A 112,758-nucleotide genomic window follows, 5' to 3' on the forward strand; every position below is an offset into this window, starting at 1 on the left:
CAATATGATTTTTTATCTTTTTCATTCTAAGCCCTCCATAAATAAGTCGATAATTTCTTTTACTTCCGACCACTCTTTTACTAGCTCATTTAAATAAGCTTTACCTAACGGAGTAATACGGTAATACTTTCTTTTGCCTCCGTGTGAAACATCACCATAATAGGCTTCAATAATTTCCTTTTTCTCAAGACGTTGAAAAACTGCGTATAAAGTTGCTTCTTTAATTTGAAATCGATTATTTGTGCGGATACTTATTTCCTGAGAAATTTCATAACCATAACGGTCTTTCTCTAAAATTAACCTTAAAATAATGGAATCCAAGTGTCCGCGGATGATGTCACTTCGAACCATAAGTCACCTACTTAATTTTTATTGCTCTATCTGTTAGAGTAATATTAGCAAACATTACTCTACCTGTCAAAGTAATTTTTCCAAATACGTCCAAATTTCTACTGAGAAGTATCATCATCAAAACGTGTAGTTGATTTCCGTTCTGGCTGGGCGCTTTCCTGGGGGCGTCCGATGAGCCGCTTCACTCGCGATGCTCGCTCCAGGGTCTCATCTGTGACGCTAATCCCCAAGGAGTCGCCCAGCCTCCACTCCAATCAACTTTTTTACATAGTAGACGTTTTAACAAAAGTCATCCACGATTTTTGGTGATGACCTATCAAGAAGCAATCAATCAGAGGTTAAAAAATCCCCTTTCACTTTAGAAGTAAAAGGGGATTGGGGATATTTATTTAGCATTGAATTTTGATGGTTACTTCGACTTTACAAATTGTTTTCACAAATTCTTGGCTCTTTTTATTACATATACAATGCTGCAAGGAATATACCTAATGTTTCTTCATAGATGTCGTCGAATTGACTAAGCGGAAGTGGATTTGTACCACTACCTAATTCAACTGTAAAGCCAGGTCTACGCCAATCCTGAATAAACCAATCTTTATAGCCTGCATAACTGCCAGCTGAATGAATAGGCTCGTAGCCACTGACGCGGCTAAACTCATTAACAAGTATTTCTGACTCTGGTGGTTCGAGATTTTTAAAACCCCAATAAATCACTCTGCCTTGTGTATGAAACGCAAGAACTCTAGCAAAATCGCGTTTCTTTGTTAAGTCAGCCATAGCAATAGCCTCAGGCTCGGACAAAGGTCGTTGTCCGCCAAAATCTCTTGGCCCAGGTATTTTTGGATTTCGCGCACGTTCGAGTTCCCATTCTGCAGGAAACTGATCGTTCAAATCGACACCATTTATATTAGCCTTCCAACCTGAGAAATCGGTGCTATCGTTATTCATCGTAAGAAGCTTATTTCTTAATACTTCGTCATTAGGTGGCCCTTGTAATACTAAATCAACACCATCGGGATTGACCATCGGAACTATAGATAGGATTGTTTGCTGGTAAAGTGGTAATGGAGATAAACCTCGAATTGTACTTTGATTGGTGAGAGAGAGTAGATAGTCGTTAATAAAAGTTAAAATAATCGAAGTCGTAATCCATTCGTTCGCATGAAAGGAGCCGTTATAATGGACACGCTTTGTTCCGTTCCCGATGAGAAGCTCTGGGATTTCATGTTGTAAAACAGAATGTCCAATAGTAGAGCTTTGTAGAAATGGATAAGCATCGACAAGCTTTTTAATATCATTCATCATAATCGTGTAAGTATAATTTTGTTTCCCATTGACGAGCCTCCATGTAATTCGTTGGGGGATGCGGATTGTCTGTCCAATGTGTAATTGATTTGGATTAAGACCGGGGTTGACAAGCAAGATGGCTCCTAATGGCAGATTTCTACTTTGGGCTATTTGCCAAAAACTATCTCCTTGTTTTACTTGATAATTGACTGTAACAAACCCTGGAATTCGAATGCGCTGTCCAACCGTTAAAAATTGAACATTAATATTTCGGTTCGAATCTTTAATTAGTTGAAGAGGTATTTTAAACACTTCACTGAAACGCCAAAGAGAATCCCCTGGTCTTACGTAAATGTCCACAATTATTCTCTCCTTAATTTAAAGTAGTTCAATATAAAATGTATATGAAAAAAATAGGGGACTTATTAACTTTAAATGAGTAGATTTTGTTAAGTATTTGTCGGAAAAGATGTTAATCGGCTTTGTCATATAAGCTACTCCTCCGATACCGCGCGAGCTTGTTTTTATCCCTAGAGCAGTGACAATAATAATATCGTTCATTTAGCTTAATACGTTTACAAGCTTCAATATCGTCGATTTCAGGCATCATATATCTAAGAAAATCAAATCTACTGAATTTCTGTAGGATTTGGTGCATCTAACTATAAATAATTAAAAAGCTCATAGGCAGATGTTAGAGAAACACAGTTATCCTAACCTGCATATTTTCATACTTTTTCTAGATTGACCTGATTGCCACCTACAAGAAGAATGGTCATCATTATGTCCCTTATTTTGTTTGAAGTAGTGCAGATTCTTTATGAATGTATGAACGTTATTATTATACAAAATATTGGAGAATAACGGTATTTTAAGGAGAATGTAGATTATGAATAAGTAAAGAGCTAACAAGAAAGAGTCAGCTCTCGAAACGTATTGTTCTTTTCAAATTCTAGCTTTTTTAAAGCCATTATAAATATCAAATGCATTTGCAATGATGGCAATAGCAATGCTTACGAATAATATTCGGTCTATCGCAAACAAAATCTTAGCAGAGGTCGTTCCCGTAATTGCAGCAATATAAGGTACGGCTGGACTGTGAATAAGATCAGGGTGAATAGCCATCAGGATAAAAACAATGACTCCTGTACATTGAAGAAGTGCATTAGTTACGGCGATTAACATGGTCCATTGACCAGCTTTCAATTTCCATAATGTTAAAGCTACACTTAAAATGATACAACATAAAACGATTGGAGCGAAGGACAGTAAGACATCCTGATTGAATATAGGCATAACAAATTTCAACCCGCCTTTATTGTGAGAAGTATAAATTCCTAACAGGTGATTAGCATTGAAATAGGCAAAGGAGAAAATAGCAATGCCTAAGAAGCTTAAAATATTATCATTAAGTGAAATCGTTTTTTCTTTAGGGATTATTTTAACTTTTGCTAAATTATCCGGTGTCCATTCTTTTTTTATAAGGGGCATTCGAACGTTTTTTCCTTCAGATCGTTCGATGACAATGAAAGCAACTGTAATCCAGAACAGTACGTAGATGATTACTGAAATAATATGAGAGATAGTGATAGAAATAGTTTTAATAATAGCAGTCAGGAGTGCACCTTCTCCGTTATAGAGCACAATACTTTCTATCATCTGTACAATAATTGTAAGTAAAATTGCCCAAGGAATAACTAATTTTATTGTCCTAATATAAGTGTCAAACACTTCTGGACCAATTATAAATCGTGGCGTTTTTTGATAGCTTGCTGCAACTTCTACAGGATTACCGAGTTTTTTAAGAACTTCCTTTATAGCTGATTCTGAGTAATCTTCAGATAACATATCTTCAATAGTAGATTTTAGTTCTAGACGGGTTTTATCACGCTTATCCTTGCTTATCCTTTTAGTTACTTCATGAATATATGCATCAATCAGAGTCACTCTTTCCGTCTCCCTTCAATAATTCAGTCCATTCCTTTTTAGTTAAGTCATATGTGTGCGCAACACATCGTATTTCCGGCACTTTCTGATGCCCTAATCAACGAGCTAACGATAGTAATGTATTTTAGCTACTACCAACTTGCTTGAGAAGCTGAATAAGGGTGCAGCTATAAAACATTGTATGCAAAAACAACAAGCACGAAATGTTCCGCCCCATGCTTCCTTTCTGTAAATAAGGAGCACACCGAGTCTTATTTGTATGTGGTAATATATGTTATTATCGAGGGTTGGAATTCATGTGAAAAAAATTATGAAAAGATCGTGCCTTAAAATAATTTAGTGTAGGAGGGGGATGTATATGAAAGTCGTTGAAAAATTATTGAAGGAAGAGGATTTTATACATTTTGTTGATATTGTCGTGGGTGCTTATCCAGGAAGGATGGGTAGTTTACAACCAACAAAAGAGCAGTTAAAAGCGCTTTTTATGCACAATCAAAACAATGACGCAGCTATTCATTATTATGGGCTATGGGAAGATAACAAACTAATTGGTGGCATGCGACTCCATGATTTTGAAATGAATCTCTTCTCTAAAATGATTCCAATCGGGGGAGTAGGCCTAGTTGCAGTTGATTTACTCCGTAAAAAAGAAAAGGTCGCCAAAGAATTAATCGATCATTTTTTTAAAGTTTTTTTAGAGGAAAATGTTCATTTTGTTGCGTTATATCCGTTTAGACCTGACTTTTATAAAAAAATGGGCTTTGGATACGGACCGAAAATGCATCAATATTCAGTGGAACCATCAAGCTTTCCGAAAGGGGCAACCAAAAAACATCTTACTTTTTTAACAGCTTAGGATCAGCATAAATTAGCCGATTGCTATAGAAGAGTTGCATTAAGAAAGCATGGTATGTTTTTAAAAACAGAATCAGAGCTAGCATCAATTTTTAATAACCCTCAAAACTATATTATCGCTGTTGAAAAGGTAGATTCAATACAAGGTTATAAGGTATTTTCCTTTAATAAGCAAAGTGAACGAATTTTTTACTTAATAATCTAGTCATTAAAGAATGGATCTATGAGACACCTGAGGCTCTATTAGAGTTCAGTACATTTTTAAATAGTCAGATGGATCAAGTGAACCGTATTGAATGGAACACACAGGAAGAAAATATTCACTTCTTTTTAGGAGATATACGTAATGGAACAAATCATTTAATCCCAAGTGTCTATCATGCAAGTGCTGTTTCTGGTGTTGGTTTAATGTATCGCATTATTAATGTTCGCGGTTTTTTTGAGGAGCTTACAACACATAATTTTAATGGTCAAACATTGACATTTAAGTTAACTGTGAACGATTCGTTATTGGCTGAAAATAATCAGCAAATTGATATCGAGGCTATTGATGGTAATATAAAAATTTCTAATAGTACTAACTATGATGTAGAAATGGTGATCGATATCGCAGAGCTTTCTTCTCTTATCATAGGAGTTGTAACAGTACAAGAATTATTGATGCTCAGCAAGGTGAAGATTAGTGATGGACAGTACGTACAGTCATTGCATCATTTCTTCTTTGTCCTTGATAAACCAACTTGCATTACAGCATTTTAGGAAAATAAAGTTATGGTTCTTTTTTTATAAAGAGTGATGAGCGTACAGGCCGTTCCAACGGCGTAATATTAATAATAAAATAGCTTACAATTAATATTAAAATAATAAGTGAATAAATGAAGGTGTTTATGGGATGATCATGTTCCACGATAATTAATCGAATCATGGCTGTAATCCCTATATAAATAAAGTACCTTAGTGGAAAATGATAATTCTCTTTAAAATATTTAATAATCATAGTAATAAATTCAAAATACAAAAAGAAAATAAGAATATTAGCAAGAAAAAGCTTATAGTCGCCATCCTCGTTGTTGAAAATGGAAATTTTAAAAAAATGGATGAGCTCTTTGCTAAGTAAGAAGGATAAAATGAGCGCTAGAAGCACAAGGCAAATATTTAGAAATGATTGTAAAATCTTAGGTAGAGCCTTTGTCAATTGTAAAAAAGTCGAGTCCTTATGGCTCATCGAATTCCTCCAAACTTATAAATTGTTTTACATAAATATAACATTTCATCGTAAATATAATAGTGTGTATTTGTAAAGTTTTGGTATATTTTCATGAAAGAAAGTTTTCAAAATAAATTAGCTGTATGCTAAAATAGATGTGCATGAATATAAAATTTAAAAGGGGTTTTAAAAATGGCTAAAGCAGTAAAAGCAGGAAAAATTACACCAGAGCGTTTAGAAGAAGCATTAAACGTACGTGATCGTCTTATTATCGAGTTACTAGTACAAGTACTTGATGAAAAGCTTGTAATTGAACGTCCAGTATTACGTGAGCGTGTAGCAAACTTTGTAGACCTTTCTGATTATGATGAAGAATTAAAAGAAACGATCCACGCTGTTATTAACAAGCTATAATTTAAAGGGAAATGCTACTCTTAATGGGTAGCATTTTTTCTTTTGCAAGTACGGAAAATGGTAAGCGAAAATGGCTCAGTATTTACCAGGAGAAACGGAACGAACAAAAACCCAAACAAGAATTTATTCCATTCTTGTTTGGGTTCTTCTAGTTTTTAATATACTTTATCTCCATTAAAAATAGAGTTTTTCACAATTACATAATCTACATTTCGAATGGCATCAAGCTTATTGCCGCCTGCATAGGAAATAGATGATTGAAGGTCTTGTTGCATTTCAATTAACGTATCTTTAATGCTACCTTTATGTTCAACAAACATCTTTTTACCTTCAACATTTTTACGTTCGCCTTTTTGGAATTCAGAAGCAGATCCAAAGTATTCCTTCACAGTTTTACCGTCGATTTCGATTGTTTCGCCAGGTGACTCTTCATGGCCTGCAAATAATGATCCAATCATCACCATTGAAGCACCAAAGCGAACCGATTTTGCAATATCACCATGTGTACGAATACCGCCATCAGCAATAATAGGCTTCGTTGCGGCTTTTGCACACCAGCGTAGTGCGGCAAGTTGCCAACCACCTGTACCAAAACCAGTTTTGATTTTCGTAATACATACTTTACCTGGTCCAATACCAACTTTTGTTGCATCTGCACCAGCGTTTTCAAGTTCACGTACCGCTTCAGGTGTACCCACATTACCGGCAATAACAAAGCTATTTGGTAGATGTTTTTTAATATGTTGAATCATACGAATGACAGCATTTGAATGGCCATGTGCAATATCGATTGTAATAAATTCGGGCACTAAATTAGCAGCTGCTAATTCTTCAATAAAAGGATATTCCTCATTTTTTACACCAACACTAATAGATGCGATTAATCCACGATCTTGCATATCTTTAATGAAATTGATACGTGTCTCAGGGTTAAAACGGTGCATAATATAAAAGTAACCGTTTTCAGCAAGCTTCACAGCAAGACTTTCGTCGATAATTGTTTGCATGTTTGCTGGTACAACAGGAAGTTTGAATGTATGACCACCTAAAGTAACAGAAGTATCACATTCTGAGCGACTTTCTACTATACATTTTGCGGGAATTAGCTGAATATCTTCATAGTCAAATACGTTATCCATGATAAACACTCCTAAAATACGAATATTTTTTAAATTTTAATTTAAATTGTTCGTCATTTGGTAATTTACATTATTTTCGAGTAAATGTCAAAGCTTTTATCTAAATAAATAAAAAAATAGCAGGAAAAAACAGGAATTAACCGAAATATAAAGATATACTATTTTTTGTTATAGCTGGACAAGCGTAATGTTTCAAAAGAAAGTCTTAGCAAAAATCTTAGAATATTTGTAGGAAAGTAAGATTGTTGATTGGTTTTATCTAAAATTTGTATTACTATTTGCTATCCATGTAAAATAGAATTGTTTCAAAAAATGACAAAGGGAGTGTTGGAAATGGCAGTAGAAGTCTATTTAATTTTTAATGGAAATTGTCGAGAGGCTGTATCTTTTTATGAGAAAGTTTTTAATGCAAACAAGCCTGAAATTATGACATTTGGAGATTCACCTCAAAATCCAAATTATCCATTACCAGAGGAAGCAAAAGATCTTGTGATGCATACGCGACTTTCGATTTTTGGTAGTACAGTAATGTTCTCAGATACATTCCCGGGGAGTCCATTTACGACTGGAAACAATGTTACATTAGCCGTTGTTTCAGACGATGAGACACAGATGCGAAAAGCTTTTGACGGTCTTAAAGAGGGTGGCAAGGTTAAAATGGAGCTACAAGAAACGTTTTGGAGTAAATGTTATGGCTCCCTTACTGATAAATTCGGTATTGAATGGCAATTTAGTTATGAGGAAAATAAATAAAGAGCAATAAGTAATTGCTAAAAAGTTGAAAAGCACGATGTTTGGAAAATCTCCATTAACATCGTGCTTTTCTTATTAGTATTTAAAACGGTTTACATAGCTTTGTAATTCATCAGCCATGTCGAGAAGTGCTTTTGAGGCTGCAGCCATTTCCTGCATCGAGGACAACGTTTGTTCAGTTGAAGCGGCAACTTCCTCTGACGCTGCTGTATTTAATTTTGCATGATCTGTTAGCTCGATAGCAGTTGCAGAAACTTCTTCGACTACTGCTGACATCTCTTGAGCGGCTGCAGATATATCCTCCATTTTCGGAGCAATATCGTGTAGACTCTTAATAATGTTGGTGAATTTTTTACTTGTATCTTCTGTTAGCTGTAAACCATCCTGGACATCCGCTGAAGCCTTAATCATCGTTTGAACAGATTTAGCCGTGTCTTGCTGAATGCCTGTAATGAGGGCAGAAATTTGCTCGGCTGATTGAAGAGATTGCTCTGCTAACTTGCGCACTTCATCGGCAACTACTGCAAAGCCTCTCCCATGCTCTCCAGCTCGTGCTGCCTCAATAGCAGCATTAAGTGCAAGCAGATTTGTTTGATCTGAAATAGCACTAATAATTTCTAAAATAGACCCGATTTCTTTTGTTCGATCATAGAGTGATTTAATCATTGTATCTGATTGTGCCACAGATTCATGAATAGAAATCATTTGATTCACAGTTTGATCTACCGCTTGTCCGCCTTCTTCGGCCAATTTTATAGCATGGCTAGATAAATCTGAAACCTGCATAGAGCTATCGGCGACCTCAACGACTCCTTTTGCGATTTCTTCAATAGAAACAGCATTCTGGTCAATACCTGTTGTTTGTTTTTCTGTATTAATAGCAACCTGTTGCATAGCTTTTGTAACTTGCTCTGAAGCAGCAATATTTTGTTCGGCATTCGCAGATAATCCATGCGCCGAAGTCTGTACTTGTTGGGAGCTTTGATCGACGTTGCGAATAAGTTTTTTTAAGCTAACCTTCATTGCGATAAAGGCTTCCCCTAGCTGTCCAACCTCATCTTTGGAATGAATGTCAATAAACTCTGTTAAATCGCCCTCACTAATTTTTATAGCGCTTTGTCTAAGTCGATTGATCGGATTAACGATCGATTTTATCATGAATAGCATAAAAATAATGCCAATAATAATAGAAATAGCGATGATTATTAAGTTGATATTAAAGGTCGAAGCTGCGGCTTCTGCAGCCTCGGCTGTAAACATTGTCCCAACAACTTTCCAACCTGTTAGCTTATTTGTAACAAATTGTAGCTGACGATCTTTTTCTATTATGTTACCACTATCTTGTTCATAGATTTTAGTAATATAGCTTTCTGTTGCTTCAGAACCACTTTCTTTATCTGGTTGGGCAATATAAATTTTATTGCTATCTAAAAGTGAAGCAAAGCCAGTCTCCCCAATGCGGATATCATTCGTAATGGTACTTAGTGTAGAAATATTTAAATCTAACCCTATTACTCCTGAGCCATCTGGTAAAGCTTGAGTAATCGTAAGAACGATATCACCTGTTGACTGTGTAATGTATGGCGCTGTTATAGACACTTGGTTTTTGTTATCTAAAGCTTGTTTATACCAAGGTCTCGTACGAGGATCAAACCCACTAGGGTATTTTTGTGCAGGCTCATCTAGTAGTCTGCCATCAGAGGTTCCAATATAAAGCAGCTCTACCTCTGGATGCATGTTAACATATTCGTGAAAAAGAGATTTAAGCTCTGAAATTTTACCTTCTTGTAAATAAGATTGATTGAGCTTTTTTGAAAAATATTGAACGTCCTTCACTCTTGGCTCAATCGTGTTGGTAATATTCGTGTCAAGCATGCGCACACTTTCGGTTGCGCTTGCTTGTTGTTCTTCTGAAATTTGCTTTCCAGCACTTTGGTAAGACACAATTCCGATTAACAGTGTTGGGATGATAAGCATTGCTAAAAATGAAAAAATGAGCTTTTTTCTTAAACTTAGTTGTTTCACTTGAATTATCCTCACTATAATATTGTATTTTAAAACTTACATAATATCGCCCTTCGTGACCAACCTCCTACTATCCTAAGAGGTATATCGGATAATTGACACCCTACGCTATGGTGAAAAGTATATACTTTACCGATTAAGGCAAATAATAGACGACTAGGCTCATTTTATCAAAAATAAAATAAAAGTTAAGTATTTTGTTATAACTGTTCATTAATATTTTGAAACGATAACCATTAGAGGACATATAAAGCTACTTTTTGATATATACTAATGCCAAAAGAGGAGGGAATTATTTCATGATTCGACAAATAGGACAAGTGATGTTATATGTAAATGATCAGGAGACTGCCGTGAAATTTTGGACAGAAAAAGTTGGATTTGTTGTGGTTGCTGACCAAGAAGAGGGAGGAGTACGTTGGATTGAAATTTCTCCAACTAAAGAAGCTCAAACTACCATTGTCCTACACAATAAAGAAATCATTGCGAAAATGCAGCCTGAATTAAATTTAGGAACACCTTCTATTATGTTTTATGCCGATGATATAGTAGATCTATATCAGGATTTTCAAGCGAAGGGCGTTAAAGTAGGAGATTTAGTAATGATGCCAACGGGTAGGGTTTTTAATTTTGCTGATCACGAAAATAATTATTTTGCATTAGTGGAAAAATAAACATCGTTAATAAGTTTGAATCTGTCCAATTTCGATTATTCGGTGCAAAATTGGACAGATTTTTGCTATTTTTCCTATTTAAGTGCACGCAATTTATTTTATATCTTCTCCAAAAATCCCTACAGTTTGGCGATCAACGGTAAATTCATGGCCATCCCATTTTAAAATATTTTCTACATAACCTAATCCATCGGCATGAAATCGGCCTGCTATAGACTGATAAGCTAATAGCTCATAAATTCCATCACGTTCATAGTCCACTGGATACAATCCACTCATTGGATCTACCCATCCTTCAATAGGCTGCTTTAGTGTACCGTCTTGATGATAAATTTCAGCCAAATAATCCGGACCCTTGTATTGTATGTCGATGATATATTGCTTGTGGGGATTCATACTACGAACGGTTACTTTATATTGATTTTGATAATTAACGCTGTACTTTAGCTTATTATTAAAAGAAATTGCATCAAAAATTGAGCGTATGTTGCCGTTTATGGAGGCAAATATTTCACCGTTGATAATGCCTCCACTACCACCTGTATCAGAAATAGCTAGAATATCTTCTAGATGATTGCCTGTAAAGTCACCTAAAAATATAGTTGGGTTATAGCCAACGCTTTGTTTTAGCATTATTTTTTCGAATTGATGCGTCTGTCCGTAAAAAATAGCGAGCGTTAGGTCTTTCCACAAAGGGCTATCTGGAGTTTTAGTCCCCATCAAAAGAACAGTTTCAAGTAAGCCATCCCCATTAATATCTCCAAATTTCGTCTGAATAACCTGAGGGGCCATAGTTGAAATAGGCATATTATTCAAGGATGGATTCATATTATTAGTCATATATGCACCTCTTTCTTTAGTTGTAGCATATGTTGTAAACATAGCTTGGTGAAAAAAGAAGACGTATTCATAATGTGTATAAAACTTATAAAAAAACTTGTCATTAACCCATTGACATTTTTAAATGTGAAAAGTATTATAAATGTCAACGAATCAGAAAATTCAGTACCACTCATCCTCTCGCTACGAATACGTAGTTAGAGATTTTTTTACAACATTAATTCTTAGTAAATATATATGTTTTATACATTTTGGGAAGAAGGAGATTTTCTTGAAGAATTTATTTATTAAAACAAAGCAACAACGGTATTGGCTTGATCAGCTAGCATCTATTTCTGAGTCAATCAAGGCTGAGGCTAAAGAAGTAGATGAACAATCTCGTTTTCCATTCGAAGCACATAAACTGCTTCTGCAAATTGGTTATCCCAAACTAACATTACCGAAAGAATATGGCGGTGAAGGATTATCAGTTTATGATATGGTACTCATTCAAGAAACGTTAGCAAGCTATGATGAGAATGCTTCACTCTCGCTAGGTTGGACATTAGGCGTGGTAGGTGAACTATATGAGAAAAAGCTTTGGTCGGACGATTTACTAAGTTCATTTGCTCAGGAAATAAAGAACGGTGCCATTATAAATAGAGCTGCAAGTGAAGCGGCGACTGGGAGTCCAACACGTGGAGGGCGACCAGGAACAAATGCTGTTTCAAGAGAGGGAGGGTGGCTCTTAAACGGACGTAAAATATTTACGACAGCCTCTCCGGTGCTAGATTATTTCTTAACATCAGCGTGGATTGAGGAAAAAAATAAAATTGGTTTTTTCCTTATTCATAAAGATGCTCAAGGACTTTCAATTGAAGAAAACTGGGAAATGTCTGCGATGCGAGGCACAAGTAGCCATGACCTAGTTTTAAAGGATGTAATTGTCCCTGCAAATCATTTAGTAGAGTTACCGAATCATCCAAGCGGTGGCAAGATAAATGGTTGGATTCTACATATCCCAGCAACATACTTAGGTATTGCGCAAGCAGCCCGTGATTATGCGCTGCATTTTGCAAATCATCATCAACCTAATAGCTTGAATGCTCCGATTAGTACATTACCAAATGTGCAGCAGCTTCTAGGTGATATTGAATTGAAGCTATATCAAGCACGCTTTGTACTGTATGGAGTTGCCGACGCTTATGATGACCCGGCTAGACGTGAACTTTTAGCAAATGAAATGGCGGTTGCTAAGCATACAGTAACCAATTTGGCGATTGAAATCGTCGATAAGGCAATGCGTGTGGTAGGTGCGAAAAGCTTACATTTAACTAATCCATTACAGCGCTATTATCGAAATGTTCGTGCAGGACTTCATAATCCACCGATGGATGATATGACAATTTTTAAATTGGCAAATGTCGCAATTGAACAGCAAAAATCGCATGAAAATCAATGATAAAAACTATATAAGGGGACATGATATATGTTTAAACATAAGAAAAAGATTTTTCAATTGGCAGCAATCGGGTTGGCTTCACTTGCTATTTTAGCCGGCTGTAATTCAGGTGAAGCTTCTGATAAAGATTCAGAAGATGGTGCGAAAGTACGTACAGTGAAGGTTGCATTTGACCAGGCGTCAAAGCCCATTAGTTATTTAGATGATAAAGGAAATCCAACAGGCTACGATGTGGAAGTCATGAAGCTGGTGGATGAAATGTTACCTGATTATAAGTTTGAATATGTAGGCACGACTAGTGATGATTTACTAATTGGCGTTGAGCAAGGGAAATATCAAGTAGGCGTAAAAAATGCCTTCTTTACGCAAGAACGGACGGAGAAGTTTATTTTTCCTAAAGAATTTTTAGGTTTAAGTAGTGCGGGTTTAGTATTACGTAAAGAAGATGAAGGGATAAAAACTTTAGCCGACTTTGCAAAAAAGGATTATTCATTAGCACCAATTGCTGCGAATAATGCTCAATACACAATTATTGATGAATATAATAAAGCAAACCCAGACAATAAAGTGAAATTACAGGCTGGTGATGCGTTCACTGTCGATATCGTGCAATGGGTAAATGAAAAACGTGTCGATGGTGGTGTCATGATTGAAGGTCCATTTAAACAACAAGTTTTAGCAGAAGATGGCCCATATCATAATTTAAAGGATGACGTAGTTTACAACGAATTTGCCGTTATTAAAACATGGCCATTGTTCAATAAAAAGGAACAAGAATTTGCAGATGCTTACGATAAAGCTATAGCAAAAATTAAAGAGCAAAAGAAAACAAATGAATTAAGCACTAAGTTTTACGGTCGAGATTTATTTGAAGTGTTAGATTCTGTGAAGCGCTAATAAGCGGTAGCTGATCAAAGAAGACTCCTCTTTAGAAGAGAAAGTGCTAGCAGCTACTACTAAAAGAAAGGCTGTTGAGTCAGTATACTCAGCAGTCTTTATTAATACTTATTTAAATAAAAGTTGGTGAGGAAATGGAGAAGTATTTTGATGCATCATACATTTGGAACTCAATTCCTGTATTATTGCCTTTTTTAAAGGTAACTTTCTTAGTCGCAGGTTCTTCCATTGTACTAGGCACAATATTTGGCTTACTATTAGCAGCTGCTAAGTTAAGTTCAATAAAATTGCTACGAAAATTAGCGAACTTATATACAACGATTATGCGTTGTACACCATCTATCGTGTTATTATTCCTTGTATATTATGGTGTCCCAGCGTTAGCGGAAAACTTCGGCGTTAATCTCCATTCAATCGAAACAGCCATTTTCGTCGTGGTAACGTTCACTTTACAGTTTGCGGCGATTATGTCGGAAGTTATTCGTTCTGCTTATTTAGCGATTAATAAAGGGCAATATGAAGCGGCTGTTAGTGTGGGATTAACGCCATTTCAGGCCTATCGACGTATTATTTTCCCACAGGCACTCGTTATCGCCTTACCGAACTTTGGGAATGGAATGATTGCCTTATTACAAGAAGGGGCGCTCGCTTATACAATCGGCTTAATTGATATTGTCGGAAAGGCAAATTTAATTATTGCAAGTAATATTAATGCGCATGCATTAGAAATATATATTGCTTTAGCGATTGTTTATTGGGTGCTGTCGATTATTATAGAAAAATTCTTCGCTATGCTAGAAAAGTTCTTTGGTAAAGGGAAAAAGACATTAGAAACAACGTAAGGAGGCGAAATCATGAATTATCAATTTTTAGTTGAAACATTTTTTGTTGCATTATCAGGTGTACCTATCGCACTCCTTGTGACAATTGTTGCTATGCTTATTGCTCTACCACTTGGCTTTCTACTAGCACTAACACGAATCAATAAAATTCCAGTGCTCCATCATATAGCGAAAATTTATGTCTCCTTTGTCCGAGGTACACCTATAATCATTCAAATTTTTATTATTTATAGTAGTATTCCATTATTACTTAAAATGATTTTTGAGAAATATAATATTGTCTACGATATTTATAAAATCAATCCGATTTGGTATGCATTTATCGTCTTCGCATTTAGTACAACAGCAATATTAATTGAGGTATTTCGTTCAGCTTTAAGTACGATTGAAAAAGGACAGCTAGAGGCTGCTCATGCAGTAGGCTTAACAACATTTCAAGCCTATCGCCGTATTATTATTCCACAGGCTTTAGTAGTAGCTATGCCGAATATTTGTACGGCTACAGTCAATCTCATTAAAGCGACGTCTTTAGGCTATGCAATGTCTTTACCTGAAATTACATTAAAGGCTAAGGTAGCTGCTAATGTTGGCTACAATTACGTAGAAGCATATATTGATATTTTCATTGTGTACTTAATTTTATGTAGTACGGTTGAATACATTTTTAAACGCTATGAAAGACATTTAAGTAAATTTAAAGTGGCAAAAGCTTAAGGGGTGAACGTGTATGTTAGAAATTAAAAATATTCATAAATCATTTGGTGACAATGAAATTTTAAAAGGTGTCGATTTAGCCATTGATAAGGGTGATGTTGTTGTTATTTTAGGCCCAAGTGGCTCAGGAAAAACAACATTATTGCGTTGCATTAACTTTTTAGAGAAGGCTGACCAAGGACATGCGACATTTGGCGATATCCAAGTAGATTTTCAAAATGTGAAGAAGAAGGATGTACATTCGATCCGTCAGCGTGTAGCCTTTGTATTCCAGAACTACAATCTTTTTACGAACAAAACGGCGCTAGAAAATGTTACAGAAGGGCTTATTATAGGACGCAAAATGCCGAAGGCAGAAGCGACTGAAATTGGCAAAAAGGCGCTTGATAAAGTAGGCTTATCGGAAAAATATGATGCCTATCCAAGTCAATTGTCAGGAGGTCAGCAGCAGCGTGTCGGTATCGCACGAGCAGTAGCATTAAATCCTGATATTATTTTATTTGATGAACCGACTTCTGCACTTGACCCAGAGCTAGTAGGAGAAGTCCTTCAGGTGATGAAGAACATTGCAGCAGAAGGAACAACAATGCTTGTGGTCACACATGAAATGGGCTTTGCGAAAGACGTAGCCAATCGGGTGATTTTTATGGACGGTGGTGTCGTTGTAGAGGAAGGAAATCCTCATGATATATTTGTTAATCCGAAAGAGGAACGCACGAAGAAATTCTTAAAACGTGTTATTCCAGAGGATTACACGTACTACATTTAACTTCTTTTGGCTGATAGGGGCATAATTGATAGATGAAGAGAAGCTGCAAGTGTTCCATGGAGTGTCTATGGAAACATGCAGCGTCTCTTCTTTTTTGACATTAAAGCTTTAAAAAATGTGTTAATACATTAATGGAATAGATATGCAATTCGTGCATAGCTCGTGTACAAGCTGTGTAAAAATAATTACGTTCTGTTTCCCTAGAATAATTAGCCGAAGAGGCATTGTATATCAAGACAGCATCGAATTCAATTCCTTTTGCCATATAAGCAGGTAACAGTAAAATGCCTTTTTTAAATTGTTTTGTATCATGGGTAATGAGTTGAATATCTACTTGGTCTTTCATTTTATTAAAAACCATCGTACACTCTTGCTCTGTTTTACAGATGATTGCAATTGTTTCGAAATTTAGGGACAAGTTGTTAATCTTTTCGACAAGCTGCTCAATTAACTGTATTTCATTCGACACAATCGTGATAGTTGGTTCGGGACCAGTTCTATTAAAGGCTTCTACTTTTGCGTCCTCGTGTAAAATCTTCGAAGTAAGGTGAATAATTTGTTTTGTTGAGCGATAACTTTTCGTTAATATCATTTTTTCTGCTTGTTCACCATATAATTGTGGTGTCAGCAATGAAGGATTTTTAAAGGTATGAGGATGGATGGTTTGATGCCCATCACCCAATATAGTCATACGTGCACGTGGGAATAATTGTTGTAAGACAAATAGCTGAAATGGAGAATAGTCTTGTGCTTCATCAATTAAAACATGACGAATCATCGTATTTGTTCGTTGACCTTCTATTTTGTCCTGTAAATATAGAAATGGAGCGGCATCTTCATACGAAATAATACGCTTTGCTAAGTTAGGGAGTGTATGCTGACAAATTTCTTCCCAATGGTCAGGTAAAAGGTGCTGCAATTGTCGATGAATAGATTGGTTCATTTCAAACAATTGACGATAAATGCCTAACATATGAACGAACTTCAATTGTTTCACAGATTGACGAAGAGGCTTGAACTGCTTTTTGACAATTTGGCTAGCTATTTTCTTGCGCTCTTGCTCGAAATCATCAAAAGAGTTTTCTGAAAACCGACCTTCATGCAAAAGCTCGCTATAAGCCTTTGTATACTCTTCAATGTCTAAAAGGTCACTGGCTTCTTCTACCCATTCTTTTGTCCGTTCTGCCTTTTCAATTTTCGATAATTGTTGTAATAACCATTCTTTCACTAACTGCAGTCGATTTGGGATGGGCATTGAGGCATTGAATGAATAAAAGTATTCCGCAATTTCTTGAGCGGTAATAATTCTTTCTCCGCGAAAAACAATATTTTTAAATAGCAAACCTTCATTTGCAAGGTGCTCAATATATGTGTCCAGCAATTCTCGATAGTGAAGGCTAGCTTTAAAAGAAATAATCATAAGTCTCGTTTGGTAGAGTGAATCATCTTCCTCTGTTAAAAGTGACTCCAATTGTTCATAAGGATATTCTAATTGGAACTGTCGACCTAAACGTTTTGTTGCATATTCGGAGAAGGTTAATTGCTGCATATTGTCTTCACCTAAATCCGGTAAAACGGTATGAACATATTGATTAAAAAGCTGATTAGGTGTAATTAATAAAATTTGATCAGCAGTAAATTGATCTCGATAATGATACAACAAATAAGCAACACGTTGGAGAGCGACTGCCGTTTTTCCACTACCTGCGACACCCTCTACGATTAGATAAGGTGTGTTGACATGTCGAATAATTTTATTTTGCTCGGCTTGAATCGTTGCTACGATGCTACGGATATGTTCGTTTGCATTTTGAGCGAGAATATCGAGTAATAAATCATCACCAATCGTTAAACCTGTATTAAACATCGATTGTAATTGTCCATTTTTAATGATAAATTGCCGTTTTAAAAGTATCTCACCATGAATTTCTTCAGTCACTGATTCATAAGTAGCTGGGCCAGGCGTGAAATCATAATACATACTTGATATAGGGGCTCGCCAATCATAAATTAATATGTTTTCATTCTCTTCATCCATTAAGGTTGCGACACCGATATAAATCTTAAAAGGTTCATTATGACTTTCCTGTAAAAAATCAATGCGAGCAAAATAGGGTGATTGCTGCAAACGGTCATATATTTTTACATCTTTGATGACACGTTGCTGAGCATGCTGGGAATCTGATAAGAGCTCTGCCTGTTGTTTAATAGCATAATAGGTCTCGTCTATATCCTCCGGAGTATCTAAGTTCACTCTGACGTCGTCCCAAAAGGTTTTCTTTAATGTTAAAACATTGTCTCTAACATCCTTTTCCTTTTGCAGTAACTCCTCCTTTTTGTGACCAACTGTGTGTAAACAAAGAACAAGATACTGTTTTTCTTCTGTCCATTCATATTGTTTTTCCAATGTTACTCACATTCCTCTCCATAAAATTATTTGCATGGTTTTTGATGCGGGAAATTTATCATACAGCTAGTTCAGAAAGAAGTATAGTCTAGTAATATTGGCAAATTTATGCTATAATTAAAGTGTAAAAGAAAATCAAATATTTATCGAAAAACTGTTCCTGAAAATTGGGAGCAGTCTTTTTTTAGCCTAATTCCCAGTTTAGTTAAATTATACAATTATAGTAGGCTATAGAACTTTATTGTATCAATATATCTATAAGTTGATCTGCGTTCCTAGGTCTCGTCTGCGACGCCGATCCCTGAAGAGTCGCCCTCAAATCGACTTATATTCATAGTATTGTTTGAACAAATGTCACAACCAACTTAAATCATTTTAACCCTCTGAAATTAATCTCTATACTTTAATTTTTGATAATGAAGGAAGAATGTTTTTATACATGATATAGACACTTGAAAGGAAGCTAAGAAATGACGGGAAAACGCTTATTCTTTCAAGTGATGCTATGCGTTAAAAGGTATTTTGGGACGCCGCTAGGTAGAAATTTCGAATGGTATCCCGTATTTTGTGCGAGTATCTAAATGTGACTTTAAGATCAATTTGTTATTGACGATTCGAAAAATATTGAATGGAGCGCAAGGTATTTGAGATAGGTAAAAATGCCTGCATATTCTAATGTCGTTTAATATTATTTTGATATATCAAATCCGCGGTGTGTATCAAAATAATAATAAAAAAAGAGGTGGATTCCGAAATTAATAATGGAGAAAATGAGAGGAGTATCTGATATTGTGGCGGGGTTGAAGAGGTTCATATGGTGTATAAAGCGAGCCTGTATGAAATCTCAAAAGAGCAAGTTATTGCACTAATCCAGACCCGTCCCACATATGAGGAGCTTTTTATAAATATATGCATGAAAACAGTTCATTATGAATAATACCTACGGAAATTTGTGAGACAGAATCATGCTCAAACAAGCGAACATTGGTTAAATGATGGAGTAAAACCTTAATCAATCAACATGAAGTTAAAAATTTATAATGAGTATGAGGAAGTAAGCAATGGTGGCGTATCCTTTTACAGAATGGGACATGCAGGCTCGATTTCTGTCATTCTCACTTAGGGAGTTTTTAATCGTTACAATCGTCTTCTTGTGAGGGATTTTTGCTAAAACTAAAAAACTCCTATTTCTCTCTTTTATCTTTGCGTCATGGGAAATATGATATAAGATAAAATATGTCAATTATTGTAGATAGGAGGAAGAAGTAGTGAGAAGTGGTTATTTGTCAAAAATTAGTGTATTAGTTTGCAGTTTTTTACTACTATTACCGTTTACAGCAAGTGCCCATCCAGGTAGAACGGATAGTAATGGAGGACATACTTGTCGAACTAACTGTGAAAAATGGGGATTACAATACGGAGAATATCATTATCATAATGGTGGTAGTACATCTAATGGCAGTAGCAATATATCAAAACCTGCTCCAAAAAAACCTGTGCCTTCAACACCGGAGCCCAAAATAGATGAGGATCAAGTGAAGGCGGAAAACTATTATACAATGGCAACGAATTTATATAACAGTAAAGATTATAAGGGAGCTATTAGTGAACTTGAAAAGATTTACGAATTGAATAAAGGTAGTAGTAAAACAGATAGTCTTATTCAAAAGTCTGTGAATGCTATTTATGAATTAGCTGAATCTAAGGTTAATGCAGGGGAATATTCTGTAGCTAAAGACTATGCAGTTTATATCAAAGAAAATCGACGTTCTAATGACGAGATTAAGCAAAAAGCTAGTGGTTTATTAAAACAAATGAAAGACAATGAAAAAATCGATGAATTACTTTATAAAGCTACAAATGCTAGGGATAAAAAAGATTACGAAGAAACTTTCAGCATTATCCAAGAGGCTCAGAAGATAAAACAGTTGGATAAGATTAAATCTTTTTATACTGAAACAGTAGAGTCTTTAACGAGCGATGCAGAAGAAGCATTTTACCAAAAGCAATATGGGGATGCTAAAAAGCTTTATAAATTATTGGTCAAAAAAACAGAAACACCAACAGTAATTTCACAATATCAAAAGAAACTTCAACGATTAGAAGGGGAACAATTACTACAAAAAAGCTTTCATATTAAGACGGCTGATTTTGAAGGGAAGTCACTTTTTAATCATTTAATGGAAGATGAAAAGAACACACCATATGATAAAAATGTTGTAAATATATTAAAAGACTCCTTGCATGTAGGTACAGATAATGCTAAAAAATATATATTTACTATTAAAATTGAAGAATTGTTAAAAGGGGGAAAGAAAGATGATGCATAAAGCAGAGTCAAAACGTAGAACCTCCATTTTTAAAACAGCTTGGTTTATGTGGTTTTGGTTAATTATTTTTCCTCCTTTGGGCGTATTTCTTATATGGAAACAGGGGCGGCTTACTAAGAAGAAACGTACTATAGCTACCGTAATAGCAGGCGTCTACTTTGTCTCACCGATGATAATTGGAAAGGCAACCACGCTGCCACTTTATAATAATCAAGAAGAATTTATAGAGGCATTCAACAAAGCAGTAAAAAAACTAGACTTCTCATATTCCCTTGAAAATACAAAGAAAGAAGAAGAAACAATTACTTCAAAGTTGGGTAAGGATATTACTTTAATTGAAAATATTGATGAAAAAGGCGCAGTACATGAGTTGATTATGGTGGGGCAAGGAGAAGGGATGGATATCATACTTTCCATGGGATTGTTAATAGGTATGACAAACCCAGACTTAAGCCAAAACGATATTGGTGCTGTGTTGAAGGATTTACGTTTGTTTGACGAAAGTTATGACTATCAAAAGAATGAAACAACTGTAGAGAAAGATACGATTCGGTATAACTTAAAATATGATGAAGCTGCTGGTGTAATATTTAGTGCTTCAAAAGTAAAGTAGTATATAAAAATATAAATATGTCAGTAGAAAAAGTGCGAGCTGGTTGCTCGCACTTTTTTTAAAATTACTTTGTATAGTTATCGAAATAACCTTGAATATAAATCATCGGTGTTCCTTTGTCGCCTGAACCTGAAGTTAAGTCTGAAAGAGAGCCAATTAGATCTGTTAAACGACGAGGCGTTGTACCTTGAGCAGCCATTTTCCCAGTTAAATCTTCATCTTTGTTTTGGATATACTCCGAAATTGCTGCTTTTAATTCTTCGCCGCGAAGATCTGCAAAATCGTTATCAGCTAAATACTTTAGTTTTACTTCGTTTGGCGTGCCATTTAATCCAGCAGTGAAAGCTGGTGAAACAACCGGGTCGGCTAACTCCCATATTTTACCCACAGGGTCTTTGAATGCGCCATCACCATAAACCATTACTTCCACTGTTTTACCAGTAGCTTCTTTGATTTTTGCTTGAATGCCATCAACAATCGGTTGGCATGTATGTGGGAATAATTTTACGCTATCTTCAGTAGCTTTATTTGAACCAAGTAGACCATACTCCGCGTTAAAGCCAGAACCATTATTAGGTTCAGATAAAATATTATCAAGACTGTATATTTTTTCAGCGCCGTTTGCCGTTAAAATACGTTTTGTACGTGAGCGTGTATGAATATCACAAGTTAACACACTCTTCGTAAAGTCTAAAATTGTTTTTGGGTTATTTGAAAAAATAACTTCACAAGAAGCGCCTTCAGCTTCGATTAGTTCTTTATAATATTCGATATAATCTACACCTGTAAATGTATGTTTTTTATACCCGAAATGCTCACGGAATTCAACCTCAGTTAAAGTATCTGTCCAAGGATTAATCCCTTTTACATCTAGCTCATCGATATCAACTAGGTGATTCCCCACCTCATCAGATGGATAGCTAAGCATAAGAACTACTTTTTTTACGCCTTTTGCAATACCACGTAAGCAGTTAGCAAAACGATTACGGCTTAGAATTGGAAAAATAACACCAACAGTATCATCACCAAATTTAGCAGCTACGTCAGCTGCGATATCATCAATGGATGCATAGTTACCTTGTGCACGCGCTACGACAGATTCTGTTACTGTGACAATGTCACGATCTTCAATGGAATAACCTTCAGTCTTTGCTGCATTTAATACTGTATCAACAACGATTTGCTCAATATTATCGCCTTCGTTAATGATTGGACCACGAAGACCTCTTACTACTGTACCAACTACACGTTCCAAAATAATCTCTCCTTATTAAATGGGTAAATGTATGTTAAATAAAACCAATATAGTTTTACTATACGCCCCTTTAGTGATATAAGTAAAATTAATAGTTCGTATAATAGCTATAAGAGGTGCTTATATGATAGGGAAATTAGATTTATATCGTGTTTTTAGTATTGTTGCTAAAAATAATAGCTTTTCAAGTGCGGCTAAAGATTTATATATGACTCAACCAGCTGTTAGCCAAGCTATGATGCAATTAGAAAAGGAGCTAGGTACACGTCTCTTTAACCGCACACCTAAAGGGGTGACGTTAACAACGGAGGGTAAACTTTTATATGAGTATACAAATTCCGCGTTAGGCCTTTTAGATGCTGGTGAGGAGAAGCTGCTAGAATTCAAAAATTTAACAACAGGTCAACTGAAAATTGGCGTTGGGGACACTATTTCTCGTTTTTATTTAATGCCTTATCTAGAGACGTTTCATACAATGTATCCAAATATAAAATTACAAATGTTAAATGGAACGACTTCGGAAATTTGTAACTTTATTAAATCTGGTGAGGTTGATATAGGACTTTGTAATTTTCCGATAGAGGATCAGACATTACAGTTAACCGCTTGCACCGAGGTTCAGGATATTTTTGTATGCGGCGAGAAGTACAAAACGTTGGCATCAAAAAGCTTAAGCTTTGAGGATCTGTTAAAGTTTCCGCTTATTTTTTTAGAGAAAAAATCAAACTCAAGAAAGTATGTAGAAGATTATTTATTTGCAAGAGGGATCTTCATTGAACCGGAGTTTGAGCTTGGTTCACATGATCTAGTGCTGGAATTTGCACGCAGTAATTTAGGAATTGCTTGTGTGACGAAAGAATTTTCTAATGATTATTTGCAGCGAGGATTTTTATATGAACTAACATTAACAGAAAGTATACCGACACGAAGCATTGGCATGTGTTATTTAAAAAGCGTACCTTTATCACGAGCAGCATTGAAATTTGTAGAAATTATTGAGCATAAGCAGGAGCTTAAACGTCTAAATCCGAGAATTATAAAGTAAGATTAGCGAGTAGTAAAACTCTAACATTCAAATGGTAAAAAAATGAACAATGGAATCTTTGCGAGTGTTGCGGTGCTGTCGCTTCGCTCTCGCTCAGATAAATATTATTGCTGAAGTTTTAGTTCATGCTAGAAGGTACATACTGTGTGGAACGGAAATCACCCCATCGTTGTGGTAAGTGTTACATATAATTTAGAGATGACATTTTACTATAAAGTACGCCATGCAAATGTTGATTGTAGTGGAGACTGGGCGACTCCTTGGAGATTAGTGATAGAGAAGAACGAAGGCTAAAACCATCACATCCTGTGATAACGCCTTCGTGACCAACATCGTGTTGGCCCGAGACACTAAAGCGAAGCCGCTCATCGGACACACCCAGGAAGCTTTGCTCTGTGCGAAAGCGAAGCGTCAGCAACAAATGTTTTCTGTAGCGAAAGCGAAGCGTCAGCTACAATGCGCCCAGTTGGTACGGAAATCGACCCCTCGTTTTGCCGAAGCGGCGGGATTTCGTGTTTTAGCGGCGTTCTTCCTTTGGTTAGCGCGCAACTCACACTTTTAGCGGCGAATTCCAACATAAGCTGGACAATTTGACTAAACTAAAGTCAGAGTTGAAGAACATTGTATAGAATTTTACACAATATTAAGGACTTGACTCCGAAGAGTTATACTATTTAAGCCTTTTTTAGTAGTGCCTCTAAAAGAATGTCAACATTGCGTTTATTTTTCATTGTAGGCGAGCACAAATAAGAAAATGTTCGTATAAAATACTGTTCCTCGAGGGGTAAGATTTTTATATCGCCATTTTTTAATTCGCGCTCGATGACACTAGCGGATAGTAATGAAAGTCCAAGCCCCTGTATAACGCTTTCTTTCACACCTTGATTACTACTAATAGTAAGAAGTGAACGTACTTGAAGCCCGTTTGCTCTAAATAAATGATCTAAATAATAACGTGTGCCTGAGCCTTCTTCCCGTGCAACCCAATTTTGTTGCTGCAAGTCTGAAACCGTAATCGTTGCCTTCTTTGCAAGAGGGTGATTACTCGCACTGACAATAAATAATTCATCTTGCATAAACGGTTTAATAAGAAGTTCATGGTCGTGTGCTTGTCCTTCAATAAGACCGATATCAACTTGTAACAATTTCGTATAGTGAATGATTTCTTTCGTATTGCCAATAATAACTTGAAGCTCTAGCTGAGGGAATTGCTGTTGTAAGCTTGCTATGATAGGAGGCAATATATATTCCCCAATAGTAAAGCTAGCGCCAATCACAAGTGTACCTTGAATTTCATGGTGATAGGTTAAAATATCTTCTTTTGCTGCCTCGGCAATGGCCATCATTTGCTTAGCTCGTTTATATAAAATTTCTCCAGTTGGTGTGATTTGTACAGATTTTGGCGAACGGATAAATAAAGTCGTTTGAAATTCTTGCTCTAAATTTTTAATGTGTAAACTGACACTGGGCTGCGAAATATGAAGTATTTCGGAGGCTTTCGTAAAATTATTGACCTCCACCAGTGTGATGAACGTTCTTAAAGCATCAAATTGCATATCATCACTCCTATCATTAGAAATATTAATAATTATGATTATATATATGTATTTTACTGATGATTAACTTTCTAATAAAGTAAAATCATCAAGGATGAAAGAAGTGAACAACATGGATAATAGGCAGCATAGGGTAAAAAGTTTCCTGACCCCAGCGTTTATGAAGGGGATATTGTTGACACTCATAATTGCCTTAGTAGCAAAGTATATTTCGACATTCCCGTTCTTCTCAATATTAGGGCAGCTTGTCATTGCCATTATATTAGGTATGGCTTGGAGAGCAGCTTTTAAGGTGCAGGATTCTTGGCAAACAGGTATAACATTTTCAAGTAAAAAATTGTTACGCCTCGGTATTATTTTTTTGGGGATGCGTTTAAACTTAGCGGATATTTACAATGCTGGCGCGAATGTTTTTCTTATTGCCTTTATTAATCTAGTATTTGCTTTAGTGGTTGTATACGGCTTAACGAAGGTATTTCATGTAGATAAAAAGCTAGGCATATTAACAGCTTGTGGTACAGCTATTTGTGGGGCTGCTGCTGTTGTCGCTATTGCTCCCCAAATTAAGGCGAATGAAAAAGAAACGGCAGTGGGCGCAGCGATAGTCGCATTACTAGGGACTGTTTTCACATTAGTCTACACGGTGTTATATTCAGTATTTAACTTAACACCTACTGAATATGGTATTTTTGCGGGAGGCACGCTACATGAAATTGCTCATGTTATTGCAGCAGCCTCAGCTGGTGGAAATGAAGCTGTTGATACGGCGGTTATTGTGAAGCTAACACGTGTCGCATTGCTTGTACCGGTAGCTATTGTCATCGGTATTTTATATCGAAGAATTGATAAGGAGCAAGAAAAAGAAAGGTTTTCGCTGTCGATAATTCCATGGTTTATTCTTGGTTTTTTAGCGATGAGTGCTATTAATTCGTTAGGGATTGTACCAGCTAATGTAGCGCAAACATTTGTAAATATCGCTTATATTTTAATTGGGATGGCGATGGCTGGACTAGGTTTAAATGTAGAGATAAAAACTTTTAAACAATTAGGCGTAAAAGCGTTTATTGCAGGACTTATCGGTTCGGTTTGCTTATCAATACTTGGCTATGTTTTAGTTATTTTCATGCAATAATTCAAAAAAGTCCTGCATTTTCAAAAATGCAGGATGTTTTAGATAGAATCAGAAGATATTTTAGTTGTTACTCTTTCAGTTGCTGAAAGAAGTTAAAAATTAGCGTAACGCTTCAATCGAAGAAGCTAATTCGGCTATAACTATTTTGCTACCGATAAGTGGACTGTTTTCAGGCTTTCCTCCCTCAGCACTTTGTCCAGGACGGTGATGAGCTGCAGCGAATGCATCACTATTACGCCAAGCTTGGAAATGCTCCTTGGACTCCCAGTACATATTGACGCTCATTTCGTCATAAGTCGGATCATCAGTTGAAATTAATACCTCCACTTTATGGAAGCCTTCAAACTGCTGTAGAGGTCCTGGTTTTGTAAAGTTCGGTGCCATTTTTGCAGCAAAGCCGGGTTTTACTTGAATACGATTTGTAACAATAATCATACTTTCCCCCCTATTCATTTTTTAGTTAACCATATGAATGAATTATCAATGATTATCATTCGCAATCAATGATAATTCGCCTAGGAAGACATTGTCAATAGAAGAGCAATGTAAAATAGCTTCAAAATGGTGATAAGCAGGGGGAAAGACCATATTGTATCGGTCCAATGCAACGACCTGACGAAAATGGAGGACCTACATGGCCTAACAAAGGCGATGAGCAGCTAAAGCAAGGAACTGTTATACGATTGTTGTTTGCTTGCCTTATTAATAGTTGCAATGCTCTTTGTTTAAAACCGGGGAGGACGATATTCCAAAACTTTTAACATCGCTGATAAACAACAAAGAATCGCTGATAAAACCGGGAACATCGCTGATAAACAACAAAGAATCGCTGATAAAACCGGGAACATCGCTGATAAACAACAAAGAATCGCTGATAAAACCAGATAAATCGCTGATAAACAATAAAGAATCGCTGATAAAACCAGATAATCGCTGATAAACATCAAAAAATCGCTAACAACACAAAGCCTCACCAAGTGCCCTCAAAACTTTTGGGGATGGTTTTTTCTTTTTATCGTGCTAAAATTAATCATTCTTTTTTTAGGAGTAATAGTATGAATGAACATCAATTTGATAAATATTTACATATTAACACAGTAGGTGAACAATACGGCTTCCCTAAACTAGCTCATTATCATCGCTATGAGCCAACACCGTATGCTGGCTTAGAACAATTATTTGCAGAGTATGAAATGCCTGATAATCCAGTGTTTATCGATATGGGATGTGGAAAAGGGAGAGTTCCTATTTATGTACATGATAAATTTCATATTCCGACAATTGGGGTAGAAATGGATGCAGGTTTTTATGCAGAGGCTGAAAATAATAAAAGTGGCTATCTTCATAAAAAGAGTGCTCAAGCACCGATATCCTTTATTCATTCAATAGCGGAGGACTATGCTATTCAGCCAAGCGACACCGTTTTCTTTTTTTTCAATCCGTTTTCAATTCATATTTTTCGTACAGTAATTCATAATATATGGCAGTCTTATGAACAGCATATGCGTGAAATTCATATTATCTTATATTACCCACCGTATGATTATTTACAGTTTTTACATCATGGGACGCCTTTTGAATTAATCCATGAGGTTCATCTTGAACATGAAACAAATATTAACGAACGCCTCTGTGTGTTTGCATTGAAAAAAGCTTAGAGCTGTAGAAATACCTAGCTCTAAGTTTTTTTATGGATTCGACTATGAAAAAATCTTACTCCGATTGCGCCCGCTAAGTACTGTAATTCCGTATTAATACTTTGCGAAAACGCTTTAGCGCTTTGTATTCTAGATCTAGCAATTTTTTAACGAGATTTTATTGTAAAAAAAATAATAGTTTTATAGTAATGTTCACTCCGAATTAATAGATAATTCTTAAATTACTAATTATACAGAAAAATCACTCTAGACTAAAAATAAAGAATGTTTTACAATGTAAAAGGTTTAATTGAATAATATATCGACTTAGTAATAGATAGTTATAAATTATTATTTGGTTATTTTTGTTATTGAGGAAATGCCGCGGATTGTTTATAATTATCAGAAATATCTAACATTTGAAAAAACTTAGGGGGAATAAAATTATGCGAGAGAACAAAAAGCTTAAAAAGTTTGGCTCACTTTTAGTGGCATCTTCATTACTTGCAGGCGTTCTTGCGGGCTGTGGTAATGGAGGTAGTTCAAGTTCGGGAGGATCATCTTCAGGCGGTGGCGGTTCTACTGACGGTGATACGATTAAAATCGGTGCAAACTTAGAACTTTCGGGTAACGTAGCTTCCTATGGTTCGTCAATTGCTCTAGGTGCAGAGCTTGCTGTTAAAGAAATTAATGACAATGGTGGGATCGACGGTAAAAAAATTGACCTTATTAAAGTAGATAACAAATCAGAAAACTCGGAGGCTACTGCAGCAGCTATTAAACTAGCAACACAAGATAAAGTAGTAGCAATGTTAGCCCCAGCAACTTCTGGTAATACAGTTGCTACTGTGCAAATTGCGAATAAAAATAAAATCCCAATCGTTACTGGTTCTGGTACTGCTCCAAACATTACAGTAAATGATAACGGTAGCATTAATGAGTATGCATTCCGTACTTGTTTCATCGATCCATTCCAAGGGATTGTAGCAGCAAACTTCGCTTCTAATGAATTGAAAGCTAAAAATGTAGCTATTTTTGCGGACAACGCATCTGATTATGCAAAAGGCCTTGCGAAATCATTTAAAGAAACAATTACAGAAAATGGCGGGAAAGTTGTAAAGGAAGAAGCGTATGTAGCGAAGGATACTGATTTCCGTACACAGTTAACAAATATTAAAGGAGAGAAGCCAGACTTTATTTTTATCCCAGGATACTATGAAGAGGTCGGTTTAATTGTGAAACAAGCACGTGAAATGGGTATTGATGTACCACTGATGGGGGCTGACGGTTGGGATTCACCAACATTAGTAGAGTTAGCTGGTGCGAAAGCGCTAAATAACACGTACATCACAAACCACTACTCTGCAGAAGACCCAGATCAAAAAATTCAAGACTTCGTAAAGGCGTTTAAAGCAGCGAACAATGATAAAGCACCAGATGCATTTAATGCACTTGGCTATGACTCAATTTACTACATTGCTGATGCTATTAAACGTGCAGGCTCTACGGATGGAGAAGCAATTAAAAATGCACTAGCTGACACAAAAGATCTTTCTTTAGTAACAGGTACTTTCTCAGTTGACGAAAATCATAACCCAATTAAAACAGCAACAGTTCTTGAATTTAAAGACGGTAAACAAGTGTTCAACTCTAAAGTTAATCCTTAATGTTTTCTAGGCAAGGGGAGGCGGGTAAACACGCCTTCCCTTTTTGTTTTCTCTTATTCAGTAAAGGTTCCCACCATTGAAGGTGATGAGATGAATGCAGATACACCAAAGCGAAATGGATAGATGATGAAAAAATTTTTAAGAGGACACAATTTACTCTATTTTCAATAATAACATGTAGAAGTAAGTCCTATTTTTGCACTTTTCAAAAAATAATAAGGAGTGAACGCTCATGGAATGGATACAGCAGCTTGTGAATGGTATTTCATTAGGTAGTATCTACGCATTAATAGCGCTGGGGTATACGATGGTATACGGGATTATTAAGCTGATTAACTTTGCCCACGGAGATGTCTTCATGATTGGGGCATTTATTGGCTTTTATGCAATGGCTAAATGGGAGCTTGGTTTCTTTCCAGCACTATTATTGGCAATGACAGTCTGTGCAATCTTTGGTGTTTTAATTGAACGTATTGCTTATAAGCGTTTGCGAAATGCCACACGTATTGCTGCTTTAATTACGGCAATCGGTGTATCGCTATTAATCGAATATACAACGATTTTCTTCAGAGGTGCGCAACCTGCGGCATATCCTGATGTCATTAAAAATAAATCGTTTGATATTTTTGGTGTTCAAATTAGTAGTACATCCATATTAATTTTATCTGTCTCAATTGTACTGATGATTCTTTTACAATTCATCGTACATAAAACAAAAATCGGGAAAGCGATGCGTGCTGTTTCTCATGACGCCGATGCAGCACGGTTAATGGGCATTAATGTAGATAATACAATTTCAGCGACATTCGCAATAGGTTCAGCCTTAGCGGGTGCAGCAGGTGTTATATTCGGGGTATATTACACAAAAATCGATCCATTAATGGGTGTTATTCCAGGGGTTAAAGCATTCATAGCGGCAGTACTTGGCGGTATTGGTATTATTCCTGGTGCCATGGTTGGCGGTATGTTGCTCGGTGTTGTGGAATCATTCGTAAGTGCACTTGGTTTCTCTCTATGGCGTGATGCAGCGGCATTTGTTATTTTAATTTTAATTTTAATCTTCAGACCATCGGGTATCTTTGGTAAAAATGCCCGTGAGAAAGTGTAGGTGAATGGTGATTATGAAAAAATCTAAAGTTTTCTGGGGCTATGCAGTATTAGCGCTAGTCATCTATGCAGTTGTTCAGGTGCTTATTTCAACGAACTTTCTCGATATTTACTATCAAAATATGTTGATCACAATGTGTATTAACATTATGCTTGCGGTTAGCTTACACATTGTCATTGGTATTACCGGTCAGTTTTCGATTGGGCATGCCGGCTTTCTAGCGGTAGGGGCATATATTTCTGCCATTATCACAACTAAATTAATGCTTCCGTTCCCATTAGCTATTTTCTTAGGGGCACTTGCAGCAGCAGCAGCAGGTTTAATTGTAGGTATCCCGACGTTACGTTTAAAGGGTGACTATTTAGCAATTGCAACGCTAGGTTTTGCGGAAATTATACGTATTATCTTTTTAAATACGGATTATGTTGGTGGCGCAGCAGGGATGCAGGTTGAATATTTATCAAATTGGACTTATGCATTCATAGGTGTTGTTCTAACAATTTTAGTAATCTCGAACTTTACAAATTCCCGTCATGGACGCGCATGTATTTCGATTCGTGAGGACGAAATTGCGGCAGATGCGATGGGTATTAACACAACCTACTATAAAGTTGTTGCTTTTGCAATTGGTTCCTTCTTTGCTGGCCTTGCAGGGGCCATCTTTGCACATAATTTTTACATTATTCAACCGACAACTTTCAGTTTCTTAAAATCTTTTGATATTTTAATCTATGTAGTTCTTGGTGGTTTAGGCAGTCTTTCAGGATCTGTCATAGCCGCGGTTTTCTTAACAGTAGTCTCAGCATATTTAGCAAACTTCCCAGAAACACGTATGATTATTTATAGCTTAGTCTTAATAGTGGTAATGCTGTACCGTCCAACAGGTTTGATGGGAACAAAGGAAGTTACAGATTTATTTAAATTCGGTAAAAAAGGAGGTACAAAATAATGACTGGAAACCTTCTTATCAATGTTGAAAACATGGGCATTCAATTCGGTGGTTTAAAGGCGGTACAGGGCGTTAATATGTACCTAAATCAAGGAGAACTAGTAGGTCTTATAGGGCCTAATGGAGCTGGTAAAACAACGAGCTTTAACATGCTTACTGGGGTGTATAAGCCAACTGAGGGCACGATTACATTTGACAGTATAAAGTTAAACGGGCTTGCACCATATCAAGTTACTCAAAAAGGTATTAGTCGTACATTCCAAAATATTCGTTTATTTAAAGAGCTATCTGTTTTAGATAATGTTAAGGTAGCGAACCATTCACTTGCAAAGCATTCTATGTGGTCTTCTATTTTCCGCTTACCGAATCATTTTAAAGGTGAGACAGAAATGGAGCATCAATCTATTGAGTTTTTAAAAATCTTTGGCTTAGATGTTTATAAGGATGAACTTGCGAAAAATTTACCTTATGGGATGCAGCGCCGTCTAGAAATTGCTCGTGCTCTTGCTGCGAAACCTAAGCTACTTTTATTAGATGAGCCAGCAGCAGGGATGAACCCGCAGGAGACGCATGATTTAATGGAATTAATAGCGTTTATTCGTAAAGAATTTGGCTTAACAATTCTTCTAATTGAGCATGATATGAGCTTAGTTATGGGAATTTGTGAACGTATATACGTGCTCGATCACGGCCAATTAATCGCTGATGGGACACCAGAAGAAATCCGCAACAATCCAAAGGTAATTGAAGCTTATCTTGGCGAGGAGGTTATCAGCTAATGCTAAAAGTACAAAATATAGATGTATTTTACGGTAACATTCAAGCATTAAAGGGCCTCTCTTTAGAAGTAAATGAGGGTGAAATCGTAACGTTAATTGGTGCAAATGGTGCTGGTAAAAGTACATTATTAAAAACATTGTCAGGCTTATTAAAACCAAAGGGTGGCATCATTGAATATGAGGGCTTCTCTATCGCAGGGAAAGCTGCACAGACAATTGTAAAATCAGGAATTTCACATGTTCCAGAGGGACGCCGTGTTTTTGCAAATATGTCTGTTGAAGAAAACTTAGAGCTTGGAGCATATCTCCGTAACGATAAAGCTGGTATCAAAAAGGATCTAGAGCATGTGTATGAATTATTTCCGCGTCTGTTGGAGCGCCGTAAACAGCAATCAGGTACATTATCTGGTGGTGAGCAACAGATGCTAGCGATGGGTCGAGCATTAATGGCAAAACCAAAATTGTTATTAATGGATGAACCTTCAATGGGGCTTGCGCCACTCATGGTAAAAAATATTTTTAATATTATTGAGCAAGTTAATAAAGAAGGTACAACCGTATTACTTGTTGAGCAAAATGCCAATATGGCTTTATCCGTAGCCAATCGTGCGTACGTACTTGAAACAGGACGTATAGTATTATCGGGCACAGCAAAAGAGCTTCAAGAGAGTGAACAAGTAAAGGCTGCTTATTTAGGTGGTTTATAAAAGATGAGGGCATCTCGGAAGATGAGATGCCTTTTATAGTATAGATAGATGCTTGAAAATAACAGAAAGCAGTAGCATTCATCTTTTATTATTTGGTAATGTGGACGAAAGGAGTGATGTTTTATGAAGTATTCAGCACAATATTTTATTGAGAAATTAAATTTAGCAGAGCATCCTGAGGGAGGGTATTACATATCCTCGTTTAGAGCATCTGAGGATATGGCTGTACGAGATGTACAGAGACCAATTTATACGAGTATTTATTTCTTACTTCGTTCACAGGATATATCGCATTTGCATCGTTTAAAATCGGACGAGCTTTGGTATTATCATGCTGGCAGTCCGCTAACAGTCCATATGATTTTCCCTGATGGTACATATGAGGCGAAGAAGCTTGGATTAGATGTCGAGTCAGGAGAAGTACCACAAATAGCAGTACCGAAAAATACTATATTTGGCTCATCTGTAGAGGATGCAGAGGCATTTAGTTTAGTAGGCTGCATGGTTGCACCAGGCTTTGATTTTGAAGACTTCGAATTATTTACACAAGAGGAGCTTTTAGCTGACTATCCACAGCACGAGGAAGTTATTAGAAAAATGGCTTACACAACAATTTAAAGGAAGAAAGATAGCTGTTTCAAAGTTAGGTGAGTCGGCTCATTGTGTTGAAAAACAAAATAATATATTGTTTACCTAGATGAGGGCTACTTGTTTAGCCCAATCGCCATATTTTATTTACAAGCGCCGTCTCAAAATTAGTTGAGGCGGCGCTTCCTATTTACCACAAAATAGTTTCAGGATATTTAGCTTTAATTTCAATTTCATGTAACGATTTTTTTGTAGTAATCGCGGCTTCCATGAGTTGTGATTTTAGCAGTTCATATTCATCGTCTTCTAACATTAATCGGAGAGCAAATGATGCTAATTGGGTTTTACGTTCCTCCAAGCTTAGGTGAATATACTCTAAGTTTAAAACATCGATGTACTGTGTTGCATACCGAAATGTTAATGGACTTTTAGTATGGAGCATTCTTAAAAATACTAAGTATTCTTCCTCATTAAGCTCCTGCTCTAAACAGTTAGCAACCGCTGCCTGGAATTTACGAATGGCGGCAACATCAATATTCCAATCAGAAGAATCAATTAGCTCCTGATGTAGGCGAATGAAATCGTTTAAAGCGATAGCAGTAAAGATTAGCTCAGGCCAAAGAATTTCTGCTGCGAAATAAGCATTTTTGTGGGGGAAAATTAGTTCATGCTGTATCAAAACACTTTTATTGAGACCATTGCTAACAAACTCAAGCTGATGCTCCCCCTGGGCAGCTTGACGTAGATTATAACAAACACGAAGAATGCGGAGGCGCGCTCCTTGATAATCATAATACTTGTTTTCATCACCAGTTATTTTGTAAATAGCATTAATAAGCTCATCTAAATCCCAAAAATCCCCGCTAACACGTGCTCCAGTTAACTGCTCAGTACTTTGAATTGACAGCATAGTTCTATCCCCTTAAACTGCTTTATTTTGGTGTGTATTTAAGTAGTCTAAATAGTTCTGTTCGTTCTTTATCTGTTAAATCGCGCCACTGTCCAACTTTTAAATTGCCAAGCTTAATATTCATAATACGAATGCGTTGTAGACGCTTAACGGAGTAGCCAAGTGCTGAACACATACGACGTATTTGGCGATTTAAACCTTGCTCTAAAATGATTTTAAAGACTTTATCAGATATTTTTTCGACATGACAAGGTAGGGTTGTAGTATCTAAAATATTGACACCCGCTCCCATTTTTTTGATGAATTGCTCCGTAATGGGTTTATCGACTTGCACGATATATTCTTTTTCATGATGATTTTCAGCACGTAAAATTTTATTGACGATGTCACCATCATTTGTCAGTAATAATAGCCCCTCTGACTCTTTATCTAGTCGTCCAATATGGAAAATGCGAAGAGGATGATTGACAAAATCAACGACATTTCCTTTTATATGACGTTCAGTTGTACTTGTAATTCCTACTGGTTTGTTTAAGGCAATATATACGAGCTGTTCTTCTTTCTTTACCTCTTTTCCATCAACACAAACCAGATCACCAGCTTCTACTTGACTACCGATTGTAGCAAGTTCACCATTAATTGTTACTTTACCTTCTTCTACCCATTTATCCGCACCGCGACGAGATACGATGCCTGTTTCACTCAAATATTTATTAATGCGCATACTGTTCTCCTATACATTTATATTATTTTTAAGTATACATTATAGTTGGTCACACCGTGAATTCTAGAAGCTTTTCTAGGAAATATAACTCACTTCAGAAAAACAACTTTCGTGGGTCTCCTCGTCGTTCTACTACCTCATTCCTTGTGCTTTCATACCAATCTGCTTCCTTAATCACAAACGAATTTTAATAGGAATCTAAAAAATTTTAAAAAAGTTGAAATTATTTTTCGTTTCTGACAATATATTGTGTAAGAGGGTATCTATGAAATTATTGTTATTTCGATAAAAAATGACGATATTTGTAGATTATTTTCTCATCATTTTGTGTAAAGGGGAGAAGTAAAATGGTTTATGCATTTCCAAACACTGAAGGGTCGGTAGTTCAATTTAAAGAGAAATATGAAAATTACATTGGTGGGGAATGGACACCTCCAGTGAAAGGACAATACTTTGACAATGTGACACCTGTTACTGGACAAGTTTTTACACAAGTAGCTCGTTCTACTGCTGAGGATATTGAACTTGCACTTGATGCAGCACATGCCGCAAAAGATGCATGGGGAAAAACATCCGCAACAGAGCGTGCAAACATTTTACTTAAAATTGCGGACCGCATAGAACAAAACTTAGAAAAGCTAGCCGTTGCCGAAACATGGGATAACGGAAAAGCGGTACGTGAAACATTAAATGCAGATATCCCTCTTGCAATTGATCATTTCCGTTATTTTGCGGGAGCTTTACGTGCACAGGAAGGCTCAGTAAGCCAAATCGATAACGATACTGTCGCTTATCATTTCCATGAGCCAATTGGGGTGGTAGGTCAAATTATCCCATGGAACTTCCCGTTATTAATGGCTGTTTGGAAGTTAGCACCAGCACTTGCAGCTGGAAACTGTGTGGTGTTAAAACCTGCAGAGCAAACACCAACTTCGATTATGGTGCTCGTTGAATTAATAGAAGATTTATTGCCATCAGGTGTACTAAATGTTGTCAATGGCTTTGGCTTAGAGGCAGGGAAGCCGCTCGCATCAAACCCACGCATCGGTAAAATTGCCTTTACGGGTGAGACAACGACAGGTCGCTTAATTATGCAATATGCTTCACAAAATCTTATTCCAGTTACATTAGAATTGGGCGGCAAATCGCCAAACATCTTCTTTGAGGATATTATGGACGAAGATGATGCCTTTTTAGATAAAGCAGTAGAGGGCTTTGTATTATTCGCATTAAACCAAGGTGAAGTATGTACATGTCCTTCTCGTGCATTAATTCAAGAATCTATTTACGATAAATTTATGGAGCGCGTCCTACAGCGTGTTGAAGCGATTAAAGTTGGAAATCCACTTGATCCGAATACGATGATGGGTGCGCAAGCTTCGAGTGAGCAAATGGAAAAAATCCTTTCTTACTTAGATATTGGTAAGCAAGAAGGTGCAGAATGTCTAATTGGCGGAGAGAAAAATAATGTAGGGTCAGGCTTTGAAAATGGTTACTACATTAAGCCAACTGTCTTCAAAGGACATAATAAAATGCGTATTTTCCAAGAAGAAATTTTCGGGCCGGTTGTTGCTGTAACAACATTTAAAACAAAAGAAGAAGCGTTAGAAATCGCGAATGACACATTATACGGTTTGGGTGCAGGTGTATGGACACGTGATATGAATACAGCCTATCGCTTTGGTCGTGGTATTCAAGCAGGGCGTGTTTGGACAAACTGCTACCACGCTTATCCTGCACACGCAGCATTCGGTGGCTATAAAATGTCAGGGGTTGGTCGTGAAAACCATAAGATGATGTTAGCTCACTATCAACAAACGAAAAACCTATTAGTTAGCTACAGTGAAAACAAACTTGGTTTCTTCTAATCAATAGGGAGGTGCATGAGCGTGGTCGAGCGAGTTAAAGCAACAGAAGAAGCGCTAGCACTAAAAGAATTATTGAAAGAAAAGCATGGTCCTGTTATATTTCATCAATCAGGTGGATGCTGCGACGGCTCTTCGCCAATGTGTTATCCAGAGGGCGACCTACTATTAGGTGATCAAGATGTTTGCCTAGGAGAGATTGGTGGTGCTCCCTTCTATATGCATAAAAATCAATACGACTACTGGAAGCATACACAAATAATCTTAGACGTTGTCGATGGTAGAGGTGGTATGTTTTCACTTGAAGGCGTTGAAGGGAAACGATTCTTAACAAGATCAAGAGCCTTTTCAACAGAGGAGTTAAAGGAATTAGGTTTAATTTAAAGACTTTAGTGACAGCGGCAAACAGTATTGCCGCTGTTTTTTTATGTTGATTTATTTGGAAAGTTTATGTGAGGCTATATTGCTGCATGATGGAGGCTTTCATAAAAAATCATGTGCTACTGTCGCTTCGTTGCACTACGCTAGCTGGAATGAAACCAATCCAACGTTATGATGATGAGCCAAAATGAATGAATCCTTTTTTGTTTAATTACGTAAATATGGAAAAGGAGCGTGTTAAGCATGGATTTCGTTATGATTGAAAATCAGTTTACAAATATGGTGGAGGATGTCTCGAAGGCTGTTGGCCGGACAGTGGATCGTAAAATTGTGTTAGCCATAGCTAGCAAATATGTGGCATCTGGAAAACCTTTTGATTCTGTTAAATATAAAGAAGTATTACAAGAAATGAAAAAGCAAACTTCATGGACATCTCCGTTAAGAACAACGGTAGGTTATAGTATTGCTGCAAATTTATTGGAGCAAGAAGATCCAGAACAAGCAGTGAAAAATTTACTAAACAACGTGAATATAATGAAGGAAGCGAAATTTAGAAGTGGGAACTTTAGTTTTATTGGTGCACAGTTTTTAACTGAAGAGGAAAGTGAGAAGCGTGCACATGCACAGGCGGCACGTGCATTATTTGATGCAATCCGTAAACATCATAAGTTTTTAACGTCATACGATGATATTCCTTATGCAGTATTGTTAAGTAGCACCTCTGATGATGCGGAGCTACGTGCGGAAACAATGAATCGTTATTATAAAGAATTACGTACGTATAATTTTAATGCGGGTAATGAGCTTCAATGGCTATCGCAATTACTGACTTTCTTATCAGCTCAATATGATAATAATCTAGTGCCAAATGTTGTGACAATCCGTGACACACTAAAGAATCAGGATGTAAAGGTCAAGACAATGCACTATCCTTTACTTGGTTTTTTAGCAATCCTTGAAGTGAATCAAGTACAGCTTCAACAGATTGTTGATGTATATAATGAGTTAAAAGATATGAAACTTTTAAAATGGCATCGTGAATTTGTGTTATTTATGGCCATACAAATTGCAATTTATGATATGGCGCAGGTGCAACAATCCTTATCAATGACGATCATGTCATCTATTGAATTATTAATTCAAGCACAGCAAGCAGCGATGTTCGCGGCAATGAGTGCAGCAGCTGTAGCTTCAAGTTCTTCGTGATAAAATAAAGAAGAACTTGATTTTTTGGAGGTGCATTTGAAGGATGAAGGAAACAAAGCTTTGGATGAATGGCCAATGGCAGAACGCAAAGGAAACATATGAGCTAAGTTCGCCCTATAGTGGTGAGGTTATTGCAAAGGTAGCTAAGGCATCAATTTTTGACGTTGAGCAAGCAATAGAAGGTGCACATAAGGCATTCCAAACGTTTAAAAAGACAACAGCCTACGAACGTGCCGAAATATTATATAAAGTGGTTAACATAATGCGCCAGCGCAAAGAGGAATTAGCTGAAATTTTAGCCCTAGAGGCAGGTAAGCCAATATCGGCAGGTTTAACTGAAATAGAACGTACAATAGCAACTTATCAATTTGCTGCGGAGGGTGCTAAGCAAGCAAACGGTGAAACGGTACCGATGGATGCTGCACCAGGGGCAGGAGATCGTATCGGCTGGACAAAACGAGAACCTCTAGGTGTAATTTCAGCCATAACACCATTTAATTTTCCATTCAATTTAGTGGCACATAAATTAGGTCCTGCTTTTGCAGTGGGAAATACGGTAGTCTTAAAGCCAGCGACGCAAACGCCATTAAGCTCTATCGTGATGGCGGAAATTTTCCAGCAAGCGGGTCTACCTAATGGTGCGCTTCAAATTATGACAGGTAGCGGAGGGGAGCTAAGTGATACACTAGTGACCCACCCACTTGTGAAAAAGGTGACATTCACGGGTAGTGGTAAGGTTGGTTTGGGCATTAAAGAAAAAGTAGGCTTGCGTAAAGTCACTTTAGAGCTTGGTTCCAATGCTGCAGTAATTGTCGAGCCATCGACACCAATTGATAAAATTATTTCACGTTGTGTCGGTGGTGCTTTTAATTTTGCTGGACAAGTTTGTATCTCTTTACAACGTATTTATGTACACGCATCTATTATTGATGAATTTACAAAGGCGTTTGTAGCGGAGACAGAAAAATTAGTGGTAGGTGATCCACTAGATACAAATACGGATGTTAGTGCAATGATTAATCCAAAAGAAGTTGAACGTATTTGTCAATGGATTGACGAAGCAAAGTCACAAGGTGCGATAGTTGCAACAGGCGGAACATTTACGGAACGTACTTTAACGCCAACTGTTATGACGAATGTGACGTCGGATATGAAAGTTGTTTGTCAGGAAACATTCGCGCCAATCGTCTCAATTGTTTCATATGAAACATTAGACGACGCTATTCGACTAGTGAATGAGTCGGAACTTGGTTTAAATGCTGGCATTTATACGAATGTGCTACCTGATGCATTACGTGCAGCAGATGAAATACAAGCAGGTGCTGTTATTATTAATGATATTCCGACATTTAGGGTCGATAATATGCCATACGGTGGCGTTAAAATGAGTGGCTACGGGCGCGAAGGTATTAAGTGGGCAATTGAGGAAATGACAGATATGAAATTTATAACGATGAAAAAATCGTTCTAATTTGCATCAACTCTTTTTCTACGATACGATGACGAAAGAAACATTTCATGAAGGGAAGTTGCAAGAACTATGACAAACAACGCAATACCGATGGGTCAGTCACGTACTGTTCAAACGCGTCTCGTATTACCGCCAGATACAAATAATCACAACTCCATTTTTGGTGGAAGAGTGTTAGCTTATATTGATGAAATTGCTGCAATTACGGCAATGAAGCATGCGAAAGGGCATGTAGTTACAGCCTCTATTGATTCAGTTGATTTTTTATCGGCAGCACATGTAGGGGATATTTTAGAAATTGAAAGTATTGTTTCGTCAACTGGACGTTCTTCAATGGAAGTTTACGTTCGGGTTATTTCACGAAACATTGAAACTCGTGAGGAAAAATTAACGACGGAATCCTTTGTAACAATGGTTGCAGTAGATGATGATGGTAAACCTAAGCCAGTTCCTGCAATTTATCCTGAAACAGATGCAGAAAAACGTCTGTTTGAAACAGGCCCTGCAAGACGAGAACATCGTAAGCAAAAACGGGAATTACCGCATTAAAAGTGAAAAGGGAAATTGACGTATACTGTCAGTTTCCCTTTTTGTGCTTACATTTTTAACTCATTTACCACATTAATCAGTGAATCGGAAGAAGAAGAAACGAGTGTAGCTCCTTGTGACAGTTCAGTAATCAAGTTAGAAATTGTTGAAATATCTCTGGATGTATTTACATACTGCTGTTGAATTCCAGCAACAGCATCGGCGATATCATTAAATGATTTAGATAAACTGTTTTGTGTATCTACGCTATGTTGAATCTTTTGATCCACGTTAATAACTGAATTAGACATTGTTGTAATATTACTTTCTGTTTCTCTAATGAGATGAGAAACATTTTGTACAGCATTTTTTGTCTCTTCTGCAAGCTTACGAACTTCCTCTGCTACAACAGCAAAACCTTTACCATGCTCACCCGCACGGGCTGCCTCGATAGAAGCATTCAATGCTAATAAGTTGGTTTGATCGGCAATTCCCGTAACTAACCCTACAATCTCTGATATTTTTTGAGAAGATGTGCGTAATTGGTTCATCGTAACTTCAAGACTGTTTACACTTTGCAAAATAACTTGTATTAAATCATTTTGATCTTGTAGCTGCTGCTGTCCGCGTCTGGATTTTTCCTGTGTATCAGCAACGAAGGATAAGCCTTGTTTAGTCGCTACTGCGATATCGTCCGTTTGAGAAGAAATGACTAATAAAGAGGCTGCTGTTTCTTCACTAATCCCATTGAGCTCCTCTGCCGTTTTTTGAATGGTAGTAACAAGTGCGTGTTTTGTATCATCAGCTGCTGCTCGAATGCGTTCCTCTTCTTTTTCATAGGCTTCGATTACAAGCTGCTGCTCGAAGTTAATGATTTTGCAGAAGGCATTGATAGCACGAATGGCATCATGTTTCGATAAATCCAACTCATTTGTAAAGCGTGTAAATGTCGTTGTTAATGACTGGAATGAGGCGATATACCACTTTGATTGTAGACCAATTCGAACATGGGTTTCAGCGATTGCCTTCCGTTCATCAATATAAGCGTTGTTAATATGACTTTCGAAAATATCACTCAAGTGCTTATGTAAAGTAACTTTTAAACGTTCGATTTGTGACGTTCTGTTTATAATATCTAACAAATCTTGGCTTAAACTAATAGCTGCATAAAATTTATCCACCATTTCAGGAACTAAATCTTTAGCTAAAGGCTGTAGTTGTTTAATGATGGCTAAATCCTCAATTGTTAAATCTAAAAGTTGCAACTGTTTTTGAAGTTTTGGATAGTTTGATACATCCAATTGTACATTGTTTTTATAATTTTCAGGTGCTAATGTAATTGAGTAGCTAGAATCGTTCTTTTTTGTAAACCAACTCATTGTCTGTTTGCTCCATTCTTTATAAATGCATAGTAGTATATAAAAATTGAATTGCTTAGTTTGTTAATTTTTCGGAATATATGGTATTTAGTCTATTCTACTATTTTTTGTCGTAAATTTGGTTAAAATTTTAGTGTATTTCTTTATTTTTTATAGGCATTATAGACGACTGTCGATTAAAAGTCATGAAATAGACTATTAAAAAGGTAATAGGTAAATTGAATTTAAAATAGGAAACCTGTAAAATACGAACTGTTTAGATTGAACGTAACAATAGTTTTGAGGAGGTATTACATGGAAAAGAAGCGTTTCAAATTTGTTATTCCGGTTATGGTAATTGTAGCGATTGGCTCGGTTTACATGTTAAGAAACTACTATGCTGAAGTACCAGACTTAGATCAACTATTAATTACTATCTGTGCAACAATAGTATCTGGGGTACTCGCTTACTTTTTATTTCCACAGCAAGGCGAACATAAAATTGATGATCGTGGTCCTTACTGACAGTAGAAAGGCACCTTAGAGAATCTCAGGTGCCTTTAGTATGTTGTGCGAGTAAACGCTTTGCGCGGGCTCTTCTCGTCATCGATGACGATGGTCCCGAAGGAATTAAGGTTTAAATAATTTGAACCAGCCTTTAAGCTTAAAGACTGCCAGCATAAATAAAGCGATAAAAATCATAATTCCGAGTACAATAAAGTAGCTAAATTTCCCATGTAGCTCTGGCATATATTCGAAATTCATGCCATAAACACCGGCAATAAATGTTAGCGGAATAAAGATTGTTGAAACAATTGTTAAGGTCATCATGATGCCATTCATGCGACTAGAGCTCATCGCCATATAGCTATCACGCATATCCGCAGTGAGTTCACGGTTGGATTCAATCATTTCGGTGAGTTTAAGCAGATGATCGTAAATATCTCCGAAATAAGCTCGTTCTGATTTATTTAGTGAAAATCGGTAAGAGTTAAGGATACGATATAATAGATCACGCATTGGTAATATGGTGCGACGTAGATCAAGCAAATCACTACGGAATTCAAACACAATTTTCATAGCGTTAAGGTTACTTTGATAGGTAAGCTCATCTTCTAGTGCATTTAAATGATCCTCAATCTTATAGACAAGTGGGAAATAGTTATCAACGATTTTATCGATTACCTGGTATGTTAAATAGATTGTGCCTCGTTCCCAATTCTTTGGCTGTTTTTCTAGCATCATTTGTACTCGATCTATCTCCGGTGCTGAATTTTTATGAAATGTAACAATAAATTTATTAGAAACAAAAATGTTTACTTCTTCTGCTGTTAATTCTTCGTTAACTCTTTGGATAACAAAGAAATGGAAATCATCATAAAAATCGAGCTTTGGCCGCTGTAAACGCATTAAACAATCTTCTATAGCAAGTGGGTGAAAATGGAAAAATGTATCTAACAGTAGTTCTTCCTCATCGGTCGGACAATTAAAATCGACCCAGTACCATTCAAATTCGTTTTTGTGTATATCTTCTAGCGGAAAATCCTTTATAAGCTTTTGGTCTTTTGTAATGCCTATTGTACGTATCACAGCATTCACCTCAATTCTGTTAATTATAGCTTAACAGGTGTATAAATCTTCACAATAAACTTTCTTTATAACATATCCAACCACCAAATAAAGTAGTCGCAAAGAATCTAGATGGTTTTGTAAAACCTGCCTGCTGTAATAGTGCTAAAATGTCCTCTTCACGCATAAATGAAAGAGAACGTATGGATTTCTCCATTTCCGCTACTTCCGATGGTGTTAGCTTTGTATGCTGTAGCCAATAAGCACGCCATAAATCAAATTGTAGCTCAGTTTCTAAGGAACCTTGCTGCCCATATTTTGAGACGAGGACAAAGGGAGCACCAGGCTTTAAATTATTCGCTATTTCTTGTAATGTTGCAAGCTTCTCTTGATCATCTTGTATAAAGTGAAGCACTAATACACAGCTTGCTGCATCAAACTTCACTGCAGGTAACTGAGTATCCAGTATAGTTCCTTGATATAAAGAAATATTATTAGGTAGAGATTTTAAACGTTCACCAGCGATTTGTAGCATCGCTTCTGACGGATCTATACCAACAAATGACCAATGAGGACTTTTCTCAGCAAGCTGTAAAATCTCATTGCCGCTTCCGGAGCCAACGACTAAAAATTCAGCTGTTTCATGTAACGCAGATTGGTAAAAGGTTTGTGTCAAACGTAGCATTGCATCATAGCTAGGGAGCGTGCGACGAATACCTTTTTCGTATTCGTTTGCAAGTTTGTTATTAAATTCCATCGGTTATCACATGCCTTTCAAAAAAATTTTAAAATCCAATTTATATTTGAAACTATTTAAGAAATAGATCCGTAAATAGTAGTACATAAAATAAAAAATTAAATGGAAGGATTGATATAAATGGAAACTAAATGGTCTAAGGTAATCATACACGCAAGTGCGTTTTTTGCGCCATGGTTAGTACCGATTATATTTTTCTTAATTAGCTCAGATGAAGAGGTAAAAAGTATTTCCGTGCAAGCCTTATTGTTCCAAGTTGTAATGGGGGTATTAATGACAATTTCGGGGATTTTAAGCTTCCTAATCATTGGTATACCGTTCTTAATTGTTTTTGGTATCATGTATTTTGTTGCACCAATTATCGGTATTGTGAAGGCTCTATCTGATGAGCATTGGCGTTATCCAATAGTTGGTCGATGGGTATAATTTTTATAGACGCAAGTATATGCTAGTTGCATATGCTTGCGTTTTTTCTATAGCTGAAAAGGGCATCTTATAACTAAGAAACTTATTTCAGCGGTTGTCCAAACATCTGCAGAAATAAGTTAAAAATCATCGCTTCCATACGATAACGGTTAACTGACCTGCATCAAGCTGCTGACGCTACGCTTCCGGGCAAAAAACATCCTGCTCGCCTAACCACAAAGCCGATTCCGGACGCAATTATTCCTGGCATAGGCATAATTAATTTTTTCTAAGTGCGAAATAATTGCAATTATTTTCAAGCGTTTTGTATAATATACTCAAAGAAAGTCAAAGATAGTCAAAGTCAGTGAAGTAAGCGAGGTGTATTCCTAAAATGCGTAATATATCAGACATCATAGAAGGCTACTTAAAGCAAGTGCTTGAATTAGGTGGAGAAGGGCATATTGAAATAAAACGTAGTGAAATCGCAGATAAATTTCAATGCGTGCCCTCACAAATAAATTATGTAATCAATACTAGATTTACTGTCGAGCGAGGTTATCTTGTTGAAAGCAAACGTGGTGGTGGTGGATACATTCGAATTTTACGTGTCCGCGCGAATTCACAAATTGATCTGATTGATGATGTCCTCGCGCAAATAGAAGGTGGGGCATCGCAAACAATGACAGAAGATTTAGTGTATCGACTAATTGATGAGCAGGTAATTTCAAAGCGAGAAGCGAAATTAATGTTAGCAGCAGTTGATCGCTCAACTCTCGATTTGCAACTCCCGTTACGGGATATTATTCGAGCAAGAATTTTACGAGCGATGCTAACAACGATTAAATATGAACAGCACAAATAAAGAGGTGATGGGAATGATATGCGAACATTGTAAGCAGCGTAATGCGACAGTTACCGTAACACAAATTCAAAATGGTCAAAAAGTAGAGCATCATTATTGTGACGTCTGTGCCTCGCAGTTCCATCCATTTCATGCTGAATTTAAGCAAGAGCCAATATCTATTCAGCAGTTATTATCCAATTGGTTTGGCTCCCCTACATGGCAGCAACAACAAGTGGGTGAAAAACAGCAGGCACCACCACAACCGCAAACATGCCCACAATGTGGATTTACGTATAAACAATTTTTAAAAGAAGGTAAGTTTGGATGCCCTAGCTGCTATGATACCTTTGGTGAACACTTACCGAAGCTCTTTAACCGTATACAGGCTGGTCCTCAACATATAGGAAAAATGCCCGGTGCCCAAAACAATGTCTATGTCATCAAAAAGCAAATTGAAGATATTCGTAAACGTATGAAGATTGCTGTAGATGAAGAACAATTTGAAGAGGCCGCAAAGCTTCGTGATGAAGCGAAGGAACTTGAGAAGCAGCTACAATTTAAAGGTGGTGATGTGTCGTGATGATTGAGTCATTTTTAGAGCGTGCTACACCGATATGGATGAGTGTAGAGGACGATTATTCAGATATTGTCATTAGTACACGCATTCGCCTTGCTCGAAATTTAGATGGTTATCGTTTTCCATTAGCCTTTACAGAGGATGAAGCATTACAGGTGGAACACGCAGTTACACATGCAATCAAGGATAGTACAGAACTTCGAGAAAATTATTCATATTTTGCTATTAAAGACTTAACGTCTTTACAGCGTCAAATACTTGTGGAAAAGCACTTGATTAGTCCTCAGCTTGCAAAAAAAGAGCGAGTTGGCTCCATGCTCTTATCTGATGACGAATCAACTAGCATTATGGTGAACGAAGAAGACCATTTACGCATTCAATGTATGACGGCGAGTTTTCAACTTCAAAAGGCATACGAGCAAGCCAATAAAATTGATCGTACCTTAGAGAAAGCTTTGCCTTACGCATTTCGAGATACATTTGGTTATTTAACAAGTTGTCCAACAAATATTGGTACTGGTTTACGAGCATCTGTCATGATGCACCTGCCTGCCCTTACACTTACGGGTCAGATGAATCAAATCATTAATGCGATGACACGATTAGGAATGACGGTAAGAGGAATATATGGGGAGGGTAGTGAAAATATAGGGAATGTTTACCAAGTGTCAAATCAGATTACACTAGGGAAAACAGAGGATGATATTTTAGCCGATATCCAAAGTGTCGCTGAAAAAATAATTCAAAAAGAACGACATGCAAGAGGTAAGTTAATGGAAAAAGCAGAGCTTGCCTTAGAAGATCGTGTATACCGTGCTTTAGGGACATTAACACATGCTCGAATTTTAACGAGTGAGGAAGCTGCTACCTGTCTTTCCAATGTTCGTTTAGGAGTAGATTTAAGGTTAATTGAAGGTATTAAAGCGACTAAATTAAACGAATGTGTTGTTAGTATGCAACCTGGATTTTTACAGAATTACGCAGGTGACGTTTTGCCACCTACTGAGCGAGATCGCGTACGAGCGGAAATGCTTCGTGAGGCACTATCTCGAGAAAATATGAGTAAGCCTATTATTCGGAGAAAAGGAGAGGATTCATTTGATGTTTAATCGTTTTACACAACGCGCGCAAAAAGTATTACAGCTTGCACAAGAAGAGGCAATTCGTTGGAAACACGAATCAATTGGAACAGAGCATATTCTATTAGGGCTTATCCGTGAAGGTGGCGGTATTGCTGCAAAAGCGTTAGAAGCCATTGATATTAGTCCCCAAATGATTGAATCAGGTATTGAAGAGCTTGTAGGGAAAGGTAAAGAAGATGTTGGTCCAATTGTCCACTACACACCTCGTGCTAAAAAGGTAATAGAACTATCAGTCGATGAATCACGTAAATTAGGTCATTCCTATATCGGCACAGAGCATTTACTATTAGCGCTTATTCGTGAGGGTGAAGGTATAGCGGCCCGTGTATTAAATAATGCTGGTGTCGGATTGAATAAGGCTCGTCAGCAAGTGCTATTGTTATTAGGTAATAACGATAATGCTCAATCTGGTCAACAAGCTGCACAGGCTGCCAATACACCAACATTAGATAGCCTTGCGCGTGATTTAACGCAAATTGCTCGTGAAGGCACTTTAGATCCAGTCATTGGTCGAAGCAAGGAAATTACACGTGTTATTGAGGTTCTGTCACGTCGTACAAAAAATAACCCTGTATTAATCGGGGAGCCAGGTGTTGGTAAAACAGCTATTGCTGAAGGCTTGGCACAGCAAATTATTAATAATGAAGTCCCAGAAATTCTTCGTGATAAACGTGTTATGACACTTGATATGGGGACAGTTGTTGCTGGAACAAAATATCGTGGTGAATTTGAGGACCGTTTGAAAAAGGTAATGGATGAAATTCGCCAAGCAGGAAATGTTATTTTATTCATCGATGAATTGCACACATTGATCGGTGCGGGTGGTGCAGAGGGTGCCATAGATGCGTCAAATATTTTAAAACCATCTTTAGCACGTGGCGAGCTTCAATGTATTGGTGCAACGACACTAGATGAGTATCGCAAATATATTGAGAAGGATGCGGCATTAGAGCGTCGTTTCCAACCAATTCAAGTTGATGAACCAACTGTAGAAGAAGCGATTCAAATTATTCAAGGCTTACGCGATCGTTATGAAGCGCATCACCGTGTGAAAATCACTGATGAAGCAATTGAAGCGGCAGCGAAAATGAGTGATCGATATATTTCTGATCGTTTCTTACCAGATAAGGCGATTGACTTAATCGATGAAGCCGGTTCTAAAGTCCGCTTACGTTCATTCGCAGTGCCACCAAACTTAAAGGCACTTGAAGATAAGCTTGAAAATGTGCGCTCTGAAAAGAATGCAGCTGTCTCAGGTCAAGAATTTGAAAAGGCAGCATCATTAAGAGATACAGAGCAAAAGCTAAAAGATGAAATCGAAACTACAAGAAAAAACTGGAAGGAAGAACAGGGTAAAGCCGAGTCAAAAGTGACAGTGGATGATGTAGCAGCGGTAGTATCTATGTGGACTGGAATTCCAGTTTCGAAAATTGCGTCAGAAGAATCGTCTAAGTTATTACAACTTGAAGAAGAGTTGCACAAACGGGTTGTAGGTCAAGGAGAAGCGGTAGAGGCAATTTCTCGCGCAATACGTCGCGCAAGAGCTGGTTTGAAAGATCCGAAACGACCAATTGGCTCATTTATTTTCTTAGGCCCTACAGGGGTTGGTAAAACAGAGCTTGCCAGAGCACTAGCTGAGGTTATGTTTGGCGATGAGGACGCAATGATTCGCGTGGATATGTCTGAGTACATGGAAAAACATTCGACTTCACGTTTAGTTGGTTCACCTCCAGGCTATGTAGGTTTTGATGATGGCGGTCAACTAACAGAAAAGGTTCGTCGTAAACCGTATTCAGTAGTATTACTAGATGAAATTGAGAAGGCACATCCAGATGTTTTCAATATCTTACTTCAAGTACTTGAAGATGGCCGTTTAACAGATTCTAAAGGTCGAGTGGTCGATTTCCGCAATACCGTTGTTATTATGACTTCAAACGTCGGTGCAGATGCTTTAAAATATCAGAAAAACCTTGGCTTTAATGTAGGTGGTACTGATACGAAGTATAAAGATATGAAGGGCACAATGCTCGAGGAATTGAAAAAAGCATTCCGTCCAGAGTTCTTAAACCGTATCGACGAAATGATTGTCTTCCACTCACTAGAAAAAGAACATTTAAAAGAAATCGTCGCAATGATGGCGAATGCTTTAACAAAACGTCTGAAGGAGCAAGACATTTCGTTAGAGTTAACGGATTCGGCACTCGAGAAAATTGCAGAGGAAGGCTACGATCCTCAATACGGTGCTCGCCCACTACGTCGTTCGTTGCAAAAACAAGTAGAAGACCGTTTATCGGAAGAACTGCTGAAAGGCAATGTAGAGAAGGGTAATCAAGTTATTATTGATTACGTGAATGAAGAGTTTGTTGTGAAGAAAAAAGAGGAAGTTTCTACTTCTAAATAATCTTCAACAGTGGGGGGGCATCATCCCCCGTCTACCCATTAAATGTTTATTTGAAAAGAACAGCAAGGCATAGTGCCAAGCTGTTCTTTTTTATCGTCATTTAGAATTTTTGAAGGTGGTTCCTTTTTAGAGGGTTCTAAACACCTACTGAAATAGAGGAACTTAGTCTAAGAGCGCCACGTTCTGTGGTAACGACTGTGTGACCACCATCACATTGGCCCAAAGCCCCTTGTCAGACGGATTTTAAAAGGAATAAATTATGCGGGCACAATTAAAAATCTGGACGCAATTACGCCAAGGCTTAAATTGATGTACAATAAATATAAGAACAAATATTCGAGGTGGATGCATTTTGGCGAAGAAAAAAACAAAATTTGTATGCTCAAGCTGCGGCTATGAATCCGCAAAATGGATGGGAAGATGTCCAGGGTGTGGGGAATGGAATAAGATGGTTGAAGAGGTGGAGGTGGTCGCGAAAGGGCCACGAGGGGCATTCCAACATTCTGCTACGGTTACTCAAAAGGCTCTCCCTATTATGCAGATTGAAGCAGCTGAGGAATCACGAGTTGCAACAGAAATGGGTGAGCTTAACCGAGTGTTAGGTGGAGGTATCGTGCCAGGTTCTCTTGTATTAATTGGGGGAGATCCTGGGATTGGGAAGTCGACATTGTTATTACAAGTATCTGCGTTGCTTTCGAATAAAGGGCATCGCGTGCTTTATATTTCTGGTGAGGAATCCATCCGTCAAACAAAGCTACGTGCAGAACGTTTAGGGGTGATGTCACAGGAGCTGTATATCTATTCTGAGACGAATTTAGAGTTTTTAAATCAGACTATTGACGATGTGCAGCCAAAGTTTGTTATTGTCGATTCGATTCAAACTGTTTTTCATCCAGAGGTAACGAGTGCACCTGGTAGTGTATCACAAGTGCGTGAATGTACAGCAGAACTTATGCGAATTGCAAAAACAAAGGGAATTGCAATTTTCCTAGTTGGACATGTAACAAAAGAGGGCCAAATTGCAGGGCCACGTATATTGGAGCATATGGTTGATACGGTATTGTATTTTGAAGGAGAACGACATCATAATCACCGTATTTTACGCAGCCAAAAAAACCGTTTTGGCTCTACGAATGAAATTGCTATCTTTGAAATGCTTCAGGGGGGCTTAAAGGAAGTGTTAAACCCGTCTGAGTTGTTCTTACAGGAGCGTTCTCAGGGAGCGGCAGGGTCAACAATCGTAGCCTCAATGGAAGGTACACGGCCAATTCTAGTTGAAATTCAGTCACTTGTAACACCAACAAGTTTTAATTATCCAAAACGAATGGCAACAGGTGTCGATCAAAACCGTGTACAACTGCTTATGGCTGTTCTTGAAAAGAGAATGGGCCTCATGTTACAGGCTCAGGATGCATATATTAAAGTTGCTGGCGGCGTGAAACTGGATGAGCCTGCAATTGATTTAGCGGTGTTGACAAGCATCGTTTCAAGTTTTAAGGATCAAGCTGTCAGAGCAACGGACTGCTTTATTGGGGAAGTAGGTTTGACAGGGGAGGTGCGTCGTGTATCTCGTATTGAACAACGTGTGATTGAGGCAGCAAAGCTCGGATTTAAACGGGCCTTCATACCGACTTCGAATATAGGTGGATGGGATTTCCCACAAGGTATTGAGATAGTTGGTGTGGAAACGATAAAGGATGCATTGAATGCTTGCTTTAGAGAGCTATAAAAAAGCTTGTGCATGTTGGGCAATGTTCTGACATGCACTTTTAATTTATTTCAGCGGGTGTACAAACACCCGCTGAAATAAATTAAAGCCTCCGGCGGATGTCACGGAAATCGGCAAGGAGTTCTTTGTGCATGCACAAAGCCGATTCCGGACGCAATTATGCCGAGGCATAATTGATTTGCAAGCTTTTGTAATTCATAGATAGAAGGTAGGAAACTCTAAAGGGGGTAATGGCGTCTAAGATAACGTCTGTGAAAAGGCTTCTTTAATGCCCAGCAGATGCTTAAGCATGTGAAGGATTTCAATAATTGATTGTCCTCTTTCATTAGAATCGAAATGGTTGATCACAAGAATATTAATGATACTTTGATGGGTTCATAAAAGATTTTCTACAGTAAACTATGTATAATTAAATAGTAAAAATGGGAGGTGACAGTTATGAAAAAATTTGTTCAAATTGCTTTTTTACTGATTGGAGGAGCATTAGGCCTTGTTTTCTTACCGCCATTATACGAATTGCTTCATTTATCATCTAATCCTTGGCTTGATAATCCCTACGTATCAGTAGCTTTAGGAGCGCTTTTACTGTTTACACTATCATTTGCCTTTTCAGATTATTTCGTAAGGCTAATTAGTTGGATGGAAGACGTGCTATTTAAAGTACCTGTTGGAGATTTATTATTTGGTACACTGGGACTTATTATCGGGCTAATCGTTGCTTATTTCTTAGGATTTGCAATTGATAGTATTGATTTACCGAAATTTACAAAGGTTTTACCAATTATATTGTCATTTGTGCTGGGCTATTTAGGGTTCCGTGTAGGCTTTAAAAAGCGAGATGAATTAATCCAGCTATTTACGTTACGTGGTAATAATACGAAGAAAAAGTTAACGGAAGGTGCAGAGCCTCAAGAAGTACGAGGTAGCTATAAACTGTTAGATACTAGTGTTATTATTGATGGTCGTATTGCAGATATTTCTGAGACAGGCTTTATAGAAGGTACGCTAGTTGTACCCCAATTTGTCCTTACTGAGCTCCAGCATATTGCTGATTCTTCGGATACATTAAAGCGTACAAGAGGTCGTCGTGGCTTAGATATTTTGAAGAAATTACAAGATGAACGTATGACGAAGGTACAGATTACTGAAGAGGACTTTGAGGATGTTCAAGAGGTTGATTTAAAACTAGTACGCCTTGCAAAGAAAATGGGGCACGATACACAAATTGTTACGAACGACTTTAACCTAAACAAAGTTTGTGAGCTCCACCACGTTAAAGTGCTGAACATCAATGATTTAGCAAATGCAGTAAAGCCTGTCGTTATTCCAGGTGAGGATATGCAAGTGATGGTCATTAAAGATGGTAAAGAGCATAATCAAGGGGTTGCCTATTTAGATGACGGCACAATGATCGTTGTTGAAGGGGGACGTAGCTATATAGGACAGGCAATTACAGTAACCGTAACAAGTGTTCTTCAAACATCAGCAGGTCGTATGATTTTTGCTAAACCAAAGGATGACTAGGAAGTGGGAAATGTGCAATATGAAGTAGTGTTGCCTGCTGCGGGAAGCGGAAAGCGAATGGGTGCAGGGCAAAATAAGTTATTTTTAAATCTTTTAGAAAAACCAATCCTCATACACACACTAGAGGTTTTTGAACAGGACAGCCAGTGTACTGGTATTTGGCTTGCAGTGAAGCCGGAAGAGCGTGTATTTATTCAAGAAATGTTAGAGAGGTATGGAATTACTAAAGTTAAAGGCTTACCTGATGGTGGTGCAGAACGACAGCATTCCGTCCATTCTTGCATGAAAGAAATGAAGCAGGTTGATATTGTGCTTGTGCATGATGCTGCGCGTCCGTTTATTACGCATGATATTATTGCAAATCTTGTACAAAGTGCATATAATTTTGGCGCTGCGATTGCGGGTGTTCGTGCGAAGGATACGATGAAAAAAGTGCGCGATGGTGTTATTGAAGAGACGATTGATCGAGAAAGCTTATGGATGATCCAAACCCCACAAGCATTTCAATTTGATTTAATTGTAGAGGCGGAGGATGTAGCTGAGAAGGTGGGCTTCCTTGGCACAGATGAAGCAATGCTTGTTGAGCGTCTCGGACATGAGGTGCATATTGTGGAAAGTAGCTACGAGAATGTAAAGATGACGACGCAAGAGGATTTAGTTTTCGGTGAAGCGATATTGCGTAAACGTGCTTTGTAAAGAGTAGTTGAGAAACATTAGGTAAATTACAATGGTAGCAGCTAAGCAGCATACAAAATCCCGTAAAGAAGTAGCACTATAACTTCTTACGGGATTTTATTTTAACTTCTATTAGCGATGTTCTTAAGCAACGCTTTTTGCAGGGGAAATCCACTATTTCATAATATTCTTTAATTCCTCTATAAAAGCAGGGCGTTTTGGGTAAGTTTGTAGTAAATCAGTAATTAACCGTTCAGCTTCTACGGTATAACCTGCCTTACGCATAACATTGATTGAACGACAGACGTCTTTATAATTTTTTCGATTAGAGGAAGATTGAGCATCTATGGTGATGGCATCAATGAAAAGTGCACAAACTTCTTCATAGTACTGTTCTTTAATGAATTGATAATAGTGACCTATTCTTGTTGGGTATTCTTTGCAATAGTCTAGAATACGTTTAGATTGCTGTTCTTCTACAATAATTCTTGCATATAAGTTCGAATTGGTAAGGCTATTTAATAATTCTTCTAGAACCTCTGGCCATTGTTCAGTAGAGTGAAGAGCTTTGAACTCTTTGTAAAAATCATATTCACCCTTTTGCATTAGCTCTAAAGCTAATTCGCGCATTTCTTCTGTATGCCCTAAATGCTGATGAGCTTTAAAGGCGTAACGTTTCCACATGCTCACAATGCCAGGGAGTTGTTGATCTTGCTGGATTCCATCAGTTGTCAATTGTAATACTTTTTCATATTCACCGCGGTTAATAGCAGATTGAATTATTTGCTCACGCATATGGTAGTCCTCGATATGCTTCTCCAAAAATGCTTCTACTTCCTTACTACTGTATTTATTCTGTAATAAGTGAAGCTCAACCTGTTTTAATTCTTTGTTTATATATTGTGCGTTCCAATCATCTGATGAGCTTGCCATTGAATAAATAAGGGTTTTAAACTGTTTTTCAATCTCATCGTATAAACAAAGAGAAACACAGGCGTTGAGAAGTTGAATTCGACATTCTACCCAGTCATCAAACTCGTGTTGCATTGCTTTTTGAATAACAAGTTCATATACTGTTTCATACTGCTCTTTTGACCAAAAGGTTGCCCCCTCTTCAATCGCTTGACTAATTAATTCTAGACTTTCTCTAATGGCATCGCCGAAATGACCATCGGAATCATCACCATATTGTAGTGCTTCTAATGCATATTGGAGGCACAGAAAACTTAGCTCGATAGCTGTAATATTATCCTCTTTGTCGATATGTTCCTCAGCGTGCTGAAGTGTTGCGTAGACACCTTTTAGTGCTTTCGATGCCCGATGGCGTGGGATAAAACCACTTCTCCCCTCTTGCCCCCATTTCAGATGCTGGACAATCATTTTTTTAGCGGCCATTACTATATCAGTTGGCTCCATTAGCCGGATTTCTAATTCTTGTAAGAAATCAGGAGAATTCTTCCCGACTGTTAAAATTAGGCTTATTAAATTTTCTTTTGTTTGTGTTGTTAACAATTGCTGTAATGTTGATTTTTTTGCTTTAGATGATTTGGATACCGATACAGGAGGATTGTAAAACTGTTCCTTAATCTCGTATAGCACAGCAACAATATGCTTGCAATCATCATCATAAGGGCAGTCGCAATTCGCGTATGTAATATCACCTTGTGCATTGAAGGTGACATCTACAGTATAGGGTTCAGTTCCTTCAACTTCTGCCCGCCAGTTGCTAGTGTCAATTTGCATAATATCAATGACTTGATTATTCATATAATAATCGTACCCACGTTGTACAATTACTTTTTTAAACTGTTTTTCAAAAGAATTAATGTTCATTTCAACACAGCCTTTTCGTATTTTATTAATGCAAGCATATCAAAAAATGAGAGAAAAAAGAGAGCCAAATATTATACCTTTGCCGAGACACTCATTTCCTAGGAAATATGTTAAAATGTGAGGGTATAATATAGAGTAAATATAGAAGTGAAGGAAGGTGAATGAGGCTGCCTTATAAGCTGAATGGAAGCTTTTTAAGTCTGCATATTTGTTGAAGCGAATGAGCTTCAGTTGGTGGATTTTCTTGTTTTATTTATCTTATTAGACAGTTTCAAAATCATATGTTTCGAGTGGGACAAGGATTTGACGTGCATGCATTTGAAGAAGGACGTCCATTAATTATTGGTGGTATAACAATTCCTCATGAAAAAGGGTTAGTAGGGCATTCCGACGCAGATGTTTTATTACACACTGTAACAGATGCGGCGTTAGGGGCTATTGGTGAGGGAGATATCGGTCGTCATTTCCCAGATACAGATCCTGCGTTCAAGGATGCTGATTCGGCGAAATTATTAGCGTATATTTGGAATATTGTTGAGGAAAAGGGCTATGTTCTAGGTAATGTGGATTGTACGATTATGGCACAGCGTCCGAAAATGGCGCCGTATATTCAACAAATGCAACATCGTATTGCTGAATTGCTTCATGCAGAGCCTTCTCAAGTGAATGTAAAAGCAACAACAACTGAGCGTTTAGGTTTTACAGGTCGCGAGGAAGGGATTGCTGCGATGGCGACAATCCTATTGATTAAGAAATAAAAGCAGGCTCTAAAGCGCTTTTATTTCCTGTAACAGAGTGGTAAAATGAACAAAGTCAATTTTTTGATCGAAAATTTAGGAGGCTTTTAATTATGGCGAAAGAAGTTCGTGTTCGTTACGCGCCATCCCCTACTGGTTTCTTACATATCGGTGGAGCGCGTACAGCGTTATTTAACTATTTATATGCAAAACATCATAACGGTAAATTCATCGTACGTATTGAGGATACAGATATTGAGCGTAATGTAGAGGGCGGAGAAGCATCTCAGTTAGATAATTTAAAATGGTTAGGCATAGCGTATGATGAGTCGATCGATATTGGTGGCCCATATGCACCTTACCGTCAAATGGAGCGTCTTGATATTTATAAAGAGCACGCTGACAAGCTATTAGAGCAAGGTTTAGCTTACAAATGCTTCTGTTCTTCTGAGAAATTAGAAGCGTCTCGTGAAGAACAAAAAGCACGAGGTGTTGCAGCTCCAACTTATGATGGTACTTGTCGTCATTTATCAGCAGAGGAAGTTGCAGCTAAAGAAGCTGCCGGTGAACCATATACAATTCGTATGCGCGTACCTGAAAATGTAACATATGAATTTGAAGACTTAGTACGTGGACAAGTAGCGTTTGAATCAAAAGATATTGGGGACTGGGTTCTTGTTAAAGCGAACGGTATTCCTACGTATAACTATGCGGTAGTGTTAGATGATCACTTTATGGAAATTTCGCATGTATTCCGTGGTGAAGAGCATTTATCGAATACACCAAAACAAATGATGATCTTTGATGCATTCGGCTGGGAATATCCACGCTTTGGTCATATGACATTAATCATTAATGAAAACCGCAAAAAATTATCAAAACGTGATGAATCGATTATTCAATTCGTCACACAGTATAAAGATTTAGGCTACCTACCTGAAGCGATGTTCAACTTCTTCGCATTACTTGGTTGGTCTCCTGAGGGAGAAGAAGAGATTTTCTCAAAAGAGGAATTTATTAAAATCTTTGATGAAAAACGTCTTTCAAAATCACCATCTATGTTTGATAAACAAAAGCTTACTTGGATGAATAACCAATACATTAAAAAATTATCTTTAGAAGAAGTAGTAGTATTATCTTTACCGCACTTACAAAAAGCTGGTTTACTACCAGAGGAGTTAACAGAAGAAGAACGTGCATGGGCTACAGATTTAATCGCACTTTATCATGAACAAATGAGCTTTGGTGCTGAAATTGTAGAACTATCTCGCCTATTCTTTAATGATCATATTGAATATGATGAAGAAGCAAAAGCAGTTTTAGCAGGGGAGCAGGTACCTGAGGTAATGGCTGCATTTAAAGCACAGCTTGAAGGTTTAGAAGAATTTACGCCTGATGCTGTCAAAGCGGCTATTAAAGCTGTTCAAAAAGAAACAGGTCACAAAGGTAAAAATCTATTTATGCCAATCCGCGTTGTCACAACAGGTGAAACGCATGGTCCAGAACTTCCTAACGCGATTTGCTTAATTGGTAAACAGAAAACAATTAACCGTGTAGAAAAATTTGCGCAATAAGTAGAAATTGATTGACAATTTATAAGTTCGTTGTAAAATGTATTTACATTGAGAAAGCGTTGATAAGGAGAAGTAAGTGGCGCATGCTCTATAGAGAGGACCATCACCGGCTGAAAGTGGTCTGAGCCAAGGCAAAACTGAAATGCACCTTTGAGCATAAAGCTGAACAACAAGTAGGCTTTATCGATTCGTTCCCGTTACAGAACGTCCAAAGTGGAAGGCATACGCCTTCAATCAGAGTGGAACCGCGCAAATTTAGCGTCTCTGTCATTCCTTTTTGGGATGATAGGGGCGCTTTTTATTTTCTAGACAGATGACTTGAAGCGATGGATGCGCCGGATTCTACTTCACTGACTCTGCGGTGAGGTCAACGTCAGCTATAATATTTCAATGGCCAGGGATGCAAGTGGTTGTGTGGAATTAAAGCAGATCAAAACGAAAAGGGGGAGCTTTTGTGTTTAAAAGAATGAAGGAAGATGTAGAAACAATTTTTGAGAATGATCCAGCGGCGCGTAGTGTATTCGAAGTTATATTAACATACTCAGGTTTGCACGCTACTTGGTCACATCGAGTTGCCCATTGGTTCTTTAAAAAGCGTTTTTATTTTATAGCCCGTGCCATTTCACAAATTAGTCGCTTCTTTACTGGAATTGAAATTCATCCTGGAGCGAAAATCGGTCGCCGTTTCTTTATTGACCATGGGATGGGCGTTGTAATTGGTGAAACATGTGAGATCGGTGATAATGTAACGTTGTATCAAGGTGTAACTTTAGGCGGTACAGGAAAAGAAAAGGGGAAACGCCATCCGACGTTAGAGGATAATGTACTAGTTGCGACAGGTGCAAAAGTGTTAGGTTCTATTACAATTGGTGAAAATAGTAAAATTGGTGCAGGCTCGGTTGTCTTAAAAGAAGTGCCACCAAATGCTACAGTTGTCGGTATTCCTGGTAAAATAGTGATTAAGGATGGCGTTCGTCTAGAGAAAAAACTAGACCACCAAAATATACCTGACCCTGTAGAAGAACGTTGTCAAGCTTTCGAGAAGCAGATTGCAGCATTGAATCAGAAAATCGAGCGCTTACAAAAGGAGAGAGAAACACAATGAGTATTCAAATTTTCAACTCATTAACACGACAAAAGGAAACTTTCGTACCGCTGGAAGACGGCAAAGTAAAAATGTACGTTTGCGGTCCGACAGTTTATAACTACATTCATATTGGAAATTCACGACCTGTAATTGTCTACGATACAGTACGTCGTTATTTCCAATACAAAGGCTATGATGTGAAATTTGTTTCAAATTTTACAGATGTGGACGACAAAATTATTAAGGCTGCAAATGAACTTGGAGAAGAAGTTCATGAATTAACGGAGCGCTTTATTGCCGCATACTTTGAAGATGTTTCAGCGCTAGGTTGTAAGAAAGCAGATGTACATCCGCGTGTAACAGAGCATATGGATGATATCATTCAATTTATTCAAGTTTTAGTCGATAAGGGCTATGCTTATGAATCAGCTGGTGATGTCTATTACCGAACTCGTAAATTTAATGGTTACGGTAAATTATCTCACCAATCGGTGGATGATTTAAAAATTGGTGCTCGTATAGAAGCAGGCGAGAAAAAAGATGACGCGTTAGATTTCGCTCTATGGAAAGCTGTAAAACCAGGTGAAATTTACTGGGAAAGTCCTTGGGGCAAAGGACGTCCGGGTTGGCATATTGAGTGCTCTGTAATGGCACGTGAGCATTTAGGAGATACTATTGATATTCATGCTGGTGGGCAAGATTTAACATTCCCGCATCACGAAAATGAAATTGCACAATCAGAAGCTCATAATGATAAAACATTTGCGCGTTATTGGATGCACAATGGATATATTAATATTGATAATGAAAAAATGTCGAAATCCCTTGGTAACTTTATACTTGTTAATGATATTCGCAAACAAATTGACCCACAAGTTTTACGCTTCTTTATGCTTTCTGTGCATTATCGTCATCCGATTAACTTTGCGAAGGATTTAGTAGATGCAGCAGCAAATGGATTAGAACGAATTCGTACTGCCTACAATAATGTGAAACACCGTTTAACAGCAACTGCGAGCTTAGGTGATCACTCAGAAGAATGGCTTAAAAAAATTGCTGAACAAAAAGCACACTTTGAAGAAGCGATGGATGATGACTTTAATACAGCCAATGCCATTTCTGTATTATTCGAATTAGCGCGTATCGCAAATATTTATCTAAATGAAACGAATACTGATGAAAAAGTATTAGTAAGTTTTACTGAAACTTTTGAGGTGTTAGGTGACGTCTTAGGTATTGAATTTGTAAAAGAAGAAGAGCTATTAGACGAAGAAATTGAAGCACTGTTACAGGAACGTGTAGATGCACGTAAAAATCGTGACTTTGCTCGTTCGGATGAAATTCGTGACCATTTGCAAGCGCAAGGTATCATTTTAGAAGATACGCGACAAGGAACTAGATGGAAACGAGGGTAAGTAACTTGGATAAACTCCGCAACGAAGATGTTAAGCAATTGAATGCATTAGCGTTAGCCTATATGGGAGACGCAGTTTTAGAACAAAAGATACGAGAGCATTTATTACGTGCTGGCCGTGTCAAACCTAACACACTTCATAGAGAAGCGACACGTTACGTATCAGCTAAAGCACAATCTATGATAGTACATCGAATGATGGATGAAGGCTTTTTAACAGAGGAGGAGTTGGCTGTGTTCCGTCGTGGACGCAATGCCAAATCCGGCTCTGTGCCTAAAAATACAGATATTCAAACATACCGTAATAGCTCAGGCTTTGAGGCTGTGCTAGGTAGTTTATATTTATTAAATGAATTAGAACGCGTTTATGCAATCATTGCATACGCTATTCAAATCATCGAGGAATCAAAAGGAGTGTCAAATTAATGGCAGAGCAAAATGGTGAAATTATTGCCGGTAAAAACCCAGTGTTAGAAGCACTTCGTTCAGGCCGCGATATGAATAAAGTATGGATTGCAGAAGGTGTGAAAAAATCAGGCGTTAATGAACTGCTAGATTTAGCACGAGAACGTGGCGTTATCGTTCAATTTGTCCCGAAAAAAAAGGTGGATCAATTATCAGATGCCAACCACCAAGGAATAGTTGCCTCTGTTGCAGCATATAAATATGCGGAGCTAGAGGATTTATTTGCGGCAGCCGCAAAAAAACAAGAAGATCCATTCTTCTTAATTTTAGATGAGCTAGAAGACCCTCATAATCTGGGCTCTATTATGCGAACTGCTGATGCGATAGGTGCGCATGGTATTATTATTCCGAAGCGCCGTTCTGTGAGTCTGACAGCTGTAGTGGCAAAGGCATCAACTGGAGCAATTGAGCATGTACCTGTCGTTCGTGTTAATAATCTAGCGCAGACGGTAGATGAGCTGAAAGAGCGAGGGGTTTGGATTGCGGGTACAGATGCAAAAGGTTCTGCAGACTATCGTAAAATGGATGCAACATTGCCACTTGCGATTATTATTGGTAGTGAAGGGAAAGGAATGGGCCGCTTATTAAAAGAGAAATGTGACTTTTTATATCATTTACCGATGATTGGGCATGTCACATCACTAAATGCATCAGTAGCTGCTGCACTTTTAATGTACGAAGTGTATCGTAAACGTCAAGAAGCGAATGATTGACAATGAAAAATATTTTGCTTGTTGACGGCTATAATATGATAGGGGCTTGGAAAGAGCTTCGACCACTACGTGATACAAATTTTGAAGATGCCCGTAGGAGATTAATTGAGCTTATGGCTGAGTATAAGGCAGCTATAGGGTGGCGCGTAATTATAGTTTTTGACGCACACCTTGTACCGGGTGTAGAGCAAACTTATTTAGAAAATGATGTCGAAGTCATTTATACACGGAAAAACGAAACAGCAGATGAACGTATCGAGAAAATGACACACGAACTAAAAGCTAGAAATGTACAGATTCACGTAGCAACTTCTGATATGGCAGAGCAAAATGTTATTTTTGGTAATGGTGCTCTTCGAAAATCGGCAAGAGAGCTAGAAATTGATATGGGTATTATCCAACATAAAATTTCTCACGATGTGAAACGAAAACAAGATAGCAAGCCGCCTTCTCGTATAGCACTAAAGCCCGATGTTGCTTTAGCATTCGAAAAATGGCGGCGTGGTTTGAAATGATTGATTGACTCATATTTTCCAATTCCGTTATACTGTTCCTAATTATCTGTTGTAGCTGAGGTGATACCATGTTTAAAAATAGTATTGTACAAGTGACACAAGATTTTGAACGATTCAATGATGAAGAACTTATTGAAATGGTGCATCAAGGTAATACAGATGCGTTGGATTATTTAATTACGAAATACCGTTTGTTAGTGAGAGCGAAGGCTAGATCTTATTTTTTAATTGGTGCAGATAAAGAAGACATTGTGCAAGAGGGCATGATTGGTTTGTATAAAGCTATTCGTGATTTTAAGGGAGATAAGCTTGCTTCTTTTCGAGCATTTGCTGAATTATGTATTACAAGACAAATTATTACGGCTATTAAGACAGCTACAAGACAAAAGCATATACCGCTAAATTCTTATGTTTCTTTGGACAAGCCTATTTTTGATGAGGAGTCAGATCGTACTTTAATGGATGTGTTAACCGGTGCTATTATGGATGATCCGGAAGAATTAATGATTCATAGAGAAGAGTTTGGCTACTTAGAAGAAAAGATGGGTGAGATTTTAAGTGAATTAGAGCTACAAGTGTTAGCACTTTACTTAGACGGGCAATCTTACCATGAAATTTCTGAGAAATTAAATCGCCATGTGAAGTCTATTGACAATGCTTTACAACGAGTAAAGCGTAAATTAGAGCGACATTTAGTTCTTGAAGAAATGTCTTAGCGGTTGTATACCTTTGTTGACATTGACAAATATAGGTGTTAGTCTTGAAAAGACAAAGTGCCGAAAAGGTGATTATATGGCAAAAAAAGTCGTTCTAAATTGCGAAAAATGCGGATCGAGAAATTATACGTTTCCAGCTAAGGAAGATACAACTGTACGCCTCGAATTAAAGAAATTTTGCTCGCATTGCAATGAACATACAGTGCATAAACAAACGCTATAAAATAATTTGTAAATAGACAGATATGATTGATTCGGAGGTTAGGCTAGAATGGGCAAGATTAAAGGCTTTTTCAGCAATGTAATGTCGGAAATGCGCAAAACAAGCTGGCCAAAAAGTAAAGAACTGACGAAATATACAGTCGTTGTAATTTCAACTGTTGTAATTATGGCTTTATTTTTTGTGTTAGTAGACTTAGGTATTTCATCATTATTCCGCTGGTACTTAGAGTTATAATTTAGTAAATAGCATGTTAATACTTCTGAAATAGCCCGTCATGACAATAAACGGGTTTTTTCGTTTGTTTTATCTTCGCTGGAAGATAAAGCCTCCGGCGGATGTCACGGATTTTTAAAGGAATGACTATAAGGATTTAGCCTAAAGTCTTCGCGTCCTGCGAAAACGGCTAACTGACCTGCATCCTGCAGACCTGGGCACAATTGAAAATCCGGACGCATTGTTTATCTGCGCGAAAGTGAAGCGTCAGCTACAATTACGCCAAGGCGAAATTAAAGAAGTGAACAGCGGTAAAATATTCTCAATTGGATAAGTATGCTACTAGGGATAGTATGAGGGTAGCAATAGATGACTATGCTAGATTTGGTATATATCATCAGGCTTTTGCTAGCTGTTAGCGAAAGCTATGTTTTTCTAATGAGCAGTTTGTGAAAAGAGTAAACAATGCACTTAGCATATCGTGAATCATTTTCACTCTTATTTGTAAGGGAGGGACGGACGAGGAGTCCTAGTAGTTATGGAGAAAAATTGGTATGTTGTTCATACGTATTCAGGGTATGAAAACCGTGTAAAAGCAAACCTAGAGAAACGTGTAGAAACAATGGGTATGCAGGATAAGATTTTCCGTGTTATTGTACCTGAACATGAAGAAACAGAAATGAAGGATGGGAAAAAGCGTACTATGATGCGTAAAGTTTTCCCTGGTTATGTTTTAGTAGAGCTGATTATGACAGATGATTCATGGTATGTTGTTCGTAATACGCCGGGTGTAACTGGCTTTATCGGTTCATCTGGTGGCGGTGCAAAACCGACACCTTTATTGCCTGAAGAAGCGGATCGTCTACTTCAACAAATGGGAATGACTGACAAAATCGTAGAGATTGATATTTCTGTTGGAGAAGCAGTCGAAGTATTAGAAGGGCCATTTGCTCACTTCCAAGGACGTGTTGAAGAAATTGACACTGAAAAAGGAAAAGTGAAAGTTTCTGTCGATATGTTTGGTCGCGAAACAATTATGGAACTAGATTTTGAGCAAATACAAAAAATGTAGTTCTAGTAACTAAAGTACATATGTCTAAGACGTATGTCGCAGATTTTGTTAATTACTACTTGCTTAAAAAATTTAAAAGTGGTATCATTTCTAGGTCAGATTGTCATACTTTGGTTTGACGTCTACAATGATAATTTTAATGTTATCGGCAATTAGCTGACAGACAGATATTGAGTGGGAGGGGCAACCCAATTACCACATCACGGACTTAAGGAGGTGTGTCTCGTGGCTAAAAAAGTTATTAAAGTTGTTAAACTTCAAATCCCTGCTGGTAAAGCAAACCCAGCTCCACCGGTTGGTCCTGCATTAGGTCAAGCGGGTGTGAACATCATGGGATTCTGTAAAGAATTCAACGCGCGTACTGCAGATCAAGCTGGTCTTATCATTCCAGTTGAAATTTCAGTATTCGAGGACCGTTCATTCACTTTCATTACAAAAACTCCACCTGCAGCAGTACTACTTAAAGTAGCAGCTGGTATCCAATCTGGATCAGGTGAACCAAACCGTAAAAAAGTGGCAACGGTTAAACGTGATAAAGTTCGCGAAATCGCTGAAACTAAAATGCCAGACCTTAACGCTGCTTCAGTAGAAGCTGCAATGTTAATGGTTGAAGGTACTGCACGAAGCATGGGTATTGTTATCGAAGACTAATCCCAGTTTTACTTGATGATGTATTTGTTTTTTGGAAGGTTGCGGAGTTTCTTTGTGAACGCGCAACCTTTATTCGTGGGAGGTAAAATCCGCTATAACCACAATCAAGGAGGAATTATATAATGGCTAAAAAAGGTAAAAAACTGCAAGATGCAGCAAAATTAATCGACCGTAACACATTATACGGCGCTCAAGAAGCAATCGAACTTGCTCAAAAAACTAGCACAGTGAACTTCGACGCTACTGTAGAAGTTGCTTTCCGTCTAGGAATCGATACTCGTAAAAACGACCAACAAATCCGTGGTGCAGTAGTGTTACCAAACGGTACTGGTAAAACTCAACGCGTATTAGTATTCGCTAAAGGTGAAAAACTTAAAGAAGCTGAAGCTGCTGGTGCTGACTATGTAGGTGATGCAGAATACATCCAAAAAATCCAACAAGGTTGGTTTGATTTCGATGTAATCGTTGCAACTCCTGACATGATGGGTGAAGTTGGTAAACTTGGTCGCGTATTAGGACCTAAAGGTTTAATGCCAAACCCTAAAACTGGTACAGTTACTTTCGATGTAACAAAAGCTATCGCAGAAATCAAAGCTGGTAAAGTAGAATACCGTGCTGATAAAGCTGGTATCATCCACGCGCCTATCGGTAAAGTTTCTTTCCCTACAGAAAAATTAGTAGAAAACTTCTTAACTGTATTTGATGTAGTGCAAAAAGCAAAACCTGCAGCAGCTAAAGGTACTTACATGAAATCTGTAAACGTTACAACTACAATGGGTCCAGCTCTTAAAGTTGATGCTTCAAGCGTAGTAGTAAAATAATTTAAGTTTTTATGTAAATCTGTTGACGGCGCTGTCTATCTATGATAAGATGGTTGCTGTTGTGAATCATCCATTTGTACCGTAGACAGTAGGAGTGACTTGTCACTTAATGATCCTACCGAGGACAGCGGAATTCGGAATCTTATTTTAAAGATGATGACTTTCAGCCTCTGTGTCTATTTGACCCAGAGGCTTTTCTTTTGTCGGTATAAATGACCCATTCTAATAGGAGGTGTCATCATGAGCAAAGTTATCGAAAACAAACAAGCACAAGTTCAAGAGATTACTGAGAAATTCCAAAATGCTGCTTCTGTAGTAGTTGTGGATTACCGTGGTCTTAATGTTGCGCAAGTAACTGAACTTCGTAAACAACTTCGTGAAGCTGGTGTTGAGTTCAAAGTTTACAAAAACACTTTAACACGTCGTGCTACTGAAGCTGTTGGTCTTGAAGGAATCAATGACGTATTAGTTGGTCCTAACGCAATTGCGTTCTCAAATGAAGATGTTGTAGCTCCTGCTAAAATCATCAACGAGTTCGCTAAGAAAAACGAAGCTTTAGAAATTAAAGCGGGTATTATTGAAGGTACAATCTCATCTGTTGAAGATGTTAAAGCACTTGCAGAACTTCCATCACGCGAAGGTCTTCTTTCTATGCTTTTATCTGTACTTCAAGCTCCAGTGCGCAACTTCGCGCTTGCAACAAAAGCTGTTGCAGAACAAAAAGAAGAACAAGGCGCGTAATATACGCACTATAACTTCCGCGGCCTGACCGCAACAATAAAACATTATCCAATTAGGAGGAAATTATAATGAATAAAGAGCAAATCTTAGAAGCTATCAAAGCTATGACAGTTCTTGAATTAAACGATTTAGTAAAAGCTATCGAAGAAGAATTCGGTGTAACAGCTGCTGCTCCTGTAGCAGTAGTAGGTGCTGCTGCTGGCGCTGCTGAAGAAAAAACTGAGTTTGACGTAGTATTAGCATCTGCTGGTGCTGAAAAAATCAAAGTAATCAAAGTGGTTCGTGAAATCACTGGTTTAGGTCTTAAAGAAGCTAAAGAAGTAGTAGATAACGCTCCTAAAGCTCTTAAAGAAGGCGTTTCTAAAGATGAAGCTGAACAAATCAAAGCTAAACTTGAAGAAGTTGGCGCATCTGTAGAAGTTAAGTAATCTCGCGTTACTTGTAAACAAAAGGAAAGCTCGTCATTGTGGCGGGCTTTTTTCTTCATTCTGAGGAGGCGTGGAAATGTCAGATCACTATTATACGAGTAAGCCTCAAACCGAGAGTAAACCTCGTCACTGGACATTCAAGTTGTTAGGGCATACGTTTTCCTTTGAAACGGATGCAGGTGTATTTAGTAAAAGCGAAGTAGATTTTGGATCCCGTGTTTTAATAGATGCTTTTCAAATGCCTGATATTGATGGTGCGATTTTTGATGTGGGGTGTGGGTACGGACCGATCGGATTATCGATTGCCAAAACAAACCCAGACCGTAATGTTCTTATGATGGATATCAATGAACGTGCTGTTGCACTCTCGCAAAAAAATGCGCAAGTAAACGGTGTTCAAAATGTACGGATATTTGTGAGTGACGGACTATCGATGGTTGACAATGATGTAAACGCCGCAGCTATTTTAACCAATCCTCCAATTCGCGCAGGAAAGGAAACAATTTTCCGCTTTTACGATGGAGCTTATGATAAGCTAGTGTCATCTGGTGAGCTGTGGGTAGTAATACAGAAGAAGCAAGGTGCACCATCAACGGTAAGTTACTTAGAAGAAAAATTTTCTGAAGTCGATGTTGTGGAGAAGAAAAAAGGGTACTGGATAGTACGCGCGAAAAAATAAGTGAAATATGCATAAATTATTGACTTGACAAATCGGCTATGATAACATGATAAAATGCAAAAATATTATTTTGAGGTCGTATGCCCTTTTTGAATATGATTGTTATAATGTGGGTATACTTGCCAAGATAAGTTTAGTTAACCGAAAATGAGATCTTTTTGAAGACTCGTTTTCTTTTTGTCTTTCGAAATCATACACTATTTGTATGATTTTGCAAAGACCTAATATCGCTTTATTGAGGGGTGAATGAGTTGACAGGTCAACTAGTTCAGTATGGACAACACCGCCAGCGTAGAAGCTTTGCGCGTATTAACGAGGTGCTTGAGCTTCCAAATCTGATTGAGATTCAAACGGCGTCTTACGAGTGGTTCCTTGAAGAAGGTTTACGTGAAATGTTCCGTGACATTTCGCCGATCGAGGACTTTACAGGCAATCTTTCATTAGAATTCATCGATTATTCATTAGGAGATCCTAAATATGATGTTGATGAGTGTAAAGAGCGAGATGTTACTTACGCAGCTCCATTACGTGTGAAAGTACGTCTTTACAACAAAGAAACAGACGAAGTGAAAGAACAGGATGTCTTCATGGGTGACTTCCCATTGATGACAGAGACAGGTACGTTCATTATCAATGGTGCTGAACGTGTTATCGTTTCACAATTAGTTCGTTCACCAAGTGTGTATTTCCATGATAAAACTGATAAAAACGGTAAGAAAGGTTTCGGAGCGACAGTTATTCCGAACCGTGGTGCATGGTTAGAATATGAAACTGACGCGAAAGATGTAGTATACGTGCGTATTGACCGTACTCGTAAGCTACCAGTAACAGTGTTACTTCGTGCATTAGGCTTCGGTTCAGACCAAGAAATTATCGATATTATTGGTGATAACGAATATTTACGTAATACGTTAGAAAAAGATAACTCTGAAAGTACTGAAAAAGCACTTTTAGAAATCTATGAACGTTTACGTCCAGGTGAGCCACCAACAGTTGAAAGTGCGAAGAGTTTATTATACTCTCGTTTCTTCGATGCAAAACGCTATGATTTAGCGAATGTTGGTCGCTACAAAATGAATAAAAAGCTTCATATTAAAAATCGTTTATTTAACCAAACGATTGCTGAAACGCTTGTAGACCCAGAAACAGGCGAAATTTTAGTAGAGAAGGGTACAGTTCTTGATCGTCGTACTTTAGATAAAATCTTACCGTATTTAGAAGATTCATCAAAAGGGATCGGTTACCGCACTTTATCACAAGTTGGCGGGGTACTTGAAGACGATGTAACAATCCAGTCTATTAAAATTTATGCACCAAAAGATGAAGCGCAAAAAGAAATCAATATTATTGGTAATGCGTACATTGATGAAGAAGTGAAGAATATTACGCCTGCTGACGTACTATCTTCAGTAAGTTATTTCTTCAACTTACTTTACCAAGTAGGGGCAACAGATGATATCGACCACTTAGGTAACCGTCGTCTACGCTCTGTTGGTGAGCTTTTACAAAACCAATTCCGTATCGGTTTATCCCGTATGGAACGTGTAGTACGTGAGCGTATGTCTATTAACGATACTGCTGCGATCGTACCACAGCAATTAATTAATATTCGTCCGGTAATTGCGTCAATTAAAGAGTTCTTTGGTAGCTCTCAATTATCGCAATTCATGGACCAAACAAACCCATTGGCAGAGTTAACGCATAAGCGTCGTCTATCTGCATTAGGACCTGGTGGTTTAACACGTGAGCGTGCTGGTTTCGAAGTACGTGACGTTCACTATTCTCACTATGGTCGTATGTGTCCAATCGAGACACCAGAGGGTCCAAACATTGGTTTAATCAACTCTTTATCTTCATTTGCCAAAGTAAATAAATTTGGATTCATTGAAACACCTTATCGTCGTATTGACCATGAAACAGGTCGAGTAACGGATCAAATTGATTACTTAACAGCAGATGAAGAAGATAACTACTATGTAGCACAAGCAAACTCACCATTAAATCCTGATGGTACATTTGCTAAAGACGAAGTAGTAGGTCGTTTCCGTGGGGACAATACAGTATTTAATAAATCGCAAATGGACTACATGGATGTATCTCCTAAACAAGTAGTGTCAGCTGCGACTGCATGTATCCCGTTCTTAGAAAACGATGACTCGAACCGTGCACTTATGGGTGCCAACATGCAACGTCAAGCAGTTCCTCTTCTTAACCCAGAAGCACCATTCGTTGGTACTGGTATGGAACACGTTGATGCGCGTGACTCAGGTGCGGCTGTAGTAGCGAAGTATGATGGTATTGTTGAGCACGTTGAAGCTCGCTCTATCCATGTTCGCCGCATTGAAGTCGTTGACGGTAAAGAGGTAAAAGGCGATTTAACAAAATATAAATTACAAAAATTCATTCGTTCTAACCAAGGTACTTCATACAACCAACGTCCACTTGTAAAAGTTGGCGAACGCGTGAAACCTCGTGACATTTTAGCAGACGGTCCATCTATGGAAAAAGGTGAACTTGCTCTTGGTCGTAACGTACTTGTTGCGTTCATGACTTGGAACGGCTTTAACTATGAGGATGCTGTTATCATGAGCGAACGCCTTGTAAAAGACGATGTTTATACATCTGTTCATATTGAAGAATATGAATCAGAGTCTCGTGATACAAAATTAGGACCTGAAGAAATCACTCGCGATATTCCAAACGTTGGGGAAGATGCACTTCGTAACCTAGATGAACGTGGTATCATTCGCGTTGGTGCGGAAGTCCGTGATGGTGACATTCTTGTAGGTAAAGTAACACCTAAAGGGGTTACAGAATTAACAGCTGAGGAACGCTTGTTACATGCTATCTTCGGTGAAAAAGCTCGTGAAGTTCGTGATACTTCATTACGTGTACCACACGGTGCTGGCGGTATTATTCTTGACGTTAAAGTATTTAACCGTGAAGATGGCGATGAATTACCACCAGGTGTTAACCAATTAGTTCGTGCTTACATTGTTCAAAAACGTAAAATTCGCGTTGGGGACAAAATGGCCGGACGTCACGGTAACAAAGGGGTTATCTCTCGTATCTTACCGGAAGAGGATATGCCATTCATGCCAGACGGTACTCCTGTTGATATCATGTTAAACCCACTTGGCGTACCTTCTCGTATGAACATCGGACAAGTTTTAGAACTACACTTAGGTATGGCTTCTCGTTACTTAGGCGTTCATATGGCAACTCCAGTATTTGATGGTGCCAACGAAGAAGATGTTTGGGAAACAATGGAAGAAGCAGGTATGAACCGTGATGGTAAAACAATCCTGTATGATGGACGTTCAGGTGAACCATTCGATAACCGTGTATCAGTTGGTGTCATGTACATGATCAAACTTGCTCACATGGTTGATGATAAACTTCACGCTCGTTCAACAGGTCCTTATTCACTTGTTACTCAACAGCCGCTTGGTGGTAAAGCACAGTTCGGTGGACAACGTTTTGGTGAGATGGAAGTATGGGCACTTGAAGCATACGGTGCTGCTTATACACTTCAAGAAATCTTAACAGTTAAATCCGATGACGTTGTTGGTCGTGTGAAAACATACGAAGCAATCGTTAAAGGTGAAAGTGTACCAGAGCCAGGTGTTCCTGAATCATTCAAAGTATTGATTAAAGAACTTCAATCTCTTGGTATGGATGTAAAAATGTTAACAGTTAATGATGAAGAGGTAGAGCTTCGTGACTTAGACGAAGAAGATGATCTTCAACCAGCTGACGCACTTAACATTGCACCACAGCAAGAAAAGGAAGAAGAGCCAGTAGAGTCTTTTGAATAATGGAAAACGTTAGTTCACGCCTTTGTGAACACGGTCAAAGTTATTTTTCAAATTAGTCGGGCAGGATTCAACGCCCTGTCCGGCTTTTTCTTTTAACTTCTAATTATGCCGAGGCATAATTGATTAAATCATTCTATTTTTAATCCTTTGCCAAAGAGACATGATTCTTGCAAACGATTATCGAGCTGCGTAAAAGAGTCTTTATAAAGACCTATACTAGAGGGAGGTAGGCTCCTTGATAGACGTTAATGAATTTGAATATATGAAAATTGGTTTAGCTTCTCCTGACAAGATCCGTTCTTGGTCATATGGTGAAGTTAAAAAACCTGAAACAATTAACTATCGTACTTTAAAACCAGAAAAAGATGGTTTATTCTGTGAGCGTATTTTCGGTCCAACTAAGGACTGGGAGTGTCATTGTGGTAAATACAAACGTGTACGTTATAAAGGCGTAGTTTGTGATCGTTGTGGGGTTGAAGTAACACGCGCCAAAGTTCGTCGTGAACGTATGGGCCACATCGAATTAGCAGCACCAGTATCTCATATCTGGTACTTCAAAGGTATTCCTAGCCGTATGGGTCTTATTTTAGATATGTCCCCACGTGCACTAGAAGAAGTAATTTACTTTGCTTCTTACGTTGTTATCGAACCAGGTGCTACAAACTTAGAAAGTAAACAACTACTTTCTGAAAAAGAGTACCGTGCATATCGCGAAAAATTCGGCAACACATTCGAAGCATCTATGGGTGCGGAAGCAATTAAAAAATTATTAGGCAAAATTGATCTTGAAGATGAAACTCATTCTTTAAAAGAAGAGTTGAAATCAGCACAAGGTCAACGTCGTACACGTGCAATTAAACGTCTTGAAGTTGTTGAATCATTCCGTAACTCAGGCAACTCCCCTGAATGGATGATTTTGGATGTATTACCAGTTATTCCGCCTGAGCTTCGTCCAATGGTGCAATTAGATGGTGGTCGTTTTGCAACTTCTGACTTAAATGATTTATATCGTCGTGTAATCAACCGTAATAACCGTTTAAAACGTTTACTAGACCTTGGTGCTCCAAGTATCATCGTACAAAACGAAAAACGTATGTTACAAGAAGCTGTTGATGCATTAATCGATAACGGTCGTCGTGGTCGTCCTGTAACAGGTCCTGGTAACCGTCCATTAAAATCACTTTCACATATGCTGAAAGGTAAACAAGGTCGTTTCCGTCAAAACTTACTTGGTAAACGTGTTGACTACTCTGGTCGTTCGGTTATCGTAGTAGGTCCAAACTTAAAAATGTATCAATGCGGTCTACCAAAAGAAATGGCAATTGAGCTATTTAAGCCTTTCGTAATGAAAGAGTTAGTAGAACGTGGTCTTGCTCATAATATTAAATCTGCTAAACGTAAAATCGAGCGTTTAAACAACGATGTATGGGACGTTTTAGAAGATGTCATTCGTGAGCATCCAGTATTATTAAACCGTGCACCTACGCTTCACCGTCTTGGTATTCAAGCGTTTGAACCAACACTAGTTGAGGGGCGTGCTATTCGTCTTCACCCATTAGTATGTACAGCTTATAACGCTGACTTCGATGGTGACCAAATGGCGGTTCACGTACCATTATCAGCAGAAGCACAAGCAGAAGCTCGTCTTCTAATGCTTGCTGCACAAAACATCCTGAACCCGAAAGACGGGAAACCAGTTGTAACACCATCTCAAGATATGGTATTAGGAAACTACTACTTAACGCTTGAGCGTGAAGCAGCTCGCGGCGAAGGAACAGCTTTCTATGGACCAAACGAAGTATTAATTGCATATGATACAGGTCATGTTCATTTGCATACTCGTATTGCGATTAAAGCAAGTTCGTTAAATAACCCAACATTTACTGAGGAACAGAATAATATGTTCTTATTAACGACTGTTGGTAAAGTAATCTTTAACGAAATCTTGCCTAAATCATTCCCATACATTAATGAGCCAACTGCATTCAACTTAGAACAAGAAACACCAGACAAATACTTTGTTAATTTAACAATTGATGAAGAAACGTTAAAAGAGCTTGAGGCAGATGCAGCTTATAATGGGCTTGATGAAAAAGGTAAAGTTGATGCACAACGCACAGCTGTACTGCGTAAACACTTTGCATCAGTACCAGTTGTAAACCCATTCCGCAAAAAATTCTTAGGTAATATCATTGCTGAAGTATTTAAACGTTTCCACATCACTGAAACATCTAAAATGCTTGACCGCATGAAGAACCTAGGATTCAAATATTCAACACGTGCTGGTATCACTGTAGGTGTATCTGACATCGTCGTATTACCAGACAAAGGTGAAATTTTAGCGGTAGCTCAAGAAAAAGTAGATAAAGTTCAAGCGCAATTCCGTCGTGGTTTCATCACGGAAGATGAGCGTTATGATCGCGTTATCTCGAGCTGGAGTGCTGCGAAAGATGAAATTCAATCGAAGCTGATGAAGTCGCTTGAGAAAACAAACCCAATCTTTATGATGTCTGACTCAGGTGCCCGTGGTAACGCATCTAACTTTACACAGTTAGCTGGTATGCGTGGTCTGATGGCCAACCCGGCTGGTCGTATCATCGAACTTCCAATTAAATCTTCATTCCGTGAAGGTTTAACGGTATTAGAGTACTTCATCTCAACTCACGGTGCTCGTAAAGGTCTTGCCGATACAGCCCTAAAAACGGCCGATTCAGGTTACTTAACACGTCGTCTTGTTGACGTAGCACAAGATGTTATCGTTCGTGAGGATGACTGTGGAACTGACCGCGGTTTAACAATCGGTGCGTTAATGGAAGGTACAGAGCTAATTGAAGCGTTAGATGAACGTATTATCGGTCGTCATACGAAGAAAACAATCATGCATCCAGAAACAGGCGAAGTTATCTTAGAAAAGGATGGCTTAATCGATCAAGATATCGCGCGTGCGGTTATCGAGGCTGGTATCGAGGAAGTAACGATCCGTTCAGCATTCACATGTAATACAAAACATGGTGTATGTAAAAAATGTTACGGCATGAACTTGGCAACAGGTGAAAAGGTTGAAGTTGGGGAAGCAGTTGGTATTATTGCGGCTCAATCAATCGGTGAACCAGGTACACAGTTAACAATGCGTACATTCCATACAGGTGGGGTTGCCGGTGACGATATTACACAAGGTCTTCCACGTATCCAAGAGATCTTCGAAGCACGTAATCCAAAAGGTCAATCTGTTATTACAGAAATCACTGGTACTGTTTCGGATGTCACTGAAATCCGTGAAGGTCTAAAAGAAATTACAATTCAAGGTGACGTAGAAACTCGTAAATATCAAGCACCTTATAATGCACGTCTAAAAGTTGTCGAAGGTGACACAGTAGAACGTGGTCAAGTTTTAACAGAGGGTTCTATCGATCCAAAACAATTATTAAAAGTAAAAGACGTTTCAACAGTTCAAGAATATTTACTAAAAGAAGTACAAAAAGTATACCGTATGCAAGGGGTAGAAATTGGAGACAAACATATCGAGGTAATGGTTCGCCAAATGCTGCGTAAAGTTCGTGTAATCGAAGCTGGTGACACTGAATTATTACCAGGTTCATTACTAGATATTCACCAATTCTCAGAGGCAAACGTAGATGCTGTTATGAATGGCAAAAACCCTGCGACTTGTCGACCTGTAATTCTAGGTATTACAAAAGCTTCTCTTGAAACAGAGTCATTCTTATCTGCTGCATCATTCCAAGAAACAACTCGTGTGTTAACGGATGCTGCTATTAAAGGTAAACGTGATGAGCTTCTAGGATTAAAAGAAAACGTAATTATCGGTAAGCTTGTTCCAGCAGGTACTGGTATGCAACGTTATCGTCAAATCCGTATCGAAAAAGATGAGCTTGACACAGAAGATCTAGTTTCTGCTGAATAATTTTTAAAATAAGTACCGAAGAGATGTGATTTTCATCATCTCTTCGGACTTTTTAAAGATATTAGTTGACAGTCGAAATTGGTAATGATAATATATTGAAGGTTGATAGTTAACTGTTCTGTACTTCGGAGGATATGAAAATGTCTTATGATAAAGTAAGGGCAAGTCAAACAATCATAGGTACAAAGCAAGCAGTAAAAGCAATGCAAGCTGGTTCAGTGAAAGAACTATTTGTGGCACTTGATGCAGACAATTGGGTAACCGATTCGGCCATATCTTTCGCGAGAGAAATCGGTATACCAGTTATTCTTGTTGAGTCCAAAAAGGAACTGGGCAAGGCCTGTGGAATCCATGTTGGAGCTGCGGTAGTTGCGATTACTGTAGAGTAGTTTTTGTGTATTAAACACAAAGACTTTGTTTTTACCCAAAAAATGAACCACCTGGATGTGTGGTATTAACAAGGAATAAATGAAGGGAGGAAAAATCGATGCCTACAATTAACCAATTAGTACGTAAGCCTCGTCAATCTAAAATCACGAAATCAAAATCACCAGCGTTAAACAAAGGATATAACTCATTTAAAAAATCTTTAACTGACGTTAAATCTCCACAAAAACGCGGAGTTTGTACTCGTGTGGGTACAATGACACCTCGTAAACCAAACTCAGCGTTACGTAAATACGCTCGTGTGCGTTTAACTAACCAAATCGAGGTTACAGCTTATATCCCAGGTGAAGGCCACAACTTACAAGAGCACAGTGTTGTTCTTATCCGTGGCGGACGCGTAAAAGACTTAGCGGGTGTTCGTTACCATATCGTACGTGGAGCTCTTGATACAGCTGGTGTAAACGGTCGTTTACAATCACGTTCTAAATACGGAACAAAACGCCCTAAAGAAAAAAAATAATTTAACATTATTAAGCGTTGCTTAATAATTAGCATAAGTAGTTGTCGCGAATTTCTAATCTTGCTAGCAGATTGGAATTTTTGCGGCAAATATGGCAAGACAATTCTTATAAAATAAATCGATAACTATTCGAAAGGAGGAAAACACATGCCTCGTAAAGGTCCTGTTTCCAAACGTGACGTGTTACCAGATCCAATTTATAGTTCAAAACTAGTAACTCGTTTAATTAATAAAATGATGGTTGATGGTAAAAGAGGTACTTCTCAAAAGATTTTATACGGTGCGTTCGATCTAGTTAAAGAACGTTCTGGTCAAAATCCAATTGAAGTATTCGAAGCTGCTCTAAATAACGTAATGCCAGTTCTTGAAGTACGTGCTCGCCGTGTTGGTGGTTCTAACTACCAAGTGCCAGTAGAAGTACGTCCAGAACGCCGTACAACTTTAGGTCTTCGTTACCTAGTTAACTACGCTCGTCTTCGTGGTGAAAAAACGATGGAAGAACGTTTAGCTAACGAAATCCTTGATGCTTCTAACAACACAGGTGCATCAGTTAAAAAACGTGAAGATATGCACAAAATGGCAGAAGCGAACAAAGCATTCGCTCACTACCGTTGGTAATCTAAACATCGCATAAGCCCAATATGGAAGGAGAAATACCTTATGAAACGCGAATTCTCTCTAGAGAATACTCGTAATATTGGGATCATGGCTCACATTGATGCTGGTAAAACAACAACTACTGAGCGTATCCTTTATTACACAGGTAAGATTCACAAAATCGGTGAAACTCACGAAGGCGCTTCTCAAATGGACTGGATGGAACAAGAGCAAGAACGTGGTATCACAATCACTTCTGCTGCGACAACAGCTCAATGGAACGGCCACCGTGTAAACATCATCGATACTCCTGGACACGTAGACTTCACTGTAGAAGTTGAACGTTCACTACGCGTACTTGATGGTGCTGTAACAGTTCTTGATGCTCAATCTGGTGTTGAACCTCAAACTGAAACAGTATGGCGTCAAGCTACAACTTACGGCGTTCCACGTATCGTGTTCATTAACAAAATGGATAAAACAGGTGCAGACTTCCTATATTCTGTAGGAACTCTACACGAACGTTTACAAGCAAACGCTCACCCTATCCAATTACCTATCGGAGCTGAAGATCAGTTCTCAGCAATCATTGACTTAGTTGAAATGAAAGCTACTTTCTACGGCGACGAAAAAGGTACAGCAGTGACTCATGGTGAAATTCCTGAAGAGCACCGCGCACAAGCTGAAGAATACCGTGAAAAATTAATCGATGCTGTTGCAAGTGTTGATGAAGAAATCATGGAAAAATATTTAGAAGGCGAAGAAATTTCTGTTGCTGAACTTAAAGCGGCTATCCGTCGTGCTACGATCGCAGTAGAATTTTACCCAGTAATCTGTGGTACAGCATTCAAACACAAAGGCGTACGCCCAATGTTAGATGCAGTTATCGATTACTTACCATCTCCATTAGATGTACCAGCAATCAAAGGTACTGATGTTGATGGTGACGAAGAATTAGAACGTCATTCTTCTGATGAAGAGCCATTCTCAGCTCTTGCATTCAAAGTTATGACTGACCCATTCGTAGGTAAATTAACTTTCTTCCGTGTGTACTCTGGAACTTTAGAATCAGGTTCATACGTACAAAACTCTTCTAAAGGTAAACGTGAGCGTGTAGGTCGTATCCTACAAATGCACGCAAACTCTCGTGAAGAGATTTCTAAAGTATTTGCTGGGGACATCGCAGCAGCAGTAGGTCTTAAAGATACTACTACTGGTGATACTCTATGTGACGAGAAAAACCTAGTTATTCTTGAATCAATGGAATTCCCTGAGCCAGTAATTTCTCTTTCTGTAGAACCAAAATCAAAAGCTGACCAAGATAAAATGGGTCAAGCTTTACAAAAACTTCAAGAAGAGGATCCAACTTTCCGTGCTCATACTGACACAGAAACTGGTCAAACAATCATCTCAGGTATGGGTGAGCTTCACCTTGATATCTTAGTTGACCGTATGCGCCGTGAATTTAAAGTAGAAGCTAACGTAGGTGCTCCAATGGTATCTTACCGTGAAACATTCCGTAGCTCTGCAAAAGTTCAAGGTAAATTCACTCGCCAATCTGGTGGTCGTGGACAATATGGTGACGTAACGATTGAGTTCTCTCCAAACGAAGAAGGTAAAGGCTTTGAATTCGAAAACGCTATCGTTGGTGGTGTAGTACCTCGTGAATACATTCCTGCTGTAGAAGCTGGTCTTCGTGACTCTCTTGAACGCGGTGTAGTAGCTGGTTACCCACTAATCGACATTAAAGCGAAATTAGTATTCGGTTCTTACCATGACGTTGACTCGAATGAGATGGCGTTCAAAATCGCTGCATCTATGGCTCTTAAAGAAGCTGCTAAACAATGTGACGCAGTTATCTTAGAACCAATGATGAAAGTAGAAGTTGTCATTCCAGAAGAATACCTAGGTGATATCATGGGTAACATTACTTCTCGTCGCGGACGCGTTGAGGGTATGGAAGCTCGCGGTAACTCTCAAGTTGTTCGTGCAATGGTTCCACTATCGGAAATGTTTGGTTATGCAACAACTCTTCGTTCAGCAACACAAGGTCGTGGTGTATTCTCAATGACATTTGATCATTATGAAGAAGTACCAAAATCAATCGCTGCTGATATCGTCAAAAAAAATAAAGGTGAATAATTGAATTTTCATCTTGCATAAAGTATAACTAATTTGTAAGCTATGATTGTGGGATGGTGGATGGGCCCGTTCGCCATCAGCAATCATTCTATAAATTTTTAAAAAATATAAACATATAATTTTGAGGAGGCAATCTCTAATGGCTAAAGAAAAATTCGACCGTTCAAAAACGCATGCTAACATTGGTACAATCGGACACGTTGACCATGGTAAAACTACTTTAACTGCTGCTATCGCAACAGTTCTTTCTAAAAAAATGGGTGGGGAAGCTAAATCATACGCTGATATCGATAACGCTCCAGAAGAAAAAGAACGTGGTATCACAATCAATACTTCTCACGTAGAGTATGAAACTACAACTCGTCACTATGCACACGTTGACTGCCCAGGACACGCTGACTATGTTAAAAACATGATCACTGGTGCTGCTCAAATGGACGGCGGTATCTTAGTAGTATCTGCTGCTGACGGCCCAATGCCACAAACTCGTGAACACATCCTTTTATCTCGTCAAGTAGGTGTTCCATACTTAGTAGTATTCATGAACAAATGTGATATGGTAGACGACGAAGAATTATTAGAATTAGTAGAAATGGAAATCCGTGACCTACTTTCTGAATATGACTTCCCAGGTGATGATCTTCCTGTAATCAAAGGTTCTGCTCTTAAAGCTCTTGAAGGTGAAGCAGAATGGGAAGAAAAAATCGTTGAATTAATGGACGCTGTAGATGCTTACATCCCAACTCCAGAACGTCAAACTGACAAACCATTCATGATGCCAGTAGAGGACGTATTCTCTATCACTGGTCGTGGTACAGTTGCAACTGGCCGTGTTGAACGTGGTCAAGTTAAAGTTGGTGACGTTGTTGAAATCATCGGTATCACTGAAGAAGCTAAATCTACAACTGTAACTGGTGTAGAAATGTTCCGTAAATTATTAGACTACGCTGAAGCTGGTGACAACATCGGTGCTTTACTTCGTGGTGTAGCTCGTGAAGAAATCCAACGTGGTCAAGTATTAGCTAAACCAGGCTCAATCACTCCACACACTAACTTCAAAGCTGAAGTTTATGTTTTATCAAAAGAAGAGGGTGGCCGTCATACTCCATTCTTCTCTAACTACCGTCCTCAGTTCTACTTCCGTACAACTGACGTAACAGGTATCTGTAACTTACCAGAAGGCGTTGAAATGGTAATGCCTGGCGATAACATCGAAATGACAGTAGAACTTATCGCTCCAATCGCTCTTGAAGAAGGTACTAAATTCTCTATCCGTGAGGGTGGCCGTACTGTAGGCGCTGGTGTAGTTGCTTCTATCCAAAAATAATTTTAGCGCAAGCTAATTTTTCAAACCAATCTGTAGGGACGCTTACAGATTGGTTTTTTATGTTAAAATAAGGTAAGACGTTGAATTAGATTATTTTATGTATACATAATTGGTGAAATACCGTAAAAGTAGGGTTTTTCTCGAAGTAGCTGGACATGAAAGGGCATTAAACTTTCCTTTCCAAGTCCGACCGCTATTATACCGAGGCAATTGATTACATATAACGTTTCATGGAAGGAGAATTTGCATATGGAAATGAAAATATTGCTTATTGAAGACGATCCATCAATTTTCGAAATGATTCAGACACGCTTTGCACAGTGGTCGCTTCAGGTTGTGGGTCCAAAAGATTTTCAAAAGGTAATGGATGATTTTATTGAACAAAAGCCACAGCTTGTATTGATTGACATTCAGCTTCCAGCCTATGATGGTTTTCATTGGTGTCGCGAAATACGTCATATCTCAAAGGTGCCAATTCTCTTTCTATCTTCACGAGACCACCCAATGGATATGGTCATGGCAATGCAAATGGGTGCTGATGACTTTGTACAAAAGCCTTTCCATATGGAAGTATTACTGGCAAAGGTACAAGCCATTTTACGTCGTACATATGATTATATAGAAGAATCTATGGATGTCACACGGTTTAATGGTGCAATCATTGACTATGCACGCAGTGAAATAATGTATGAGGGTAACCTTGCCTCGCTAACTAAAAATGAGCTCTTTATTTTACGTATTTTAGTGGAGAAGGCCGATCAAATAGTTTCAAGAGATGATTTAATGAGAAAGTTATGGGATGATGAGCGTTTTGTTAATGATAATACATTGTCGGTAAATGTTAATCGGTTACGTAGTAAACTTGAGGATATAGGTTTACAAGAAGCAATTTTAACTAAAAAGGGACTTGGTTATATGGCTGTAACACAAGGGAAGTGAGTGACAATGCTAATTTTATTTTTAAGAGAACGCCTCGCTTGGATAGGCTTTTTTGCTTTTATCATCGTTATGATCAATGTTTTATTTTCTTTAGACGCTGGTTTAGAGGGAATATCTATTTGGTATATGAATACTAGTGTGCTTATTAGTTTTATGATCTTTCTTTTTTGGCGATATAAACTAGAAGTAAGACAGTTAAAGGATTTCCTGGGAAATGTGGAAAGTCAACTCGATGCTGTGCATAGCAAAAGTATGATGTTATCACCTTTTCAAGTAGCATACTTAACGAAAATTGAAGATGTATTTTATGACAAGAATACAGAGTTAAATCAAGCGAAGGTACAGCTTCAAGAATATTCCGATGAACTGCTAGCGTGGGTTCATGAGGTTAAGGCGCCTTTAACTTCAATTAATTTAATGCTGGATCACGTAGAAGATTTGACACTACGTCGTAAATTAGAGACGGAGTGGTTAAGACTACATTTATTAGTCGATCAGCAGCTACACCAAACACGTTTAGCTTCTATTGAAAAAGATAATTATATGACAGAGATCGAGCTAAGAACTGTGGTCTATAAGGAAATAAGAGCTATGCAGGCATGGTGTATTGAAAAAGGTATTGGTTTCGATGTTGAAGCGTTAACAGTGACAGTGATGACAGATGGAAAATGGCTAGGCTTTATAATCCGACAAATTCTGTCCAATGCGATTAAATATAGTCCTGCAAATTCAGAGGTACTAATTTTTACGGAAATAGATGCTACTGGAGCGACATTACTACATATAAAAGATGCGGGTATTGGCATTCGTAAGGAGGATTTACCTCGAATCTTTCATAAGTCGTATACTGGGACAGCCGGTAGAGAGTCTGCCCAATCAACAGGTATGGGTCTATACTTAGCGCATAACGTGGCACAGAAAATCGGCGTTCGTATAACTGTCCAATCCAGTGTAGGTGAAGGGTCGATATTTACATTACGTTTTCCATTACAAAATGAATATGTCAAACTAACAGGTAGATGACGAAATTGTCACCTACCTTTTTATATTGTCATGTAAAACACACGAATTGGCGACGTAGACAGGGTACACTTGAACTATAGAAAGGGGCGTTTACAAGTGGCAGTTTTAATTGGTCGTAAAGTAAAAAAAGTATATGGCAAAAAATCAACAGCCCAAGAGGTATTAAAGGGTATTGATTTAGAAGTTAATAAAGGTGAATTTGTTGGTATTATGGGACCTTCAGGCTCTGGGAAGACAACACTTTTAAATGTTTTGTGTTCGATTGACTTTGCTACAGAAGGTGTTATTGAAATAAATGGTCAAAACTTACGTGGTATGAAGGAGAAGGCATTAGCTAATTTCCGTCGTGAGCAATTGGGGTTCATATTCCAAGATTATAATTTATTAGATACACTAACGGTAAAAGAAAATATTTTACTACCATTAGCTATTGGTCGGCTACCAAAGGCTGTGGCAGAGAGTCGCTTAAAAGAGCTTACTCATTTATTAGGTATTACGGAAATTTTAAATAAATATCCGAATGAAATATCGGGTGGTCAAAAGCAACGTACATCAGCAGCGCGTGCACTAATTACGAATCCGTCGCTTGTATTCGCGGATGAACCTACAGGCGCACTTGACTCAAAATCAGCTACTGCACTTTTAAAAAATCTACAAAGTATTAATGAGTCAAAAAAAGCAACGATAATGATGGTTACGCACGATGCAGTAGCAGCGAGTTTTTGTACACGTGTTTTATTTTTAAAGGACGGACTCATTTATAGTGAGCTATATAAAGGAGATAAAACGAGACAGGCATTTTTCCAAGAAATCATGCATACGCAAAGTGTGCTAGGCGGTGACGGCTATGAGTCTTAGTAAACTCGTATTGCGCAGTATGAAGAAAAATATGAAGCATTATTATTTATATTTTTTCGCACTTATTTTTAGTGTTACTTTATATTTTTCTTTTGTGACATTGCAAAATAATGCTGAGGTGCTGGCTACAGTAGAGGAGAGCGGTACAGCCACAGCGGGTTTTGCTGCGGCAACCTATATGCTGTACTTTATTGTTTTGTTTTTCGTACTTTATGCAAATCATCTATTTATGAAGCGTCGCAGTAAGGAAATAGGCTTGTATCAGCTAATAGGAATGACAAAGGGGCTTATCGTTCGCTTGTTAGCGGTAGAAAGTATCCTATTATTTGTCGGTGCGGTCGTTATAGGTATGCTTGTAGGGTTCTTTAGTTCGCGTTTATTTGCAATGATTTTACTGCGCGTACTAGAAAAAGAGACGCTTGTGACGATGACATTTAGTACAGAGGCTTTACAGAAGTCTATCGTAGTATTTGCCATTCTACTAGTCATTGTACTCGTGCAAATGGCTTGGATGATATATCGCGTATCATTACTATCATTATTCAGTGCTTCTAAGCAAGCTGATGAGCGCGTGAAACGTTTTAGCCCATTACAAATGGTTATTGGCTTTTTAGGACTTGTATTTATTGTATATGGCTACTATGCATCAACTAAGCTTTTCGATATTAACTCTCAGGGTAATTTAACGCTTAATATGATTATTATTTTAGCAACTACCATTGGCGGTACGTTCCTTGTTTTCCGTTTTTCTGTAGCATTTATTATGAATTCAATTCGTCTTAAGAAAAATGGACATTTGACTGTGCGTGATGTTTTAGCACTAACACCGATAATGCATCGCATGAAAGGTAATGCGAAATCATTAACGCTTATAACGGTTTTAACGGGTGTTTCACTTGGGGTTACAACATTAGCATATATAGCTTATTATTCAACAGGCTCGTCGTCATATAGCCAAGTGCCTGCAGATTATATTTTACTTGAAGATCACGGTCAGGAGTTCTTAAAGGAACTTGAAGAAAATAATATAGCTTTTGATAAAATAGAGTACCGAACACAGAGTGTTTTAGCTTCATTTTCACAATTATTATCTGAAAGTCAGCAAAATGCAGATAATCCCCTTTATGGTGCAGAAGGAAGCATTACTACAATTCCACTTTCTGATTATCAACAAATAGTTCCCGAAGCTTCCATTTCGGATTACGACGTTATTTTAACAAACTATGGTGGCTATATGGCAGAAATGTTTCCGCTTGAAAAGGATCGTGATGTAGATGTCACTATAGGAGGACCAGAGGAAACTAAGAAAGAGACGCTTCATGTTAAAGAGGTTCGGCATGAAAGTATTATAAGTGGTGCTATAACTGGTGGGCCTGGAGGACCGGTTTTCGTAGTTCCAGACGCATTGTTTGAAGAATTAGCTACTTACAATGTATCTGATTTGGTGTATAAACAAACCTCTATTAACTTAAAGAATAAAAGTGACTTAGCTCTAGCGGAGAATTTATATGATGAGAGTACGCATGTGAAAGAAAATGGGGCTGTTGTTTATAATCCATCCTATATACAGTCCTATGAAAAACAACGTAAGGGGAATATCGAAACATTAGGAATAACGATATTTACAGCAGCATTTTTAGGCTTAGCATTTTTAATGACAACAGGTAGTATTTTATACTTTAAGCAAATGTCTGAGGCTGAAGAGGAGCGAGGCTCTTATACGATATTAAGAAAGATTGGCTTCGCCGAAAAAGATATTATGAAAGGTATATATATGAAACAAGCCTTTAATTTTGGTGTTCCATTAATAATAGGGCTGCTCCATAGTTACTTTGCTGTAAAGTCAGGATGGTTTTTATTCGGCTCAGAGTTAACTGCACCATTATGGATTGCTATGAGCTGCTATATAGCGTTATACGCTATTTTCGCTATACTGTCCGTTGGCTATTATAAAAAAGTCATTCGTGAATCACTATAATAGGAAGAAATCTAAAACAGTATGATTATTTAAGATCATACTGTTTTTTTGTGTCGTCAAAATTTAGAAGATTATTATAGGACTATAAAAATATCTTGACTTTCAATTGTTAGACAGTTAAAGTTTAACGTATTAGTAATCTAGTGTACGAAAGTGAAGTGTTGAAATGAACGCAGTAATTGTGGCAGTAGCTGTCATGTTAATATTAAGCTTGCTCCGTATCAATGTTGTTCTTTCTCTTGTGTTGGGGGCCTTTGCGGGTGGTCTAACAAGCGGCATGGGTATAGAAGCAACCGTAAAATCATTTACAGAAGGGTTAGGGGCAGGCGCAACGATTGCTTTAAGCTATGGGTTGCTTGGTGGTTTTGCTATCGCCATTTCCAAAACAGGAATTCCTGAATTAATGATTGCATGGATTTTAAAGATATTAAATAAAAACGGTACAAGTAATCGAAAAGGTTTAGTAAAGGTTTTAATCTTCTTATTAATCTTTATGATGTCTATTTTCTCTCAAAATTTAATTCCAATTCATATAGCTTTTATCCCATTATTGATACCGCCACTTTTAAAAGTTTTAAATATGCTAGAAGTTGATCGACGAATTATCGCAACATTAATTGCTGTTGGTTTAATAGGGACATATAGTTTCGTTCCTGCTGGCTTCGGAGCGATATTCCAAGACATTGTCTCAATGCAAGTATCTAAGGCTGGTATGGAAGTATCTTCACGTGATGTACCAGCAGCGATGGCTATACCCGTTCTAGGAATGCTAATTGGGTTATGTGTAGCCTTTTTCGTTTACCGAAAGCCTCGACAATATCAAAATAATGATGTAGAGACAGAGTCTTTAAATGTAAATGTTAGTAAGTTTGTTATTATCTCAACGACTGTGGCTTTAATTATTTCTCTATGCGCACAAATTTATACTGATTCGATGATTGTAGGTGCTTTTGCAGGCATTATGATTATGTATTTCACTGGTGCACTTAAATGGAAAGAAGCAGATGAGATTCTTTCTGAAGGAATGAAGATGATGGCCTTTATTGGTTTCGTTATGATCGCAGCAAATGGCTTTGCATCTGTTATTAACGCCACAGGTCATATAGATAGCTTAATTAATGGTTCGATAAACATTCTTCAAAGGAATACGAGTCTAGCTATATTGATTATGTTAGTCATTGGTTTAATTGTGACGATGGGAATTGGATCTTCCTTTGCGACAGTACCAATTATCGCGACCTTATTTGTTCCTCTTGCGCAAGGGCTGGGATTGAGTCCTTTGGCGATAATTTGTCTAATAGGTACAGCAGGTGCTTTAGGCGATGCGGGCTCTCCTGCTTCAGATTCTACTCTTGGACCTACTGCTGGTTTAAATGTAGATGGACAGCATGATCACATTTGGGATACATGTGTGCCAACGTTTATTTTTATTAACATCCCACTTATTATATTTGGCTGGATTGCATGTGTGTTCTTCTTATAAAGTAATAGTAAGAGCGGTTTCTAAATATTAGAGACTGCTTTTTATATATATTGGCATTACTTAATTGTTAGAAATGTGCGAAAACGTTGGTGTAATAGCCTTATGTGTTGCAAAGTACAGTGAAATTTTATATACTAGTAAACGGCTTAGATAAGCGAGAAATATTAGTAGTAAGAATATCTGCAACATTTAAAAGAATTTAGCGAAAGGCCTTGCTTATTCTTTTTTTATTGTGTATAATGTTGAATGTTGGTCTTTGACTGCGATGAAACGAGAGGTTGCCGACACACCCGGCCGCTTTGCCATGGCGGTGTGTGGGAAAATTTTCGTGGAGAATGTCTAGAAAATAGGCGAGAAGGAGGGAAAATAATGGCAAAACAAAAGATTCGTATTCGTTTAAAAGCGTATGATCACCGTATTTTAGATCAGTCTGCTGAGAAAATTGTGGAAACTGCAAAACGTTCAGGTGCAAGTGTATCAGGTCCGATTCCACTTCCAACTGAGAAGTCTGTGTACACAATTCTTCGTGCGGTTCACAAGTACAAAGATTCTCGTGAACAATTCGAAATGCGTACGCATAAACGTCTGATCGATATCGTTAACCCAACACCACAAACTGTTGATGCGTTAATGAAACTTGATTTACCATCTGGCGTTGATATCGAAATCAAACTTTAATGGTAAAAAATATAACTTTTTTAAAACTTACAGGAGGTGTGACAAATGGCTAAAGGAATCTTAGGTAGAAAAATTGGTATGACACAAGTTTTCGCTGAAAACGGCGATTTAATCCCGGTAACAGTTATCGAAGCTGCTCCAAACGTAGTTCTTCAAAAGAAAACTGTTGAAACAGACGGCTACGAAGCAATCCAAGTTGGTTTTGAAGATAAGCGTGTTAAGCTTTCTAACAAACCAGAACAAGGTCACGTAGCAAAAGCGAACACTGCTCCTAAGCGCTTCATCCGTGAATTCCGCAACGTAAACGTTGAAGAATACGAAGTTGGTCAAGAAGTCAAAGTAGAAATTTTCGCAGAAGGCGATGTAATTGATGTAACAGGTGTTACTAAAGGTAAAGGTTTCCAAGGTGTAATTAAACGCCATGGTCAATCTCGTGGTCCTATGGCCCACGGTTCTCGTTACCACCGTCGTCCTGGTTCAATGGGTCCAGTTGCTCCGAACCGCGTATTCAAACAAAAGAAATTACCTGGTCAAATGGGTGGCACTGTAGTTACAATCCAAAACTTAGAAATCGTGAAAGTTGATGCGGAACGTAACTTACTACTTGTTAAAGGTAATGTTCCTGGTTCTAAAAAAGCTCTAGTTACAGTTAAGACTGCAATTAAAGCTAAGTAATCACCTAAGGAAAGGAGGAAACAGGAATGACAAAAGTATCTGTACTTAGTCAAACAGGTGCTTCAGTTGGTGAAATCGAATTAAACGATGCGATTTTTGGAATCGAGCCAAATGAAGCAGTATTATTCGACGCTGTAGTAGCACAACGCGCTTCTCTTCGTCAAGGTAATCACAAGGTTAAAAACCGTTCTGAAGTTGCTGGTGGTGGTCGTAAACCATGGCGTCAAAAAGGAACTGGTCGTGCTCGTCAAGGTTCTATCCGTTCTCCACAATGGCGCGGTGGTGGTATCGTATTCGGTCCAACTCCACGTAGCTACTCTTATAAATTACCTAAAAAAGTTCGCCGCTTAGCTCTTAAATCAGCTTTATCAGCTAAAGTAGTAGAACAAAACTTCTTAGTTCTTGATGCTCTTACATTAGCAGCACCAAAAACAAAAGAATTCACAAAAATCCTTAAAGATCTTTCTTTAGAGAAAAAATCTTTATTCGTAACTGCTGACCTAGATGAAAACGTAGCATTATCTGCTCGTAACATCCCTGGTGTAACAGTTTTAACTGCAAATGGAATCAATGTTCTTGATCTATTAGGTCATGAAAAAGTTGTATTCACAAAATCTGCAGTAGAAAAAGTTGAGGAGGTGCTTGGATAATGGAAGCACGTGATATTTTAAAACGTCCGGTCATTACTGAGCGTTCTTCAGAACTTATGGCAGAGAAAAAGTATACTTTCGAAGTAGACACTCGCGCTAACAAAACTCAAGTAAAAGACGCTGTAGAAGAAATCTTTGGTGTAACAGTTGAGAAAGTAAACGTTCTTAACTACAAAGGTAAATTCAAACGCGTAGGCCGTTACGGTGGTTACACTAACAAACGTCGTAAAGCGATTGTTAAATTAACTGCTGATAGCAAAGAAATCGAATTATTCGAAATGTAATCCTTTATGGATTTATGATTTGAACAATCAAGAAGGAGGGAAACACAATGGCGATTAAAAAGTATAAACCTACCTCTAATGGTCGTCGTAATATGACGTCTTTAGACTTTGCGGAAATTACAACTAACAAGCCTGAGAAATCATTGCTTGAACCAACTAAACGCAAAGCTGGTCGTAATAACCAAGGTAAAATCACTGTTCGTCATCATGGCGGTGGACATAAGAAGCAATACCGTGTTATCGATTTCAAACGTGTAAAAGATGGCATTCCGGCTAAAGTTGCTACTATCGAATATGATCCAAACCGTTCTGCGAATATCGCATTAATCAACTACGCTGATGGAGCAAAAGCTTACATCTTAGCACCAAAAGGTCTAGAGGTTGGTCAAACAATCGTTTCTGGTCCAGATGCTGATATTAAAGTAGGTAACGCATTACCATTAGCAAACATTCCAATGGGTACTACAATCCATAACATCGAGTTAAAACCTGGTAAAGGTGGACAATTAGTACGTTCTGCAGGTACTTCTGCTCAAGTACTTGGTCGTGAAGACAAATACGTAATCGTTCGTCTACAATCTGGTGAAGTACGTTTAGTGTTAGCTACTTGCCGCGCTACAATCGGTCAAGTTGGTAACGAACAACACGAACTAGTACACATCGGTAAAGCAGGTCGTAGCCGTTGGTTAGGTAAACGCCCAGAAGTTCGTGGTTCTGTAATGAACCCTAACGATCACCCACACGGCGGTGGTGAAGGACGTTCTCCAATCGGACGTAAATCACCAATGACTCCTTGGGGTAAACCAGCACTTGGTTACAAAACTCGCAAGAAGAAAAACAAATCGGATAAATTCATCATCCGTAGTCGTAAAAAATAAAGTGGTTAAACTACGGTTCTATGTGAGAGCCGTGGTGGAATCACGGAGGGAGGTTCCTACATGGGTCGCAGCTTGAAAAAAGGACCTTTTGTCGATGACCACTTAATGAAAAAAGTGGAAGCGCAAGAGGCTTCTGAGAAAAAACAAGTTATTAAAACTTGGTCACGCCGTTCTACAATCTTCCCGAACTTCATCGGTTTAACGATTGCTGTTTATGATGGACGTAAACACGTTCCAGTATACGTAACAGAAGATATGGTTGGCCATAAACTTGGTGAGTTCGCACCGACACGTGCTTACAAAGGTCACGGTGCAGACGACAAGAAAACAAGACGCTAATTTTGAGAGGAGGTAAATCCTAATGACACAAGCTAAAGCTATCGCTCGTACTGTTCGCATTGCTCCTCGTAAAGTCCGTCTAGTTGTAGACTTAATCCGAGGCAAGCAAGTTGGTGAGGCAGTTGCAATTTTACGTCATACTCCAAAAGCGGCGTCTCCAGTCGTTGAAAAAGTATTAAAATCTGCAGTTGCTAACGCTGAACACAACTACGATCTTGACATCAACTCTTTAGTAGTTTCTGAAGTTTTTGTTGATGAAGGTCCAACATTAAAACGTTTCCGTCCACGTGCACAAGGACGTGCAAGCGCAATTAACAAACGCACAAGCCACATTACTCTAGTGGTATCTGAGAAGAAGGAGGGTTAATCCGTGGGTCAAAAAGTACATCCAATAGGACTACGCGTTGGTATTATTCGTGACTGGGAGTCAAAATGGTACGCTGAAAAAGACTATGCAACTCTACTTCACGAAGACATCAAAGTGCGTAAATATATTGAAACGGCTCTTAAAGACGCTTCTGTTTCTAAAGTAGAAATCGAACGCGCTGCAAACCGTGTAAACATTACAATTCACACTGCGAAACCAGGTATGGTAATCGGTAAAGGTGGTTCTGAAGTTGAAAACCTTCGTAAATACCTTAGCGATTTAACTGGTAAACGTGTACACATCAACATTATCGAAATCAAACGTGCTGATCTTGACGCTCGTCTAGTAGCTGAAAACATCGCTCGTCAATTAGAAAACCGTGTATCATTCCGTCGTGCGCAAAAGCAAGCGATCCAACGCACAATTCGTGCTGGTGCAAAAGGAATTAAAACACAAGTATCTGGTCGTTTAGGTGGCGCTGATATCGCGCGTGCTGAACACTATAGTGAAGGAACTGTTCCACTTCATACTCTACGTGCTGACATCGACTATGCACACGCAGAAGCTGACACTACTTACGGTAAATTAGGCGTTAAAGTATGGATCTACCGTGGTGAAGTTCTTCCTACGAAGAAATCTGTGGAAGGAGGCAAATAATATGTTATTGCCTAAACGCGTAAAATACCGTCGTGAACACCGCGGAAACATGCGTGGCGAAGCGAAAGGCGGCAAAGAAGTATCTTTCGGCGAATGGGGCTTACAAGCTCAAACAGCTAGCTGGATTACTAACCGTCAAATCGAATCTGCACGTATCGCGATGACTCGTTACATGAAACGTGGCGGTAAAGTTTGGATTAAAATCTTCCCACACAAACCTTACACTAAAAAACCTCTAGAAGTCCGCATGGGTTCTGGTAAAGGTTCTCCTGAAGGTTGGGTTGCAGTAGTAAAACCAGGAAAAGTAATGTTCGAAATCGCTGGTGTATCTGAAGAGGTTGCACGTGAAGCACTTCGTTTAGCATCACATAAGCTTCCTGTTAAATGTAAGATCGTAAAACGTCAAGAAACTGGTGGTGAATCTAATGAAAGCTAATGAAATCCGTGACCTTGCCACTTCTGAATTAGAGTTAAAAGTGAAATCACTGAAAGAAGAGCTTTTCAACCTTCGCTTCCAATTGGCGACTGGTCAATTAGAAAACACAGCTCGTATTCGTGAAGTGCGTAAAGCAATCGCGCGTATGAAAACTGTTATTCGTGAAAGAGAAATCAGTGCAAATAACTGATAAAGGAGGTTTTCAAGTATGACTGAGCGTAATCAACGCAAAGTTTACACGGGCCGCGTTGTTTCAGATAAAATGGACAAAACAATTTCTGTTTTAGTTGAAACTCACAAAAAGCACAAGCTTTATGGTAAACGTGTAAAATACTCTAAAAAGTTTAAGGCTCATGATGAGTTAAACACAGCGAAAATCGGTGATATCGTACGTATCATGGAAACTCGCCCGCTATCAGCAACTAAACGTTTCCGTCTAGTTGAAGTTGTAGAAAAAGCGGTTATTATTTAATAACTATTTCGGAACAACCAATTTCCGAAGGGAGGTAACCTAAGTGATCCAACAAGAAAGTCGTATGAAAGTTGCTGACAACTCAGGTGCACGTGAAGTTCTTACAATTAAAGTCCTTGGTGGCTCTGGCCGTAAAACTGCTAACATCGGTGATATCGTTGTTTGTACAGTTAAGAAAGCAACACCAGGTGGCGTTGTTAAGAAGGGTGACGTTGTTAAAGCTGTTATCGTTCGTACTAAATCAGGCGTACGTCGTAAAGATGGTACGTACATCAAATTTGATGAAAATGCTTGTGTAATTATTCGTGATGATAAATCACCACGCGGAACTCGTATTTTCGGACCTGTTGCACGTGAATTACGTGACAGCAACTTCATGAAAATCGTTTCTCTAGCTCCAGAAGTTCTTTAATTTCATGACAGTGCCAATCAAGGAGGTGCGACAGCATGCATGTAAAAAAAGGTGACAAGGTTAAGGTAATCACTGGTAAGGATAAAGGCAAAGAAGGCGTTATTCTTGCTGCTTACCCTAAACAAGATCGCGTTCTTGTTGAAGGTGTGAACATCGTGAAAAAACACGTAAAACCTAACCAATTGAATCCACAAGGTGGAATTGTAAGCCAAGAGGCTGCAATTCACGTTTCGAACGTAATGCTAATCGATCCTAAATCTGGCGAGCCGACTCGTGTAGGTTATAAAATCGAAAACGGTAAAAAAGTTCGTGTTGCAAAAAAATCAGGTGCAGTAATCGACTAATTTCTATAAAAAGAAGGGAGGTACACAAATGAGCCGCCTAAAAGAAAAATATTTAAATGAAGTTTCTCCTGCTCTTATGAGCAAGTTTGGATATAAATCAGTTATGCAATTGCCGAAAGTTGAGAAAATCGTTATCAACATGGGTGTTGGTGACGCAGTTCAAAACTCAAAAGCATTAGATGCAGCTGTAGAAGAATTAACAATCATCACTGGTCAAAAACCAGTCGTAACTAAAGCGAAAAAATCGATCGCAGGTTTCCGTCTACGTGAAGGTATGCCTATCGGTGCTAAAGTTACATTACGCGGTGAGCGTATGTATGAATTCTTGGACAAATTAATCTCAATTTCACTACCTCGTGTACGTGACTTCCGTGGTGTTTCTAAAAAAGCATTCGATGGTCGCGGTAACTACACTTTAGGTGTTAAAGAGCAATTAATTTTCCCAGAAATCGATTACGATAAAGTTTCAAAAGTACGCGGTATGGACATCGTGATCGTAACGACAGCGAATTCTGATGAAGAAGCTCGCGAGTTATTGACACAATTCGGTATGCCGTTCCAAAAGTAATTAAACAAGGAGGGCGAAAACGTGGCTAAAAAATCTATGATCGTTAAACAACAACGTAAGCAAAAGTTTAAAGTGCAAGAATATACACGTTGTGAACGCTGTGGCCGTCCACACTCTGTATATCGCAAATTCAAACTTTGCCGTATTTGTTTCCGAGAACTTGCATATAAGGGACAAATTCCTGGCGTGAAAAAAGCCAGCTGGTAATCCCCTAATTTGGGAAGGAGGTAAATGTAATGACAATGACTGATCCGATTGCAGATATGCTTACTCGCATTCGTAATGCGAACATGGTTCGTCACGAGAAGTTAGAAGTACCAGCTTCCAACGTGAAAAAAGAAATCGCTGAAATTTTAAAGCGTGAAGGTTTCGTACGTGACGTAGAATACGTGGAAGACAACAAACAAGGTATCATCCGTATCTTCTTAAAATACGGTAAAGATAACGAGCGCGTTATCACTGGTTTAAAACGTATTTCTAAACCTGGTCTACGAGTATACGCAAAAACAAATGAAGTTCCTAAAGTACTGAACGGTCTTGGTATCGCTTTAGTGTCAACTTCACAAGGTTTATTAACAGATAAAGAAGCTCGCGCTAAACAAGTTGGCGGCGAAGTTCTAGCATACGTTTGGTAATTAGCAATAAATGAATGGAGGTGCAACTAAATGTCTCGTGTAGGTAAAAAAATTATCGAGGTACCAGCTAACGTAACTGTTACTGTTGCAGCTGACAACTCAGTTACCGTTAAAGGTCCTAAAGGCGAACTTGTTCGTTCTTTCCACCAAGATATGAAAATTGAGCAAGAAGGTAACGTAATCACTGTATCTCGTCCTTCTGATTCAAAAGAACACCGCACAAACCACGGTACAACTCGTGCGCTATTAGCGAACATGATTACTGGTGTTTCTGCAGGTTTCGAAAAATCATTAGAACTTATCGGTGTCGGTTACCGTGCGCAATTACAAGGTAAAAAACTTGTTCTTAACGTAGGTTATTCACATCCAGTTGAGTTCACACCGGAAGATGGTCTAGAAGTTGAAGTTCCTTCAAACACTAAAATCATCGTTAAAGGTATCAGCAAAGAACGTGTTGGTGCTCTTGCATCTAACATCCGTGACGTGCGTCCACCAGAGCCTTACAAAGGTAAAGGTATCCGTTATGAAGGCGAATACGTTCGTCGTAAAGAAGGTAAAACAGGTAAATAATGCTGCCTAAGCATTAGAAAGGAGTGACCCTTGTGATTACGAAACAAGATAAAAATCAGGTTCGTAAAAAACGTCATGCACGCGTACGTTCTAAAATTTCGGGTACTGCTGAGCGTCCACGCTTAAACGTATTCCGTTCTAACAAGAACATCTACGCTCAACTAATCGATGACGTAGCAGGCGTAACAATCGTTAGCGCATCTTCTCAAGAAAATGGTTTTGAAGGTGCTGGTAGCAATGTTGATGCTGCAACTAAAGTCGGTGAAACAATCGCAAAACGCGCTACGGAAAAAAATATTACTGCTGTAGTATTTGACCGTGGTGGTTACTTATATCATGGACGTGTTAAAGCTTTAGCTGAAGCTGCACGTGAGAACGGTTTAGAATTTTAATAAAAAGGAGGGACACATTTCATGAGTCGAATTGACGCAAACAAACTTGGAGAACTTGAAGAACGCGTAGTTACTATTAACCGTGTTGCTAAAGTTGTTAAAGGTGGACGTCGCTTCCGCTTCACAGCATTAGTTGTAGTTGGCGATAAAAACGGTCACGTTGGTTTCGGTACTGGTAAAGCTCAAGAGGTGCCAGATGCTATCCGTAAAGCTGTTGAAGATGCGAAGAAAAACTTAATCGAAGTGCCACGCGTAGGTGGAACAACTCCACACTTAGTGCAAGGTCGCTTTGGTGCAGGAGAAATTCTAATTAAACCTGCTGCTCCTGGTACAGGAGTTATCGCTGGTGGTCCAGTACGTGCCGTACTAGAACTAGCTGGTATTACTGATATTCTTTCAAAATCACTTGGAACTAACACACCAATCAATATGGTGCGTGCAACTGTTCAAGGTTTAACTGAATTAAAACGCGTAGAGGACGTAGCTAAATTACGTGGTAAATCAGTGGAAGAAATATTAGGATAAGGGGGGAAAGATAATGGCTAACAAATTAGAAATCACCCTTACAAAATCTGTGATTGGTACTAAACCTGCGCAACGTAAAACAATCGAAGCTCTAGGTTTACGCAAATTACACCAAACTGTTGAGAAAGCTGATAATGCAGCTACTCGCGGTATGCTTGATAAAGTAGCTCACTTAGTTACTGTAAAAGAAATTTAATTTCCAATTAATGAACAAGGAGGTGCCACCCACTATGAAACTGCATGAGTTAAAACCAGCAGAAGGTTCTCGTAAGCAACGCAACCGCGTTGGTCGTGGTATCGGTTCTGGTAACGGTAAGACAGCAGGTAAAGGTCATAAAGGTCAAAACGCTCGTTCTGGTGGCGGTGTTCGCCCAGGCTTTGAAGGCGGTCAAAACCCATTATTCCGTCGTTTACCAAAACGTGGCTTTACGAACATCAACCGTAAAGAATACGCTATCGTTAACCTTGACACATTAAACCGTTTCGAAGACGGTGCAGAGGTAACAGCTGCATTATTACTTGAAACTGGTCTTGTGAGCAATGAAAAAGCTGGAATTAAAGTTCTTGGAAACGGAACTCTTGATAAAAAGCTTACAGTAAAAGCTCATAAATTCTCTGCTTCAGCTAAAGAAGCAATCGAGAATGCCGGCGGAACTACTGAGGTGATTTAATGTTTCAGACGATCTCTAACTTTATGCGTGTTCGAGATATACGAAATAAAATCATTTTCACTCTTTTAATGTTAATCGTTTTCCGTATCGGTACGTTTGTACCAGTACCAAACGTTGACGCTAATGTATTAAAGGCAACTGATGAGTTCAATCTCGTTGGTTTCCTAAATACTTTTGGCGGTGGTGCTTTGAAAAACTTCTCTATCTTTGCGATGGGAATTATGCCTTACATCACTGCTTCAATTATTGTTCAGTTATTGCAAATGGACGTAGTACCGAAATTTGCTGAGTGGGCAAAGCAAGGTGAAGTCGGAAGACGTAAACTTGCTCAATTTACTCGTTACTTTACAATTGTTCTTGCCTTTATCCAATCATTCGCAATGTCATTTGGCTTTAATAGAATGTATGGCGGATCATTGATTAAAGAAGAAGGAATTTTAACATATGTTACAATTTCTATTGTATTAACAGCGGGTACAGCATTCCTTGTATGGCTTGCTGAACAAATTACTGCACATGGCGTTGGGAATGGTATTTCTATTGTAATTTTCGCAGGTATTACTGCGGCATTACCGAATGCCATTAACCAAATCTATGCACAGCAAATCGAGGGTGCTGGTGATAAATTATTTATCAATCTAGTAATTCTTGTATTGCTTGTTTTAGTTATGCTTGCAGTTGTTGTTGGAGTTATCTACGTGCAACAAGCACTACGTAAAATTCCAATTCAATATGCTAAACGAGTTACTGGACGCAACCAACAAACAGCTAGTCAACAAACACATTTACCGTTAAAAGTAAATGCTGCAGGGGTTATTCCGGTAATCTTTGCATCAGCGTTTCTGACAACACCACGTGTGTTAGTTCCGTTCTTTGGCGAAGGTGCTGTAACAACATTCATTGAGAACACGTTTGATTATTCTAAACCTGTTGGGATGGTTGTTTACATTGCATTGATCGTCGCGTTCACATATTTCTATGCATTCGTACAAGTGAATCCAGAAAATGTGGCAGATAACTTGAAAAAGCAAGGTGCTTACATTCCGGGTATTCGTCCGGGTGAAAGTACACAAACGTATTTAACAAGCGTGTTATATCGTCTGACATTTGTTGGTGCGATTTTCTTAACTGTTATTTCAGTAATGCCGATTATACTCATGAACATTATGAAACTACCTGCCACAGTGCAGATCGGTGGTACTAGTATTATTATCGTAGTCGGCGTAGCGCTGGAAACGATGAAACAGCTAGAATCTCAACTTGTTAAACGTCACTACAAAGGCTTTATGAAGTAATGTTGGTTTTTAGGGAACGTTTTATCGTTTCCTGAAATCAGCAAACCTTTTGTGGGAGGATTATTTCCGGATGAATATCGTTTTAATGGGTCTGCCAGGTGCTGGTAAAGGTACACAGGCAGATAAAATTGTTGAGAAGTACGCGATTCCTCATATTTCTACAGGCGATATGTTCCGTGCTGCTATGAAAGATGGTACAGAACTAGGCTTACAGGCTAAATCGTTTATCGATAAAGGTGCTCTAGTACCTGATGAAGTAACGATTGGTATTGTTCGCGAACGACTTGCTAAACAAGATTGTGAAAAGGGCTTCTTATTAGATGGATTCCCACGTACTGTTCCTCAAGCTGAAGCTTTAGACAGCATTCTTGCTGATCTTGGTAAAGCTATTGAGCATACAATTAACATTCAAGTTGAAAAGGATGAGCTAGTTGCTCGTCTATCGGGTCGTCGTATTTGTAAAACTTGTGGTACATCCTATCACCTTGTTTTCAATCCTCCAGCTGAGGAAGGAAAATGTGATAAAGATGGTGGCGAGCTTTATACACGTGCGGATGATAATCCTGAAACGGTTGCAAACCGTCTGGAAGTAAATATGAAACAAGCACAACCTTTACTTGACTACTATGAAGTAAAAGGTGTGTTAACAAATATAGATGGACAGCAAGATATTAACAAAGTGTTTGCTGATCTTGATGCTCTATTACAGGGCAGCCGCAGCTGATACCCGGCTCCGGGCGCAGAATACTGCTTCCGCGGGAGGCATGCGGGAGCAACAACGAAACATAATTTTTTGAGAGTTGCAAAAGCATATTGTGCCCGGTATATATTTCTTTTAAAAAGTGCAACATTACTTTTGAAAGAGTATAATGGGTTTCGTGGAAGCATCTGTGTAACGGGTATGAATATCTCATCAAAGACATTCCGGTATTCGTGTAAACATGGAAGGTTCAGTGCCCTTAACGGTTCTGTATATTCCGTGGATTGTGTGAAGCGAAACCAGACGAGCGTCTTTCAAACATCTCTCATACAATCCAAACATATGTTGAAACGAGGTTGCTTCTATAGTTGCAGCAGATATCCGTTTGATGTAACGATGAGAACTTTAATTTGCATATAGAGAGGAGACAGAGTAGATGGCGAAAGATGATGTAATTGAAGTCGAAGGGACAGTTGTTGAGACTTTGCCAAACGCGATGTTTAAGGTAGAATTAGAAAATGGACATGTGATTCTAGCACACGTTTCTGGTAAGATTCGTATGCACTTTATCCGTATTCTACCTGGAGATAAGGTTACTATCGAGTTATCTCCTTATGATTTAACTCGCGGTCGTATCACATACCGTTTTAAATAATCTTTTGCGCTCCGGACTACTAAGGAGGTTAGGTTAGATGAAAGTGAGACCATCTGTAAAACCGATCTGCGAAAAATGTAAAGTAATTCGCCGACGCGGTAAAGTAATGGTAATTTGTGAAAATCCTAAACACAAACAAAAACAAGGATAATTTTAAAGGAGGTGCACAACGTACATGGCACGTATTGCTGGTGTTGACATTCCTCGCGACAAACGCGTGGTAATTTCATTAACTTACATTTACGGTATTGGTAAAACTACAGCTCAGAAAGTATTAGCTGACGCAGGTATTTCAGAAGATACACGCGTACGCGACTTAACTGAAGATGAGTTAAACAAAATCCGTGAACAATTAGACACATACAAACTTGAAGGTGACTTACGTCGCGAAACTTCATTAAATATCAAACGTCTGATGGAAATCGGTTCATTCCGTGGTATCCGTCACCGTCGTGGTTTACCTGTTCGTGGTCAAAATACGAAGAACAATGCGCGTACGCGTAAAGGTCCTCGTAAAACTGTAGCGAACAAGAAAAAATAATAAGTAAAGGAGGTTCCTTCTTAACATGGCTCGTAAACAACAAACTCGTAAACGTCGTGTGAAAAAGAATATCGAATCTGGTATCGCACACATTCGTTCTACATTTAACAATACAATCGTAACGATTACAGATATGCAAGGTAACGCTGTATCTTGGTCAAGTGCTGGTGCTCTTGGTTTCCGTGGTTCACGTAAATCTACACCATTCGCTGCTCAAATGGCTGCAGAAACTGCTGCTAAAGCATCCCTTGAACATGGTCTGAAAACGTTGGAAGTAACTGTTAAAGGTCCTGGTGCAGGTCGTGAAGCTGCAATTCGTGCACTTCAAGCTGCTGGTTTAGATGTAACTGCTATTAAAGACGTTACTCCAGTTCCTCATAATGGTTGCCGTCCGCCAAAACGTCGTCGCGTGTAATGGGTGCGTCTCATATTGTATGAGAACATCATTTTTTGTACAGACTGTCTTGTGCAGATAATAAACGATACGTCATTGACGATCGAATCTATGATGGAAAGAACCTATACATTCGATGTTTTGAAGGAGGGTAAATAAAATGATCGAAATTGAAAAACCAAAGATTGAAACGGTGGAGATCAGCGAAGATTCCAAATATGGAAAGTTTGTTGTAGAACCGCTTGAACGCGGATATGGAAACACTTTGGGTAATTCTTTACGTCGTATCCTTCTGTCTTCATTACCAGGAGCTGCTGTCACTTCAATTCAAATTGACGGTGTTCTTCACGAATTCTCAACTGTAGAAGGCGTTGTAGAGGATGTAGCTTCAATTATTTTGAACGTGAAAAAACTAGCTCTTAAAATCTACTCTGACGAAGAAAAAGTTATTGAGATTGATGTAAAAGGCGATGGTACAGTTACAGCTGCTGACATTACACATGACAGTGATGTAGAAATTTTAAACCCGGATCTATATATTGCAACAATCGCTAAAAACGGTCATTTACGTATGCGTATGTACGCACAACGCGGCCGTGGTTACACTCCTGCTGATCAAAACAAACGTGAGGATCTTCCTATCGGCGTGATCCCGATCGACTCTATTTACACTCCAGTATCACGCGTCAATTTCCAAGTGGAAAATACTCGTGTAGGTCAGTCTTCTGACTACGATAAACTTTCTCTTGATGTGTGGACAGATGGTAGCATCGGTCCGAAAGAGGCGATTTCGCTCGGAGCAAAAATTTTAACCGAGCATCTAAACATCTTCGTTGGCATGACTGATGAGGCACAAACAGCTGAAATCATGGTCGAAAAAGAAGAAGATCAAAAAGAAAAAGTTTTAGAGATGACTATCGAAGAACTTGATCTTTCTGTTCGTTCTTACAACTGCTTAAAACGCGCTGGTATTAACACAGTACTAGAACTTGCGAATAAGTCAGAAGACGACATGATGAAAGTTCGTAACCTTGGACGTAAGTCACTTGAAGAGGTAAAAGCGAAGTTAGAAGAGCTTGGTTTAGGGTTACGCAAAGAAGACTAAGCGATTTAAACAAAACTTACAAGATCAGATATTTTTTTATAAAGGAGGGAAACATCCATGGGTTACAGAAAACTTGGTCGTACAAGTTCTCAACGTAAAGCGATGTTACGTGACTTAGCTACTGATTTAATCATCAACGAGCGTATCGAAACTACTGAGGCTCGCGCTAAAGAAGTACGTAAAGCTGTTGAAAAAATGATTACTTTAGGTAAACGCGGTGATTTACATGCACGCCGTCAAGCTGCTGCATTCATCCGTCGTGAACTAGTAACAACTACTGATGCAGAAGGTAACGAAACAACTTCATTTGCACTTCAAAAGTTATTTGATGATGTTGCACCACGTTATGCAGAGCGTCAAGGTGGTTACACTCGTATTCTTAAAGTAGGTCCTCGTCGTGGTGACGGTGCACCTGTTGTTGTGATTGAATTAGTTTAATCATAAGAGAAGACAAGTGGTGAAGAGGGTGGAATCACCACCCTCTTTCTTTATAAACGATTTATACGACAAATAATTAAGCTGAGCGTTATGATGAGCGGACACTGTTGTGTGGCGTCTCGTTTAGCTCTCCGCACCTCATTCAGAGGGAACAAGGGCTTGAGCACCCGTGTTTCTTGAAAATGTAACGACTAGCGCATTTCTATCGAATGAGGTGCGCGCTTTTTTATTTTTTAGGGAAGTATGATAGCGCCAATTTAGTGGTGCTTTTTTTTATAGGCTGATTTATAGAATGCAGTTACGGTAATGTTTGAGGTGGTCCACACCAATATTTAATGTATGCTATAAATTATATTTAGTCCTATTAGTTTTAAAAAATAAAATGAAAAGTGATTTTAGCACTTTTCTTTTATTGACATAATGATTGTAGTAGAATTCATACATAAAAAAGTGTAAGTTAGTTAGTAGAGCTGAGCATGTAGAGAGGAGTTCTAGAAATGCCAGAAATTTTATCATTAAATAATGTGACATTTTCATATACACCAGAAGAAAAAGAAAGTCGCAATGCTGTTGAAAATGTAAGCTTTGCGGTTCAAGAAGGGGAATGGATTGCCATTGTTGGCCATAACGGTTCTGGTAAATCCACCATTGCAAAGCTTATGAATGGTTTGTTATACCCACAGCAAGGCGATGTACGTATATTACGAGAACCATTAAGTGAAGAAAACCTATGGGAAAGCCGTTCACAGATAGGCATGGTTTTCCAAAATCCAGACAATCAATTTGTTGGAGCGACAGTGCAGGATGATGTTGCTTTTGCTCTTGAAAATAACGGAGTACCGTTTGAAGAGATGGTAGAACGTGTACATGCGGCACTTGAGCAAGTAAAAATGAGCGATTTTTTAGATCATGAGCCACATCACTTATCAGGTGGTCAAAAGCAGCGTGTTGCTATTGCAGGTGCACTTGCGATGAAACCTAAGCTTCTTATATTAGATGAAGCTACTTCTATGTTAGATCCACAGGGGCGTGCTGAGGTATTACACACTGTTCAAACTTTACGTGCTGAAACAGGGTTAACAGTAATATCTATTACGCATGATTTAGAGGAAGCCATGCTTGCAGATCGTGTTCTCTTTATGAATGATGGAAAGAAATTTGCTGAGGGTACACCTGGTGAAATTTTTGCACTTGGAGACAAGCTAGTTGAGTTTGGACTAGACTTACCATTTGCCATGAAGTTATCAAAGTTATTACAAAAGGAAGGTGTTCCATTAATGGGACAACATATGACAGAAGAAGAGTTGGTGAATGATTTATGGACATCAAACTTCAACAAGTAAGCTATGCCTATTCACAGGGTACACCTTTTGAAAAACGTGCATTATTCGATGTAGATTTTGAAATCCCTTCACATACGTATCAGGCAATTATCGGACATACAGGTTCCGGTAAATCGACAATTCTTCAGCATTTCAATGCACTTCTAAGACCAACCTCTGGGGAAGTACATATAGGAGATCGCATTGTTGTAGCTGGGAAAAAGGCGAAGGATTTAAAGGCTGTACGTCAAAAGGTTGGTATTGTGTTTCAATTCCCGGAGCATCAGCTGTTTGAAGAAACCGTATTAAAAGATATTATGTTTGGCCCTATGAATTTTGGTGTATCAGAGCAAGAGGCAGAGGCACGAGCAAAAGAACTTATAGGCTTAGTCGGATTACCAGAGAACGTACTTGAAAAATCACCTTTTGATTTATCAGGCGGACAAATGCGTAGGGTAGCAATTGCTGGCGTTTTAGCGATGGAACCTGAAGTTATTGTTTTAGATGAACCAACTGCAGGGCTTGATCCACGCGGTCAGAAAGAGATTATGGATATGTTTTATAAGCTACACAAGGAACGCGGTCTAACGACGATTCTTGTAACGCACAGTATGGAGGACGCAGCTCGTTATGCAGACAATATTGTCATTATGCATGAAGGGAAAAATGTACTAAGTGGCACACCACAAGAAATTTTTAAAGATGTAGTGACATTAAAAAATTTCCGCTTAGAACCACCTCGTATCGTACGCTTTCAACAAAAAATTGAAACAATGATAAACAAATCCTTCTCAAAGATCTGCTTAACCGAAGAAGAGCTAGCAGCTGAAATTGCTCGGGTACTAAGAGAGGAGCGTGGACAGTCATGATGGAGAAAATGATATTTGGCCGCTTCCTTCCCGGAAATTCTCCAGTTCATAAGCTCGATCCACGATCAAAGCTTATATTTGTGTTTGCATTCATTATTATTGTTTTTTTAGCAAACAACACAGTGACATATGCCTTGTTATTAGCTTTTACTTTACTCATTGTGCTCATATCAAATATTCGTTTATATTTTTTAATTAATGGTCTAAAACCAGTAATTTTTTTAATGGCATTTACCTTCTTAATTCATATATTTATGACGAAAGAAGGTGCTTTAGTATTTGAGTGGAAGTTTATTACTATTTACGAAGAAGGTATTCGACAAGGGATTTTTATTTCGATACGTTTCCTAGTTTTAGTGTTTATGACATCTATTTTAACGCTTACAACATCACCGATTTCTATTACGGATGGTATTGAAGTACTGTTAAATCCATTAAAAGCGGTGAAAGTGCCAGTACATGAGTTGGCTTTGATGATGTCTATTTCATTGCGCTTTATTCCAACGTTAATGGATGAAACAGATAAAATTATGAAAGCACAAATGGCACGTGGTTCGGATTTATCTTCTGGGCCAATAAAAGATCGCATTAAAGCGGTTGTGCCATTACTGGTACCTCTCTTTGTCAGTGCTTTTAAACGAGCCGAAGATTTAGCAACAGCTATGGAAGTAAGAGGTTACCGTGGAGGCGAAGGGCGTACGAGGTATCGCAAGCTAAAATGGGATATGAGTGATACATTTTCACTTGTGTTATTAGTAGCAATGGCCGTTTTACTATTCTTCTATAGAAGTTAAAAGGAGTAAGCTTTATGCGACGATTAAAAGCAATTATAAGTTATGATGGAACGCAATTTTCTGGGTATCAAGTACAGCCTGGAGAGCGCACAGTACAGGCTGAGGTTGAGCGTGTTCTAGCCATTATGCATAAAGGGGAAAAGATAAAGGTAACAGCTAGTGGACGTACAGATGCAAGGGTACATGCAACAGGCCAAACATTGCATTTTGATTCACCACTAGCGATCCCAGTAGATAAATACATGAAGGCATTAAATGTTCAACTGCCAAGAGATATTCGAGTAATGTCGATGGAAGAAGTAGCTGATGATTTTCATGCGCGCTACAGTGTAACAGGAAAGCGGTACCGATATATATGGTCATGTGAGCCTGTACAAAGTCCATTCCGCAGACAATACACTGTAGAGACAAATGGTGTGAAACCAAATGTTGAGGCAATGCAGGAGGCGGCAAAGGCTATTATCGGTACACATGACTTTTCATGCTTTTGTGCAGCCAACACAAGTGTCAAAGATAAGGTCCGTACAGTGACTGCACTACAATTTGAATGGTATGGTGAAGAGCTTCATATGGTGATTGAAGGAAATGGCTTCTTATATAATATGGTACGTATCATTGCAGGTACACTTTGGGAAGTTGGTATAGGACGTCGTGATATTGAGAACGTGGCGTTAGTCGTTAAATCTATGAATCGCTATCAAGCCGGTAAAACTGCACCTCCACAAGGTCTATATCTTGAGAAAGTATTCTATTAAAATGGCTTATCCAAAGTTGGGCTGTCATTTGTTTAACGTATATCATGAGGATAAGTTGATTGGAGTGGAGACTGGGCGACTCCTCGGGGATTGATCGTCACAGATGAGACCCTGCAGCGTAGCGGATGTTTTCTGTGCGAAAGCGTAGTGTTAACGTAGCGGCAGCACCAAAAGCGGCTCATCGGACGCCCCCAGGAAGCTCTGCTCTGTGCGAAAGCGAAGCGACAGCAACAAATGTTTTCTGTAGCGAAAGCGAAGCGTCAGCTACAAAGCGCCCAGTCGGAACGGAAATCAACCACTCGTTTTGGTGATTAGCCATTATAATGGTATAAAATTTTTGACACGAAATAACATTATTATTTTAAAAATGAAGGCTCATAAAAGCCCTAATTTAACCAATCAATGAATCTGAACAACTTCGCCAGGTGTTTATTGAAATTGCTTGACTTTAAAAGTCATTCATTATATGATAACAGATGGTATTTTCATTACCACCACAAATAAGCCCCGAAAACTTATAGTGTAGTTTAATGAAAAATAACGGTAATCGAATCGATTAGGAGGATATATACATGCGTACAACATTCATGGCTAAAGGTCACGAAGTAGACCGTAAATGGCTAGTAGTTGATGCAGAAGGCCAAACTCTTGGACGTTTAGCTTCTGAAGTAGCTGCTATCTTACGTGGTAAACATAAACCAACATTCACACCAAACGTTGACACAGGTGATCACGTAATCATCATCAACGCTGACAAAATCCATTTAACTGGTAACAAATTAGAGGGTAAACTTTACCGTCACCACACTCAATTTGCGGGTGGTTTAAAAACTCGTACTGCTGGTGAAATGCTAGATAAGTACCCAACAAGAATGATCGAATTAGCAGTTAAAGGTATGCTTCCTAAAAACTCTTTAGGTCGCAAAATGTTCACTAAACTTAACGTTTACACTGGAACAGAGCATCCACATGCTGCACAAAAACCAGAAGCATACGAGCTTCGCGGATAATATAAATTAAGAGGAGGATATTACTTTGGCACAAGTTCAATACATCGGCACTGGTCGCCGTAAAAGCTCTGTAGCTCGCGTACGTTTAGTACCAGGTACAGGTAAAATTGTTATCAACAAACGTGAAATCGAAGAATACGTACCATTCGCTGCATTACGTGAAGTAATTAAACAACCATTAGTAGCAACTGAAACTACAGGAAGCTACGATATCCACGTAAACGTTAACGGTGGTGGATACACTGGTCAAGCTGGTGCAGTACGTCACGGTATCGCTCGTGCTCTACTTCAAGTAGACCCAGATTTCCGTGCTGCATTAAAATCTGCTGGATTACTTACTCGTGATTCACGCATGAAAGAACGTAAAAAACCAGGTCTACGCGGCGCTCGTCGTGCACCTCAGTTCTCAAAACGTTAATATCGTTGTTATATCAACGTTTCAAGCCCTTTCTCGAATTTTCGAGAAGGGGTTTTTTTATGTTTTGATACTTCAAGTTCAATCAAAATATCTTGTGGCACTGTTGTTGTATAAATAGCAATTGGATGTGTAATTTATATAGAAATGGCAGATACTATTTTCAAGTTGGTAATTCTGAAAATGGAGGTCAATATATGAAAAAGCTATTAATATTATCAATTACGGTACTGGCGCTTCTTGGTGCATGTGGTAGTAAGACTGATGTAAAAAAAACTGAAGAAGTAAGAACAGGAAATAATGCAGACCAAAGACAGGTAGAAATAACAGACGGTCAAGCAAATGCTGAAATTCTTAGCAGTTCAGATTGGCAAGCCACAAAAGTTTACGATAAAAATAATAAAGACTTAACAGCGGAAAATTCAAATTTAATGGGCCTAGCGAAATATGACGTTAATTCAGGACGCTATGAATTCTTCGATCCGAATACAGCTGGAAGCATCGACGATAAAGGGATTTTCTTTATTACGAATGATGGAAAGCGTAGAATACTGATCTCAGAAACGAAAAATTATCAAGAAATTGTGGATATTACTAAGCTAACAAATTCAATGTTTACTTATAAACGAATGGGAAAAGATGCAAATGGTAGCGATGTAGAGGTATTTGTTGAACATGTCCCTTATAAGGAAAAACACTTAACATTTACTGCACCAGATAAAAAATTAAATAATTCTACAGGCACTATTGTTCAGGACGTAGATGGAGATAAAATTTTAGCTAGTACGCTTTGGCAGGGAACAATCGTATTAGATGCAAGTAAAAATGATGTAACACAATATAATACAAATTTTATTAGCATTGCGAAATACGATGCTAATACGAATAAATATGAATTTTTCAATCCTGAAACAGGTAAAAGTCGTGGTGACTATGGATACTTTAATGTGATCGATAGAAATAAATTAAGAGCTCATGTTTCAATTGGTGAAAATAAATATGGGGCTGTGCTCGAAATTACTGAACTAAATAATAAGAAATTCACATATATCAGAACTGGTAAAGATAAAGACGGTAACGATATAACAGTATTTGTTGAGCATGAACCTTATGCAGGTAAGTATAAACCAGAATTTACACTAAAATAAAAATTAACGGCTTTAGTCCATGTATTATTAATGGAGTAATGCCGTTTTAGCATTACTAATAAAGTATCTTCCATCACAAGTTCAAACTCTCAACTTTAATACTTGAGAGTTTTTTTTACTTTCTGGCATAGTTCATTCACTAACTTCGTACACTATCTGTAAAAGGGTGGTGGATATGGGTGAAGCGCTGGCTTGCACTAGGAGTAATTATGCTAATGAGTATAGTGGTCGTGGCATATGAAACGAATGCTTCGAACCGTAACTTCTTCTTACCGGACCCACTTGGTGGCATAAAAATTGTCATTGATGCGGGACATGGAGGTCAGGATGGAGGTGCCTCAAAGGGCGAAGTAATTGAAAAGGATATTACACTTGCAATTGCGCAGCATGTGGAGAAGCAATTAAAGAAAAAAGGCGCAACAGTCGTAATGACACGGACAAAAGATGGCGATGTTATTGATGAGCACGCATCATCAGAGAAGTTTGGAACATTGAGAGAACGAAAAAAGCAGGACATCTTTTTAAGAAAAGACATAGTAGCAAAAGAAAAACCGGATATTTTTATTACAATTCATGCAAATGCCATTCCTGAAACAAAATGGCGTGGGGCACAGGTGTTCTATCATAAAGAAGGACATGCTGAAAGTGAATTATTAGCAAAGAGCATTCAAGATTCCATTCGCACTAATTTGAAAAATACAGATCGAGAAGCGATGTCTATACAACAAATATATTTACTGAAAAAAGCTGAGGTACCTGCTGCACTAGTAGAAACAGGATTTATAAGTAATGATGAAGAACGTGCACTATTAACTGATAAGAAATACCAAGAAAAAATGGGAGATGCTATTGTTGAAGGTATAGAAGAGTATTTATTAGCTAAAATTGAATAGAGCAACAACACAACGTAAATCAAATCATTATGATATACTAACATTGAGATAATATAAGGGGAGTGTTCGTCGTGATAACTGAACAACAAGTACGAGAAATACTAGGACAACTACAAGATCCATTTTTACATAAATCATTTGCAGAAACAGACGGTATTACAAACGTAGCAATTAAAGAAGAGAAGAATCATGTCAGTGTAAAAGTTGCGATTGCTAAAACTAATACACCTGAACAATTACAGCTACAAATGAAAATTGTTGAAGCTCTAAAAGAAGCAGGTGCAGGTACAGTTGGTATTCGTTTCGAAGAGCTGTCAGCAGAAAAACTACAGAGCTTCCGTGGCGTAGCAACTGAGGCTGAGGCACAAGATATTTTATCTCCACTTAGCACAGTCCAAGTTATTTCAATTGCCTCTGGTAAAGGCGGTGTAGGGAAATCTACAGTTTCAGTTAACTTAGCTGTTGCATTAGCTCGTCTAGGTAAAAAGGTTGGCTTAATTGATGCTGATATTTATGGATTCAGTGTGCCTGATATGATGGGTGTTACAGATATGCCTAAAGTGGTAGACAATCGAATTTTCCCTGTTGATCGTTTAGGTGTGAAAATGATTTCAATGGGCTTCTTTGTTGAAAATAACGCACCGATTGTATGGCGTGGGCCAATGTTAGGGAAAGTGTTAGATCAGTTCTTCCGTGATGTAGAATGGGGTGAACTAGACTATTTACTATTGGACTTACCACCAGGTACAGGTGACGTTGCATTAGATATTCACCAAATGCTTCCTTCTTCAAAAGAAATTGTCGTAACAACACCGCATCCAACTGCAGCGTTCGTTGCTGCTCGTGCAGGTGCAATGGCTTTACAAACAGATCATGAAATTTTAGGTGTTATTGAAAACATGGCATGGTATGAATCGAAATCAGGTGACCGTGAATTCGTATTCGGTCAAGGTGGAGGTCCTAAATTAGCAGAAGAACTACGTACAGAGCTACTTGGTCAAATTCCACTTGGTCAGCCTGACTGGTCAGAGGAAGATTTTGCACCTTCTGTTTATGCTGAAAAACACACAACAGGACAAATTTATTTAGACATCGCGACGAACATCATTAATAAATTAAATAAATAATGAAAACGGATTTCCTCGAACAATGGAGGAAATCCGTTTTTCATATATGAGTGGTTACTCAGAGCCTTTTTGCTCATTACCTCCACCACCGCCACCAGCCTCTTTTTTACCGCCGCTAGCTTTACCTGTCTCGCCACCGCTCTTCTTAATAAGCTCCTGCCATTTCGTTTGCATAAGCGGACTTTCAATCGTTTCCTTGACGACTTCCTCCATTTGTTTTCTCATATTGGACGATTTTAAAATAGTCTCTAACTGCTTTTGCATATCTGGCTGGCCAAAGAAAGCTTCCATATCTTTTTGGAAAGAGGGATCTTTTATTAATTCCTTCATAATATCCTGTTGCTGCTTTTGCATGCTTTTAGCGACAGTTTCTTTAAATTTTGGATCTTCGAATGTTTTCTTCCAAAAGTCTTCTGCCTCTTTGGAAAGCAAGGTAGCTTCGGTAGCTTTTTTCACTTCATCATGCTCCAAAACCAGTAATTCACGGAAACTTGGTTCCTCTAAAAGCTTTCGCAACGCCTTTTTACCATCCTCTGTTTGTAAAGAGTCGATCATTATTTTTTTTATTTCATCATAGGACATGGTAGAGGCTTTATCTGGTGAAGAACAGGCAGAAAGAAAAAGCATTAGGATTAGTAGTAAGAAGAATTTTCGCATCAATCGTCAGTCCTTTCTATAAATAGACTCTTTCAATTATTGTTCACATTTATGATGACTTTATGTATTGGTTACGATGAGAAATAGCTTTTTTAACAATGCATTGTTAAAATAAGTACAGATATACATTGAGAAATTGGGGGACTTTTAGTTGTGACGATACGAAATTGGGCAAAGTTTTTCTTCTTTGCAATGCTCGTTGGTGGCGCAGTCAACGGAATTTGCAGTTTATTTATTCGATGGGATTTCTTTCAACCATACATAACAAACGGTCACTGGGGCGAATTTTTTGCCGGGCTATTATGGATGGTTTTCTTAGGATTTACGATGAGTGTTATTGCACAGGCGGGCTTTTTTGCTTATTTAACACTTCATCAAGTAGGAGTAAATATTTTTAGAACACTTACATTATGGAATTGGGTACAGCTATTATTAATCGCTATTACTATTTTTGATATTGTATTCTTCCGCTTTATACCAGGTGTAAAAGATGGACAAAGCTGGTTATTCTATGTTGGTTTGTTAATTGTATTACTATTTGGTGCTATTGCGACAGCCATTCAAAAAGTAAAATTAACAGGAAAAAAACATGTGTTCATTTCGGCATTATTTTTTATGATTGTCGTTACAACACTGGAATGGACAATTGCATTAATGGGTCGCGATGAAAATATTAACGAGTATGTTGCACTTTTACTATTCCCACTACTCGCTGTAAATGCTTATCAATTATTAGTATTACCAAAATATAATGCAAAATCCGAAGAAGATCGTCAAAAATTAGAAGCGCGCCGTAAAGCACGTCGTCGTGAACAAGCTAAAAATGCATAAAAAAGAAGTTGCCTCTATTTTTGGAGGCAACTTCTTTTTTATGGTGATTTTTTAGTTTGAACTTTATAGCCGAATATATTTTCCTCAATCGACATAAATTTATTTTGTTGTAGAAATGTATTCAGCTCTTTTAACGAGATGTTATTATTTTGGTGTAAAGACATAAAAACAAAATCTCCCTTTTGTAATTTAGGTGTTTTTTCACCTTTCCAGATGAGAGAGGGAGAAAGTATATTCATCTGCTGTTGAAATAAGTTGTTTTGCAAATCCTGCGAATACTGATGATTTCGTGTTGCAAACCAAAGTGGTGTTTTTTGAAAATGCTTTTCGTAAATTTTAATATCTTTTTGAACGACGGCAAGATCAATTGGCTTATCTACTGAATCCTCAGGTCCTAATAATCCTGTAGGTAGTTTTCGCTCTTGAATGATTTTTAGGTGCTCAGGTGAACGTTCAATCCATGCAGCATCTAACAATAGAAGCGGATAAGGTTCTTTTACAGTTTTAAGCCAGTCCAACAGAGTGTCATCAGAGAAAGAAATTTCGACAATAAGTGATGTACCATAATGTCCTTTTGTTACAACTGCTGGAGCATCAGTAATGTTGAATACAGAAATCATAGTAGAATTTATCGGCTTTATAAAAATAAATAGTATTACGATTAAAAACAGTGAAATCAACGTTTTACGAACCATCTTAACGACCTCGTTTCTATATTTTTAACTTCTTTCAGCAAATGTTTTCGTAGCGAAAGTGAAACGTCAGCTACAAATGTTCGGTGAGATGAATGCGGGTCTCAACTACTTTCCAGCGGGTGTTCAAACATCTGTACTTGTCGCTACGCTTTTGGTACAAAAGACATCCGCTGAAATAGAGGAACTATAGCTAAAAACTTCACATCCTGTGAAAACGTCTAAAAAACATCGTGTTGACCCAAAGCTTTGTCACGTCGCATCCATGCGATAACGGCTAACTGACTTGCATCGGTGCTGCTGACGCCACACTTTCGCACAAAAGACATCTGTTGCTGACGCTACGTTAGCACTGCGCGTTCGCACAAAAAACATTTGCATACCTAAGCATAAAGCCAATTCCGGACGCAATTAGCCGAGGCATAATTGATATGAAAAAATAAGTTCCTAAAAAAACTTATGATATAGTGTTGACTTTCATGAATAATCGATGTTATTATGTATAAGTCGCCAAGAGGTGACGCAGTAAATGAAAAAATGAACCTTGAAAACTGAACAAGCAAAACGTAATCAATAAAGTTTTTAGTAACTAACCATGAGTTAGTGAACGAAACAAAATTTTGGACATCAAACATGATGCCAGCAAAACAATTTGAGCTAATCAAATTTCTTTTTATGGAGAGTTTGATCC

123 protein-coding genes, 1 pseudogene and 2 other annotated features (1 of these 126 cut by a window edge) are annotated in these 112,758 nt (G+C 38.2%); of the genes and pseudogenes, 104 read left to right on the forward strand and 20 right to left on the reverse strand.

Going from position 1 to position 112,758, the window contains the following annotated elements; translation table 11 throughout:
• The 4 genes from ACIQ7N_RS07125 to ACIQ7N_RS07140 form a co-directional block, all read right to left on the reverse strand.
• Positions 1-25: the start of a permease prefix domain 1-containing protein gene (locus ACIQ7N_RS07125; RefSeq protein ID WP_248717532.1), read on the reverse strand. It extends 383 nt beyond the left edge of the window; only the first 25 of its 408 coding nucleotides appear in the window; the start codon lies at positions 23-25; its stop codon lies beyond the left edge, outside the window.
• On the reverse strand, positions 22-351 hold the full coding sequence (locus tag ACIQ7N_RS07130) for a PadR family transcriptional regulator (protein WP_053482886.1): 330 nt from the start codon (positions 349-351) through the stop codon (positions 22-24). Before ACIQ7N_RS07130 ends, ACIQ7N_RS07125 begins: the two co-directional genes overlap by 4 nt.
• 456 nt (positions 352-807) lie before the next feature.
• The gene (locus tag ACIQ7N_RS07135) at positions 808-1,998 is read right to left on the reverse strand and encodes a M14 family metallopeptidase (protein ID WP_402931146.1); all 1,191 of its coding nucleotides are present in this window, start codon (positions 1,996-1,998) and stop codon (positions 808-810) included.
• A gap of 585 nt (positions 1,999-2,583) precedes the next feature.
• Positions 2,584-3,585 (reverse strand): HAAS signaling domain-containing protein, encoded by a 1,002-nt coding sequence (locus ACIQ7N_RS07140; protein ID WP_402931148.1) that lies wholly within the window; start codon positions 3,583-3,585, stop codon positions 2,584-2,586.
• 358 nt (positions 3,586-3,943) lie between these two features.
• Between ACIQ7N_RS07140 and ACIQ7N_RS07145 the strand changes: the two genes are divergently transcribed.
• Positions 3,944-4,441, forward strand: a complete 498-nt coding sequence (locus ACIQ7N_RS07145; RefSeq protein ID WP_402931149.1) for a GNAT family N-acetyltransferase — start codon at positions 3,944-3,946, stop codon at positions 4,439-4,441.
• Positions 4,442-4,659: 218 nt separating this feature from the next.
• Entirely contained in the window at positions 4,660-5,199 is a 540-nt protein-coding gene (locus ACIQ7N_RS07150; RefSeq protein WP_402931253.1) for a sterol carrier protein domain-containing protein, read from the forward strand.
• A 10-nt stretch (positions 5,200-5,209) separates the two neighbouring features.
• On the opposite strand, the gene psiE is transcribed toward ACIQ7N_RS07150, so the two are convergent.
• Entirely contained in the window at positions 5,210-5,665 is a 456-nt protein-coding gene (psiE, locus tag ACIQ7N_RS07155) for a phosphate-starvation-inducible protein PsiE (RefSeq protein ID WP_402931151.1), read from the reverse strand.
• A gap of 174 nt (positions 5,666-5,839) precedes the next feature.
• On the opposite strand from psiE, the gene ACIQ7N_RS07160 reads away from it, so the two are divergent.
• Positions 5,840-6,061 carry a phosphate-starvation-inducible protein PsiE gene (locus ACIQ7N_RS07160; protein WP_402931153.1) on the forward strand — a complete coding sequence of 74 codons (222 nt, stop codon included), beginning with the start codon at positions 5,840-5,842 and terminating at the stop codon, positions 6,059-6,061.
• Between the two features lie 155 nt (positions 6,062-6,216).
• On the opposite strand, the gene guaC is transcribed toward ACIQ7N_RS07160, so the two are convergent.
• Positions 6,217-7,200, reverse strand: coding sequence for a GMP reductase (guaC, locus tag ACIQ7N_RS07165; RefSeq protein WP_402931155.1), 984 nt, complete (start codon positions 7,198-7,200; stop codon positions 6,217-6,219).
• A 333-nt stretch (positions 7,201-7,533) separates the two neighbouring features.
• Here guaC and ACIQ7N_RS07170 point away from each other — a divergent pair, with 333 nt between their 5' ends.
• On the forward strand, positions 7,534-7,953 hold the full coding sequence (locus ACIQ7N_RS07170) for a VOC family protein (RefSeq protein WP_402931157.1): 420 nt from the start codon (positions 7,534-7,536) through the stop codon (positions 7,951-7,953).
• A 75-nt stretch (positions 7,954-8,028) separates the two neighbouring features.
• Here ACIQ7N_RS07170 and ACIQ7N_RS07175 read toward each other — a convergent pair whose 3' ends face one another.
• Positions 8,029-9,978, reverse strand: a complete 1,950-nt coding sequence (locus tag ACIQ7N_RS07175) for a methyl-accepting chemotaxis protein (RefSeq protein ID WP_402931159.1) — start codon at positions 9,976-9,978, stop codon at positions 8,029-8,031.
• Positions 9,979-10,277: 299 nt separating this feature from the next.
• Between ACIQ7N_RS07175 and ACIQ7N_RS07180 the strand changes: the two genes are divergently transcribed.
• Entirely contained in the window at positions 10,278-10,652 is a 375-nt protein-coding gene (locus tag ACIQ7N_RS07180; protein ID WP_132362583.1) for a VOC family protein, read from the forward strand.
• Positions 10,653-10,745: 93 nt separating this feature from the next.
• Here the strand turns inward: ACIQ7N_RS07180 and ACIQ7N_RS07185 are convergent, their stop codons facing one another.
• Positions 10,746-11,492, reverse strand: a complete 747-nt coding sequence (locus ACIQ7N_RS07185; protein WP_402931161.1) for a hypothetical protein — start codon at positions 11,490-11,492, stop codon at positions 10,746-10,748.
• 271 nt (positions 11,493-11,763) lie between these two features.
• Between ACIQ7N_RS07185 and ACIQ7N_RS07190 the strand changes: the two genes are divergently transcribed.
• The 5 genes from ACIQ7N_RS07190 (at position 11,764) to ACIQ7N_RS07210 (ending at position 16,155) form a co-directional block, all read left to right on the forward strand.
• A complete protein-coding gene (locus tag ACIQ7N_RS07190; protein ID WP_402931163.1) occupies positions 11,764-12,933 on the forward strand; it encodes an acyl-CoA dehydrogenase family protein in 1,170 nt (389 codons plus the stop codon).
• A 27-nt stretch (positions 12,934-12,960) separates the two neighbouring features.
• Positions 12,961-13,830 (forward strand): transporter substrate-binding domain-containing protein, encoded by an 870-nt coding sequence (locus ACIQ7N_RS07195; protein WP_248717522.1) that lies wholly within the window; start codon positions 12,961-12,963, stop codon positions 13,828-13,830.
• A gap of 134 nt (positions 13,831-13,964) precedes the next feature.
• The gene (locus tag ACIQ7N_RS07200) at positions 13,965-14,672 is read left to right on the forward strand and encodes an amino acid ABC transporter permease (protein WP_402931165.1); all 708 of its coding nucleotides are present in this window, start codon (positions 13,965-13,967) and stop codon (positions 14,670-14,672) included.
• A gap of 12 nt (positions 14,673-14,684) precedes the next feature.
• Positions 14,685-15,386 carry an amino acid ABC transporter permease gene (locus ACIQ7N_RS07205; RefSeq protein ID WP_248717520.1) on the forward strand — a complete coding sequence of 234 codons (702 nt, stop codon included), beginning with the start codon at positions 14,685-14,687 and terminating at the stop codon, positions 15,384-15,386.
• 13 nt (positions 15,387-15,399) lie between these two features.
• A complete protein-coding gene (locus ACIQ7N_RS07210) occupies positions 15,400-16,155 on the forward strand; it encodes an amino acid ABC transporter ATP-binding protein (RefSeq protein ID WP_402931169.1) in 756 nt (251 codons plus the stop codon).
• Between the two features lie 100 nt (positions 16,156-16,255).
• Here the strand turns inward: ACIQ7N_RS07210 and helD are convergent, their stop codons facing one another.
• Positions 16,256-18,562 (reverse strand): RNA polymerase recycling motor HelD, encoded by a 2,307-nt coding sequence (gene helD / locus ACIQ7N_RS07215; RefSeq protein WP_402931171.1) that lies wholly within the window; start codon positions 18,560-18,562, stop codon positions 16,256-16,258.
• A gap of 1,268 nt (positions 18,563-19,830) precedes the next feature.
• Between helD and ACIQ7N_RS07220 the strand changes: the two genes are divergently transcribed.
• Both ACIQ7N_RS07220 and ACIQ7N_RS07225 read left to right on the forward strand, forming a co-directional pair.
• A complete protein-coding gene (locus ACIQ7N_RS07220; protein ID WP_402931173.1) occupies positions 19,831-20,892 on the forward strand; it encodes a YHYH domain-containing protein in 1,062 nt (353 codons plus the stop codon).
• Complete coding sequence (locus ACIQ7N_RS07225) at positions 20,882-21,505, forward strand: hypothetical protein (protein WP_402931175.1); 624 nt, start codon at positions 20,882-20,884, stop codon at positions 21,503-21,505. Before ACIQ7N_RS07220 ends, ACIQ7N_RS07225 begins: the two co-directional genes overlap by 11 nt.
• A 64-nt stretch (positions 21,506-21,569) precedes the next feature.
• Here ACIQ7N_RS07225 and ACIQ7N_RS07230 read toward each other — a convergent pair whose 3' ends face one another.
• Complete coding sequence (locus ACIQ7N_RS07230) at positions 21,570-22,760, reverse strand: coenzyme F420-0:L-glutamate ligase (protein WP_402931177.1); 1,191 nt, start codon at positions 22,758-22,760, stop codon at positions 21,570-21,572.
• Positions 22,761-22,884: 124 nt separating this feature from the next.
• Here ACIQ7N_RS07230 and ACIQ7N_RS07235 point away from each other — a divergent pair, with 124 nt between their 5' ends.
• Complete coding sequence (locus ACIQ7N_RS07235) at positions 22,885-23,805, forward strand: LysR family transcriptional regulator (RefSeq protein WP_402931179.1); 921 nt, start codon at positions 22,885-22,887, stop codon at positions 23,803-23,805.
• 144 nt (positions 23,806-23,949) lie between these two features.
• Entirely contained in the window at positions 23,950-24,099 is a 150-nt protein-coding gene (locus ACIQ7N_RS07240; RefSeq protein ID WP_402931181.1) for a hypothetical protein, read from the forward strand.
• A 380-nt stretch (positions 24,100-24,479) separates the two neighbouring features.
• Here the strand turns inward: ACIQ7N_RS07240 and ACIQ7N_RS07245 are convergent, their stop codons facing one another.
• Entirely contained in the window at positions 24,480-25,361 is an 882-nt protein-coding gene (locus ACIQ7N_RS07245; protein ID WP_248717513.1) for a LysR family transcriptional regulator, read from the reverse strand.
• Positions 25,362-25,473: 112 nt separating this feature from the next.
• On the opposite strand from ACIQ7N_RS07245, the gene ACIQ7N_RS07250 reads away from it, so the two are divergent.
• On the forward strand, positions 25,474-26,493 hold the full coding sequence (locus tag ACIQ7N_RS07250; RefSeq protein WP_402931254.1) for a YeiH family protein: 1,020 nt from the start codon (positions 25,474-25,476) through the stop codon (positions 26,491-26,493).
• A 99-nt stretch (positions 26,494-26,592) separates the two neighbouring features.
• Here ACIQ7N_RS07250 and ACIQ7N_RS07255 read toward each other — a convergent pair whose 3' ends face one another.
• On the reverse strand, positions 26,593-26,928 hold the full coding sequence (locus ACIQ7N_RS07255) for a heme oxygenase (protein ID WP_132362605.1): 336 nt from the start codon (positions 26,926-26,928) through the stop codon (positions 26,593-26,595).
• Positions 26,929-27,548: 620 nt separating this feature from the next.
• Here ACIQ7N_RS07255 and ACIQ7N_RS07260 point away from each other — a divergent pair.
• From ACIQ7N_RS07260 to ACIQ7N_RS07290, 7 genes are all read left to right on the forward strand, one after another.
• Positions 27,549-28,151: a class I SAM-dependent methyltransferase gene (locus ACIQ7N_RS07260; protein WP_132362607.1), complete on the forward strand. Its 603-nt coding sequence runs from the start codon at positions 27,549-27,551 to the stop codon at positions 28,149-28,151.
• A 425-nt stretch (positions 28,152-28,576) separates the two neighbouring features.
• Complete coding sequence (locus tag ACIQ7N_RS07265) at positions 28,577-29,797, forward strand: ABC transporter substrate-binding protein (RefSeq protein ID WP_402931184.1); 1,221 nt, start codon at positions 28,577-28,579, stop codon at positions 29,795-29,797.
• A gap of 232 nt (positions 29,798-30,029) precedes the next feature.
• Positions 30,030-30,905: a branched-chain amino acid ABC transporter permease gene (locus ACIQ7N_RS07270; RefSeq protein WP_132362611.1), complete on the forward strand. Its 876-nt coding sequence runs from the start codon at positions 30,030-30,032 to the stop codon at positions 30,903-30,905.
• A gap of 13 nt (positions 30,906-30,918) precedes the next feature.
• Positions 30,919-31,854 (forward strand): branched-chain amino acid ABC transporter permease, encoded by a 936-nt coding sequence (locus ACIQ7N_RS07275; RefSeq protein ID WP_402931186.1) that lies wholly within the window; start codon positions 30,919-30,921, stop codon positions 31,852-31,854.
• On the forward strand, positions 31,854-32,633 hold the full coding sequence (locus ACIQ7N_RS07280) for an ABC transporter ATP-binding protein (RefSeq protein ID WP_402931188.1): 780 nt from the start codon (positions 31,854-31,856) through the stop codon (positions 32,631-32,633). The genes ACIQ7N_RS07275 and ACIQ7N_RS07280 overlap by 1 nt, the downstream gene beginning before the upstream one ends.
• Complete coding sequence (locus ACIQ7N_RS07285; protein WP_248717509.1) at positions 32,633-33,340, forward strand: ABC transporter ATP-binding protein; 708 nt, start codon at positions 32,633-32,635, stop codon at positions 33,338-33,340. Before ACIQ7N_RS07280 ends, ACIQ7N_RS07285 begins: the two co-directional genes overlap by 1 nt.
• A 123-nt stretch (positions 33,341-33,463) precedes the next feature.
• Positions 33,464-33,958, forward strand: coding sequence for a cupin domain-containing protein (locus tag ACIQ7N_RS07290; RefSeq protein ID WP_402931190.1), 495 nt, complete (start codon positions 33,464-33,466; stop codon positions 33,956-33,958).
• Positions 33,959-34,118: 160 nt separating this feature from the next.
• On the opposite strand, the gene ACIQ7N_RS07295 is transcribed toward ACIQ7N_RS07290, so the two are convergent.
• Positions 34,119-34,838 carry a DUF6904 family protein gene (locus tag ACIQ7N_RS07295; RefSeq protein ID WP_402931192.1) on the reverse strand — a complete coding sequence of 240 codons (720 nt, stop codon included), beginning with the start codon at positions 34,836-34,838 and terminating at the stop codon, positions 34,119-34,121.
• Between the two features lie 22 nt (positions 34,839-34,860).
• Positions 34,861-35,562, reverse strand: a complete 702-nt coding sequence (gene rluF / locus ACIQ7N_RS07300; RefSeq protein WP_402931194.1) for a 23S rRNA pseudouridine(2604) synthase RluF — start codon at positions 35,560-35,562, stop codon at positions 34,861-34,863.
• Positions 35,563-35,909: 347 nt separating this feature from the next.
• On the opposite strand from rluF, the gene adh reads away from it, so the two are divergent.
• From adh to ACIQ7N_RS07325, 5 genes are all read left to right on the forward strand, one after another.
• Positions 35,910-37,430 carry an aldehyde dehydrogenase gene (gene adh, locus ACIQ7N_RS07305; RefSeq protein WP_402931196.1) on the forward strand — a complete coding sequence of 507 codons (1,521 nt, stop codon included), beginning with the start codon at positions 35,910-35,912 and terminating at the stop codon, positions 37,428-37,430.
• A 21-nt stretch (positions 37,431-37,451) separates the two neighbouring features.
• Entirely contained in the window at positions 37,452-37,811 is a 360-nt protein-coding gene (locus tag ACIQ7N_RS07310) for a DUF779 domain-containing protein (protein WP_402931198.1), read from the forward strand.
• 240 nt (positions 37,812-38,051) lie between these two features.
• The gene (locus ACIQ7N_RS07315; RefSeq protein ID WP_402931200.1) at positions 38,052-39,014 is read left to right on the forward strand and encodes a DUF4003 family protein; all 963 of its coding nucleotides are present in this window, start codon (positions 38,052-38,054) and stop codon (positions 39,012-39,014) included.
• Positions 39,015-39,057: 43 nt separating this feature from the next.
• Complete coding sequence (locus ACIQ7N_RS07320; protein WP_402931202.1) at positions 39,058-40,485, forward strand: aldehyde dehydrogenase family protein; 1,428 nt, start codon at positions 39,058-39,060, stop codon at positions 40,483-40,485.
• 69 nt (positions 40,486-40,554) lie between these two features.
• Positions 40,555-41,034, forward strand: coding sequence for an acyl-CoA thioesterase (locus tag ACIQ7N_RS07325; protein ID WP_053482846.1), 480 nt, complete (start codon positions 40,555-40,557; stop codon positions 41,032-41,034).
• Positions 41,035-41,081: 47 nt separating this feature from the next.
• On the opposite strand, the gene ACIQ7N_RS07330 is transcribed toward ACIQ7N_RS07325, so the two are convergent.
• Entirely contained in the window at positions 41,082-42,392 is a 1,311-nt protein-coding gene (locus ACIQ7N_RS07330) for a globin-coupled sensor protein (protein ID WP_305883973.1), read from the reverse strand.
• A 294-nt stretch (positions 42,393-42,686) separates the two neighbouring features.
• Between ACIQ7N_RS07330 and ACIQ7N_RS07335 the strand changes: the two genes are divergently transcribed.
• Positions 42,687-42,896 carry a hypothetical protein gene (locus tag ACIQ7N_RS07335; protein ID WP_402931205.1) on the forward strand — a complete coding sequence of 70 codons (210 nt, stop codon included), beginning with the start codon at positions 42,687-42,689 and terminating at the stop codon, positions 42,894-42,896.
• 105 nt (positions 42,897-43,001) lie between these two features.
• Here the strand turns inward: ACIQ7N_RS07335 and corA are convergent, their stop codons facing one another.
• Positions 43,002-43,961, reverse strand: coding sequence for a magnesium/cobalt transporter CorA (gene corA, locus ACIQ7N_RS07340; RefSeq protein WP_402931207.1), 960 nt, complete (start codon positions 43,959-43,961; stop codon positions 43,002-43,004).
• A 49-nt stretch (positions 43,962-44,010) separates the two neighbouring features.
• Positions 44,011-44,697 carry a class I SAM-dependent methyltransferase gene (locus ACIQ7N_RS07345; RefSeq protein WP_248717501.1) on the reverse strand — a complete coding sequence of 229 codons (687 nt, stop codon included), beginning with the start codon at positions 44,695-44,697 and terminating at the stop codon, positions 44,011-44,013.
• Between the two features lie 120 nt (positions 44,698-44,817).
• Here ACIQ7N_RS07345 and ACIQ7N_RS07350 point away from each other — a divergent pair, with 120 nt between their 5' ends.
• The 8 genes from ACIQ7N_RS07350 to ispD all read left to right on the forward strand — a co-directional run bounded on the left by ACIQ7N_RS07350 (position 44,818) and on the right by ispD (position 54,018).
• Positions 44,818-45,123: a magnetosome magnetite crystal formation protein family gene (locus ACIQ7N_RS07350; protein ID WP_402931209.1), complete on the forward strand. Its 306-nt coding sequence runs from the start codon at positions 44,818-44,820 to the stop codon at positions 45,121-45,123.
• A gap of 373 nt (positions 45,124-45,496) precedes the next feature.
• The gene (locus tag ACIQ7N_RS07355) at positions 45,497-45,967 is read left to right on the forward strand and encodes a CtsR family transcriptional regulator (RefSeq protein ID WP_402931211.1); all 471 of its coding nucleotides are present in this window, start codon (positions 45,497-45,499) and stop codon (positions 45,965-45,967) included.
• A 13-nt stretch (positions 45,968-45,980) separates the two neighbouring features.
• Positions 45,981-46,529, forward strand: coding sequence for a UvrB/UvrC motif-containing protein (locus ACIQ7N_RS07360; protein WP_402931213.1), 549 nt, complete (start codon positions 45,981-45,983; stop codon positions 46,527-46,529).
• Complete coding sequence (gene mcsB, locus ACIQ7N_RS07365; protein ID WP_132362645.1) at positions 46,526-47,635, forward strand: protein-arginine kinase McsB; 1,110 nt, start codon at positions 46,526-46,528, stop codon at positions 47,633-47,635. The genes ACIQ7N_RS07360 and mcsB overlap by 4 nt, the downstream gene beginning before the upstream one ends.
• Positions 47,625-50,069: an ATP-dependent Clp protease ATP-binding subunit gene (locus ACIQ7N_RS07370; protein ID WP_274066673.1), complete on the forward strand. Its 2,445-nt coding sequence runs from the start codon at positions 47,625-47,627 to the stop codon at positions 50,067-50,069. The genes mcsB and ACIQ7N_RS07370 overlap by 11 nt, the downstream gene beginning before the upstream one ends.
• A gap of 352 nt (positions 50,070-50,421) precedes the next feature.
• Positions 50,422-51,798, forward strand: a complete 1,377-nt coding sequence (radA, locus tag ACIQ7N_RS07375) for a DNA repair protein RadA (protein ID WP_402931216.1) — start codon at positions 50,422-50,424, stop codon at positions 51,796-51,798.
• 438 nt (positions 51,799-52,236) lie between these two features.
• On the forward strand, positions 52,237-53,322 hold the full coding sequence (locus ACIQ7N_RS07380; protein WP_402931218.1) for a PIN/TRAM domain-containing protein: 1,086 nt from the start codon (positions 52,237-52,239) through the stop codon (positions 53,320-53,322).
• A gap of 12 nt (positions 53,323-53,334) precedes the next feature.
• On the forward strand, positions 53,335-54,018 hold the full coding sequence (gene ispD, locus ACIQ7N_RS07385) for a 2-C-methyl-D-erythritol 4-phosphate cytidylyltransferase (protein WP_132362731.1): 684 nt from the start codon (positions 53,335-53,337) through the stop codon (positions 54,016-54,018).
• 153 nt (positions 54,019-54,171) lie between these two features.
• Here the strand turns inward: ispD and ACIQ7N_RS07390 are convergent, their stop codons facing one another.
• Positions 54,172-55,830 (reverse strand): SWIM zinc finger family protein, encoded by a 1,659-nt coding sequence (locus ACIQ7N_RS07390; protein WP_402931220.1) that lies wholly within the window; start codon positions 55,828-55,830, stop codon positions 54,172-54,174.
• A gap of 281 nt (positions 55,831-56,111) precedes the next feature.
• Between ACIQ7N_RS07390 and ispF the strand changes: the two genes are divergently transcribed.
• The 67 genes and pseudogenes from ispF (at position 56,112) to ACIQ7N_RS07725 (ending at position 109,887) form a co-directional block, all read left to right on the forward strand.
• Positions 56,112-56,588 (forward strand): 2-C-methyl-D-erythritol 2,4-cyclodiphosphate synthase, encoded by a 477-nt coding sequence (gene ispF / locus ACIQ7N_RS07395; RefSeq protein ID WP_402931222.1) that lies wholly within the window; start codon positions 56,112-56,114, stop codon positions 56,586-56,588.
• 92 nt (positions 56,589-56,680) lie between these two features.
• Positions 56,681-58,141 carry a glutamate--tRNA ligase gene (gene gltX / locus ACIQ7N_RS07400; RefSeq protein WP_402931224.1) on the forward strand — a complete coding sequence of 487 codons (1,461 nt, stop codon included), beginning with the start codon at positions 56,681-56,683 and terminating at the stop codon, positions 58,139-58,141.
• Positions 58,142-58,191: 50 nt separating this feature from the next.
• Positions 58,192-58,410 (forward strand) — a binding site (T-box leader).
• A 185-nt stretch (positions 58,411-58,595) separates the two neighbouring features.
• Positions 58,596-59,246 (forward strand): serine O-acetyltransferase EpsC, encoded by a 651-nt coding sequence (gene epsC / locus ACIQ7N_RS07405; protein ID WP_132362659.1) that lies wholly within the window; start codon positions 58,596-58,598, stop codon positions 59,244-59,246.
• Complete coding sequence (cysS, locus tag ACIQ7N_RS07410; protein ID WP_248717493.1) at positions 59,243-60,643, forward strand: cysteine--tRNA ligase; 1,401 nt, start codon at positions 59,243-59,245, stop codon at positions 60,641-60,643. The genes epsC and cysS overlap by 4 nt, the downstream gene beginning before the upstream one ends.
• Before the next feature lie 5 nt (positions 60,644-60,648).
• Positions 60,649-61,068 (forward strand): Mini-ribonuclease 3, encoded by a 420-nt coding sequence (locus ACIQ7N_RS07415; RefSeq protein WP_274066678.1) that lies wholly within the window; start codon positions 60,649-60,651, stop codon positions 61,066-61,068.
• On the forward strand, positions 61,068-61,820 hold the full coding sequence (gene rlmB, locus ACIQ7N_RS07420; RefSeq protein WP_132362665.1) for a 23S rRNA (guanosine(2251)-2'-O)-methyltransferase RlmB: 753 nt from the start codon (positions 61,068-61,070) through the stop codon (positions 61,818-61,820). Before ACIQ7N_RS07415 ends, rlmB begins: the two co-directional genes overlap by 1 nt.
• A 2-nt stretch (positions 61,821-61,822) precedes the next feature.
• Positions 61,823-62,335, forward strand: coding sequence for an NYN domain-containing protein (locus ACIQ7N_RS07425; protein ID WP_248719271.1), 513 nt, complete (start codon positions 61,823-61,825; stop codon positions 62,333-62,335).
• 68 nt (positions 62,336-62,403) lie between these two features.
• Positions 62,404-63,051 (forward strand): RNA polymerase sporulation sigma factor SigH, encoded by a 648-nt coding sequence (gene sigH, locus ACIQ7N_RS07430; protein WP_049662792.1) that lies wholly within the window; start codon positions 62,404-62,406, stop codon positions 63,049-63,051.
• Positions 63,052-63,127: 76 nt separating this feature from the next.
• Positions 63,128-63,274: a 50S ribosomal protein L33 gene (rpmG, locus tag ACIQ7N_RS07435; RefSeq protein ID WP_132362667.1), complete on the forward strand. Its 147-nt coding sequence runs from the start codon at positions 63,128-63,130 to the stop codon at positions 63,272-63,274.
• 48 nt (positions 63,275-63,322) lie between these two features.
• Positions 63,323-63,508 (forward strand): preprotein translocase subunit SecE, encoded by a 186-nt coding sequence (gene secE, locus ACIQ7N_RS07440; protein WP_053596042.1) that lies wholly within the window; start codon positions 63,323-63,325, stop codon positions 63,506-63,508.
• A 517-nt stretch (positions 63,509-64,025) separates the two neighbouring features.
• On the forward strand, positions 64,026-64,559 hold the full coding sequence (nusG, locus tag ACIQ7N_RS07445; RefSeq protein ID WP_049662801.1) for a transcription termination/antitermination protein NusG: 534 nt from the start codon (positions 64,026-64,028) through the stop codon (positions 64,557-64,559).
• Between the two features lie 225 nt (positions 64,560-64,784).
• On the forward strand, positions 64,785-65,210 hold the full coding sequence (gene rplK / locus ACIQ7N_RS07450) for a 50S ribosomal protein L11 (RefSeq protein WP_004233593.1): 426 nt from the start codon (positions 64,785-64,787) through the stop codon (positions 65,208-65,210).
• Positions 65,211-65,332: 122 nt separating this feature from the next.
• Complete coding sequence (gene rplA / locus ACIQ7N_RS07455; protein WP_402931227.1) at positions 65,333-66,031, forward strand: 50S ribosomal protein L1; 699 nt, start codon at positions 65,333-65,335, stop codon at positions 66,029-66,031.
• A gap of 61 nt (positions 66,032-66,092) precedes the next feature.
• Positions 66,093-66,239, forward strand: a sequence feature (ribosomal protein L10 leader region).
• A 32-nt stretch (positions 66,240-66,271) separates the two neighbouring features.
• Complete coding sequence (gene rplJ, locus ACIQ7N_RS07460; RefSeq protein ID WP_134022296.1) at positions 66,272-66,772, forward strand: 50S ribosomal protein L10; 501 nt, start codon at positions 66,272-66,274, stop codon at positions 66,770-66,772.
• A 68-nt stretch (positions 66,773-66,840) separates the two neighbouring features.
• Complete coding sequence (gene rplL / locus ACIQ7N_RS07465; RefSeq protein WP_132362671.1) at positions 66,841-67,200, forward strand: 50S ribosomal protein L7/L12; 360 nt, start codon at positions 66,841-66,843, stop codon at positions 67,198-67,200.
• A gap of 76 nt (positions 67,201-67,276) precedes the next feature.
• Positions 67,277-67,879: a class I SAM-dependent methyltransferase gene (locus ACIQ7N_RS07470; protein WP_402931229.1), complete on the forward strand. Its 603-nt coding sequence runs from the start codon at positions 67,277-67,279 to the stop codon at positions 67,877-67,879.
• A gap of 242 nt (positions 67,880-68,121) precedes the next feature.
• On the forward strand, positions 68,122-71,697 hold the full coding sequence (gene rpoB / locus ACIQ7N_RS07475; RefSeq protein WP_402931231.1) for a DNA-directed RNA polymerase subunit beta: 3,576 nt from the start codon (positions 68,122-68,124) through the stop codon (positions 71,695-71,697).
• 235 nt (positions 71,698-71,932) lie between these two features.
• Positions 71,933-75,619: a DNA-directed RNA polymerase subunit beta' gene (gene rpoC / locus ACIQ7N_RS07480; RefSeq protein WP_402931233.1), complete on the forward strand. Its 3,687-nt coding sequence runs from the start codon at positions 71,933-71,935 to the stop codon at positions 75,617-75,619.
• Between the two features lie 140 nt (positions 75,620-75,759).
• Positions 75,760-76,008, forward strand: a complete 249-nt coding sequence (locus ACIQ7N_RS07485) for a ribosomal L7Ae/L30e/S12e/Gadd45 family protein (RefSeq protein WP_132362679.1) — start codon at positions 75,760-75,762, stop codon at positions 76,006-76,008.
• 98 nt (positions 76,009-76,106) lie between these two features.
• Positions 76,107-76,526, forward strand: a complete 420-nt coding sequence (gene rpsL, locus ACIQ7N_RS07490; RefSeq protein WP_010860613.1) for a 30S ribosomal protein S12 — start codon at positions 76,107-76,109, stop codon at positions 76,524-76,526.
• A gap of 147 nt (positions 76,527-76,673) precedes the next feature.
• Positions 76,674-77,144 carry a 30S ribosomal protein S7 gene (gene rpsG, locus ACIQ7N_RS07495; RefSeq protein WP_132362681.1) on the forward strand — a complete coding sequence of 157 codons (471 nt, stop codon included), beginning with the start codon at positions 76,674-76,676 and terminating at the stop codon, positions 77,142-77,144.
• 42 nt (positions 77,145-77,186) lie between these two features.
• Positions 77,187-79,265 carry an elongation factor G gene (fusA, locus tag ACIQ7N_RS07500; RefSeq protein ID WP_402931234.1) on the forward strand — a complete coding sequence of 693 codons (2,079 nt, stop codon included), beginning with the start codon at positions 77,187-77,189 and terminating at the stop codon, positions 79,263-79,265.
• A gap of 139 nt (positions 79,266-79,404) precedes the next feature.
• Positions 79,405-80,592, forward strand: a complete 1,188-nt coding sequence (gene tuf, locus ACIQ7N_RS07505; RefSeq protein WP_132362685.1) for an elongation factor Tu — start codon at positions 79,405-79,407, stop codon at positions 80,590-80,592.
• A gap of 249 nt (positions 80,593-80,841) precedes the next feature.
• Complete coding sequence (locus ACIQ7N_RS07510; RefSeq protein WP_132362687.1) at positions 80,842-81,531, forward strand: response regulator transcription factor; 690 nt, start codon at positions 80,842-80,844, stop codon at positions 81,529-81,531.
• A 6-nt stretch (positions 81,532-81,537) separates the two neighbouring features.
• On the forward strand, positions 81,538-82,554 hold the full coding sequence (locus tag ACIQ7N_RS07515; protein WP_402931235.1) for a sensor histidine kinase: 1,017 nt from the start codon (positions 81,538-81,540) through the stop codon (positions 82,552-82,554).
• A gap of 96 nt (positions 82,555-82,650) precedes the next feature.
• Positions 82,651-83,412 (forward strand): ABC transporter ATP-binding protein, encoded by a 762-nt coding sequence (locus tag ACIQ7N_RS07520; RefSeq protein ID WP_132362691.1) that lies wholly within the window; start codon positions 82,651-82,653, stop codon positions 83,410-83,412.
• A complete protein-coding gene (locus ACIQ7N_RS07525; protein WP_402931236.1) occupies positions 83,402-85,390 on the forward strand; it encodes an FtsX-like permease family protein in 1,989 nt (662 codons plus the stop codon). Before ACIQ7N_RS07520 ends, ACIQ7N_RS07525 begins: the two co-directional genes overlap by 11 nt.
• 166 nt (positions 85,391-85,556) lie before the next feature.
• Complete coding sequence (locus ACIQ7N_RS07530) at positions 85,557-86,873, forward strand: Na+/H+ antiporter family protein (protein ID WP_402931238.1); 1,317 nt, start codon at positions 85,557-85,559, stop codon at positions 86,871-86,873.
• 369 nt (positions 86,874-87,242) lie between these two features.
• A complete protein-coding gene (rpsJ, locus tag ACIQ7N_RS07535; protein WP_004233624.1) occupies positions 87,243-87,551 on the forward strand; it encodes a 30S ribosomal protein S10 in 309 nt (102 codons plus the stop codon).
• Positions 87,552-87,596: 45 nt separating this feature from the next.
• Positions 87,597-88,226, forward strand: a complete 630-nt coding sequence (gene rplC / locus ACIQ7N_RS07540) for a 50S ribosomal protein L3 (RefSeq protein WP_132362697.1) — start codon at positions 87,597-87,599, stop codon at positions 88,224-88,226.
• A gap of 26 nt (positions 88,227-88,252) precedes the next feature.
• Positions 88,253-88,876, forward strand: a complete 624-nt coding sequence (gene rplD / locus ACIQ7N_RS07545) for a 50S ribosomal protein L4 (RefSeq protein ID WP_012296062.1) — start codon at positions 88,253-88,255, stop codon at positions 88,874-88,876.
• Positions 88,876-89,160 (forward strand): 50S ribosomal protein L23, encoded by a 285-nt coding sequence (gene rplW, locus ACIQ7N_RS07550; RefSeq protein WP_053482811.1) that lies wholly within the window; start codon positions 88,876-88,878, stop codon positions 89,158-89,160. Before rplD ends, rplW begins: the two co-directional genes overlap by 1 nt.
• 47 nt (positions 89,161-89,207) lie before the next feature.
• Positions 89,208-90,038, forward strand: coding sequence for a 50S ribosomal protein L2 (gene rplB / locus ACIQ7N_RS07555; RefSeq protein ID WP_036124661.1), 831 nt, complete (start codon positions 89,208-89,210; stop codon positions 90,036-90,038).
• Between the two features lie 60 nt (positions 90,039-90,098).
• Positions 90,099-90,377, forward strand: a complete 279-nt coding sequence (rpsS, locus tag ACIQ7N_RS07560) for a 30S ribosomal protein S19 (RefSeq protein ID WP_036151954.1) — start codon at positions 90,099-90,101, stop codon at positions 90,375-90,377.
• Positions 90,378-90,399: 22 nt separating this feature from the next.
• Complete coding sequence (rplV, locus tag ACIQ7N_RS07565; RefSeq protein WP_004233639.1) at positions 90,400-90,744, forward strand: 50S ribosomal protein L22; 345 nt, start codon at positions 90,400-90,402, stop codon at positions 90,742-90,744.
• Positions 90,745-90,747: 3 nt separating this feature from the next.
• Entirely contained in the window at positions 90,748-91,401 is a 654-nt protein-coding gene (rpsC, locus tag ACIQ7N_RS07570) for a 30S ribosomal protein S3 (protein ID WP_049662850.1), read from the forward strand.
• Between the two features lies 1 nt (position 91,402).
• On the forward strand, positions 91,403-91,837 hold the full coding sequence (gene rplP / locus ACIQ7N_RS07575; protein WP_054767906.1) for a 50S ribosomal protein L16: 435 nt from the start codon (positions 91,403-91,405) through the stop codon (positions 91,835-91,837).
• Positions 91,827-92,027, forward strand: a complete 201-nt coding sequence (rpmC, locus tag ACIQ7N_RS07580) for a 50S ribosomal protein L29 (protein WP_049662852.1) — start codon at positions 91,827-91,829, stop codon at positions 92,025-92,027. Before rplP ends, rpmC begins: the two co-directional genes overlap by 11 nt.
• An 18-nt stretch (positions 92,028-92,045) precedes the next feature.
• Entirely contained in the window at positions 92,046-92,309 is a 264-nt protein-coding gene (gene rpsQ, locus ACIQ7N_RS07585; RefSeq protein WP_053482810.1) for a 30S ribosomal protein S17, read from the forward strand.
• Between the two features lie 43 nt (positions 92,310-92,352).
• Positions 92,353-92,721, forward strand: a complete 369-nt coding sequence (gene rplN / locus ACIQ7N_RS07590; RefSeq protein ID WP_004233650.1) for a 50S ribosomal protein L14 — start codon at positions 92,353-92,355, stop codon at positions 92,719-92,721.
• A 35-nt stretch (positions 92,722-92,756) separates the two neighbouring features.
• Positions 92,757-93,065, forward strand: a complete 309-nt coding sequence (gene rplX / locus ACIQ7N_RS07595; protein WP_053482809.1) for a 50S ribosomal protein L24 — start codon at positions 92,757-92,759, stop codon at positions 93,063-93,065.
• A 28-nt stretch (positions 93,066-93,093) separates the two neighbouring features.
• Complete coding sequence (gene rplE, locus ACIQ7N_RS07600; protein WP_004233654.1) at positions 93,094-93,633, forward strand: 50S ribosomal protein L5; 540 nt, start codon at positions 93,094-93,096, stop codon at positions 93,631-93,633.
• A gap of 21 nt (positions 93,634-93,654) precedes the next feature.
• Positions 93,655-93,840: a type Z 30S ribosomal protein S14 gene (locus tag ACIQ7N_RS07605; protein WP_004233656.1), complete on the forward strand. Its 186-nt coding sequence runs from the start codon at positions 93,655-93,657 to the stop codon at positions 93,838-93,840.
• A 29-nt stretch (positions 93,841-93,869) separates the two neighbouring features.
• Positions 93,870-94,268, forward strand: a complete 399-nt coding sequence (rpsH, locus tag ACIQ7N_RS07610) for a 30S ribosomal protein S8 (RefSeq protein WP_008181717.1) — start codon at positions 93,870-93,872, stop codon at positions 94,266-94,268.
• Between the two features lie 30 nt (positions 94,269-94,298).
• A complete protein-coding gene (gene rplF, locus ACIQ7N_RS07615) occupies positions 94,299-94,838 on the forward strand; it encodes a 50S ribosomal protein L6 (RefSeq protein ID WP_402931239.1) in 540 nt (179 codons plus the stop codon).
• A 32-nt stretch (positions 94,839-94,870) separates the two neighbouring features.
• Positions 94,871-95,230: a 50S ribosomal protein L18 gene (gene rplR / locus ACIQ7N_RS07620; RefSeq protein ID WP_132362699.1), complete on the forward strand. Its 360-nt coding sequence runs from the start codon at positions 94,871-94,873 to the stop codon at positions 95,228-95,230.
• 21 nt (positions 95,231-95,251) lie between these two features.
• Positions 95,252-95,755: a 30S ribosomal protein S5 gene (gene rpsE / locus ACIQ7N_RS07625; protein ID WP_049662867.1), complete on the forward strand. Its 504-nt coding sequence runs from the start codon at positions 95,252-95,254 to the stop codon at positions 95,753-95,755.
• Positions 95,756-95,768: 13 nt separating this feature from the next.
• Positions 95,769-95,951 carry a 50S ribosomal protein L30 gene (rpmD, locus tag ACIQ7N_RS07630; RefSeq protein ID WP_054771429.1) on the forward strand — a complete coding sequence of 61 codons (183 nt, stop codon included), beginning with the start codon at positions 95,769-95,771 and terminating at the stop codon, positions 95,949-95,951.
• Between the two features lie 34 nt (positions 95,952-95,985).
• Positions 95,986-96,426, forward strand: coding sequence for a 50S ribosomal protein L15 (gene rplO / locus ACIQ7N_RS07635; RefSeq protein ID WP_132362701.1), 441 nt, complete (start codon positions 95,986-95,988; stop codon positions 96,424-96,426).
• Positions 96,426-97,721 (forward strand): preprotein translocase subunit SecY, encoded by a 1,296-nt coding sequence (secY, locus tag ACIQ7N_RS07640; protein WP_402931240.1) that lies wholly within the window; start codon positions 96,426-96,428, stop codon positions 97,719-97,721. The genes rplO and secY overlap by 1 nt, the downstream gene beginning before the upstream one ends.
• 70 nt (positions 97,722-97,791) lie before the next feature.
• The gene (locus ACIQ7N_RS07645) at positions 97,792-98,445 is read left to right on the forward strand and encodes an adenylate kinase (protein WP_402931241.1); all 654 of its coding nucleotides are present in this window, start codon (positions 97,792-97,794) and stop codon (positions 98,443-98,445) included.
• A 248-nt stretch (positions 98,446-98,693) separates the two neighbouring features.
• Positions 98,694-98,771, forward strand: a pseudogene (locus ACIQ7N_RS07650) (type I methionyl aminopeptidase); the annotation flags it as partial.
• 86 nt (positions 98,772-98,857) lie between these two features.
• Complete coding sequence (gene infA / locus ACIQ7N_RS07655; protein WP_004233690.1) at positions 98,858-99,076, forward strand: translation initiation factor IF-1; 219 nt, start codon at positions 98,858-98,860, stop codon at positions 99,074-99,076.
• A gap of 37 nt (positions 99,077-99,113) precedes the next feature.
• Positions 99,114-99,227, forward strand: coding sequence for a 50S ribosomal protein L36 (gene rpmJ, locus ACIQ7N_RS07660; protein WP_000868344.1), 114 nt, complete (start codon positions 99,114-99,116; stop codon positions 99,225-99,227).
• A 24-nt stretch (positions 99,228-99,251) separates the two neighbouring features.
• Positions 99,252-99,617, forward strand: coding sequence for a 30S ribosomal protein S13 (gene rpsM, locus ACIQ7N_RS07665; protein ID WP_053482802.1), 366 nt, complete (start codon positions 99,252-99,254; stop codon positions 99,615-99,617).
• A 25-nt stretch (positions 99,618-99,642) separates the two neighbouring features.
• Positions 99,643-100,032: a 30S ribosomal protein S11 gene (rpsK, locus tag ACIQ7N_RS07670; protein ID WP_053482801.1), complete on the forward strand. Its 390-nt coding sequence runs from the start codon at positions 99,643-99,645 to the stop codon at positions 100,030-100,032.
• A 139-nt stretch (positions 100,033-100,171) separates the two neighbouring features.
• Positions 100,172-101,116: a DNA-directed RNA polymerase subunit alpha gene (locus ACIQ7N_RS07675; protein WP_004233733.1), complete on the forward strand. Its 945-nt coding sequence runs from the start codon at positions 100,172-100,174 to the stop codon at positions 101,114-101,116.
• A 57-nt stretch (positions 101,117-101,173) separates the two neighbouring features.
• Positions 101,174-101,554: a 50S ribosomal protein L17 gene (gene rplQ, locus ACIQ7N_RS07680; protein ID WP_012296051.1), complete on the forward strand. Its 381-nt coding sequence runs from the start codon at positions 101,174-101,176 to the stop codon at positions 101,552-101,554.
• 497 nt (positions 101,555-102,051) lie between these two features.
• The gene (locus tag ACIQ7N_RS07685) at positions 102,052-102,897 is read left to right on the forward strand and encodes an energy-coupling factor ABC transporter ATP-binding protein (protein ID WP_142509887.1); all 846 of its coding nucleotides are present in this window, start codon (positions 102,052-102,054) and stop codon (positions 102,895-102,897) included.
• Positions 102,873-103,745 (forward strand): energy-coupling factor ABC transporter ATP-binding protein, encoded by an 873-nt coding sequence (locus ACIQ7N_RS07690; RefSeq protein WP_402931244.1) that lies wholly within the window; start codon positions 102,873-102,875, stop codon positions 103,743-103,745. The genes ACIQ7N_RS07685 and ACIQ7N_RS07690 overlap by 25 nt, the downstream gene beginning before the upstream one ends.
• On the forward strand, positions 103,742-104,539 hold the full coding sequence (locus ACIQ7N_RS07695; RefSeq protein ID WP_248717482.1) for an energy-coupling factor transporter transmembrane component T family protein: 798 nt from the start codon (positions 103,742-103,744) through the stop codon (positions 104,537-104,539). Before ACIQ7N_RS07690 ends, ACIQ7N_RS07695 begins: the two co-directional genes overlap by 4 nt.
• 14 nt (positions 104,540-104,553) lie before the next feature.
• The gene (gene truA / locus ACIQ7N_RS07700) at positions 104,554-105,294 is read left to right on the forward strand and encodes a tRNA pseudouridine(38-40) synthase TruA (RefSeq protein WP_402931245.1); all 741 of its coding nucleotides are present in this window, start codon (positions 104,554-104,556) and stop codon (positions 105,292-105,294) included.
• Positions 105,295-105,866: 572 nt separating this feature from the next.
• A complete protein-coding gene (gene rplM / locus ACIQ7N_RS07705; protein ID WP_004233742.1) occupies positions 105,867-106,304 on the forward strand; it encodes a 50S ribosomal protein L13 in 438 nt (145 codons plus the stop codon).
• 25 nt (positions 106,305-106,329) lie between these two features.
• Positions 106,330-106,722 carry a 30S ribosomal protein S9 gene (gene rpsI / locus ACIQ7N_RS07710; protein ID WP_004233744.1) on the forward strand — a complete coding sequence of 131 codons (393 nt, stop codon included), beginning with the start codon at positions 106,330-106,332 and terminating at the stop codon, positions 106,720-106,722.
• A 194-nt stretch (positions 106,723-106,916) separates the two neighbouring features.
• Positions 106,917-107,867 (forward strand): DUF4822 domain-containing protein, encoded by a 951-nt coding sequence (locus ACIQ7N_RS07715; protein ID WP_402931246.1) that lies wholly within the window; start codon positions 106,917-106,919, stop codon positions 107,865-107,867.
• Between the two features lie 179 nt (positions 107,868-108,046).
• Positions 108,047-108,760, forward strand: a complete 714-nt coding sequence (locus ACIQ7N_RS07720; RefSeq protein ID WP_402931247.1) for an N-acetylmuramoyl-L-alanine amidase — start codon at positions 108,047-108,049, stop codon at positions 108,758-108,760.
• A 71-nt stretch (positions 108,761-108,831) separates the two neighbouring features.
• Positions 108,832-109,887, forward strand: a complete 1,056-nt coding sequence (locus tag ACIQ7N_RS07725) for a P-loop NTPase (RefSeq protein WP_132362719.1) — start codon at positions 108,832-108,834, stop codon at positions 109,885-109,887.
• A gap of 54 nt (positions 109,888-109,941) precedes the next feature.
• Here ACIQ7N_RS07725 and gerD read toward each other — a convergent pair whose 3' ends face one another.
• Positions 109,942-110,544, reverse strand: a complete 603-nt coding sequence (gene gerD / locus ACIQ7N_RS07730) for a spore germination lipoprotein GerD (RefSeq protein WP_248717478.1) — start codon at positions 110,542-110,544, stop codon at positions 109,942-109,944.
• Between the two features lie 153 nt (positions 110,545-110,697).
• Here gerD and ACIQ7N_RS07735 point away from each other — a divergent pair, with 153 nt between their 5' ends.
• A complete protein-coding gene (locus ACIQ7N_RS07735; protein WP_402931248.1) occupies positions 110,698-111,375 on the forward strand; it encodes a KinB-signaling pathway activation protein in 678 nt (225 codons plus the stop codon).
• A 38-nt stretch (positions 111,376-111,413) separates the two neighbouring features.
• Here the strand turns inward: ACIQ7N_RS07735 and ACIQ7N_RS07740 are convergent, their stop codons facing one another.
• Complete coding sequence (locus ACIQ7N_RS07740; protein ID WP_402931249.1) at positions 111,414-112,070, reverse strand: hypothetical protein; 657 nt, start codon at positions 112,068-112,070, stop codon at positions 111,414-111,416.
• Positions 112,071-112,758 lie beyond the last annotated feature (688 nt).

Origin of the sequence: Lysinibacillus sp. NPDC095746 (assembly GCF_044763535.1) — a bacterium.
Taxonomy (GTDB): Bacteria; Bacillota; Bacilli; order Bacillales_A; family Planococcaceae; genus Lysinibacillus.

Coding starts and splice junctions, on each gene's coding strand:
- ACIQ7N_RS07130 (WP_053482886.1), bottom strand. CDS start 351: ATGGTTCGAAGTGACATCATCCGCGGACACTTGGATTCCATTATTTTA.
- ACIQ7N_RS07145 (WP_402931149.1), top strand. CDS start 3,944: ATGAAAGTCGTTGAAAAATTATTGAAGGAAGAGGATTTTATACATTTT.
- psiE (WP_402931151.1), bottom strand. CDS start 5,665: ATGAGCCATAAGGACTCGACTTTTTTACAATTGACAAAGGCTCTACCT.
- ACIQ7N_RS07160 (WP_402931153.1), top strand. CDS start 5,840: ATGGCTAAAGCAGTAAAAGCAGGAAAAATTACACCAGAGCGTTTAGAA.
- guaC (WP_402931155.1), bottom strand. CDS start 7,200: ATGGATAACGTATTTGACTATGAAGATATTCAGCTAATTCCCGCAAAA.
- ACIQ7N_RS07170 (WP_402931157.1), top strand. CDS start 7,534: ATGGCAGTAGAAGTCTATTTAATTTTTAATGGAAATTGTCGAGAGGCT.
- ACIQ7N_RS07180 (WP_132362583.1), top strand. CDS start 10,278: ATGATTCGACAAATAGGACAAGTGATGTTATATGTAAATGATCAGGAG.
- ACIQ7N_RS07185 (WP_402931161.1), bottom strand. CDS start 11,492: ATGACTAATAATATGAATCCATCCTTGAATAATATGCCTATTTCAACT.
- ACIQ7N_RS07195 (WP_248717522.1), top strand. CDS start 12,961: ATGTTTAAACATAAGAAAAAGATTTTTCAATTGGCAGCAATCGGGTTG.
- ACIQ7N_RS07200 (WP_402931165.1), top strand. CDS start 13,965: ATGGAGAAGTATTTTGATGCATCATACATTTGGAACTCAATTCCTGTA.
- ACIQ7N_RS07205 (WP_248717520.1), top strand. CDS start 14,685: ATGAATTATCAATTTTTAGTTGAAACATTTTTTGTTGCATTATCAGGT.
- ACIQ7N_RS07210 (WP_402931169.1), top strand. CDS start 15,400: ATGTTAGAAATTAAAAATATTCATAAATCATTTGGTGACAATGAAATT.
- ACIQ7N_RS07225 (WP_402931175.1), top strand. CDS start 20,882: ATGATGCATAAAGCAGAGTCAAAACGTAGAACCTCCATTTTTAAAACA.
- ACIQ7N_RS07235 (WP_402931179.1), top strand. CDS start 22,885: ATGATAGGGAAATTAGATTTATATCGTGTTTTTAGTATTGTTGCTAAA.
- ACIQ7N_RS07245 (WP_248717513.1), bottom strand. CDS start 25,361: ATGCAATTTGATGCTTTAAGAACGTTCATCACACTGGTGGAGGTCAAT.
- ACIQ7N_RS07250 (WP_402931254.1), top strand. CDS start 25,474: ATGGATAATAGGCAGCATAGGGTAAAAAGTTTCCTGACCCCAGCGTTT.
- ACIQ7N_RS07255 (WP_132362605.1), bottom strand. CDS start 26,928: ATGATTATTGTTACAAATCGTATTCAAGTAAAACCCGGCTTTGCTGCA.
- ACIQ7N_RS07260 (WP_132362607.1), top strand. CDS start 27,549: ATGAATGAACATCAATTTGATAAATATTTACATATTAACACAGTAGGT.
- ACIQ7N_RS07265 (WP_402931184.1), top strand. CDS start 28,577: ATGCGAGAGAACAAAAAGCTTAAAAAGTTTGGCTCACTTTTAGTGGCA.
- ACIQ7N_RS07270 (WP_132362611.1), top strand. CDS start 30,030: ATGGAATGGATACAGCAGCTTGTGAATGGTATTTCATTAGGTAGTATC.
- ACIQ7N_RS07275 (WP_402931186.1), top strand. CDS start 30,919: ATGAAAAAATCTAAAGTTTTCTGGGGCTATGCAGTATTAGCGCTAGTC.
- ACIQ7N_RS07280 (WP_402931188.1), top strand. CDS start 31,854: ATGACTGGAAACCTTCTTATCAATGTTGAAAACATGGGCATTCAATTC.
- ACIQ7N_RS07285 (WP_248717509.1), top strand. CDS start 32,633: ATGCTAAAAGTACAAAATATAGATGTATTTTACGGTAACATTCAAGCA.
- ACIQ7N_RS07290 (WP_402931190.1), top strand. CDS start 33,464: ATGAAGTATTCAGCACAATATTTTATTGAGAAATTAAATTTAGCAGAG.
- ACIQ7N_RS07295 (WP_402931192.1), bottom strand. CDS start 34,838: ATGCTGTCAATTCAAAGTACTGAGCAGTTAACTGGAGCACGTGTTAGC.
- rluF (WP_402931194.1), bottom strand. CDS start 35,562: ATGCGCATTAATAAATATTTGAGTGAAACAGGCATCGTATCTCGTCGC.
- adh (WP_402931196.1), top strand. CDS start 35,910: ATGGTTTATGCATTTCCAAACACTGAAGGGTCGGTAGTTCAATTTAAA.
- ACIQ7N_RS07315 (WP_402931200.1), top strand. CDS start 38,052: ATGGATTTCGTTATGATTGAAAATCAGTTTACAAATATGGTGGAGGAT.
- ACIQ7N_RS07320 (WP_402931202.1), top strand. CDS start 39,058: ATGAAGGAAACAAAGCTTTGGATGAATGGCCAATGGCAGAACGCAAAG.
- ACIQ7N_RS07325 (WP_053482846.1), top strand. CDS start 40,555: ATGACAAACAACGCAATACCGATGGGTCAGTCACGTACTGTTCAAACG.
- ACIQ7N_RS07330 (WP_305883973.1), bottom strand. CDS start 42,392: ATGAGTTGGTTTACAAAAAAGAACGATTCTAGCTACTCAATTACATTA.
- ACIQ7N_RS07335 (WP_402931205.1), top strand. CDS start 42,687: ATGGAAAAGAAGCGTTTCAAATTTGTTATTCCGGTTATGGTAATTGTA.
- ACIQ7N_RS07345 (WP_248717501.1), bottom strand. CDS start 44,697: ATGGAATTTAATAACAAACTTGCAAACGAATACGAAAAAGGTATTCGT.
- ACIQ7N_RS07350 (WP_402931209.1), top strand. CDS start 44,818: ATGGAAACTAAATGGTCTAAGGTAATCATACACGCAAGTGCGTTTTTT.
- ACIQ7N_RS07355 (WP_402931211.1), top strand. CDS start 45,497: ATGCGTAATATATCAGACATCATAGAAGGCTACTTAAAGCAAGTGCTT.
- ACIQ7N_RS07360 (WP_402931213.1), top strand. CDS start 45,981: ATGATATGCGAACATTGTAAGCAGCGTAATGCGACAGTTACCGTAACA.
- ACIQ7N_RS07380 (WP_402931218.1), top strand. CDS start 52,237: ATGAAAAAATTTGTTCAAATTGCTTTTTTACTGATTGGAGGAGCATTA.
- ACIQ7N_RS07390 (WP_402931220.1), bottom strand. CDS start 55,830: ATGAACATTAATTCTTTTGAAAAACAGTTTAAAAAAGTAATTGTACAA.
- ispF (WP_402931222.1), top strand. CDS start 56,112: ATGTTTCGAGTGGGACAAGGATTTGACGTGCATGCATTTGAAGAAGGA.
- gltX (WP_402931224.1), top strand. CDS start 56,681: ATGGCGAAAGAAGTTCGTGTTCGTTACGCGCCATCCCCTACTGGTTTC.
- cysS (WP_248717493.1), top strand. CDS start 59,243: ATGAGTATTCAAATTTTCAACTCATTAACACGACAAAAGGAAACTTTC.
- rlmB (WP_132362665.1), top strand. CDS start 61,068: ATGGCAGAGCAAAATGGTGAAATTATTGCCGGTAAAAACCCAGTGTTA.
- ACIQ7N_RS07425 (WP_248719271.1), top strand. CDS start 61,823: ATGAAAAATATTTTGCTTGTTGACGGCTATAATATGATAGGGGCTTGG.
- sigH (WP_049662792.1), top strand. CDS start 62,404: ATGTTTAAAAATAGTATTGTACAAGTGACACAAGATTTTGAACGATTC.
- rpmG (WP_132362667.1), top strand. CDS start 63,128: ATGGCAAAAAAAGTCGTTCTAAATTGCGAAAAATGCGGATCGAGAAAT.
- secE (WP_053596042.1), top strand. CDS start 63,323: ATGGGCAAGATTAAAGGCTTTTTCAGCAATGTAATGTCGGAAATGCGC.
- nusG (WP_049662801.1), top strand. CDS start 64,026: ATGGAGAAAAATTGGTATGTTGTTCATACGTATTCAGGGTATGAAAAC.
- rplA (WP_402931227.1), top strand. CDS start 65,333: ATGGCTAAAAAAGGTAAAAAACTGCAAGATGCAGCAAAATTAATCGAC.
- rplJ (WP_134022296.1), top strand. CDS start 66,272: ATGAGCAAAGTTATCGAAAACAAACAAGCACAAGTTCAAGAGATTACT.
- rplL (WP_132362671.1), top strand. CDS start 66,841: ATGAATAAAGAGCAAATCTTAGAAGCTATCAAAGCTATGACAGTTCTT.
- ACIQ7N_RS07470 (WP_402931229.1), top strand. CDS start 67,277: ATGTCAGATCACTATTATACGAGTAAGCCTCAAACCGAGAGTAAACCT.
- ACIQ7N_RS07485 (WP_132362679.1), top strand. CDS start 75,760: ATGTCTTATGATAAAGTAAGGGCAAGTCAAACAATCATAGGTACAAAG.
- rpsL (WP_010860613.1), top strand. CDS start 76,107: ATGCCTACAATTAACCAATTAGTACGTAAGCCTCGTCAATCTAAAATC.
- rpsG (WP_132362681.1), top strand. CDS start 76,674: ATGCCTCGTAAAGGTCCTGTTTCCAAACGTGACGTGTTACCAGATCCA.
- fusA (WP_402931234.1), top strand. CDS start 77,187: ATGAAACGCGAATTCTCTCTAGAGAATACTCGTAATATTGGGATCATG.
- tuf (WP_132362685.1), top strand. CDS start 79,405: ATGGCTAAAGAAAAATTCGACCGTTCAAAAACGCATGCTAACATTGGT.
- ACIQ7N_RS07510 (WP_132362687.1), top strand. CDS start 80,842: ATGGAAATGAAAATATTGCTTATTGAAGACGATCCATCAATTTTCGAA.
- ACIQ7N_RS07515 (WP_402931235.1), top strand. CDS start 81,538: ATGCTAATTTTATTTTTAAGAGAACGCCTCGCTTGGATAGGCTTTTTT.
- ACIQ7N_RS07525 (WP_402931236.1), top strand. CDS start 83,402: ATGAGTCTTAGTAAACTCGTATTGCGCAGTATGAAGAAAAATATGAAG.
- ACIQ7N_RS07530 (WP_402931238.1), top strand. CDS start 85,557: ATGAACGCAGTAATTGTGGCAGTAGCTGTCATGTTAATATTAAGCTTG.
- rpsJ (WP_004233624.1), top strand. CDS start 87,243: ATGGCAAAACAAAAGATTCGTATTCGTTTAAAAGCGTATGATCACCGT.
- rplC (WP_132362697.1), top strand. CDS start 87,597: ATGGCTAAAGGAATCTTAGGTAGAAAAATTGGTATGACACAAGTTTTC.
- rplD (WP_012296062.1), top strand. CDS start 88,253: ATGACAAAAGTATCTGTACTTAGTCAAACAGGTGCTTCAGTTGGTGAA.
- rplW (WP_053482811.1), top strand. CDS start 88,876: ATGGAAGCACGTGATATTTTAAAACGTCCGGTCATTACTGAGCGTTCT.
- rplB (WP_036124661.1), top strand. CDS start 89,208: ATGGCGATTAAAAAGTATAAACCTACCTCTAATGGTCGTCGTAATATG.
- rpsS (WP_036151954.1), top strand. CDS start 90,099: ATGGGTCGCAGCTTGAAAAAAGGACCTTTTGTCGATGACCACTTAATG.
- rplV (WP_004233639.1), top strand. CDS start 90,400: ATGACACAAGCTAAAGCTATCGCTCGTACTGTTCGCATTGCTCCTCGT.
- rplP (WP_054767906.1), top strand. CDS start 91,403: ATGTTATTGCCTAAACGCGTAAAATACCGTCGTGAACACCGCGGAAAC.
- rpmC (WP_049662852.1), top strand. CDS start 91,827: ATGAAAGCTAATGAAATCCGTGACCTTGCCACTTCTGAATTAGAGTTA.
- rpsQ (WP_053482810.1), top strand. CDS start 92,046: ATGACTGAGCGTAATCAACGCAAAGTTTACACGGGCCGCGTTGTTTCA.
- rplX (WP_053482809.1), top strand. CDS start 92,757: ATGCATGTAAAAAAAGGTGACAAGGTTAAGGTAATCACTGGTAAGGAT.
- rplE (WP_004233654.1), top strand. CDS start 93,094: ATGAGCCGCCTAAAAGAAAAATATTTAAATGAAGTTTCTCCTGCTCTT.
- rpsH (WP_008181717.1), top strand. CDS start 93,870: ATGACAATGACTGATCCGATTGCAGATATGCTTACTCGCATTCGTAAT.
- rplF (WP_402931239.1), top strand. CDS start 94,299: ATGTCTCGTGTAGGTAAAAAAATTATCGAGGTACCAGCTAACGTAACT.
- rpsE (WP_049662867.1), top strand. CDS start 95,252: ATGAGTCGAATTGACGCAAACAAACTTGGAGAACTTGAAGAACGCGTA.
- rpmD (WP_054771429.1), top strand. CDS start 95,769: ATGGCTAACAAATTAGAAATCACCCTTACAAAATCTGTGATTGGTACT.
- rplO (WP_132362701.1), top strand. CDS start 95,986: ATGAAACTGCATGAGTTAAAACCAGCAGAAGGTTCTCGTAAGCAACGC.
- secY (WP_402931240.1), top strand. CDS start 96,426: ATGTTTCAGACGATCTCTAACTTTATGCGTGTTCGAGATATACGAAAT.
- ACIQ7N_RS07645 (WP_402931241.1), top strand. CDS start 97,792: ATGAATATCGTTTTAATGGGTCTGCCAGGTGCTGGTAAAGGTACACAG.
- infA (WP_004233690.1), top strand. CDS start 98,858: ATGGCGAAAGATGATGTAATTGAAGTCGAAGGGACAGTTGTTGAGACT.
- rpmJ (WP_000868344.1), top strand. CDS start 99,114: ATGAAAGTGAGACCATCTGTAAAACCGATCTGCGAAAAATGTAAAGTA.
- rpsM (WP_053482802.1), top strand. CDS start 99,252: ATGGCACGTATTGCTGGTGTTGACATTCCTCGCGACAAACGCGTGGTA.
- rpsK (WP_053482801.1), top strand. CDS start 99,643: ATGGCTCGTAAACAACAAACTCGTAAACGTCGTGTGAAAAAGAATATC.
- ACIQ7N_RS07675 (WP_004233733.1), top strand. CDS start 100,172: ATGATCGAAATTGAAAAACCAAAGATTGAAACGGTGGAGATCAGCGAA.
- rplQ (WP_012296051.1), top strand. CDS start 101,174: ATGGGTTACAGAAAACTTGGTCGTACAAGTTCTCAACGTAAAGCGATG.
- ACIQ7N_RS07685 (WP_142509887.1), top strand. CDS start 102,052: ATGCCAGAAATTTTATCATTAAATAATGTGACATTTTCATATACACCA.
- ACIQ7N_RS07690 (WP_402931244.1), top strand. CDS start 102,873: ATGGACATCAAACTTCAACAAGTAAGCTATGCCTATTCACAGGGTACA.
- ACIQ7N_RS07695 (WP_248717482.1), top strand. CDS start 103,742: ATGATGGAGAAAATGATATTTGGCCGCTTCCTTCCCGGAAATTCTCCA.
- truA (WP_402931245.1), top strand. CDS start 104,554: ATGCGACGATTAAAAGCAATTATAAGTTATGATGGAACGCAATTTTCT.
- rplM (WP_004233742.1), top strand. CDS start 105,867: ATGCGTACAACATTCATGGCTAAAGGTCACGAAGTAGACCGTAAATGG.
- ACIQ7N_RS07715 (WP_402931246.1), top strand. CDS start 106,917: ATGAAAAAGCTATTAATATTATCAATTACGGTACTGGCGCTTCTTGGT.
- gerD (WP_248717478.1), bottom strand. CDS start 110,544: ATGCGAAAATTCTTCTTACTACTAATCCTAATGCTTTTTCTTTCTGCC.
- ACIQ7N_RS07740 (WP_402931249.1), bottom strand. CDS start 112,070: ATGGTTCGTAAAACGTTGATTTCACTGTTTTTAATCGTAATACTATTT.